Source organism: Enterococcus nangangensis (assembly GCF_005405245.1).
Taxonomy (GTDB): domain Bacteria; phylum Bacillota; class Bacilli; order Lactobacillales; family Enterococcaceae; genus Enterococcus_J; species Enterococcus_J nangangensis.
Genome location: NZ_BJDR01000005.1, coordinates 1 through 96,442, shown reverse-complemented (window position 1 = coordinate 96,442; position 96,442 = coordinate 1). Strand labels below are relative to the sequence as shown.

General features: G+C 41.6%; 102 protein-coding genes, 1 pseudogene and 2 other annotated features. Of the genes and pseudogenes, 82 read left to right on the top strand and 21 right to left on the bottom strand.

What is annotated here, in order from left to right:
* The 6 genes from FFM57_RS09955 to FFM57_RS03275 form a co-directional block, all read left to right on the top strand.
* Positions 1-536: transposase (locus tag FFM57_RS09955; protein WP_246023373.1), on the top strand; the 536-nt coding region annotated here is incomplete at its 5' end.
* A 147-nt stretch (positions 537-683) separates the two neighbouring features.
* Entirely contained in the window at positions 684-1,991 is a 1,308-nt protein-coding gene (gene der, locus FFM57_RS03295) for a ribosome biogenesis GTPase Der (protein ID WP_137599089.1), read from the top strand.
* Between the two features lie 230 nt (positions 1,992-2,221).
* Positions 2,222-2,497 (top strand): non-specific DNA-binding protein Hbs, encoded by a 276-nt coding sequence (hbs, locus tag FFM57_RS03290; RefSeq protein WP_137599088.1) that lies wholly within the window; start codon positions 2,222-2,224, stop codon positions 2,495-2,497.
* A 185-nt stretch (positions 2,498-2,682) separates the two neighbouring features.
* Positions 2,683-3,696: a hypothetical protein gene (locus FFM57_RS03285; RefSeq protein WP_137599087.1), complete on the top strand. Its 1,014-nt coding sequence runs from the start codon at positions 2,683-2,685 to the stop codon at positions 3,694-3,696.
* Positions 3,686-4,936 carry a tetratricopeptide repeat protein gene (locus tag FFM57_RS03280; RefSeq protein ID WP_137599086.1) on the top strand — a complete coding sequence of 417 codons (1,251 nt, stop codon included), beginning with the start codon at positions 3,686-3,688 and terminating at the stop codon, positions 4,934-4,936. The genes FFM57_RS03285 and FFM57_RS03280 overlap by 11 nt, the downstream gene beginning before the upstream one ends.
* Positions 4,937-4,947: 11 nt before the next feature.
* Positions 4,948-5,493, top strand: coding sequence for a YpiB family protein (locus FFM57_RS03275; protein WP_137599085.1), 546 nt, complete (start codon positions 4,948-4,950; stop codon positions 5,491-5,493).
* A 22-nt stretch (positions 5,494-5,515) separates the two neighbouring features.
* On the opposite strand, the gene FFM57_RS03270 is transcribed toward FFM57_RS03275, so the two are convergent.
* The gene (locus FFM57_RS03270) at positions 5,516-6,406 is read right to left on the bottom strand and encodes a YitT family protein (protein WP_137599084.1); all 891 of its coding nucleotides are present in this window, start codon (positions 6,404-6,406) and stop codon (positions 5,516-5,518) included.
* Positions 6,407-6,521: 115 nt separating this feature from the next.
* Here FFM57_RS03270 and FFM57_RS03265 point away from each other — a divergent pair, with 115 nt between their 5' ends.
* The 7 genes from FFM57_RS03265 (at position 6,522) to FFM57_RS03235 (ending at position 12,388) form a co-directional block, all read left to right on the top strand.
* A complete protein-coding gene (locus FFM57_RS03265; protein ID WP_137599083.1) occupies positions 6,522-6,875 on the top strand; it encodes a nucleotide pyrophosphohydrolase in 354 nt (117 codons plus the stop codon).
* Positions 6,865-8,082, top strand: coding sequence for a CCA tRNA nucleotidyltransferase (locus FFM57_RS03260; RefSeq protein WP_137599082.1), 1,218 nt, complete (start codon positions 6,865-6,867; stop codon positions 8,080-8,082). Before FFM57_RS03265 ends, FFM57_RS03260 begins: the two co-directional genes overlap by 11 nt.
* Entirely contained in the window at positions 8,061-8,423 is a 363-nt protein-coding gene (locus FFM57_RS03255) for a thioesterase family protein (RefSeq protein WP_246023371.1), read from the top strand. The genes FFM57_RS03260 and FFM57_RS03255 overlap by 22 nt, the downstream gene beginning before the upstream one ends.
* A 64-nt stretch (positions 8,424-8,487) precedes the next feature.
* Positions 8,488-8,949, top strand: a complete 462-nt coding sequence (locus FFM57_RS03250; protein WP_137599081.1) for a hypothetical protein — start codon at positions 8,488-8,490, stop codon at positions 8,947-8,949.
* A gap of 98 nt (positions 8,950-9,047) precedes the next feature.
* Entirely contained in the window at positions 9,048-10,937 is a 1,890-nt protein-coding gene (locus FFM57_RS03245) for an ABC-F family ATP-binding cassette domain-containing protein (RefSeq protein ID WP_137599080.1), read from the top strand.
* Positions 10,938-10,948: 11 nt separating this feature from the next.
* On the top strand, positions 10,949-11,896 hold the full coding sequence (locus FFM57_RS03240) for a thymidylate synthase (RefSeq protein ID WP_137599079.1): 948 nt from the start codon (positions 10,949-10,951) through the stop codon (positions 11,894-11,896).
* 12 nt (positions 11,897-11,908) lie between these two features.
* On the top strand, positions 11,909-12,388 hold the full coding sequence (locus FFM57_RS03235; protein WP_137599078.1) for a dihydrofolate reductase: 480 nt from the start codon (positions 11,909-11,911) through the stop codon (positions 12,386-12,388).
* A gap of 40 nt (positions 12,389-12,428) precedes the next feature.
* On the opposite strand, the gene FFM57_RS03230 is transcribed toward FFM57_RS03235, so the two are convergent.
* Positions 12,429-13,016: a hypothetical protein gene (locus FFM57_RS03230; protein WP_137599077.1), complete on the bottom strand. Its 588-nt coding sequence runs from the start codon at positions 13,014-13,016 to the stop codon at positions 12,429-12,431.
* Between the two features lie 118 nt (positions 13,017-13,134).
* Between FFM57_RS03230 and FFM57_RS03225 the strand changes: the two genes are divergently transcribed.
* From FFM57_RS03225 to FFM57_RS03095, 26 genes and pseudogenes are all read left to right on the top strand, one after another.
* A complete protein-coding gene (locus FFM57_RS03225; RefSeq protein WP_137599076.1) occupies positions 13,135-13,974 on the top strand; it encodes a DegV family protein in 840 nt (279 codons plus the stop codon).
* Between the two features lie 85 nt (positions 13,975-14,059).
* Positions 14,060-15,118 carry a GDSL-type esterase/lipase family protein gene (locus tag FFM57_RS03220; protein WP_137599075.1) on the top strand — a complete coding sequence of 353 codons (1,059 nt, stop codon included), beginning with the start codon at positions 14,060-14,062 and terminating at the stop codon, positions 15,116-15,118.
* 181 nt (positions 15,119-15,299) lie between these two features.
* Positions 15,300-15,944, top strand: coding sequence for a YpmS family protein (locus tag FFM57_RS03215; RefSeq protein ID WP_137599092.1), 645 nt, complete (start codon positions 15,300-15,302; stop codon positions 15,942-15,944).
* Positions 15,886-16,455: a peptide-methionine (S)-S-oxide reductase MsrA gene (gene msrA / locus FFM57_RS03210; RefSeq protein WP_137599074.1), complete on the top strand. Its 570-nt coding sequence runs from the start codon at positions 15,886-15,888 to the stop codon at positions 16,453-16,455. The genes FFM57_RS03215 and msrA overlap by 59 nt, the downstream gene beginning before the upstream one ends.
* 1 nt (position 16,456) lies before the next feature.
* On the top strand, positions 16,457-16,675 hold the full coding sequence (locus FFM57_RS03205) for a YozE family protein (RefSeq protein ID WP_137599073.1): 219 nt from the start codon (positions 16,457-16,459) through the stop codon (positions 16,673-16,675).
* Between the two features lie 12 nt (positions 16,676-16,687).
* Positions 16,688-18,103, top strand: a complete 1,416-nt coding sequence (locus tag FFM57_RS03200) for a S41 family peptidase (protein WP_137599072.1) — start codon at positions 16,688-16,690, stop codon at positions 18,101-18,103.
* 2 nt (positions 18,104-18,105) lie between these two features.
* Entirely contained in the window at positions 18,106-18,642 is a 537-nt protein-coding gene (gene lepB, locus FFM57_RS03195; protein ID WP_137599071.1) for a signal peptidase I, read from the top strand.
* A gap of 387 nt (positions 18,643-19,029) precedes the next feature.
* Complete coding sequence (aroE, locus tag FFM57_RS03190) at positions 19,030-19,893, top strand: shikimate dehydrogenase (protein WP_137599070.1); 864 nt, start codon at positions 19,030-19,032, stop codon at positions 19,891-19,893.
* A 30-nt stretch (positions 19,894-19,923) separates the two neighbouring features.
* Positions 19,924-20,949, top strand: a complete 1,026-nt coding sequence (gene aroF / locus FFM57_RS03185) for a 3-deoxy-7-phosphoheptulonate synthase (protein WP_137599069.1) — start codon at positions 19,924-19,926, stop codon at positions 20,947-20,949.
* 21 nt (positions 20,950-20,970) lie between these two features.
* A complete protein-coding gene (gene aroB, locus FFM57_RS03180; RefSeq protein ID WP_137599091.1) occupies positions 20,971-22,035 on the top strand; it encodes a 3-dehydroquinate synthase in 1,065 nt (354 codons plus the stop codon).
* Between the two features lies 1 nt (position 22,036).
* Positions 22,037-23,203 (top strand): chorismate synthase, encoded by a 1,167-nt coding sequence (gene aroC, locus FFM57_RS03175; protein WP_137599068.1) that lies wholly within the window; start codon positions 22,037-22,039, stop codon positions 23,201-23,203.
* Positions 23,204-23,211: 8 nt separating this feature from the next.
* The gene (locus FFM57_RS03170; RefSeq protein ID WP_137599067.1) at positions 23,212-24,297 is read left to right on the top strand and encodes a prephenate dehydrogenase; all 1,086 of its coding nucleotides are present in this window, start codon (positions 23,212-23,214) and stop codon (positions 24,295-24,297) included.
* Positions 24,298-24,306: 9 nt separating this feature from the next.
* Positions 24,307-25,590, top strand: coding sequence for a 3-phosphoshikimate 1-carboxyvinyltransferase (aroA, locus tag FFM57_RS03165; RefSeq protein ID WP_137599066.1), 1,284 nt, complete (start codon positions 24,307-24,309; stop codon positions 25,588-25,590).
* A complete protein-coding gene (locus FFM57_RS03160; protein ID WP_137599065.1) occupies positions 25,591-26,097 on the top strand; it encodes a shikimate kinase in 507 nt (168 codons plus the stop codon). It abuts the gene before it with no gap.
* Positions 26,094-26,924 carry a prephenate dehydratase gene (gene pheA / locus FFM57_RS03155; RefSeq protein ID WP_137599064.1) on the top strand — a complete coding sequence of 277 codons (831 nt, stop codon included), beginning with the start codon at positions 26,094-26,096 and terminating at the stop codon, positions 26,922-26,924. The genes FFM57_RS03160 and pheA overlap by 4 nt, the downstream gene beginning before the upstream one ends.
* Before the next feature lie 13 nt (positions 26,925-26,937).
* Positions 26,938-27,702, top strand: coding sequence for an aminoglycoside adenylyltransferase domain-containing protein (locus FFM57_RS03150; RefSeq protein WP_137599063.1), 765 nt, complete (start codon positions 26,938-26,940; stop codon positions 27,700-27,702).
* A gap of 67 nt (positions 27,703-27,769) precedes the next feature.
* Positions 27,770-28,002 (top strand) — a binding site (T-box leader).
* A 47-nt stretch (positions 28,003-28,049) separates the two neighbouring features.
* Positions 28,050-28,279 (top strand) — a binding site (T-box leader).
* 59 nt (positions 28,280-28,338) lie between these two features.
* Positions 28,339-29,703, top strand: coding sequence for an anthranilate synthase component I (gene trpE, locus FFM57_RS03145; RefSeq protein ID WP_137599062.1), 1,365 nt, complete (start codon positions 28,339-28,341; stop codon positions 29,701-29,703).
* On the top strand, positions 29,700-30,263 hold the full coding sequence (locus tag FFM57_RS03140) for an anthranilate synthase component II (RefSeq protein ID WP_137599061.1): 564 nt from the start codon (positions 29,700-29,702) through the stop codon (positions 30,261-30,263). Before trpE ends, FFM57_RS03140 begins: the two co-directional genes overlap by 4 nt.
* Positions 30,260-31,279, top strand: a complete 1,020-nt coding sequence (trpD, locus tag FFM57_RS03135; RefSeq protein WP_137599060.1) for an anthranilate phosphoribosyltransferase — start codon at positions 30,260-30,262, stop codon at positions 31,277-31,279. Before FFM57_RS03140 ends, trpD begins: the two co-directional genes overlap by 4 nt.
* Positions 31,279-32,043: an indole-3-glycerol phosphate synthase TrpC gene (gene trpC / locus FFM57_RS03130; protein ID WP_137599059.1), complete on the top strand. Its 765-nt coding sequence runs from the start codon at positions 31,279-31,281 to the stop codon at positions 32,041-32,043. The genes trpD and trpC overlap by 1 nt, the downstream gene beginning before the upstream one ends.
* Positions 32,040-32,636, top strand: coding sequence for a phosphoribosylanthranilate isomerase (locus FFM57_RS03125; RefSeq protein WP_137599058.1), 597 nt, complete (start codon positions 32,040-32,042; stop codon positions 32,634-32,636). Before trpC ends, FFM57_RS03125 begins: the two co-directional genes overlap by 4 nt.
* A complete protein-coding gene (gene trpB / locus FFM57_RS03120; protein WP_137599057.1) occupies positions 32,637-33,830 on the top strand; it encodes a tryptophan synthase subunit beta in 1,194 nt (397 codons plus the stop codon).
* On the top strand, positions 33,827-34,609 hold the full coding sequence (gene trpA, locus FFM57_RS03115; RefSeq protein ID WP_137599056.1) for a tryptophan synthase subunit alpha: 783 nt from the start codon (positions 33,827-33,829) through the stop codon (positions 34,607-34,609). The genes trpB and trpA overlap by 4 nt, the downstream gene beginning before the upstream one ends.
* 299 nt (positions 34,610-34,908) lie before the next feature.
* Positions 34,909-35,552: pseudogene (locus tag FFM57_RS03105) on the top strand (ABC transporter ATP-binding protein).
* Positions 35,536-36,672 carry a hypothetical protein gene (locus FFM57_RS03100; protein ID WP_137599054.1) on the top strand — a complete coding sequence of 379 codons (1,137 nt, stop codon included), beginning with the start codon at positions 35,536-35,538 and terminating at the stop codon, positions 36,670-36,672. The pseudogene FFM57_RS03105 and the gene FFM57_RS03100 overlap by 17 nt, the downstream one beginning before the upstream one ends.
* Before the next feature lie 74 nt (positions 36,673-36,746).
* Positions 36,747-38,354 (top strand): hypothetical protein, encoded by a 1,608-nt coding sequence (locus FFM57_RS03095; RefSeq protein ID WP_137599053.1) that lies wholly within the window; start codon positions 36,747-36,749, stop codon positions 38,352-38,354.
* Here the strand turns inward: FFM57_RS03095 and FFM57_RS03090 are convergent.
* Positions 38,351-38,848 carry an AAA family ATPase gene (locus FFM57_RS03090; RefSeq protein ID WP_137599052.1) on the bottom strand — a complete coding sequence of 166 codons (498 nt, stop codon included), beginning with the start codon at positions 38,846-38,848 and terminating at the stop codon, positions 38,351-38,353. The genes FFM57_RS03095 and FFM57_RS03090 overlap by 4 nt on opposite strands.
* A 365-nt stretch (positions 38,849-39,213) precedes the next feature.
* Here FFM57_RS03090 and FFM57_RS03085 point away from each other — a divergent pair, with 365 nt between their 5' ends.
* From FFM57_RS03085 to FFM57_RS03030, 12 genes are all read left to right on the top strand, one after another.
* Positions 39,214-40,428, top strand: coding sequence for an LCP family glycopolymer transferase (locus FFM57_RS03085; protein WP_137599051.1), 1,215 nt, complete (start codon positions 39,214-39,216; stop codon positions 40,426-40,428).
* Between the two features lie 118 nt (positions 40,429-40,546).
* Positions 40,547-41,389 (top strand): ribosome biogenesis GTPase YlqF, encoded by an 843-nt coding sequence (ylqF, locus tag FFM57_RS03080; RefSeq protein ID WP_281275722.1) that lies wholly within the window; start codon positions 40,547-40,549, stop codon positions 41,387-41,389.
* Positions 41,386-42,147 (top strand): ribonuclease HII, encoded by a 762-nt coding sequence (gene rnhB / locus FFM57_RS03075; RefSeq protein WP_137599049.1) that lies wholly within the window; start codon positions 41,386-41,388, stop codon positions 42,145-42,147. Before ylqF ends, rnhB begins: the two co-directional genes overlap by 4 nt.
* A 47-nt stretch (positions 42,148-42,194) precedes the next feature.
* Positions 42,195-43,052, top strand: coding sequence for a DNA-processing protein DprA (dprA, locus tag FFM57_RS03070; RefSeq protein ID WP_137599048.1), 858 nt, complete (start codon positions 42,195-42,197; stop codon positions 43,050-43,052).
* A 90-nt stretch (positions 43,053-43,142) separates the two neighbouring features.
* Positions 43,143-45,209 (top strand): type I DNA topoisomerase, encoded by a 2,067-nt coding sequence (topA, locus tag FFM57_RS03065; protein ID WP_137599047.1) that lies wholly within the window; start codon positions 43,143-43,145, stop codon positions 45,207-45,209.
* A gap of 13 nt (positions 45,210-45,222) precedes the next feature.
* A complete protein-coding gene (gene trmFO, locus FFM57_RS03060; RefSeq protein WP_137599046.1) occupies positions 45,223-46,524 on the top strand; it encodes a methylenetetrahydrofolate--tRNA-(uracil(54)-C(5))-methyltransferase (FADH(2)-oxidizing) TrmFO in 1,302 nt (433 codons plus the stop codon).
* Between the two features lie 202 nt (positions 46,525-46,726).
* Positions 46,727-47,617: a tyrosine recombinase XerC gene (xerC, locus tag FFM57_RS03055; RefSeq protein ID WP_137599045.1), complete on the top strand. Its 891-nt coding sequence runs from the start codon at positions 46,727-46,729 to the stop codon at positions 47,615-47,617.
* Positions 47,618-47,637: 20 nt separating this feature from the next.
* A complete protein-coding gene (hslV, locus tag FFM57_RS03050) occupies positions 47,638-48,186 on the top strand; it encodes an ATP-dependent protease subunit HslV (RefSeq protein ID WP_137599044.1) in 549 nt (182 codons plus the stop codon).
* Positions 48,187-48,200: 14 nt separating this feature from the next.
* Positions 48,201-49,601: an ATP-dependent protease ATPase subunit HslU gene (gene hslU / locus FFM57_RS03045; RefSeq protein WP_137599043.1), complete on the top strand. Its 1,401-nt coding sequence runs from the start codon at positions 48,201-48,203 to the stop codon at positions 49,599-49,601.
* Positions 49,602-49,623: 22 nt separating this feature from the next.
* Positions 49,624-50,415 (top strand): GTP-sensing pleiotropic transcriptional regulator CodY, encoded by a 792-nt coding sequence (codY, locus tag FFM57_RS03040; RefSeq protein WP_137599042.1) that lies wholly within the window; start codon positions 49,624-49,626, stop codon positions 50,413-50,415.
* Between the two features lie 13 nt (positions 50,416-50,428).
* Positions 50,429-51,304 (top strand): aldose 1-epimerase family protein, encoded by an 876-nt coding sequence (locus FFM57_RS03035; RefSeq protein ID WP_137599041.1) that lies wholly within the window; start codon positions 50,429-50,431, stop codon positions 51,302-51,304.
* A gap of 71 nt (positions 51,305-51,375) precedes the next feature.
* Positions 51,376-51,618, top strand: coding sequence for a hypothetical protein (locus tag FFM57_RS03030; RefSeq protein ID WP_212741484.1), 243 nt, complete (start codon positions 51,376-51,378; stop codon positions 51,616-51,618).
* Between the two features lie 213 nt (positions 51,619-51,831).
* Here FFM57_RS03030 and plsY read toward each other — a convergent pair whose 3' ends face one another.
* Entirely contained in the window at positions 51,832-52,467 is a 636-nt protein-coding gene (gene plsY / locus FFM57_RS03025) for a glycerol-3-phosphate 1-O-acyltransferase PlsY (protein WP_137599040.1), read from the bottom strand.
* Positions 52,468-52,618: 151 nt separating this feature from the next.
* Here plsY and parE point away from each other — a divergent pair, with 151 nt between their 5' ends.
* The 10 genes from parE (at position 52,619) to FFM57_RS02975 (ending at position 66,347) form a co-directional block, all read left to right on the top strand.
* The gene (parE, locus tag FFM57_RS03020; protein ID WP_246023367.1) at positions 52,619-54,748 is read left to right on the top strand and encodes a DNA topoisomerase IV subunit B; all 2,130 of its coding nucleotides are present in this window, start codon (positions 52,619-52,621) and stop codon (positions 54,746-54,748) included.
* A gap of 3 nt (positions 54,749-54,751) precedes the next feature.
* Positions 54,752-57,223 (top strand): DNA topoisomerase IV subunit A, encoded by a 2,472-nt coding sequence (parC, locus tag FFM57_RS03015; protein WP_137599038.1) that lies wholly within the window; start codon positions 54,752-54,754, stop codon positions 57,221-57,223.
* 397 nt (positions 57,224-57,620) lie between these two features.
* A complete protein-coding gene (pflB, locus tag FFM57_RS03010; protein ID WP_137599037.1) occupies positions 57,621-59,906 on the top strand; it encodes a formate C-acetyltransferase in 2,286 nt (761 codons plus the stop codon).
* Between the two features lie 130 nt (positions 59,907-60,036).
* Positions 60,037-60,843, top strand: a complete 807-nt coding sequence (gene pflA / locus FFM57_RS03005; RefSeq protein ID WP_137599036.1) for a pyruvate formate-lyase-activating protein — start codon at positions 60,037-60,039, stop codon at positions 60,841-60,843.
* 119 nt (positions 60,844-60,962) lie between these two features.
* Complete coding sequence (locus tag FFM57_RS03000) at positions 60,963-61,889, top strand: manganese-dependent inorganic pyrophosphatase (RefSeq protein WP_137599035.1); 927 nt, start codon at positions 60,963-60,965, stop codon at positions 61,887-61,889.
* Between the two features lie 70 nt (positions 61,890-61,959).
* Positions 61,960-62,577 carry an HD domain-containing protein gene (locus FFM57_RS02995; protein ID WP_137599034.1) on the top strand — a complete coding sequence of 206 codons (618 nt, stop codon included), beginning with the start codon at positions 61,960-61,962 and terminating at the stop codon, positions 62,575-62,577.
* Positions 62,562-63,473 (top strand): DUF1803 domain-containing protein, encoded by a 912-nt coding sequence (locus FFM57_RS02990; RefSeq protein ID WP_137599033.1) that lies wholly within the window; start codon positions 62,562-62,564, stop codon positions 63,471-63,473. Before FFM57_RS02995 ends, FFM57_RS02990 begins: the two co-directional genes overlap by 16 nt.
* 22 nt (positions 63,474-63,495) lie before the next feature.
* The gene (locus tag FFM57_RS02985) at positions 63,496-63,699 is read left to right on the top strand and encodes a DUF4649 family protein (RefSeq protein WP_137599032.1); all 204 of its coding nucleotides are present in this window, start codon (positions 63,496-63,498) and stop codon (positions 63,697-63,699) included.
* 169 nt (positions 63,700-63,868) lie between these two features.
* On the top strand, positions 63,869-65,764 hold the full coding sequence (locus FFM57_RS02980; protein ID WP_137599031.1) for an acyltransferase family protein: 1,896 nt from the start codon (positions 63,869-63,871) through the stop codon (positions 65,762-65,764).
* 73 nt (positions 65,765-65,837) lie between these two features.
* Entirely contained in the window at positions 65,838-66,347 is a 510-nt protein-coding gene (locus tag FFM57_RS02975; protein ID WP_137599030.1) for a flavodoxin, read from the top strand.
* A gap of 44 nt (positions 66,348-66,391) precedes the next feature.
* On the opposite strand, the gene FFM57_RS02970 is transcribed toward FFM57_RS02975, so the two are convergent.
* The gene (locus FFM57_RS02970; protein WP_137599029.1) at positions 66,392-66,652 is read right to left on the bottom strand and encodes a hypothetical protein; all 261 of its coding nucleotides are present in this window, start codon (positions 66,650-66,652) and stop codon (positions 66,392-66,394) included.
* A 125-nt stretch (positions 66,653-66,777) separates the two neighbouring features.
* Between FFM57_RS02970 and FFM57_RS02965 the strand changes: the two genes are divergently transcribed.
* The 8 genes from FFM57_RS02965 (at position 66,778) to FFM57_RS02930 (ending at position 70,755) form a co-directional block, all read left to right on the top strand.
* On the top strand, positions 66,778-67,263 hold the full coding sequence (locus FFM57_RS02965) for an NUDIX hydrolase (RefSeq protein WP_137599028.1): 486 nt from the start codon (positions 66,778-66,780) through the stop codon (positions 67,261-67,263).
* Complete coding sequence (locus tag FFM57_RS02960; protein ID WP_137599027.1) at positions 67,256-67,540, top strand: DUF3977 family protein; 285 nt, start codon at positions 67,256-67,258, stop codon at positions 67,538-67,540. Before FFM57_RS02965 ends, FFM57_RS02960 begins: the two co-directional genes overlap by 8 nt.
* Before the next feature lie 50 nt (positions 67,541-67,590).
* Complete coding sequence (locus tag FFM57_RS02955) at positions 67,591-67,779, top strand: hypothetical protein (protein ID WP_137599026.1); 189 nt, start codon at positions 67,591-67,593, stop codon at positions 67,777-67,779.
* Between the two features lie 106 nt (positions 67,780-67,885).
* Positions 67,886-68,335, top strand: coding sequence for a GNAT family N-acetyltransferase (locus FFM57_RS02950; protein ID WP_137599025.1), 450 nt, complete (start codon positions 67,886-67,888; stop codon positions 68,333-68,335).
* Between the two features lie 7 nt (positions 68,336-68,342).
* On the top strand, positions 68,343-69,068 hold the full coding sequence (locus FFM57_RS02945) for a carbon-nitrogen hydrolase family protein (RefSeq protein ID WP_137599024.1): 726 nt from the start codon (positions 68,343-68,345) through the stop codon (positions 69,066-69,068).
* A gap of 6 nt (positions 69,069-69,074) precedes the next feature.
* On the top strand, positions 69,075-69,542 hold the full coding sequence (locus FFM57_RS02940) for an NUDIX hydrolase (RefSeq protein WP_137599023.1): 468 nt from the start codon (positions 69,075-69,077) through the stop codon (positions 69,540-69,542).
* Positions 69,543-69,565: 23 nt separating this feature from the next.
* Positions 69,566-70,171, top strand: coding sequence for an HAD-IA family hydrolase (locus tag FFM57_RS02935; protein ID WP_137599022.1), 606 nt, complete (start codon positions 69,566-69,568; stop codon positions 70,169-70,171).
* 20 nt (positions 70,172-70,191) lie between these two features.
* Complete coding sequence (locus tag FFM57_RS02930) at positions 70,192-70,755, top strand: histidine phosphatase family protein (RefSeq protein ID WP_137599021.1); 564 nt, start codon at positions 70,192-70,194, stop codon at positions 70,753-70,755.
* Positions 70,756-70,799: 44 nt separating this feature from the next.
* Here FFM57_RS02930 and FFM57_RS10010 read toward each other — a convergent pair whose 3' ends face one another.
* From FFM57_RS10010 to FFM57_RS02920, 3 genes are read right to left on the bottom strand one after another with little or no spacing between them, the layout of a single operon-like run.
* On the bottom strand, positions 70,800-71,255 hold the full coding sequence (locus FFM57_RS10010; RefSeq protein ID WP_212741483.1) for a Rossmann-fold NAD(P)-binding domain-containing protein: 456 nt from the start codon (positions 71,253-71,255) through the stop codon (positions 70,800-70,802).
* Positions 71,242-71,667, bottom strand: coding sequence for an NAD(P)H-binding protein (locus FFM57_RS10005; RefSeq protein ID WP_212741482.1), 426 nt, complete (start codon positions 71,665-71,667; stop codon positions 71,242-71,244). The genes FFM57_RS10010 and FFM57_RS10005 overlap by 14 nt, the downstream gene beginning before the upstream one ends.
* A gap of 33 nt (positions 71,668-71,700) precedes the next feature.
* Entirely contained in the window at positions 71,701-72,123 is a 423-nt protein-coding gene (locus FFM57_RS02920) for a MarR family winged helix-turn-helix transcriptional regulator (protein WP_137599020.1), read from the bottom strand.
* Positions 72,124-72,293: 170 nt separating this feature from the next.
* Here FFM57_RS02920 and FFM57_RS02915 point away from each other — a divergent pair, with 170 nt between their 5' ends.
* From FFM57_RS02915 to FFM57_RS02895, 5 genes are all read left to right on the top strand, one after another.
* Positions 72,294-73,091 carry a DUF2785 domain-containing protein gene (locus tag FFM57_RS02915; RefSeq protein WP_137599019.1) on the top strand — a complete coding sequence of 266 codons (798 nt, stop codon included), beginning with the start codon at positions 72,294-72,296 and terminating at the stop codon, positions 73,089-73,091.
* 170 nt (positions 73,092-73,261) lie between these two features.
* Positions 73,262-73,897 (top strand): TetR/AcrR family transcriptional regulator, encoded by a 636-nt coding sequence (locus FFM57_RS02910; RefSeq protein ID WP_137599018.1) that lies wholly within the window; start codon positions 73,262-73,264, stop codon positions 73,895-73,897.
* A gap of 103 nt (positions 73,898-74,000) precedes the next feature.
* Positions 74,001-74,753 (top strand): ABC transporter ATP-binding protein, encoded by a 753-nt coding sequence (locus FFM57_RS02905; RefSeq protein WP_137599017.1) that lies wholly within the window; start codon positions 74,001-74,003, stop codon positions 74,751-74,753.
* On the top strand, positions 74,750-75,457 hold the full coding sequence (locus tag FFM57_RS02900) for an ABC transporter permease (RefSeq protein WP_137599016.1): 708 nt from the start codon (positions 74,750-74,752) through the stop codon (positions 75,455-75,457). The genes FFM57_RS02905 and FFM57_RS02900 overlap by 4 nt, the downstream gene beginning before the upstream one ends.
* Before the next feature lie 20 nt (positions 75,458-75,477).
* Positions 75,478-76,128, top strand: coding sequence for an alpha/beta fold hydrolase (locus FFM57_RS02895; protein ID WP_137599015.1), 651 nt, complete (start codon positions 75,478-75,480; stop codon positions 76,126-76,128).
* Positions 76,129-76,375: 247 nt separating this feature from the next.
* Here the strand turns inward: FFM57_RS02895 and FFM57_RS02890 are convergent, their stop codons facing one another.
* From FFM57_RS02890 to relB, 3 genes are read right to left on the bottom strand one after another with little or no spacing between them, the layout of a single operon-like run.
* Positions 76,376-77,044, bottom strand: coding sequence for a Type 1 glutamine amidotransferase-like domain-containing protein (locus tag FFM57_RS02890; RefSeq protein WP_137599014.1), 669 nt, complete (start codon positions 77,042-77,044; stop codon positions 76,376-76,378).
* A gap of 39 nt (positions 77,045-77,083) precedes the next feature.
* Positions 77,084-77,353 carry a type II toxin-antitoxin system RelE family toxin gene (locus FFM57_RS02885; protein ID WP_137599013.1) on the bottom strand — a complete coding sequence of 90 codons (270 nt, stop codon included), beginning with the start codon at positions 77,351-77,353 and terminating at the stop codon, positions 77,084-77,086.
* Complete coding sequence (relB, locus tag FFM57_RS02880; RefSeq protein ID WP_137599012.1) at positions 77,353-77,577, bottom strand: type II toxin-antitoxin system RelB family antitoxin; 225 nt, start codon at positions 77,575-77,577, stop codon at positions 77,353-77,355. Before relB ends, FFM57_RS02885 begins: the two co-directional genes overlap by 1 nt.
* A gap of 174 nt (positions 77,578-77,751) precedes the next feature.
* Here relB and FFM57_RS02875 point away from each other — a divergent pair, with 174 nt between their 5' ends.
* The 3 genes from FFM57_RS02875 (at position 77,752) to FFM57_RS02865 (ending at position 79,351) form a co-directional block, all read left to right on the top strand.
* Complete coding sequence (locus tag FFM57_RS02875) at positions 77,752-78,102, top strand: hypothetical protein (RefSeq protein ID WP_137599011.1); 351 nt, start codon at positions 77,752-77,754, stop codon at positions 78,100-78,102.
* An 84-nt stretch (positions 78,103-78,186) separates the two neighbouring features.
* Complete coding sequence (locus FFM57_RS02870; RefSeq protein ID WP_137599010.1) at positions 78,187-78,519, top strand: PadR family transcriptional regulator; 333 nt, start codon at positions 78,187-78,189, stop codon at positions 78,517-78,519.
* Positions 78,512-79,351: a DUF1129 family protein gene (locus FFM57_RS02865; RefSeq protein WP_137599009.1), complete on the top strand. Its 840-nt coding sequence runs from the start codon at positions 78,512-78,514 to the stop codon at positions 79,349-79,351. The genes FFM57_RS02870 and FFM57_RS02865 overlap by 8 nt, the downstream gene beginning before the upstream one ends.
* Positions 79,352-79,401: 50 nt before the next feature.
* On the opposite strand, the gene gshAB is transcribed toward FFM57_RS02865, so the two are convergent.
* The 7 genes from gshAB to FFM57_RS02830 all read right to left on the bottom strand — a co-directional run bounded on the left by gshAB (position 79,402) and on the right by FFM57_RS02830 (position 88,649).
* Entirely contained in the window at positions 79,402-81,636 is a 2,235-nt protein-coding gene (gshAB, locus tag FFM57_RS02860; RefSeq protein WP_137599008.1) for a bifunctional glutamate--cysteine ligase GshA/glutathione synthetase GshB, read from the bottom strand.
* Between the two features lie 160 nt (positions 81,637-81,796).
* Positions 81,797-82,768, bottom strand: coding sequence for an alcohol dehydrogenase catalytic domain-containing protein (locus FFM57_RS02855; RefSeq protein ID WP_137599007.1), 972 nt, complete (start codon positions 82,766-82,768; stop codon positions 81,797-81,799).
* Between the two features lie 108 nt (positions 82,769-82,876).
* A complete protein-coding gene (locus FFM57_RS02850) occupies positions 82,877-83,608 on the bottom strand; it encodes a LytR/AlgR family response regulator transcription factor (RefSeq protein WP_137599006.1) in 732 nt (243 codons plus the stop codon).
* Complete coding sequence (locus FFM57_RS02845) at positions 83,608-84,594, bottom strand: GHKL domain-containing protein (protein ID WP_170999867.1); 987 nt, start codon at positions 84,592-84,594, stop codon at positions 83,608-83,610. The genes FFM57_RS02850 and FFM57_RS02845 overlap by 1 nt, the downstream gene beginning before the upstream one ends.
* Position 84,595: 1 nt before the next feature.
* Positions 84,596-85,069 carry a hypothetical protein gene (locus FFM57_RS02840; protein WP_137599004.1) on the bottom strand — a complete coding sequence of 158 codons (474 nt, stop codon included), beginning with the start codon at positions 85,067-85,069 and terminating at the stop codon, positions 84,596-84,598.
* A gap of 157 nt (positions 85,070-85,226) precedes the next feature.
* Positions 85,227-86,114 (bottom strand): transglutaminase-like domain-containing protein, encoded by an 888-nt coding sequence (locus tag FFM57_RS02835; protein ID WP_137599003.1) that lies wholly within the window; start codon positions 86,112-86,114, stop codon positions 85,227-85,229.
* Positions 86,115-86,309: 195 nt separating this feature from the next.
* The gene (locus FFM57_RS02830; RefSeq protein WP_137599002.1) at positions 86,310-88,649 is read right to left on the bottom strand and encodes an ABC transporter ATP-binding protein/permease; all 2,340 of its coding nucleotides are present in this window, start codon (positions 88,647-88,649) and stop codon (positions 86,310-86,312) included.
* A 176-nt stretch (positions 88,650-88,825) separates the two neighbouring features.
* Here FFM57_RS02830 and FFM57_RS02825 point away from each other — a divergent pair, with 176 nt between their 5' ends.
* The 4 genes from FFM57_RS02825 (at position 88,826) to FFM57_RS02810 (ending at position 92,401) form a co-directional block, all read left to right on the top strand.
* A complete protein-coding gene (locus FFM57_RS02825) occupies positions 88,826-89,500 on the top strand; it encodes a response regulator transcription factor (protein ID WP_137599001.1) in 675 nt (224 codons plus the stop codon).
* Positions 89,497-90,549 carry a HAMP domain-containing sensor histidine kinase gene (locus tag FFM57_RS02820; protein WP_137599000.1) on the top strand — a complete coding sequence of 351 codons (1,053 nt, stop codon included), beginning with the start codon at positions 89,497-89,499 and terminating at the stop codon, positions 90,547-90,549. Before FFM57_RS02825 ends, FFM57_RS02820 begins: the two co-directional genes overlap by 4 nt.
* A gap of 117 nt (positions 90,550-90,666) precedes the next feature.
* On the top strand, positions 90,667-91,683 hold the full coding sequence (add, locus tag FFM57_RS02815) for an adenosine deaminase (protein WP_137598999.1): 1,017 nt from the start codon (positions 90,667-90,669) through the stop codon (positions 91,681-91,683).
* Positions 91,684-91,696: 13 nt separating this feature from the next.
* On the top strand, positions 91,697-92,401 hold the full coding sequence (locus tag FFM57_RS02810; RefSeq protein ID WP_137598998.1) for a class I SAM-dependent DNA methyltransferase: 705 nt from the start codon (positions 91,697-91,699) through the stop codon (positions 92,399-92,401).
* Here the strand turns inward: FFM57_RS02810 and FFM57_RS02805 are convergent.
* On the bottom strand, positions 92,398-92,856 hold the full coding sequence (locus tag FFM57_RS02805) for a GNAT family N-acetyltransferase (protein ID WP_137598997.1): 459 nt from the start codon (positions 92,854-92,856) through the stop codon (positions 92,398-92,400). The genes FFM57_RS02810 and FFM57_RS02805 overlap by 4 nt on opposite strands.
* A 339-nt stretch (positions 92,857-93,195) precedes the next feature.
* Here FFM57_RS02805 and abc-f point away from each other — a divergent pair, with 339 nt between their 5' ends.
* Positions 93,196-94,692, top strand: a complete 1,497-nt coding sequence (abc-f, locus tag FFM57_RS02800; protein ID WP_137598996.1) for a ribosomal protection-like ABC-F family protein — start codon at positions 93,196-93,198, stop codon at positions 94,690-94,692.
* Between the two features lie 75 nt (positions 94,693-94,767).
* Here the strand turns inward: abc-f and FFM57_RS02795 are convergent, their stop codons facing one another.
* Both FFM57_RS02795 and FFM57_RS02790 read right to left on the bottom strand, forming a co-directional pair.
* Complete coding sequence (locus FFM57_RS02795) at positions 94,768-95,790, bottom strand: sugar kinase (protein WP_137598995.1); 1,023 nt, start codon at positions 95,788-95,790, stop codon at positions 94,768-94,770.
* Positions 95,791-95,904: 114 nt separating this feature from the next.
* Positions 95,905-96,225, bottom strand: coding sequence for an AbrB/MazE/SpoVT family DNA-binding domain-containing protein (locus FFM57_RS02790; protein WP_137598994.1), 321 nt, complete (start codon positions 96,223-96,225; stop codon positions 95,905-95,907).
* Positions 96,226-96,442 lie beyond the last annotated feature (217 nt).

The following is a 96,442-nucleotide window of genomic DNA, read 5'->3' as shown; positions in this document are numbered from 1 at the left end:
AATATATTAGTCGCTATATGAAGCGAGGACCCATTGCTTTGAATCGTATCATCATGTACGATGGAGACCAAGTCATGTTTCACTATAAGGATAAAAGAACGAATAGAACTGAAACAAAAACGATGACAGCTGAAGAATTTATCGGCGCCATGACGCGTCAAATTCAAAATCATCATTTTCGGACAATTCGTCGTTATGGTATTTATAGTCGAAGACTAAAAAATTTAATGAAAACTATTCTTCAAGCGTATCAAAGCCAAGTGAAAAAGATGATTATCGCTGTGAAGAATGCTTTAAAGCCTAAAAAATGGGCTGAAAGATTAACCGAAGAATTTGGAGAAAATCCGCTGGAATGTTCCAAATGTGGCGAAAAGGAGGATATTCCAAAATCAGTGGTGGATTTGCTTGATGGCACAGACTTGGAATATGAACCAAACCAACCACCGCAATTTAGCTGTGAAAAATGTGGTGGCGAAATGTATCCGGAATATTACCGGAATGGTTTGGGAAAAGAATTCCGATTCAGCGAGCAATAAAACAGCATGCGCAAATATCAAAGAAGCCCTCGGATAATTATCCGAGGGTTTTCTTATTTTGCATAATTCAAAGGTAGTGGCTATTGCTTTTTTCAAGAAAAGTCGCTAAACTTAACAAGATGTAAAATAATCTTAAGGAGGAAGCCCATGGCAAATCCAACTATCGCGATTGTGGGCCGGCCTAACGTCGGGAAATCTACAATCTTTAATCGTATTGCTGGGGAACGTATTTCTATTGTGGAAGATACTCCTGGCGTTACTCGTGACCGTATTTATGCAACCGGTGAATGGTTAGGCAAAGAGTTTAGCTTAATTGACACTGGCGGAATTGAAATGTCTGATGAACCTTTTATGGACCAAATTAAACACCAAGCTGAAATCGCCATTGAAGAAGCTGACGTGATTATTATGATTGTTAGTGTGAAAGAAGGAATTACTGATGCCGATGAAATGGTAGCGAAAATGCTCTACCGTTCCCATAAGCCTGTAATTCTGGCCGTTAACAAGGTAGATAATCCTGAAACCCGTAATGACATTTATGAATTTTACGCCTTAGGTTTAGGTGATCCTTATCCAATTTCTGGGAGTCACGGTATCGGGATTGGCGACTTACTAGATGCTTGTGTGAGTCATTTTAAGGAAGAAGACTTTGTAGAAGAAGAAGGCTTGATTAAATTTAGTTTTATCGGTCGTCCTAATGTGGGGAAATCTTCTTTAACTAATGCATTATTGGGAGAAAATCGCGTTATTGTTTCTGATATTGCCGGCACAACCCGCGATGCCATTGATACGCGTTTTGAAGCAGAAGGTCAGAAATTTTTAATGATTGACACCGCCGGGATTCGCAAGCGGGGAAAAGTCTACGAAAACACGGAAAAATATTCTGTGATGCGAGCTTTGCGGGCGATCGAACGCTCCGATGTGGTCTTAATGGTGATTAACGCTGAAGAAGGCATTATCGAGCAAGATAAAAAAGTCGCCGGTTACGCCCATGAAGCCGGTAAAGGGGTCATCATCGTGGTGAACAAGTGGGACACTTTGGAAAAAGATAACCACACCATGAAAGAATTTGAAGAAAAAATTCGCAATGAATTTTTATATCTAAGTTATGCCCCAATTATTTTTGTTTCAGCTAAAACCAAACAACGTTTGCACTTATTGCCAGCTTTAATTGAACAAGTTTCCATGAATCAAAATTTGCGTATTTCTTCTAGCGTCTTAAATGAAATCATTATGGATGCTGTCGCTATTAACCCGACTCCAACGGATAAAGGAAAACGCTTGAAAATTTTTTACGCGACGCAAGTTGCCGTCAAGCCACCAACTTTTGTGGTGTTTGTTAACGAAGAAGAGTTGATGCATTTCTCTTACGAACGTTTCTTGGAAAATCAAATTCGGAAAACTTTTGATTTTGAAGGCACACCGATTCGTATGATTACGCGGCGCCGTAAATAAAGCTAGGTATTTTAGCAAAAACAAAGCGAGTTGACAACTGAAAACCACTTTTAAGCTTCTTTTGGTTAAATTTGCTACAAAATACACCAAAAACTAGTAAAACCCTTGCCATTAAAGCTTTCCTATGCTATCGTGATAACAGAATATTGGTAACAATATTTGAGATTGGCTGGACCACTCAGACAATCTGTACCACTCAATCCACAACTCTAACGGAGGTGAAACATTTCATGGCAAACAAAGCTGAATTAATCGAAAACGTTGCTTCTGCTGCAAACTTAACTAAAAAAGATGCAACTGCTGCTGTTGACGCTGTTTTCTCTAGCATCCAAAAAGCTTTAGCTGATGGAGAAAAAGTTCAATTAATCGGATTCGGGAACTTCGAAGTTCGTGAACGTGCTGCTCGTAAAGGTCGCAACCCACAAACTGGTGAAGAAATCGAAATCCCAGCAAGCAAAGTACCTGCATTTAAACCAGGGAAAGCGCTCAAAGACGCTGTTAAATAATTTTGACGGTAAACCCCTTGTGGCTCTATGGCTACGAGGGGCTCTTTTTGTCTTAATGAAAGAGTAGCGTCAATGTGTAACCATGAATTGTTTTTCTTACAAGTTGTTTTTATTTTTCTGGGTAGTTTTTCAACAGATAAATCCCACCTTTCATGCTAGAATATAAGAGACTAGGAGGTGGATAGATGCGTTTAACTTGGCAAAAAGAGACGACTATTTATTACGGCGAACCTTACTTTCAGGTGATGGCTCAGCAAGAATTTTCAGCACCAGTCATAATTATTACTACCAATACTCTTTACGAGCTTTACTTAAATGTGATGCCAGCACGCATCTTACAAGAGGTCTCTTGGTATGTCCTGCCAGCGACAAGCTCCCATGCTACTTTTCAGCAGTTAGAGGAGCTTTTAGGATTTGTGACGGAAAAGGAATATCCAGAAGTTATTCTTTTAGGATTTGGCCCCAACAGTATTTTACAATTAACAATGAGTCTAGCTAAAATGCTGGCTAGCTGTCAGGAACTGTGGTTGTTTCCTCAAGACCAAGAGGGGTTCTTACAAAGTTGCATTGGGGAGAGTCGTTTAACTTATGGGACTCACTTTCAAGTTACACGGCTAATGAAAAAACCGCAGCTAATTTACTTTGAAGAGGGAATTGCTACGACAAAAGAGCTACACCTAAGGCAACGCCAAAAAGATTTACTAACACTAGTAAGCTTAGGCTTTTTATCAGATAATACTCTGCTTAAAGATTTATTCCAAAACTATCCTACGCAACAACGCTTAAGCCAAATTGCCCCCTTGTCTTTTGTCAGTGAAGAGTTGGCTATTTTAAAAACACAGCCTAATTCTGTGAAACAATTGCGAGAAACGTTGGCCCAAATTCGCTATGCTTTTTTCTTACAAAAGAATTTGAGCGCTAATGAGGAAGGCACAGTCTTATTGTTTTATCTTTATTTAGCGCAACAGTTTGCTGGATATCAAATTAAATTAGTACATTTACAAAAATGGTGGCAACAACTGGGCATTTTTCCTGTATCTTTTGCCAAAGAAGAATGGTGGGAGCTTGTCTCACGGTTGCCCCAAAGTTATTACTTATTGAATCAAGAAAGTAGCTTAGTAACGGTCGCACTTACACCTTCGACCTTATTGACTGCTGGTGAAAAATTTTTAAAAGGGAGTCCTGACCATGAGTTATAGTGAAGAAATGTTAGATGCGTTAGATAATCAAGATTTAGAAGCAGCAGGAAGTGCTTTAAAGCAGGCGTTGGCCCATGATCCAGTAGCCGTTTTGGAAGAATTGGGAGAAAATTTATATCATCTGGGCTTTACCCCTGAGGCGTTAGAAGTTTTTCAACATTTATTGCAACGAGATTCCGAAAATACTGATTACTTATTATTTCTAGGTGAACTGATGGCTGAAGAAAGTGAGTTTGATGCGGCCTTTAGTTACTTAGATCAAATTCCCCAAGATTCACCAGCCTACCCAGAAGCACTATTGGACATGGCGGATATTTATCAATTATTGGAATTACCTGAAGTAGCCGAGCAAAAACTTTTACAAGCGCGTACTTTATTACCCAACGAAGAAATAATTGACTTTGCTTTAGCCGAACTTTATTTTAGCTTAAACCGTTTCCAAGAAGCAGCGGCGCTTTACGGTGGTTTAGTGGAGGCGGGGAAAACAGAATTAGCCAGTGTTTCTTTATTAGAACGTCTAGGAATTAGTTTAGCGATGGCTGGAGAATTTGAAACAGCTGTGGCGCCTTTAACACAAGCTTTAGATCATGAAGAAACAGAGGACCGCCTATTTTATTTAGGATATACTTACCAACAACTCCATGAAGATGAGCGGGCGATTGCTTTATACCAACGCTTATTGGAATATAATCCTGAATACGCAACGGTTTACGTTCACTTAGGTCGCTTATTACAAGGACAAGAGCGTTTAGAAGAAGCCCGTAGTGTCTTAGAGCAAGGTTTACGTTACGCACCATTTCAAAGCGATTTGTTCTTAATGGCGGCAGAAAATGCTTATCGTTTACACGCAGAAGCCCGAGCTGAAGAAATTTTAAACCAAGCTTTGACGATTGGTGAGCAACAAGAAGAAGTTGTTTTAGCCTTAAGTAATCTTTACAGTCATCAAGAACGTTTCAGTGAGGTACAAAAATTGTATCAAGATTATCCAAGTGATTTGCCAGAAGCTTTATGGGATCAAGCGCGGGCGGCTAATGCTTTAGAAGACTACGATGAAGCTTTTAAACTTTACGCCTTAGCCTACGCTGGCTTAAAAGAAGAGCCTAGCTTCATGAAAGAATATGGTTTATTCTTACGGGAAGAAGGACGCATTAAAGAAGCGCGCCAATTACTAACCCATTACTTAGCTCATGAACCAGAGGATTTAGAGGTGCAATCAATTTTGGAGAGTCTCCAAGAGTAGGAGGTTGACTGATGGAGCCACGGATTCAAGAAAAGCAAGCTGCTTTACGCTGGTGTTTAGAACACTTACATTTTCAGCGACGGGAAATTTATTGGATTTTAAATTACTTGTTAACTCATCCTGCGATTTTAAAAAATGTCCACTTTGTTGAGCAGGCAGGAATCACCCAGCGCGGTTTGGTCATTCATGCAGAAACCACCACCGCACCCATGTACCTGACGGTGACTGGTCAAGAGTTTACCGATGCCGAGCAAATTTTTCACGAGATTCGTTTTCACTGGAATACGCCGCTTTATTTGGAAATTATTTTCGCTAAAACTTGGCAGACAGCTCCTTACGTTGGGGTATTGGAAGACAACCCGGAACATTCTTGGAATGGAACAGTGGATGAAAATTTAAAAAGTTTAGTAGATGATCGTTTAACAGCGTTGGAAGCAGCGTACACGAAAGAACAACTATGGGAAGAAATCGATGAAGCCTTGGAAAACGGAGATCAAGAAAAGTTTCAACAACTCTCTACCCAATTAAAAAGTTTAACAAAAAAATCTCTTGACTAAGGTCAGGAGATTTTTTTACGTATTAATGACTTTTTACTTTAGGTTTACGCAATAAGAAGCGCTGTGGTCTTTGGTAGGTAAACCCTTCGCCGATTGCTTCGTGTACGTTAATGATGGAAATAAAAGCTTTAGGGTCGATACTTTCAATGATACTTTTTACTTCAAAGAGTTCTGCCGGGGAAACGACGACGTATAAAATTTCTTTATCAGAGCGAGAATAGCCTCCTTGGCCGGCGAGAAAACTGACGCCGCGTTCTAGTTCTTTCATAATGACGGCGCCAATTTCTGAGTTGTGATCAGAAATCACCAAAATCCCCCGCGCCTTGTAAGCTCCATCTTGAACAAAATCCACAACGCTAGCAAAAACATAAGAAGCAATTAGGGTATACATCATGTGCTTTAAATCAATGTAGGTTAAAGATAAAATTAAAACTAAAACGTCAAAAGATAAAAGCGTGCGGCCCATACTCACGCCAAATTTTTGCTCTACAATCCGGGCGACAATATCCGCGCCCCCAGTAGTCCCCCCAACACGGTAAACAAAGCCAGAGCCCAGCCCGCCCATTAAACCGGCGAGTAGGGAAGCGATAAGTAAATCGTGATCGACATTTAAAACAAAATGAACTCGTTGCCAGACAAATAAGAAAAAAGAAAGGGCTAATGTTCCTAAAATAGTGTACCAGAAGCTACGTTTTCCTAAAATTTTTCCCCCGATTAAAATTAAGGGAATATTAATCACCACCGTGGAGATCGCTGGATCAATCTGAAAGAGACTCCGGAAAATTAAAGTAATCCCCGTCACGCCACCTTCAGCCAAGTCATTAGCCATATTAAAATACACCAAACCAAAGGCGTACATACACGTCCCTAGAAAAATAAAAAAAATATCTCGAAGCAAAACCTTTTGTCGCAAATCGCTGACCCCCTTTTGCTCAATCTTATCATCTGAAATAACAAACAACAAGGGCACGCCTTGAAGTTTACCTGTCTTTTTTGATAAGATAGGAAAAGAGAAGGAGGCGTTTTACATGACGGACTCGCTAAAAGAAATGCAACAAGTCGTTGACGACTATATTCAACAATTTAAAGTAGGCTATTTTTCCCCGCTGGCGCAAATGGCTCGTTTAACAGAAGAGGTTGGGGAACTGGCTCGAGAAATTAATCATTATTACGGTGAAAAGCCTAAAAAAACGAGTGAAAAACCTAAAACGGTAGCTGAAGAATTAGGTGATGTTTTGTTTGTGACGTTAATCATGGCTAATTCACTAGACATTGACCTAACGACGGCTTTCCAGCAAAATATGGAAAAATTTTATCAGCGAGATAGCACGCGCTTTGAACGAAAGCTTCCTTTAGCAAAGGAGCAACCAGATGAAACTTGAGCCTTTGTCGCCAGAATTTATTAAAGCATTACCGGTTTTACAGACGATTCAAGAAGCTGGTTTTGAGGCTTACTTTGTGGGAGGATGCGTGCGAGATTTTTTGTTAAAGCAACCGATTCACGATGTAGACATCGCCACTAGCGCCACGCCTTATGAAATTGCTACGTTGTTTCCGAAGACATTTGATTTAGGCATTCAACACGGCACCATTGCCGTCTTATTGAATCACGAGACGTATGAGATTACCACTTTTCGTACGGAAAGTGGCTATCAAGATTTTCGCCGTCCGGATAAAGTAGAATTTGTACGCTCTTTAAAAGAAGATTTAAAACGACGAGACTTTACCATGAATGCTTTAGCAGTAAGTTATGATGGCACCTTGGTAGATTTATTTTCTGGTCTGGCTGATTTAAAGCAAGGATTGATTCGTGCAGTTGGCAATCCTCACGAGCGTTTCTTTGAAGACGCCTTACGTATGATGCGGGGGGTACGTTTTGCTAGCCAATTAGGTTTTGAGATTGAAGGAGAGACCTTTGCCGCCATTAAAGAGCATCATCAACTCTTAGAAAATATCGCAGTCGAGCGGATTCGCGTTGAGTTTGAAAAATTATTGTTAGGACAACACGCCGCTTTTGGTTTATCGGCCTTTATCGCTAGTGAGTTATATCGTTACACGCCAGGGCTCACCACGGCTGCACAACCTTTAGAGGAATTGTTACGGCACTTGCAACCGACCATCACGGATGAAACGGTAGCTTGGAGTTTGTTGTTAGCTTTTGTCGCTCCGCAAGAGCCGCGAAAATTTTTACAAAGTTGGAAACTTTCCAACCAACGGATTAAAGAAGTGCAACTTTTACTACACTATTTACCGCAACGACAACAAGGATTACTACCACCTTTAGCACTTTATCACCTAGGCTTACCCTTAGCCGTCAAATTAGAAGAGCTCATCAGCCACTGGGGACTGACGCCAGAAATTTTTAAGCTGACGCAAGACTATCAAGGTTTACCCATTAAAAATCGTCAGAGTCTAGCAATTAACGGCGGCGACTTACTGGCCGCTTTTCCTTTAGGAGCTGGCCCTTGGATTGCCGAAAGTTTGCAATTAGCGGAAGAAAAAGTAGTGACGGCTCTTTGGCTAAACGAAAAAGATTATTTATTACAACATTTGGAGGAAGAATTAAGATGGAAAAAGATTTTGTCGTAAGTTCTGCAGATACAGCCGCGGTCTTGGGCTCAGGTTTGCTGCCGGTGTTGGCTACTCCTAAAGTAGTGGCCCTTGTGGAAAACACTTGCTTTGAAAGTATCGCCGAAAAATTAGTCACTGGTGAAAGCACGGTAGGGGTTAAAATGAGCATTGAACACTTAAAAGCAAGTGCTGTAGGAGACACTGTGACAGTGAGCACCACGTTAGTCAAGGAAGGAAAGAAAAGTTTTACTTTTACCTTTGAAGTACGGGACCAAAAAACAAAGGCCATTTTGGCGCAAGGGGAACATGTCCGCGTACGGGTTATTTCTGAAAAATTTTTGGCAGACTTAAATCGCTAATCATTTTTTAAAATTTGTGTTAAAATCGAATTGTATTAGAAATCGATTCAAAGGAGAATGCACTATGGCAAAAGCAATGACGGGTTTAAAATTTTACTTCCGTAATGGCGAAACTTGGACAGTTAACCGCCGTTTTATCGGAGATTTGTGGATTAAGCAAGTTAGCACGAGTTTTGGACGAATTGGCGATAGCGAATTTGTAGAAATTCACCCTGCCCAAGGTTTCAAAATCGAAATCTTCCAAGAAGCTGACCATGTTACCACTGAAGATATTAACTTGGGTGGGTTGGAGTTAGGGATGTTTTCCCGCGCTTTAAAATACCAAGATATCGAAAAAATGGAAATTTTATATCATCATGCCAGTCCAGACCTGATTTATTTCCCTTATAAAGATAAAGCTACACCGTTCCAAGAAGGTTTGGATAATGAATATCAATCTACGCAAATTTCTGATAAGAACAATGCTTTGTACATTGTCATTGATTCAGAAAAAACCGTGAAGGATGTTTATCCTGACAAATTTTAATTTCATTTTGGACCTGCGCTTTGGCGTGGGTCTTTTTTTCTTTCCATAGCAACACCTTCTTAGATGTGATAAAATGACAAAGAATTAGGAGGGATGAGATGCGGGAATTAAAAGCGATTGATTTAAGAAGAACTTACGGTGAAAAAACCTTGTTAGCAGGCGTCAACTTTATCCTGCACGAAAAAGATCGCATCGGACTGATTGGGACGAATGGAACCGGAAAGAGTACTTTGTTGCGCATTTTGGCAGGGGTCGATACGGCTGAAAATCAAGGAACATTGGAATATCCTAGCGATTACCGGATTGCCTATTTGTCACAAGAAATTCATTTACCTTTAGAAAAAAGTGTGGTAGCGGCAGTCCTTAGCGGGGAGACACCAGAATTTGTCACTTTGCGGCGCTATGAAGAGGTCTTGTTAGCTTTAGGAGAACAGCCCGCTGATGAAAATTTACAAAAAGAATTGCTCCGTTTACAAGAAGAGATGAACGCCAAAGACTTGTGGCAGTTAGAAGCGCAAGTCAAAAGTATTTTAAATCAATTAGGCGTGCCCTTAACGAATCAACCTATCAAAACTTTATCTGGAGGCCAACAAAAGCGCGCGGCTTTAGGACAAGTCTTGTTAGCCGATGCTGATTTATTGTTGTTAGACGAGCCCACCAACCATTTAGATATTGAGGCTATTACGTGGCTAGAAAAATATTTAGCCCAGTACCAAGGCACACTTTTAATGGTGACCCACGATCGTTACTTCTTAGATCGGGTAGCCAATCGAATTTTTGAGCTAGATCAAGGTCAGCTCTTAGAAATCAAAGGAAACTACGCTACCTATTTAGCGGAAAAAGAAAATTTACAAAGTGAAAATGCCTTAAAACTAACCAAAGCTCAACAGCTTTATAAAAAAGAATTAGCTTGGATTCGCGCGGGGGTCCAAGCCCGGGGGACTAAACAACAAGCGCGGATTAATCGTTTTGCTGAGTTGAAAGAAAATCTACAAGAACAAAGTACTAGCAAAGACCATTTGACGATGGATGTCGCCACAACCCGTTTAGGAAAAAAAGTGTTGCGGATTGCAGAAGGCAACTACCAGATTGACGGCAAGATTTTACTGCAAGCCTTTGACTTGTTACTACAAGCTGGCGACCGTTTAGGAATTGTCGGCAATAACGGCGTGGGGAAAACGACGCTGTTAAATATTTTAGCGGGGCAAAAACAATTAGACACAGGGCTTTATGAAATCGGTGAAACGGTAAAATTGGCTTATTACACGCAACAAATGGAAGTTATGGATCCAGAAAAGCGCATGATTCAATATTTGCAAGAAGTCGCCGAAGAGGTCACGAATCGCGCCGGTGAAAAAATTTCGGTGCCGGAGATGTTGGAACGGTTTTTATTCCCCCGCTTTATGCATGGCACGCTAGTTAAAAAATTATCGGGTGGGGAAAAGCGCCGGCTATACTTATTGAAATTATTAATGAGTCAACCCAATGTTTTATTACTGGATGAACCAACCAATGATTTAGACATTGCGACGTTAACGGTTCTAGAAGACTACTTGGAAGAATTTCCCGGTAGTGTCGTTACGGTTTCTCATGACCGCTATTTCTTGGATAAAACGGTGGACAAACTGTTAATTTTGGCCGGCCAGGGTGCGTATCAGTATTTTTATGGCGACATGAGTAGCTATTTGGCCCAGCAGGAACAGCAAGAAGTGGCTCCTGCGCCAAAAAAAGTGACGCCGCCTAAAGACCATGAACCCACCACTGAAAAAACTAAAGTGAAATTAACCTACATGGAACAAAAAGAATGGGACACTATTGAAGAAGAGATTGCCGCCTTAGAAGAAAAAAGTGCCCAGCTAAAAGAAGAAATGAATCACTTAGGAGCGAACTTTGCCCGCTTACAAGCCTTACAAGAGGAACTAGAGGCCAATGAAGCGGCGTTAGAAAATAAGATGGAACGTTGGGAATATTTATCAGAATTCGCGTAAAGGAGAGCATGATGGAAGAAGCATACTTAGACTTAGGAAGAAAAATTTTAGCTGAGGGTCACGTAAAAAGTGATCGCACCGGGACGGGAACCAAATCTCTTTTCGGTTACCAAATGCGCTTTGATTTAGCGGCAGGCTTTCCTTTACTAACTACCAAACGGGTTCCTTTTGGCCTGATTAAATCAGAACTGCTTTGGTTTTTAAAAGGAGATACCAATATTCGTTACTTACTGCAACATAAAAATCATATTTGGGATGAATGGGCTTTTGAACGCTATGTGCAAAGTCCAGCTTATCTGGGGCCGGATATGACGGATTTTGGGCGACGCTCCTTAGTCGATGAAGCCTTTAACGAAGTTTATCAACAAGAGCTGCACACCTTCACTGAACGAATTATCGCCGATGAAAAATTTGCTGCTGAATTTGGCGAGCTGGGGAATATTTACGGTGCCCAATGGCGGCATTGGGCAACGAAAAATGGCGGCTTCATTGATCAACTGCAAAACGTCATTGAAATGATTAAAAAAACACCCGATTCAAGACGCCTAATTGTTTCTGCTTGGAATCCTGAAGATGTTCCCAGTATGGCGTTACCGCCTTGTCATACGCTTTTCCAATTTTATGTAGCTGATGGCAAGCTTTCTTGTCAGTTGTACCAACGAAGTGGCGATGTCTTTTTAGGTGTGCCCTTTAACATTGCCTCTTATGCATTATTGACGCATTTAATTGCTCATGAGACGGGGCTTGCGGTGGGAGAATTTATTCATACGTTAGGGGATGCTCATTTATATTTAAATCATCAAGAACAAATGGAACTGCAGTTGACGCGTCCCCTTAGCATCCCGCCGACTTTGGTTTTAAATCCGGCGAAAAAATCGATTTTTGATTTTGAGGTAGCAGATATTCAATTGGAAAATTATCACCCGCAACCGGCGATTAAAGCGCCGATTGCCGTCTAGGAGGAATCAGCTGTGCTTACTTTAATCTGGGCCCAAGACGAAGCGGGATTAATTGGCGCTAAGGGCACTTTGCCTTGGCACGTTAGCGCCGATTTGAAGTTTTTCAAAGAACAAACCATGGGCCAAACTATCTTAATGGGGCGCACCACCTTTATTGGCATGGGGGAGCGTTTATTACCGAAACGCACCACTTGGTTATTGACTAAAGACACGCACTATCAAGTGGCTGGCGCTAAAGTTTTTCACAGTGTTGAAGAAGTGCTGCAGGCCAGTTTAGGCCAAGACTTAATCGTTACTGGGGGAGCAAAAGTTTATGAAAACTTTTTGCCTTATGCCGACTGTTTGGTACAAACGGTGCTAGCTAAAAAATTTAGTGGTGACACCTATTTTCCCAAAGTCAATTGGGACGATTTTCAGTTAGTGACTCAAGTTCCTTTTACCGATGCAAAGAGCGGGATTAGTGGTTACTTTAATACTTATCACCGAAAATAAAATAAAGGACCTCTCAACTTCAGAAGTTGGGAAGTCCTTTTTAACTAGGCCACGTGCCCCATAAAAGCAAAAGATAAGTGCTAATTAATAAAAGTAGACGCCAGTTGCGCCCTTCGTCTTTTAAAAAGATCAGTAAACCGCCGCAAAGATTAGCGACAACCAAAAGAGGAGCGCTAAAATAAATTCCCAAAAAGAAATTGATAATAAGGATAGGTAACCATAACCAGTTGCTTAAAGGACGGCGTTTTTGCCGAAAGACCGTTGGATACAGACTAGCAAACAGCACGCTCCAACCTAATTGCAGACCAAAAAAAATCCAAAAGAGTACACTGTCGTTTTTTAAGACAGTCGGCAAGAGACTAAACGCCAAAAGGAGGTAGTTGGCAAGCATACTAAACGTCGCAAACAATGGTCGAGCGCGGGTCTGTCGTAAGCTGTAAGCTAAACAAGTGAGTAAGGTGGCCAGAATGAAGAAACTACTCCACAAAATAGCCAGCACCTTGACTAAAGGCCAAGTAGGCTGGACACTAGCTGCCACCAGTTGCCAACTAGCCAGTAGGGTAAAGACACCACAGGCAATAGCGCCGGTAATTTGTGAAGTTAAAGGAGAGTTTAAAATTCGTTGCAAATCCAGTCCTCTTTTCCAAATTTGTGTGAAACTGCTGTCAAATTCTGGTATACTAAATTTATCTATCGAATATTTTAACACTCTTTAAAGTGTTTTCAAAGAAATGGTGGGCTTGTGAATGACGAAAGTAAAAATTGTAACGGATTCTGCTTGCACGATGGATCCAGAACTCATCAAAAAATTAAATTTAACGGTGGTCCCTCTTTCTGTCATGGTGGAAGGAGTCATCTATACCGCTGATGAAAGTTTTGATAATGCCGGTTTCATGGATTTAATGAGCGCGTCTAAAAGTTTACCCAAGACGAGCCAACCGCCCATTGGTCTTTTTGCAGAAACATATGATGAATTAACAAAAGATGGCAGTGAAGTGTTGTCTATCCACATGACGGAGCGCTTGTCTGGCACCGTGGAAGCGGCCCGTCAAGCCAGTCACTTAGCGAAAGGAAAAGTAACGGTGGTGGATAGTCAATTTATCGATCAATCCCTAGCCCATCAAGTAATTCGCGCTGCTGAAATGGCCCAAGCTGGTGCTGGCTTAACCGAAATTTTGGCCGAAATTAAAAACATTCAGGAACACTCTAAATTATTTATCGGGATTTCCACCTTGGAAAACTTAGTAAAAGGTGGTCGCATCTCCCGAGCAACAGGAATCGTTACTAGTTTGCTCAACGTCAAAGTCGTCATGGAATTAAAAAATGGCAACTTGTTACCAGAAACTAAAGGACGTGGCAAAAAAACTTTCTTTAAATGGCTAGACGGTTTGAAGAAAGAATTAGCGCAAGAAAAAGTCGTGCGCTTAGGAATTTCTTATGCAGGTAATCCAAGCATTGCGGAAGAATTGGCTAGTTCTATTAAAGAAGTGTTGCCTGATTTGCCGATTCCGATTTTGCACACGAATCCAGTAGTGGCAACGCATGCTGGCAACGAAGCTTTTGCGATTATGTATTATACAGCGTAATAGTTTAGCAAAAGTTGGAACCTTAGTGTTTCAACTTTTCTTGCATTTATTGTAGAATCAATGGGGACTTTGCGAATAGAATGGGATGAAGAGCGTGAAAAGTAAACATATTCTCCGCATTATTTGCTACTTGGGCGTAATTTTGGTCGCTTTTGGCGTAGCATATTTTGGAATTGGTCTTTTTGTGCATCCGCAAAAAGGTATTTTAGTCAACGCCCAACCAGTGGCGAAGGATGAATCGAAAGAGGCTATTAGTTTAGTAGCTTTAGGGGATAGTTTAACAGAAGGTGTTGGGGACACTACTGAACGAGGTGGCTTTGTGCCTTTAGTGGCGACAGAAGTCAAAGATTATTTCAAGCTCAACGCTATCGACACGGAAAATTTTGGTAAAAGTGGCGATCGTTCTGATCAGATTTTAAAACGACTGAAAAAAAGCGAAGAGCAACAAACGGCCTTAACAACGGCTGATATTGTAACGATTACGGTGGGTGGCAATGACTTGATGAAGACGGTCTCTGCCAATCTCTTTGGAAAGCTCTCTTTAAATACTTTTATGACACCGGCAAGCAAATATCAGCGACAGCTAACGGATTTGATTGCCGAGATTCGGCAATACGCGCCTAGCGCCCCGATTTATATTTTCGGGATTTACAATCCTTTTTATTTGTACTTCTCAGAAATCACGGAGCTACAAGAAATTGTCAACTACTGGAACGGGAAGACAGAAGAAGTTGTTGATAGTGCAACGGATTGTTTCTTTTTACCGATTAACGATTTATTGTATAAAGGGAGCCAAGGGGATCAAGCCGTTGAAGATGAAAATAGCGAAGACGAGGGGCTGACGATGGACAGTTCTGCCGCCACAGCTAGTACTGAGACAACAAGTACTACTTCAGGTACAACAGAGACGACAGAATCCACTACGGAAAGTCAGGTAAAAGGTACTTTAGCCAGTAGTGATGCTGCGGCTTTAGAAGCGGCCTTAGGTGGTTTGGTGAGCACTAGCGGCTCGGCTAATGATTTAATATTTGATGAAGATCATTTTCATCCTAATAATCTCGGCTATCAAAAAATGGCGGGGGTTTTGCGGGATGAATTAATACAAACACAAGGACTGTGGTTAAAAGATGACGGAGCAAAATAAAAACCCGCAAAAAAAATGGAAAACCAGTGCACCTGTTGATGCAACAACGAAATCTGCTGCCAAAAAAGCGACGGCTTCCACGTCAACAGCTAAAGAGACAAGTCTAAAGGCGACCACCCGCTCCGGGCGAGCTAGTCGTCCAACTAAAAGTACTGGGGGAAACACTACAAAAAAATTTAAAATGCCTTTAAAAATTAACGGCTGGAAAATAGCAACTTTAGTTTTATTGGGGCTCATTTTAGGAGGAGCTTTTTATTTAAAAAGTTTAATTAGTGCCGATCGTGAGGCCCAGTACCAAGAACCTAAATACGAAACGGTGGACCAAGAAGGCGTCCAAGTGATTGCCATGGAAACCAATAAAGCGAAAGTGAATCAACTGATTGACCATTACTTGCAAGAGTATTTAACTAACGACCAAATTCAGTATCAGTTTTACTTGGAAAACCAAGCGCTGTTAAAAGGGACCTTTGAACTTTTAGGTTACCCCATGAACTTTTATCTTTACTTTGAACCTTATGTGATGGATGATGGCAATGTTCAGCTAAAAGCTAAGTCAGTTTCCATTGGGACATTAGGAATTCCTGTGAAGGAAGTCTTGCGTTATATTCGCAACAGTTTTGATTTCCCTGAATGGATTGAAATTAATTTAGACGAACAAACAATGGTGATTCATTTAGACCAATTTAGTTTAGCTGCCGGGTTGCGCATTAAAGCAGATAAAATTAACCTGGTAGATGACGATATTCGGTTTAACTTGTATTTAACCGATGGTACACAACAGGCAAAGGAGCAAACTAATGACACAACCACAAGTTCCAACAAATAAAGAAACGGCAATTTTTGCCGGTGGCTGTTTTTGGTGCATGGTAGAACCGTTTGAAACGCAACCGGGAATTTTAAAAGTAACTTCCGGCTATACTGGCGGCTTTAAAGAAAACCCGACTTATGAAGAGGTCTGTGGGCATCAAACTGGCCACACCGAAGCAGTGGAAATTATTTTTGACCCGACGCTTTTTTCTTATGAAAAGCTCTTAGAAATTTATTGGCAAGTGACGGATCCCACCGATGCTTTTGGTCAATTCCAAGATCGTGGTGATAACTATCGGCCCGTAATTTTTTACACGACACCACAACAAAAAATATTGGCAAAAAAAAGTAAAGCAGCCCTAGCTGACAGTGGCCGCTTTACAGCAGAAATTGTCACACAAATTCAAGCGGCTAGTGTTTTTTATCCAGCAGAAGAGTATCACCAAGATTTTTATAAAAAAGACCCAATGCGTTATCAAGCTGAGCACCAATTGCGGTCAGCTTTTACGCAGCAACACTGGGAGGAATAGTATGCGTCGTTCTTTTTATCACTACCTGATGACCCAGCGCTCGCCGCAGCGTGATGCTTTAAGTAACTTTGCCAACGATGTTTTTACGGATAGCTCTTTTCCCAAACACACTAGCGACTACGAAACTTTAAGTCACTATTTGGAGTTTAGTGTGGATTATCTTTCCAGTATGGATATTTTTGACCAAGCCTATCAACAATATTTGGATAATAATCAGTAAAGGAGCTTTTCCATGCATAAAAAAATTTCCTACTCCCGTCATCTCTTAACCCTTTTAGGAGTAGCGGTGGTTACCACTAGTGGCAGTTATTTTTATTTCAATCATCAATACCAAATAAATAAAACAGAAAACATTAGTAGCTCAGAGCTGACGAAAGTCGATGACCTTTATCAAAATATTTTACAAAATTACGTGGGAGAAGTAGATAAAGATACGCTAGTGGACGGTGCTTTAAAAGGCATGACGGAAGCCATTGGCGATCCTTACTCCACCTACTTACCAGAAAATGAAGCTCAAGATTTAACGGATTCCTTGTCTTCAAGTATTGAAGGCATTGGGGCGACCTTAACAATTATTGACAATCAACCGCAAATCGCTGAAGCACCTGTCAAAGGAACGCCAGCACAAAAAGCGGGCTTACAGGCGGGGGATTTGATTTTAAAAGTGGATGGAGAAGATGTCACGCAACAAACCCTCAGTGAGATTGTTGCAAAAGTCCGCGGCAAAAAAGGCACAGATGTGAAACTAAGCTTGTCACGAGCTGGTGAAGTCTTTGACGTCACCATTACACGTGATACCGTTGCTTTAAACAGCGTTACGGGTAACATGGCTACCGATAAAATTGGTTTAATTACCATCAGTAGTTTTTCGGAAAATACAGCGGCTGAATTTGCACAACAGATTACTGATTTACGGAAAACGGGTGCTCAAAGTTTTATTTTAGATGTGCGGCAAAATCCTGGCGGTCTCTTAACACAAGTAGAAATTATGGGCAGTATGTTATTAGACGATGGGAAAACCATTGTTTCCTTTGAAGATAAAGCCGGCAATCAAACTCACGATGTCGCCTCAAAAGATATCGATCAAGGTTTCAAAGTAACTGAACCAGTAACGATTTTAGTGGATGGCAACTCTGCTTCTGCTTCAGAAATTTTAGCTGGCGCGATTAAAGATAATCAACGGGGCAAAGTGATTGGTGTCACGACTTTTGGCAAAGGAACGGTGCAAAACGTCAACGACCTGGGAGACAAGAGTGAATTAAAATTAACGATTGGTAAATGGTTAACCCCTAATGGTACTTGGGTCAATGAAAAAGGACTAGCCCCCGATATCGAAGTGACTTATCCCGACTTCGCTTACTTGACTCCAATTAGTGAAAACGTTACCTTACAATTGGGAGCAGCCGATAGCAACGTACTGACCTTAAAGACAATGCTTAATGGGATCGGTTATGAATTAACTGTTGATACGAATTACGATGAAGCAACGGAAAAAGCCGTCGCTGATTTCCAAAGCAAAAATGATTTGGCAGCTACTGGTGTTTTTGCTAGTGATACCAATACAAAATTACAACAAGCTTTAATTAGCCAATTACAAAATAACGACGCTTTTGTCGCTAAAGCCATTAGCGTGTTACAAGGAGAATAGGCATGAAGCGAGAAAAATTTTGGTTTCTCGTCAAACAACTATTTGTGGTGGCTGTTCTAGTCATCCTCTTACGGGGCTTTATTTTAATTCCGATTCCCGTTGCCGGCAATTCCATGAATCCTGTTTTACAAGCAGGAGATACTTTAATCATGGAAAAAATTTCTAAAATTAGACGTTTTGATTTAATTGTTTTTACCCGACCAGATGGGACGACGCTAGTCAAAAGAGTCATTGGCTTGCCGGGGGAAAAAGTCGCCGTCAAAGACGATCAGCTTTATATTAACGATGAAGTGGTGGCAGAAAACTTTTTGGCCGATACGAAAGAGACTGATGATAGTCACATTCCTTTGACCTCTAGCTTTACTTTAGCCGACTTAACCGGCAGTGAGACTTTAGGCGCCACCAATTATTTTGTAATGGGGGATAATCGCCGTTTATCAAAAGATTCCCGGGCTTTTGGTCCCATTGACGCTAGTGAAATTTTAGGAAAAGCGCGGATGGTATATGCCCCAATCACGCATCTTAAATGGTTACAATAAACAAACAGGAAGCGCAGCGCGCTTCCTGTTTTGTCTTTTCGCGACTGAAAATAAAAAAATTAGCAATTTACAATTGACAGCAGCCAGAGACAAGCATATACTTAAGCCATTCTTAAGTGAGTTTGGAGTGTCTTAAATGATTAATATACGGCCCAAACAACTGAATAATTATTACTTTAGCTATTGGAGATAGTTTGTATTCATGATTTCATGGGTACAGACGCGCAGACCTTTCGTTTGTATCTATGATGGCTAGAGCTTTTCGACACGACTACAAGCCACGTAGATGATTTTCTACAGTGGCTTTTTCATTTGGCTTTTTAGGGTGTTCACTGTAGAGTTTCAGCTATGGTGGGCACCTTTTCGTGTATCTAAGGAGGAATTTGAATGGAAGTATCGGGTTATACACGCTTAGCAGGTTTTTTGGCCAATCCCGCTAAACACAGTATTTCGCCCAAAATGCACAACGCTGCGTTTCAAGCACTAGGCATTGATGCTTGCTACTTGGCTTTTGAAGTGGAAACAGATGAACTAGCGGCCGCAATTCAAAGTTTCCGCACCTTCAATCTGTTAGGCGCTAATGTCTCCATGCCTTTTAAAAAAGAAGCGTGTCAGTATATGGACGAATTAACGCCAGCTGCGCGGTTGATTGGCGCTATGAACACGATTATTCCCCGTGAAAATCGTTTAATAGGCGATAACACCGACGGCAAAGGTTTTATGGCGAGTTTAAAAGAATTAAGCGTCGACGTCCTCGGTAAAACCATTACCATTTTGGGCAATGGTGGTGCAGCTTTAGCGATCTTATGCCAAGCCGCCTTAGATGGTGTTAAAAAAATTAATTTAGCCGTGCGCCATCCCCAAGAAAAAAAAGCTTTACAAGAAAAAATTGTCGAAGTAAAAGCTCAGACAGCCGTCGTGATTGAACTTTTGGATATTCATGATGTTGTCGCCATGAACAGTGCTTTAGCTGAGAGTACTTTACTCGTTAATGGGACGAGTGTTGGCATGGCAGGTGGCCCTAGCGGTAGTCCTTTAGCCAGTGCTGTTGTCATTCCTAACCATGTTTTTGTTTACGATATTATTTATCATCCCCGCAAAACCGCTTTAATGTTGGCTGCCGAAAAAAATGGCTGCTCCACGAGTAATGGCTTACCCATGCTTTTGTATCAGGGAGCTGTGGCCTTTGAAGCTTGGACGGGTCAGAAGATGCCAGTCGCTGAAATTCGTGCGATTGTTGAAAACAGTTAAAAAAATAAATTTAAAAAAGAGGAATATACGATGATTATTATTATGAAAAACAACGCTACCAAAGAACAAGTTGCCCATGTGGTGAAAAAAATTAAAGAAGCTGGTTTAGATGTCAACGTGGATCAAGGGAGTGAACACGTAGTCATTGGCGTGAAAGGCGATACGCGAAAAATTGCTACGGATGGCTTTAATGCTTACGAAGGCGTAGAACGTTCCGTTAAAATTTCAAAAAGCTACAAGTTAACTTCTCGTGAATTTCATCCGCAAGATACGGTCGTGGATGTGGATGGCGTAAAAATTGGTGACGGTTCTTTTGTCACCATGGCCGGCCCTTGTTCCATTGAAGGCTTAGCACAAATTAGAGAAACTGCGCGGATGGCTAAAGTTGGTGGCGCTCAAATTTTACGTGGCGGTGCTTTCAAACCTCGGACTTCGCCATACGCTTTCCAAGGCTTAGAAGAAGAAGGTTTAAAATACATTCGCCAAGCTGCTGATGAGCTAGACATGAAGGTGATTACCGAAGTGATGGATGAAAGTCACATTGAGATGGTGGCCGCTTACAGCGATATTTTACAAATTGGCGCTCGCAATATGCAAAACTACAAGTTATTGCAAGCAGTAGGCAAAACCGGAAAACCAATCGGGCTAAAACGCGGAATCTCTGGTACAATAGACGAATGGTTGAACGCTGCTGAATACATCGCGGTTCAAGATAAAAGTCCAGTGATTTTCATTGAACGGGGAATTCGGACCTACGAACCTATGACTCGCAACACCTTTGATTTAAGCGCCGTGCCTTTAATTAAAAAGTTAAGTCACTTTCCAATTATCGTCGATCCAAGTCACGGGACTGGAGTCTGGGACTTAGTTGCTCCCATGGCGCGGGCCGGAGTAGCAGCAGGCGCGGATGGGATGATTGTGGAGATTCATCCAGATCCAGCTAATGCTTGGTCTGATGGTCAACAATCCTTAAACGAAAAGACGTACTTAAAGATGATGCAAGAAGTCGATATTTTAGTTGACGCCATGAAAAAAATTAAACAAATTGAAGCATAAAAAAGGATGGCAAGTAAAAAAATGTTAACTGTTCATATTCCAGAACATGAATACCAAATTATTATTCAACGAGGAGCCTTAAAAAAAGTTGGCGCTTGGGTAAAAAGTCTTTGGTCGCAAGAAAAAATTGCGCTGATTACCGATACCAATGTCGCACCGCTTTATGCTAACGAAGTAGTGGCAAATTTAAAAGCAGCTGGCTTTGATGTGTGTTTAAAAGTCGTGCCGGCCGGTGAAGAGAGTAAATCTTTAAGGCAAGCTAGTGAACTCTACGATTTTTTAGCCGATGAAGGCTTTACCCGTAGTGACGGTGTCATTGCTTTAGGCGGTGGCGTGATGGGGGACCTCGCTGCGTATGTCGCTTCAACTTATATGCGAGGCATTCATTTTTTACAAATCCCTACCACCTTGTTAGCTCAAGTGGACTCCAGTATCGGCGGAAAAACCGCCGTCAATACGCAAAAGGCCAAAAATTTAGTAGGGACTTTTACCCAACCAGAAGGCGTCTTGATTGATCCAGAGGTGTTAAAAACCTTAGAGCTGCGCCGGGTGCGAGAAGGGATTGCCGAAATTTTAAAATGTGGCGCCATTGCCGATGCCCATTTATGGCAACGCTTGTTAGAGCTGCAAGATGAAGAAGATTTATTGACTCATGCCGAAGAGATTATCACCTTAGCCCTAGAAGTAAAACGTCACGTGGTAGAAGAAGATGTCTTAGATCAAGGGAGCCGGTTGACGTTAAACTTTGGTCATACCATCGGCCACGCAATTGAAAATACCGCTGGCTACGGGGTAGTGAGTCACGGTGAAGGGGTCGCCATCGGGATGATTGCCATTTCCCGCCACGCTGAAAAGATTGGCTTAACTCCTGCTGGTACTACGGCAGAGTTGACGGCAATGATTGAGAAGTTTCATTTGCCTACCCGCTATGAAAACTGGGACAAAGAGCGACTCTTTACCGCCATTACCCACGACAAAAAAACACGGGGCCAACAAATTAAAATTATTTTATTAACAAAAATTGGCGAAGCCAAAATTGTCAGTGTACCCATAACGACACTATTAGACTTTTTAGAGGAGGAATAAGATGCGCTACTTAACAGCAGGAGAATCCCACGGACCAAAACTCACCGCCATGATTGAAGGCTTACCGGCGGGGGTGCCCATCGATTTAGCGGCGATTAACCAAGAATTAGCCTTGCGTCAAGGAGGCTATGGCCGGGGCGGCCGGATGAAAATTGAAAAAGATCAAGTGGAAATTACTTCTGGTTTGCGCCATGGAGCTACTTTAGGTTCGCCTTTAACCATGACGGTAGAAAACCGCGACTGGAAAAACTGGACCGAAATTATGGCCATTGAAGATGTCGAAGATAAAATTAAAAACCGCCGCCGTGTTGCCCGTCCTCGTCCTGGTCACGCGGATTTAGTTGGCGGCCAAAAATATCAACACCGGGATTTGCGTAACGTCTTAGAACGCTCTTCGGCACGGGAGACGACGATGCGGGTGGCGATTGGCGCATTAGCCCAAGAGCTATTAAAACTTTTAGATATTGAAGTGGCCGCCCACGTCACCATGATTGGAGGTATTGCGGCTGCCGTACCAGATAATTTAACGGTGGGTGAAATGAAAACTCGAGCGGAAGCCTCACCTCTTTACTGCTTGGATCCTAACGTAGAAGAAGAGATGAAGGCCTTAATTGATGAGACGAAAAAAAAGGGTGATACGATTGGCGGTATTGTAGAAGTTGTAGTCGGCGGCGTGCCTGCCGGTATCGGCAGTTATGTCCAATGGGATCGCAAGTTAGATGCCCGTTTAGCCCAAGCGATGGTGAGCATTAATGCCTTTAAAGGGGTCGAGTTTGGGGTGGGCTTTAAAGCCGCTGAAGTCCCTGGTTCCCAAGTGATGGACGAAATTTTATGGAATGAAAAAGATGGCTATACCCGTAAGTCCAATAACTTAGGGGGCTTTGAAGGGGGCATGACTAACGGTGAAGTCTTAGTAATTCGCGGCGTCATGAAACCTATTCCGACTTTATATAAACCTCTGCAAAGTGTCGATATTGATACGAAAGAGCCTTACTTAGCTTCTGTGGAGCGTTCTGATAGTACGGCGGTTCCAGCAGCCAGTGTTGTGGCCAAGAATGTTGTCGCCACAGTTATTGCTGAAGCGATGCTAGAAGAATTCCCTTGTGCTTCCTTGGCCCAACTCAAAACCAGTGTAGCAGAATATCGCCAAGCATTACGGGAATTTTAGGAGATACTATGCAAGAAAATATTTTTATTGCCGGTATAGGTTTAATCGGAGCCTCCCTTGCTTTAGCTATTAAACAGGAGCAGCCACAAGCGACAATTTGCGGCTGGGATCAAAATCTAGCAAGTTTAGCTACCGCCAAAGAGGCCGGCGTGGTGGATTTAGCTAGCGCCAATTTTGCTGACGGGGCAATGCAAGCTGATGTAATTATTTTAGCCGTGCCGGTAGCAGCAGCCCTGACGTATTTAGATGAGCTGGGGCAACTTTCTTTAAAAGCTAACGTCATCGTGACGGATGTCTGTAGTACGAAACAAGCGGTGATGGCCCGCGCTGAAAGATACAATTTCACTTTTGTGGGGGGACACCCCATGGCGGGTTCCCATAAGTCAGGCGTCTTAGCACGAGATGTGAACTTATTTGAAAATGCTTATTTTATTTTTTGTGGCAAGAATGCGCCGTCAATTGCCCACTTGCAGGAACTGTTTAAAGGGACACGGGCTAAATATGTGGAGCTTTCTAGCCAAGAACACGACGAGATTACCGGCATGCTTTCGCATTTGCCCCATATTATTGCCGCCGGTTTAGTCAACCAAGCGGACGAATTTAGTCAAGAACATCCCCGGGCGATGCAACTTGCCGCCGGTGGTTTTCGGGATATTACGCGGATTGCTTCTTCAGATCCCACCATGTGGCGGGATGTTTTACTAAGTAATCGCGAAATTTTATTGGCCCAATTAGCTACTTGGACCAAAAAAATGAACACCATGCGCCAGCTCCTCTTGACAGAAGATGCTGCAGCGATTTATGCTTTTTTTGAAAACGCCAAAGATACGCGGGAAAGTTTACCAGTCCATCAAAAAGGGGCCATTCCGGCTTTTTACGATTTATTTGTCGATGTGCCTGATCAACCAGGGGTCATTGCTGAAGTGACAGGGATTCTCGCCAAAGCTAGCGTTTCTTTAGTCAACATTAAAATTCACGAGACGCGGGAAGAAATTATCGGGGTGTTACAGTTGTCCTTTAAAAATCTTGAGGACGTCAAACGCGCACAACAAACAATTTTAGCCCATAGTTCTTATCATTGTCGGGTGAAGTAAGGAGTTTACATGGAATTAGTAAAACAAATCCACGGCTTAAAGGGAAAACTAGCCGTGCCAGCAGACAAATCCATTTCCCACCGTAGTATTATGTTTGGCGCACTAGCGCAAGGCACCACGACGATTCATAATTTTTTAAGAGCTGAGGACTGTCTTTCTACCTTGAGTGCATTTAAAGAGCTGGGGGTAGAAATTCACGATGACGGCACCACGATTACCGTAGAAGGCGTGGGTTTTCACGGTTTGCAACAAGCAGATAAGCCGCTTTTTATCGGTAATTCCGGGACGACGATTCGTTTGATGATGGGAATTTTAGCCGGCCAACGCTTGTCAGCTACCCTGTACGGGGATGATTCGTTAAATCGACGCCCCATGGAACGCGTGATGGCTCCATTGCGACAAATGGGAGCTTATATTACCGGCGCTTATGGTAAAGAATTTCCGCCCATTACGATTGACGGCAATCCGCAACTGCGACCGCTTCATTATGAAATGCCTATCGCTTCAGCACAGGTGAAATCCGCGATTATTTTTGCGGCTTTACAAGCAACCGGGACATCCACCATTATTGAAAAAGAAAATTCCCGCAACCACACGGAAGAAATGATTAAACAATTTGGCGGTTCTATTGAAGTAGATGGGAAAACTATTACCGTTACTGGACCGCAAACTTTTACCGGTCAAACCGTGACCGTCCCTGGGGATATTTCTTCAGCGTCCTTCTTTTTAGTAGCGGCAGCCATCACCCCTAATAGTGAAATTACTTTACAAAACGTGGGAATCAACGCGACCCGCACTGGTATTTTAGATGTCTTAAAACAAATGGGAGCGGACTTCACCTTAGAAAATGTTGACGAAAAAAATCAAGCTGCAGATATTACGATTCGCACTAGTTCTTTAAAAGGGACGACAATTGGCGGCGAGATTATTCCTCGCTTGATCGATGAGTTACCAGTAATTGCCTTATTAGCCACCCAAGCGACAGGCCAAACGGTGATTTTTGACGCTGAAGAATTGAAAGTAAAAGAAACGAACCGGATTGATGCCACCGCTGATGAACTGAAAAAAATGGGTGCGGATATTACCGCCACACCAGATGGTTTAATTATTAATGGTCCAACACCGCTTCATGGGGCTGCTGTTTCCAGTCATCAAGACCACCGCATCGGCATGATGTTGCAAGTGGCAGCATTAATTGCCCAAGGCACCAGCGAGTTAGAAAATCCGGAAGCCGTGGCGATTTCATACCCGCACTTTTTTGCTGATGTCACAGCCCTGACTGAGGAAAAATAAGTGAAAACAATCGTCTTAGTAGGGTTTATGGGGGCCGGAAAATCCGCCGTGGGCCAAGCTCTAGCCCAAACCTTAGGGCAAACTTTTTACGACTTGGATGAACTGGTGGAAGCAGAATTAGGCATGCCCATCGCTGCTTATTTTGCTGACTTTGGCGAGGCCGCTTTTCGTCAACGGGAACACGCTGTTTTGCAAAAGGCCTTGAGTTTACCGGGGGTGATTGCCACGGGTGGCGGGATTATTACCCAAAAAGCGAACCGTGACTTGTTACAACAACAGCAAGGTGTTGTCTATTTAAAAGGACAAGTGGACTTGTTAATTCAACGAATTCGCCAAGATCGGCAAAATGTTCGGCCACTGGCTGTGGAACGCAACGATGAGGAGCTCGCTGCTTTATTTTTCAGTCGTGAAAGTTTTTATTTAACTAGTAGTCAAATCGTTGTTGCCACCGATCATCAAAGTGTCGATGCGATTGTCAAAAAAATCTTACAGGAGGTGGCGCAATGACCGCTAGCCAAGTTGGTTTTTTAGGACCCGCCAGTTCTTTTACCCATCAAGCTGCCCGCAAGTTTTCTGCCGGCGAGTTAATCGCTTATCCTTCGATTCCCGCGACTTTAAAAGCGGTGGCCGAAGGAGTGCTCCAGGCGGCCATCGTCCCAGTGGAAAATTCTTTAGAAGGTTCCGTTCACGCCACTATTGATTTTTTATGGCAATCCCAAAAGCTCACGGTGAAAAAAGAAATTGTTTTACCGATTCGTCAACAGCTTTTAGGCTATTCCAAAGTCATTAAAGGAATTTATTCTCATCCCCAAGCTTTGGCTCAATCGCAAAACTATTTGCAAGAACACTATCCTAATGTGCCCCAGTTTGCCACTTCTTCCACGACGGCGGCTTGTAAATATGTGGCGGCACACCCCGAAGAACAACTAGCGGCAATTGCCGGTAAAGAAGCCGGGGAGCGCTACGACTTAACCCTTTTAGGCGCCGACATTCAAGATAACGATTTGAATCAAACTCGTTTTTGGGTGGTAGAACAGACACCCAGCCAGCAAGTAGCGATTTTGCCCCAACAAAAGATGTCCCTTTTGGTTACCATGCCGAATAATTTACCCGGAGCCCTCCACAAAATGTTGGCGCCTTTTGGGTGGCGAGAAATTGATTTAGTAAAAATTGAATCTCGTCCTTTAAAAACTAGCTTAGGAGAATATTTTTTTGTGTTGGACTTATTAGTCAACCAAGATCCCCGCTTAATTGAAAACGCCTTGACGGAGCTGCGGTTATTAGGCGGCACCGCCAAAGTATTAGGCTGTTATCCAGTGGAAGTTTGTTCGTAAGAAGGAGAAATTTTTGATAAAAAAAACGGAAGCGTTACTTGAGCTTTTAAGAAGTGATTATCAGGAAATTTTAAGAGAAAATTTGGTGGGAATTTATCTCCACGGTTCATATGTCTTAGGGAGCTATCAAGAAAAGGTTAGCGATCTTGATTACTTAGTAGTTGTCTATAAAAAACTCAGTATCGCTGTAAAGAAAGACTTAATGAACTACACCTTAGCAACCTTATGGCCACTTGCTCCTAAAAAAGGATTGGAGTTTCACGTATTATGTTTAGTTGATACCCTGGCAGGAAATTATCCTTTACCTTTTGATTTTCATTTTTCGCCACAACATCTTCGCGCCTACGCAGACGAACCTGAACTTTATCTTAAAAATATGCAGGGATTGGATCCTGATTTGGCTGCTCATGTGCAAGTTACTTATCTTTTAGGGAAAGTGTTAGTTGGTGCAGAAATCCCTAAAGTTTTTGCCCCCGTGCCAAAAAAAGATTATTGGCAAAGTGTGTTAGGGGACGTTCAAGATGCTGAAAAAGAAATTGTTCAAAAGCCGACTTATTTTGTATTAAATTTGTGTCGCGCTTTAGCTTATCGTCAAGAGCATCAAATTTTGTCCAAAAATGCTGGAGGTAATTGGGGGTTGAGCCATTTGTCTACAGCGTACAGGCCCACCATTTTGTTAGCGTTGGCAGCTTATGACGGGTTAACTGTCAAAAATGAGCAGTACACAACAGCGACGTTGATTAATTTTGCTCAAGAAGTTATCTATCTTCTACAATAACTATGTCAATTTTTTTCAAAAAATAATTGACAGCTCTTGAATTAAGGAGTATATTCAGTTCAATCAAGTAAAGGTAACGCAAAAGAGAAGTAGCAAAGATGAACTTTTTCAGGGAGCTGGTGGTGACTGCGAACCAGTAAAGTTTTTTTGTGAATGGACTTTTGGACTAGCTTCTGAAATTTTAGTAGGAAAGCTCGGGGACTCCCGTTAACGAGTGACGCTGTTGTTAGACGGCGGATTAAGTGCTTTTTTTTTTGCAAGCAACCATTGAGGTGGCACCGTGAAATTTTCGCCCTCAAACCTAGTTTGTTTAGGTTTGGGGGCTTTTTGTTTACCTAAAAAAATAATTTAAATCAGGCCTAAGAGGAGTAGCTGTTGGTCATGACTTACAGAAAGTCGCTAAAAGATGAGAAGGCGGCAGTCGGAAAACAGTGAATGGACTAAGGCGAGTATCTTTGAAGCTAGTAGGAGATAACGGGTCCTCCCGTTAACGAGGAGATTGTTGTTAGACAATTGTTAGAGTTTTTTGCGTTAGCAAAAAAATAAGGTGGTACCGTGCAAAATTTGCGCCCTTAGCAGAAGAAGAGTTTATTTCTTTTGCTGAGGGCTTTTTTTATTTTAAAAGGGGGAAAAGAAATGCGCATCGTACGTGAATTAAATGGAGATTGCTTAACGCCGGTGGTGGCGTACTTACGTTTAAAAGGAGGACAAAAAAGTTTACTGGAAAGTATCCCTCGAGAACAAGAAGAAGGGCGGTACTCCATCATTGCTTTTGATGCTGTCCACTATCTCAGCTTCAAAGATGGTTATTTTATCATGGATGAGAGACGTTATGCCGTAGCTGACCCTTTGAAAGAGCTAGAGAAATATGTATTGACGACGGAAAACTTATTGACGGATTTGCCGTTTCAAGGAGGCGCTATTGGGTATGCCAGTTATGATCTTGCTAGCGTCTATGAAAATTTAGGGACATTACCGGTCGATGAGTTAGATATTCCCGAGATGGCTTTTTATTTGTACGAGAGCTTTGTGGTCTACGATCATCAAAAAGAAAAATTATTATTAGTGGCAGATAATTGTTACAGTCACGTCGCCACCGCAGTTTTAAAAGAACGCATTGCCAAAATGACGCGGGAGTTACAGACGCCCAGTCCTTTAGAAAGTAAACCAGTGGCCAACATTCAATTGACGTTTAGTAGCAATACGCAACAGCACGAGTTTGAAACGTTGGTGGAAAAAGCCAAAGAAAAAATTATCGCCGGCGATTTATTTCAAGTTGTCCCTAGTCAACGCTTAAAGGCCGCTTTTCCTTATGATCCTTTTGATTATTATCGTAAGTTGCGCCTCAGCAATCCTTCGCCGTACTTGTATTACTTAGATTTACCGGCTGTTAAAATTATCGGTAGCTCACCAGAAAGTCTCGTCCGCGTAAAAGGGAAGCGCGTCACTACTAATCCCATTGCTGGCACAAAAAAACGTGGCGCCACCAAAGAAGAAGACGAAGCTTTGGCCAAATCCTTATTAGCTGATGAAAAAGAGCGGGCCGAGCATCAAATGTTAATTGATTTAGGACGTAATGATTTAGGCAAAGTTTCAGCCGTTGGCAGCGTGGAAGTGCCCCTTTACATGACTATTGAGCGCTTCCGTTATGTGATGCATATCGTCTCTTTAGTCACGGGGACTTTGAAAAAAGAAGCTAGTGCCATGGATGCTTTAAAAGCAACGCTACCCGCCGGCACCGTCAGTGGTGCCCCAAAGATCCGTGCCATGCAACGCATTTATCAATGGGAAAAAGTACGACGCAATGTCTATGCAGGTGCGGTGGGCTACTTATCACAAAATGGCAACGCCGATTTTGCCATTGCCATTCGTACGATGATGTTAAAAGATGCCACCGCATACGTTCAAGCTGGTGCCGGGATTGTTTACGATTCTGATCCTACTAGTGAATATTTTGAAACGTTGCAAAAAGCTAAAGCACTTTTGGAGGTGGAAGGATGATTTTACTGATTGATAATTACGATTCATTTACGTATAACTTAGTCCAACAATTTAAAGATGTTCCGTTGAAAGTTTTACGCAATGATGACCCACAGCTTTTAAACGTGGCCCAAGAAGCTGCGGCGATTGTGCTTTCGCCAGGGCCTGGAAAACCGCAAGATGCCGGCCAACTGGAAGAAGTTATTGCTAAATTTTATCAAACGAAACCTATTTTAGGGATTTGTTTAGGCCATCAAGCGATTGCGGAAGTTTTTGGTGGCACGGTTACTGGCGCCAGCGAAATCATGCACGGCAAACAATCTAGCATTACCTTTGAGGAAAAAGATTTATTTGCCAAAGTCAAAAGCCCCATGACCGTGATGCGTTATCACTCTTTAAAAGTTTTAGATTTGCCGCCGGTCTTAGAAGTCACAGCGCAAACCGCTGACGGGACCGTGATGGCTTTAAAGCACCGCGATTATCCCCTTTATGGTTTACAGTTTCACCCAGAATCCATTGGCACACCCCAAGGACAATTATTAATTGATGCATTTATGGCAAAGGTAGGAGAAAAAAGATGACAGCACAAACAGCACTAGAAAAAATTTATCAAAATGAAAACTTGAATACCCAAGAGATGACGGCTTTAGCTACGGCTTTATTTTCCGGTGAGTTAACGGATGCGCAAATCGCTGCTTTAATGATTGGCTTAAAAATTAAAGGAGCTAGCGTGGATGAGCTCACTGCTTTAGCTTCCGTGATGCAACAAAAGGCGATTCCTATGTTTAAGGCCCCAGCTGGGGTGATGGATAATTGTGGTACAGGCGGTGATCACTCCAATAGTTTTAATATTTCTACCACTAGCGCTTTTGTTTTAGCCGGTGCGGGGATTCCCATGGCCAAACACGGTAATCGTAGCATCTCATCAAAAGCAGGAAGTGCGGATGTTTTGGAAGCTTTAGGCGTGACGTTAAACGTGAGTCCAGCGGGGATTGATTATTTATTGGCGCAAGCACACATTGCCTTTTTATTTGCGCCAGCATTACATCCGGCCATGAAATACGTTATGAAAATTCGCCGCGAATTAGCGACACCGACAATTTTTAATTTGATTGGGCCCTTAATTAATCCTTACCCTTTAGATAATCAATTGTTGGGAACTAGTGCGGGAGCTTCTTTGAAAGAGACGGCAGCGGCTTTGGGCCAATTAGGTCGGAAGCGGGCCATAGTCATTCACGGGGCTTACGGCATGGATGAAGCCAATTTAAGTGGGGCTACCCATTGTGCTTTATACGAAAATCAACAGGTGCAAACGTTTGATTTGGATCCGCAAGAGTATGGATTTACCCCTTGTAACTTAAAGGAAATTCAAGGGGGGGACGCTGAAAGGAATAAAGAAATTTTATTATCCGTCTTAAACAATGAACCGTCTCCTTATTTAGAAACCGTTGTTTTAAACGCCGGACTGGGCCTTTATGCCGGGGGTGTTGTTCCTGATTTTGCGGCAGGTTTTACAAAAGCGCGGGAAATTATCGCCAACGGTTTAGCACAAGAGGCTTTAACGAAGCTCTTACGTTATCAAAAGGAGGTGGCGTGATGGATTTTTTAACTAAAATTTTAGCCGCTAAAGAAAAAGAAATAGCGGCGCTACCCTTAGAGCAAGTTGTGCCTCGGCCTAAACGCCCAAGTTTCTATCAACTGGTGAAAGAAAATCCGCAGCACATGCACGTCATTGGCGAATTAAAGCGCGCTTCACCTTCTAAAGGGGATATCAATGTTACGGTGGATTTTTTGCAACAGGCTCGTGCTTATCAGCAAGCCGGGGTGAGCGCCATTTCGGTTTTAACCGATAGCGTCTTTTTTAAAGGTAGTATTGCAGACTTACAGGCTGTCGCCCAAGCAGTGAACGTTCCTATCTTATGTAAAGATTTTATTTTAGATCAAAAACAATTAGTACGGGCGAAAAATGCCGGAGCTTCCATCGTTTTATTGATTGTGGCAGCTTTAACGGATGAACAACTAGCCGAACTTTACACTAGCGCTACCGACCTTGGCTTAGAAGTCTTAGTAGAGACTCATAATGCTGAAGAACTAGTGCGGGCTCAAAAAATTCAGCCGCAAATTATTGGCGTGAATAATCGCAATTTAAAAACTTTTGTCGTTTCAAGAGCAACGAGTCGCGCTTTAGCTCAAACAGATAGCAAGGTGCTTTATGTTAGCGAGTCAGGCTTCCAGACGCCCCAAGATGTGGCAGAAGTCAGTCAAAGTTATCAAGCCGTCTTAGTGGGGGAAGCCTTAATGCGCGCGCCAGAAAAAGACGTACCTGCTTTAGTAAAGAGTTTACAGGTAGGACGACCATGACCAAAGTAAAAATTTGCGGGCTCACCACACTGGCGGCAGTCAATACCGCCGTTAGAAGTGGCGCGGACTTCTTAGGCTTTGTCTTTGCACCTTCTAAAAGGCAAATCACTCCCGAAAAAGTTGTTGCTATCACCCAAGATGTGCCACCACGGGTAAAAAAAGTAGGGGTCTTCGTTAGTCCGACGTTGTGCCAACTCCAAAAGACAGTGACCGCTGCCCAATTAGATCTTATCCAAATTCATGGGGAGATTCCCCCAGGTGTTTTACCTTGTCCTTTGATTTATGCTAGTCCTGCGCCAATTATAGAAGCAGCACGGGGGACCTATATTTTAGTGGACGCACCTAGTGAACAACAAAAATATGCTGGGGGCAATGGCATAACTTTTGATTGGCAAAAGACCTTTCCGCAGCCTACCGCTTTACCGCAAGAAAAATTATTTGTTGCCGGTGGCTTAACGCCAGCCAATGTGCGCCAAGCAATCGCTTATTTCCAGCCCTTTGCCGTCGATGTTTCCAGTGGCGTGGAGACAGACGGAGTGAAAGACTTACAAAAAATTCGCGCCTTTTTAAAAGCGTGCCAGGAGGAAAACTAAATGTATCAACAACCTAATCAAGCCGGCTTTTACGGCGATTTTGGCGGACAATTCGTACCAGAAACCTTAATGTATGCCGTCAAAGAATTAAATGAAACATATGAAGCTTCTAAAACAGATGCCGCTTTTCAAAAAGAATTGCGCTACTATCTTCAACAATATGTCGGCCGCGAAAATCCCTTATACTTTGCCCAACGTTTAACGGAAAAACTAGGGGGCGCCAAAATTTATTTGAAACGGGAAGACTTGAATCATACCGGCGCTCACAAAATCAATAATTCCATTGGTCAAGTTTTACTGGCCCGCAAGATGGGGAAAAATAAAGTAGTCGCAGAAACCGGTGCCGGTCAGCACGGGGTAGCTACCGCCACTGCCGCCGCACTTTTTGGCATGGAATGTACTATCTTTATGGGGGAAGTAGATGTCAAACGACAAGCTCTAAATGTTTTTCGGATGGAACTATTAGGGGCTAAAGTAGAAAGTGTGACTACCGGTTCTAAAACTTTGAAAGACGCCGTCAATGAAGCGTTGCGTTACTGGGTGGCCAACGTGGAAGATACCCATTACGTGATGGGCTCTGTCTTAGGACCACATCCTTTCCCAGAAATTGTTCGCGATTATCAAAGTGTGATTGGTATGGAAGCGCGGCAACAAATTTTAGACCAAGAAGGACGCTTACCTGATTTATGTGTAGCCTGTGTCGGAGGCGGTAGTAATTCCATGGGTTTATTTTATCCTTTTATTAACGATGAAAGCGTACAACTGCTAGGGGTGGAAGCTGCTGGCCACGGTTTAGACACACCAGAACACGCCGCCACCATCACCAAAGGTAGCGTTGGCATCTTACACGGTTCTAAAATGCACTTGTTACAAGATGACGACGGCCAAGTATTGGAAGCTTTCTCTATTTCTGCGGGTCTTGATTATCCTGGTGTTGGTCCCGAGCATTCCTATTTGTACACCACGGGTCGAGCTAGCTATGGGGCCGTGACGGATGAAGAAGCAGTAGCGGCTTTTCATTTTCTTTCCCGCACCGAAGGAATTATTCCTGCTTTGGAAAGTTCCCACGCCATTGCCCAAGTAATGAAAATTGCCCCCACCATGAAGCAAGACGAAATTATTATTGTTTGTCTTTCGGGCCGCGGTGACAAAGATGTACAACAAATCAAAGAACGGATGGAGGCCCACCAATGAAAACTTTAACGCACATTTTACAAACTAAAAAAGCACAAGGAGAAAAACTTTTTGTCCCCTACATGATGGCTGGGGCCAATGGTTTAGAAAATTTAGGGGCCGAGATTACCGCCTTAGCGGCTGCTGGGGCGAGTGCTATTGAAATTGGCGTACCTTTTTCTGATCCGGTAGCAGATGGTCCGGTAATTCAATTGGCAGGTCTTGCCGCCCTTGCCAACGGGGTAAGTTTAAAAAAAATTGTTGCCGCCTTACAAACGATTGACGCTTCTGTGCCGCTAATTTTAATGGGTTATGCTAATTCCTTTTTCCATTATGGCTTAGAACAGCTGGCTGAAGACTTAAAGGACACTAGTGTAAAAGGTGCAATTATTCCAGATTTACCTTACGAGCACCGGAACTTTGTTTTGCCTACCTTTGAGCAGTACGATTTAGCCTTGATTCAATTAGTCTCTTTGACCAGTCCGCATGCGCGGATTGCGACGTTGGTGCAAGAGGCAGAAGGATTCGTCTATGCAGTCACCATTAATGGCACCACGGGCACTGGCAAAACATATCAAAATAATTTAGATGACCACTTGAAAGAAATTATCGCCTTAGCGCCGGTTCCTGTTCTCGCGGGTTTTGGTGTCTCGACTCCCCAACACGTGGCGCGCTTTAATCAATGTTGTGACGGTGTCGTGGTGGGCTCTAAAATTGTCGCCACCTTACAAAAAGAGGGACTAGCAGCCACCGCCAATTTAGTGCGCCAGTTAACTGGCCGGCTAGAGTCAAAAGATTAGCGTCCATAATAATATTATGGTAACTAGTTTTAAATAATTTTCCGAAATATTTAGCAACTTAACCCTGCCGATTGCTGCGGATTAAGTTGCTTTTTTGGTACATCTCTTCACATTTTTTCATTTTCGCAAGGGGTCGCCATAAAATTAAAAGATTATTCAGTAAATTAGCTGACGAAACCTATGATTATCAGCAAAATTAGTTTATACTATGAGAAAAAAATTAGAGGAGTGGCGGGAATGTTAACAGTTGAAAACTTATCTTTTAACTATCATAAGAAACAAATTTTAGACGATGTCTCATTACGATTGAGAAAGGAGAAATTGTCGGGTTAGTAGCACCTAATGGCACGGGGAAAAGTACGTTATTGCGCAACATCACCGGACTTTTACCCCTAAGAAGGGAAGCGTGACTCTTTTAGGCGCAGACGCTTACAAGAACCGCAAAAAATTTCTCGAAAATTTATTTTTCTTGGAAGATTCCCAACGGCTCTATGAAAATTTAAGTGCCAAAGAACACTTTCAATACGTGAAGGACATGTGGCACTCTCCTATGGCAGTGGACAAAGTCATTAAGCTATTAAAAATGGAAAACTATGAAAAGAAAAAAGTCGGCAAAATGTCTTTAGGAATGAAGCAACACGTTTTACTTGGGATGTACTTGATTTCCGAAGCAAAGCTCTTACTCTTTGATGAACCTTTGAACGGCTTGGATCCCACGAGTATCAAGCTTTTCACGAAAATTTTTTCTAAATTGCGGGAACAAGGGCGCAGTATCATTATGTCTTCCCACCAACTGGGGAATGTTACGGAAATGTCGGATCGGGTCATGTTTTTAAAAGACGGTAAAATTGTCATTTACTCCACCGCAGAGATTGACTTGAATGAAAAATATCGGGCTCTCTTTACCGCCGGAGAGGATGATTTTTTTGAAACAGAACTTTAAATTTGAAGTGCGCACTTTTCTAAAATCAAAGACCTATCTTTTATTCTTCAGTATTTTTTTATTAATGTTTATCTGGCCCAGTATTCAAACAAGCTTGCGCAAGCCAGAAAAGGATAAAGCAGGAGCGGCGCAGGTTTATTTAGATTTGAATGGCATCGCCGGTAAACAACTCCAGAGTTGGGAATTGGCAAAGCCGGCAACGTCACCGGTTAATCCCAGTGTTGAAGATCTAAAGCATGAACAAGAGCTTGTGCAACCCATCAGTTCGATTTACTATTTTCATCCCGAAGAAAAAGTAGCCTTTACCAAAGCTACTTTAGCTTTTGATCAATTCTTTTTACAAGAATTAGTCAACGGGCGCCGCGTGGTGGGCTACGAACAACTACAATTTAAAAAAGCGATTGCTGAAAAGGAATATCTTTTAGCGGAAAATATTGAGTCGGTTTACGAAAAAAATAGCACCATCCCGGCCTTTAACCAAGCGGTCATTACCTTAGAAGATTACACGCCAGTGCTGTGGGTCCTGATGGTCTTAGGGTTAAATGTGGGCTACTACTTGATTGATGACAAGCGCAAAGGGGCCATAGACATGGTGAACCTTTTTCCCACCAGTAAAGGTCTGGTGATGTTCAATAAGCAAATTGTCTTTTTACTCGTGACGGTCGTGAGTCTGGCGCTAAGTTTCGGCTTAAGTTTTTTATTTTCTACGGTGACTTCTGGTGTTGGTTCTAGCCAATATCCTTTGACTTATACGCTAGACGGACAGAGTGCCGCAGTGATGACGATTGGGAGCTTTCTTTTAAAATACGGACTACTTATTTTAGGAATTTTGATTTTTTTAATTGGTGTCAGCTGTGTCGTCCAATTGTTTACCACAAATATTTTGGTGAGTTTAATCATTTTAGTTTGTATGGTGATGCTAGGGGCTACTAGTAACGCTAGCACGACGGTCATGACGTTTATCCCCACCAGTTATTTCAATTTTTTAGATATTATTTTACCGCAAACCGGTCGCGTGGTGGATATTTCCGTGACACGCGGTATCTATGTCTTAGGACTTTGGGGCGTCCTATTGTGTGCAGCTAGCATCTTCATTGCTCACAAACGACAACGCATTTAAATTTCATTCAATACTTCTTAGGAAAAATTTTGGCTAAGAAGTGTGCCACAAATTTTTACGAGGGAGGAGCACGAATGAAGAGTTTCCAGTTTGAGTTGAAACAAGTTTTTAAATCCAAAATTCTCTGGTTGATGGTCGTGCTTTTGACCGGGATACTATTGAAACTATCATGGACAGGTATTGCACCAAATCGACCGATTAACGCAACTGGCACGACGGAATACCAATATACCTCTATTCCGGCGTTTATGTATCACATGTATATAGAAGCTCAAAACTGTTTCTCAAGTTTAAAATCCACACCAGCTAATATCGCTAAAACTGAAGAAGAAATCACCCAATTAAATCCAAAAATCGAAGTAGAAAATAAATTACTAGTATCTAATCAAAAATTTCTTTTAAATTTGCAAGATAGTTATGCTTATCTTCTAAAAAAGAAGCCAATCATCCAACAATTGCAAACAGCTTATACAAATAATGATTCAGTGGCGATTAGTAAGGCGTATGCTGATGTTCTTCAATTACAGTTAGCCAGTGGAACAGGAACAGAAAGGCCAATCGGCAACAGCTTAGATCAGAAAAAAAATATTGGCAGCTACTACCGATATTTGGCAGAGAATAAAATTCCTGAAATTTTTATTAACAATTTGTATCCGCCAGCGGTGAATCAACTATTACGCATGATTGACAATCAATTGACTTTATTGTTGTTGTTACCATTCGCCGGATTATTTATCAGTTACCAACTCATTCTTGGCAAAAAGAAAAAAACAGATGATTTACAAAATTTGCTTCCAACCAATAAGCCAGTTTTGGTTTTACAAAAATATACAGGCTTATTCTCAGGGAGTTTAACAATCTGTATACTTCCTATGCTTATCATTTTTCTAGCCTATTGGTGGCGCAATGGACTGGGACGATGGGATTATCCTTTAAAATCTTTTCCTTTGCATACGCTTGGCCTTTATCATGCACAAGGTTTAGTTCTAAATTATGTTTTATGGCTGTGCTTGTTTTTAATTTTGTTTATCAGTTTAGGGGAAATTGTTGTACGGTTAACTAAAAGTCTATTGTTTTCTTTATTTTTTACGCTCTTCGTTTTATTTTTTAGTCAATCTCAGCTAATTTTTGAGCATCCTAGTATCGCCAAATTTCTGCCTAGCACCTATCTTTTTGTGGAAAACTTCTACACCAATCAGTCCAACGTTCCCCTGTTAGGGGAAAAGGTGGAAACATTTACTAAACTCCACGGTACAGCTGATTTTAAACTTGATCTTTTTGGCACGTTAACTAATCATGAGCTATCTTTTTTTAGTAGCGTGGGCGGGTTAGCGTTGATCTTAAGTTACTGTGTTGGACTCTTTCTGATAAAGTTATGTTCTGATATGGAAAAAAAGACGAATCTAACTTTTTATAGGTTAGATTCGTCTATCATACTATCCTTTAGGCCCATCAATAGAGTAAATAACTTTATAAATTTTTGTAATAGTTCCATCTTCATTATTTATCGCATCTATAAGTCGATCCTTGACTATCTCAAGAGTGGAAACATACTCTATCGTTCTCATGGCTATACCATAGGGTTTACTACAAATTTGATTAACTGTGCAATCCACATAAAAACAAACCAGCTACAACTTTTCGTGTGTTCCACGACAAAATTGGAGCTGGATTATTTTTAATTTAAGTCCGCTAGAATCTGCGCCACAATAGCTTGTGGTGTTTGTTGGGGTAGAAGGAGGGTTTCGGCTAAAAAATCTAAGGTATCTTCAGCTTGATACCAACGGGTTAACTCTTCAAGGCCAAATTCTGATTTTTGACTGCGCGTTTGGTGGCGTTGAAAGGTTTCAGCTAAAGTCAATTGAAAGTAATAGGCGTGATAACGCCCGGCAAAGTGTTGGGCAATTTGTGCTAGAATTTTTTCGTAAACTTCTTTTTTAAAGATCCCTTCCACAATAATGGTGGAAAAGCGGCCATCGCCAAAGCATAATAAATCCCACAGCAACGCACTGGTGGGATTGTCTACGTAATCTTTAACTTCCAACATTTCGCGACGTAACGTGTCTTGCGACAAAAGTAGCGTGCTTTCAGCCGGAAGCTTAGCTCGTAACAATTGGGCAATCGTCGTTTTCCCACTACCGGAGTTGCCACGTAAAAGTATTAGTTGTGTTTCCATCTTTATCGACTCCAATCTGTCAACCTCACGCTACACGGGGAAACGCCAATTGTCAATCAAGGAAAAGGACCTTTTATGAAAAAAATATTTTCAACAGTAAAAAAAGTTTCAAAAGAAATTCTAAAGTTTTTTCACAATTCTGTTACAAACGTGTAAAAAATACGCTCTCTTCCTTAAATTTGTTGCTTTTTCCAGTGAACTAGAGTAAAAATAATTGAAGACTGTCGCCATGTGACTATGAAAAAGACGGATAATCTTTTTAAAAAAGTTTTAAGGTAGGCGCCAGTGATTGCTTATTTATAAAAGTCCGCTAAACTTTTCAATAAGTTAACTGACAAATATTTTGACAATTAGGTGGGAAATGCATGAAAACATTCCAAAAATTTATTATCGGTATTTTAGCCGTGATTGCTATTGCCGTGGGAGTAGTGTGTGTCTACGCATTAAAAGTTGCTGATGACGCCAAAGACACTGTCGATAACATCTCCACAAATCTCAATCGCGAGACACGTAAGGTGAGTACTGCCGCTAGCGATCCTATTTCTTTTGTTCTTTTAGGAATTGATGAAGGAACGATGGTGGGGCAAGGACGGGAAGATGATCCTGAAGAAAATCGAATGTCCTCTAGCTATCAAGGGCGTAGTGATTCCATGATGTATGTCACTATTAACCCCCAGAAGAAACAAACGACAATGGTTAGTCTGGACCGCGACTTAGATATTAAAATTGTTGGTAAAACCCATGATGATGGCTCTGCGTATTACTCGAAATTGAATGCAGCTTATGCTTTTGGCGCCGCTGCTGGAGGTAAAGATGCCGGGGCTACCATGGCGATTGAAACGATTGAAGAATTGCTAGACGTTCCCGCAGATCATTATATTTCCATTAATATGCAAGGCTTAGAGGATTTAATTGATGCGGTTGGTGGTATTGACGTAGATAATAAGTATCATTTTGAACTAGATGGGGTAGAACTTTATCCTGGGAAGCAACATCTTGATGGCAAACAGGGACTAGCATATGCTCGTTACCGTGATTACGACTCCGAAACTGGGATGGGTGATCCTGAGGGGGATGTAGGCCGGCAAAGACGTCAACGTGAAGTTATTCAATTAATTGTTAATAAAGTTTTAAGCTTAGGCACGATTAGTAATTACGAAAAGATTTTTAAAGCGATTGAAAAAAATGTTACAACAGATTTGACTTGGGATGATATGCTGAATATTGCTGAAGGATATTCTTCTGTAATGGATAATTACAAAACGTATCAATTACAAGGTCAATATTACTGGCGTAACGAAACCTATTATCAAATTCCAGGGATTAATGCGTTGTTAGATATTCAAAACGCATTGAAAGAGCAACTGGAGTTGCCCACCACTACTACTTTGCCTAACTTAAGCCGCTTGGATGATGGCTCCATGTTTTTTGATGATATGCACATTATTATGGATGCAGGCCAAAGAGAGGACATTGATCCTTATCTTTACTGGGATGGTCCAATCCTTAAACCACAAAAGAGAATTTGGACAGAGAAGCTTGAAGCAAATACTTCCTATCCTGACGACTTTGCTTACTAATACGAATTAAGACAAACGCGACTCTTCTCAATATTTTGGGGAGAGTTTTTTAGTTCTCCAACGTCTTTAACGAAAATGTGCTACAATACTAAGGAAATCTGAAAAGGAAGTGATTTTTTTGATCCAATGGTTCCCAGGCCACATGAATAAGGCCAAACGCGAAGTCAGCGAAAAATTGAAATTTATTGATATTGTTTTTGAACTAGTCGATGCGCGGTTACCCTTTTCTTCCCGCAATCCTTTACTTAAACAAATTATTCAAAATAAACCCCAAGTGATGATTTTAAATAAGGCGGATTTAGCCGATAGCAAAGAGACGCAAAAGTGGTTGAATTATTATCAAGCTCAAGGCATTACGGCTGTAGCTCTAAACGCCAAAACCGATAGCGCTAAGAAAAAAATCTTAGCCGCTGCCGAAGACGCCTTAAAGGCTAAGCGTGAACGTGACGCCAAACGCGGGATTAAACCACGGGCCATTCGTGCCATGGTGATTGGTATTCCTAATGTCGGGAAATCCACTTTATTAAATCGTTTAGTGGGAAAAAAAATTGCCCAAACTGGCAATAAACCAGGAGTCACGAAAGGCCAACAATGGTTAAAAGTTGGCAATCAACTAGAACTTCTGGACACTCCAGGAATTTTGTGGCCGAAATTTGAAGATGCGGAAGTCGCAAAAAAATTAGCAGTCACCGGGGCGATTAAAGATCAATTGCTACACTTAGATGACTTAGCGCTTTATACTTTAGAATTTTTGACGGCTTTTTACCCGCAAGCGCTAGTGGAACGTTACGGTTTTACGGCAACAGAGTTACAGTTACCTAGCGTAGAACAATTACTATTCATTACCGCTAAAAGAGGTTTTAAAGACGATTATTTACGAGGCGCTGAGCTATTGTTAAATGAATTGCGTAACGGAAAATTAGGTGCCTTGACTTTTGATCACGTGGAGGATCTAGTATGAGTTTAACGATTACCCAGGTCAAACAACTTTTACAAGCGCCTACTGTCTCGCCAGAAACCTTAGCACAACTAGCACAAGACGAACGCAAAGGTGTGCAACAAGCCCTGAAAAGTTTTACGAAGCAACAAGAAAAATTGGCGGCAAAAAAAGCAGCTTTTCTTGCTCGGCTTTCCTTTGAGCGGGATTTACGGCAACATGGGTATCAAGCTATCGCCGGTATTGATGAAGTGGGGCGTGGCCCTTTAGCGGGTCCCGTGGTGGCAGCGGCGGTGATTTTACCAGTGGATTGTGACTTGTTAGAAGTCAACGACTCTAAACAGCTTTCCTTAAAGAAAAGAGAAGAGCTCTTTACCAAAATTCAAGCAGAAGCCCTGGCGATTGGCATCGGCATTCAAGATCAAGACGTTATTGATCGCGTTAATATTTACCAAGCTACGAAACTGGCCATGATGGAAGCGGTGGAAAAATTAGCAATTCCGGCTGATTATTTATTGTTAGATGCCATGAAGTTAGATTTACCCCTGCCGCAAACGAGTTTGATTAAAGGGGACGCGCGCTCGGTTTCCATTGCCGCTGCCTCGATTATCGCTAAAGTTACCCGGGATCATTTAATGGCCGACTACGACAAGCTTTATCCCGGCTATGGTTTTGCCCACAACGCTGGTTACGGGACGGCTGAACATTTAGCCGGACTCGCTGCTGAAGGAATTACCCCGATTCACCGGAAAACTTTTGCGCCAGTGAAAGAATATTTATAAAAAATTTTGTCCTCCTTTGCGTACTTTTTGCTAAAGGAGGTTTTTTTATGAGTCGTAAAACATTACTTTATCAATTGTATCTCACACCAGGTGTCGGCAACATCACTATGGCCGCTTTGTTACAGCAACTCACTGACGCCGAAGCCGCAGATATTACGCCTTATGAGTTAGCACAACTCTTACCAGTTAAGCGCCAGGAAAAATTTATCACCGCCTATAGCGCACTTTTGCAGACGCCAGAAAAAATTAAATATTTGCAAGAATTACCCCATGTGACGTTTCTTGATGAAGCGTACTCGCCCTATTTAATAGAAAGTTATCGTTTTCCTTGCCTATTGTTTTACCAAGGGAACTTGTCTTTGTTGCAAGAAAAAGCGTTGAGTGTGGTGGGTACGCGTAGTCCTGTTGCCAACAGTCGTGCCATTTTGCGACGTTTAATTGGCCCTTTAGTTAAAGAGTGGGTGATTGTCTCGGGTCTAGCTCGCGGTATTGATGCTTTGGCGCACGAAACAGCCTTAACTGGCGGTGGAGCCACTATCGCTTGTTTAGGAACCGGCTTAGATATTTTTTATCCGGCTGAAAACGCGCAGCTGCAAAAACAAATTGGTGAGAAAGGTTTACTTTTAAGTGAGTATTTACCCCAACTGGGTCCTAAGCGCCATCATTTTCCGTTGCGCAATCGGATTATCGCCGGTCTTAGCTGTGGGACTTTGGTGGTGGCGGCTAAAGAACGAAGCGGTTCGTTAATTACGGCGCAATTAGCGTTGGAAAATAATCGCGAAGTTTTTGCTTTACCAGGAAATATTATGGAAGGAAATTTTGCTGGTTGCCACTGGTTAATTCAACAAGGCGCCAAATGTGTTCAAAATAGCCAAGATATTGAAGGAGAACTCAAGTTTTTTTAAGAAAAAGCCATCCTTTCTTGACAAAACAATTCTATCTAGCATATGATTATACCCGATTTGTTAGTTAGTCAACGGGAAAGGAGAATCGCCGTGGCATTTAAATATTTAGTAATTGTAGAATCCCCTGCCAAAGCAAAAACCATTGAAAAATATCTCGGCAGAAATTATAAAGTGGTGGCCTCAGTCGGACACGTCCGGGACTTACCAAAAAGCAAGATGGGGGTGGATTTTGACAATAACTTTGAACCCCATTACATTTCCATTCGCGGCAAAGGCGATGTCATTAAAAATTTAAAAGCACAGGCTAAAAAGGCCGAAAAAGTTTATCTAGCAAGTGACCCGGATAGAGAAGGGGAAGCCATTGCTTGGCATTTAGCTTACTTACTAGGTTTAGATTTACAAGATAAAAATCGGGTGGTTTTTAACGAAATCACTAAAGATGCGGTAAAAGCCGCCTTTAAAAATCCCCGCTCTATTAATTTAGATCTAGTGGATGCGCAACAGGCACGCCGGGTCTTAGACCGCATTGTGGGCTATTCCATTAGTCCGATTCTGTGGAAGAAAGTAAAAAAAGGCTTGAGCGCTGGTCGCGTCCAATCGATTGCTTTAAAATTGATTATTGATCGGGAACAAGAAATTCGCGATTTTATTCCTGAAGAGTATTGGTCGATTGATGGGAATTTCAAAAAAGGAACGAAGAAATTTAAAGCCGCTTTTTATGGCATTAATGGCAAAAAAGAAAAGCTGAATAACGCTGAAGACGTGAAAAAAGTTATGAGCTTATTAAAGAGTGCGGATTACGATGTGACAAAAGTCGAGAAAAAAGAGCGGAAAAAAAATGCGCCACTCCCTTTTACCACTTCCTCCTTGCAACAAGAAGCAGCGAACCGCATTAACTTTAGAACACGGAAAACCATGATGGTAGCCCAACAACTTTATGAAGGAATTCATATTGGGAAAGAGGGCACGGTAGGGTTAATTACTTATATGCGGACCGATTCCACGCGGATTGCCGATACGGCTAAAGCCGAAGCGGGCAATTTCATTCACGATACTTACGGCGAAGAATTTTCTTCTCATCGCCGGCAAGCTGTGAAAAATCAAAAAGGCGCCCAAGACGCCCACGAAGCGATTCGTCCTTCTAGTGTCTTCCACACGCCAGAAAAACTCAGTAAAGTTTTAGATAAAGATCAGTTAAAACTTTACACTTTAATTTGGAATCGTTTTGTTGCTAGCCAAATGACGCCAGCGGTGATGGATACGGTGAAAGCAACGTTAGCTCAAAACACCGTAACTTTTATCGCTAACGGTTCCGTCATTAAATTCCCTGGTTACTTAAAAGTTTATCCCGAAACTACCAAAGACCAAGATAAAAATTTACCAGAATTAGTAGTCGGTGAAGTGGTGAAAGCCGTTGACGTGGAACAAAACCAACACTTCACCCAACCACCCGCGCGTTTTTCTGAAGCGACGTTAATTAAAACCTTAGAAGAAAACGGGGTGGGCCGACCTTCTACCTATGCGCCAACTTTAGATACCATTCAACGGCGCTATTACGTGAAACTCGCCAATAAACGTTTTGAACCTAGTGAACTAGGGGAAATCGTCAATAAACTCATTGTGGAGTTCTTCCCACAAATCATTGACATTAAGTTTACCGCGGATATGGAAAATGACTTGGACCGGGTGGAGGAAGGATTAGAGGAATGGAAGAAAGTTATCGACCGCTTCTATCAACCTTTTGAAAAAGAATTAACCGATGCCGAAGAAAAAATTGAAAAAATTCAAATTAAAGATGAGCCCGCGGGCTTTGACTGTGAGCTATGTGGCTCGCCAATGGTCATTAAACTGGGACGCTTCGGGAAATTTTACGCTTGTTCGAATTTTCCTGACTGTCGCAACACGAAAGCCATCGTCAAAGAAATCGGCGTCACTTGTCCCCATTGTCACGAAGGGCAAGTGATTGAACGGAAATCCAAGAAAAATCGGATTTTCTACGGTTGCTCCCGCTATCCCGACTGTGATTATACCTCTTGGGATAAACCAACCGGCCGCAATTGTCCCGTTTGCCAAGGCGAACTGGTGGAGAAAAAAGTTAAAGGCGGCAAACAAGTGGTCTGTGTCAATGGCGACTACGAAGAAAAAGTGCAAAAATAAACGAGGTAAATAAATGACTAAAGTTAATGTAATTGGCGCAGGGCTTGCCGGTAGCGAAGCCGCTTGGCAAATTGTGCGCCAAGGAATTCCCGTAGATTTATATGAAATGCGCAGCGTGCAAATGACACCAGCTCACAGCACGACGAATTTTGCCGAGTTGGTCTGTTCCAACTCTTTACGTGCCAATGGCTTAGCCAACGCAGTAGGGGTTTTAAAAGAAGAAATGCGCCAATTAGATTCTTTAATAATTGCGTCAGCCGATGCCACGGCCGTTCCTGCCGGGGGCGCTTTAGCGGTGGACCGGGATACTTTTTCAGCAACCATCACGGAAAAATTACGCAATCATCCCCTAGTAACCGTCCACGAAGAAGAAGTGACGTCTTTACCGGAAGGTATCACCGTTATCGCCAGTGGTCCGTTAACTTCTGAAAAATTAGCGGCAGAGATTCAAGCTTTTAACGATTCTAAAGGTTTTTATTTTTACGATGCGGCCGCACCGATTATCGAAAAAAGTTCTATTGATATGGATAAAGTGTATTTAAAGTCCCGCTATGATAAAGGCGAAGCCGCTTATCTGAACTGTCCCATGACGAAAGAGGAGTTTGAAGTTTTCTATGAAGCTTTAATTCAGGCGGAAACAGCACCATTAAACTCCTTTGAAAAAGAAAAATATTTTGAAGGCTGTATGCCCATTGAAGTTATGGCTAAACGCGGCATTAAAACCATGCTGTTTGGTCCTTTAAAACCAGTGGGCTTAGAAGATCCTAAGACGGACAAACGTCCTTATGCAGTCTTGCAGTTACGTCAAGATAACGCGGCTGCCAGTCTTTACAACATGGTGGGCTTTCAAACGCATTTAAAATGGGGGGAACAAAAACGGGTTTTCCGTTTAATTCCCGGTCTAGAAAACGCGGAGTTCGTGCGTTTCGGCGTAATGCACCGCAACTCCTTTATGGATGCCCCTAATTTATTAACGCCAACCTACCAAACAAAAAAACGGCCAGATTTATTTTTTGCCGGCCAAATGACTGGGGTGGAAGGTTACGTGGAAAGTGCCGCTTCTGGTTTAGTGGCCGGCTTAAACGCAGCACGCTTAGCCCAAGGAACAGAGCCCGTTGTCTTTCCGGCAACCACCGTCATTGGTTCCATGGCATATTACATTACCCACGCCGATAGCAAACACTTCCAACCCATGAATGCCAACTTTGGTATTTTAACGGAATTACCAGAGCGGATTCGCGATAAAAAAATCCGTTATCAAACTTTAGCTGAGCGCGCCTTAAATGATTTAGCGGCGATAAAAGCAACCTTTTAAGCACGACAAATAGTAAAGTTATGAAGAAATTGTTTGATTACCAAACGAGTCTTCATAGCTTTTTTTCTGGGCTAATTTTGGTGATTTCGTGAAGATTTTAAAAGAATCCCTAAAAAATGAGAATTGTTAACTAAATTCTGACAATTCCATTGTCACGTCAGGCTATAATGTGCTAAAGTTATCTTGTTGAGGAGGTGGCTAGATGGATTGGCCGGTACTTTTTAAAGAGTATTTGTTGACGCAACGAGGTTATTCCTTGCGCACCGTCACAGCATATCAAGAGGATTTAAAAGACTATTTAAACTTTTTAGCGGCAAATGGTGGAGGGAGCTACTTAAACGTAGAACCCATTGATGTTAGAAGCTATCTCGGAGCGCTTTATGATCACCACTACGCCCGCAATACGGTTAGCCGTAAAATTTCTTCGCTACGTTCTTTCTACCAATTTTTATTAAAAAATGAAGTCTTGACGGAAAATCCTTTTTCCTATATTCATTTGCGCAAAGGATCCAAGCGTTTGCCGCAATTTTTTTATGAAGAAGAGCTGCAAATTTTGTTCGATTCCTTAACAGGTACCCAGCCGTTAGATTATCGCAATCAAGCTTTACTGGAAGTTTTTTATGCCACTGGCTTACGGGTCAGTGAAGCATGCCAGATGCAACTGCTGGATATCGATTTACAAATGGGCGTCGTCTTATTACACGGAAAGGGCAATAAGGAGCGCTACGTGCCTTTAGGAAGTTTTGCTCAAGATGCCTTACAAGTCTATTTTCAAAAAGCCCGCACCCCATTAATGGAAAAATATCACCAAGAACACGCCTTTGTTTTTGTGAATCGGCTAGGAGAACCCATTACCCCGCGGGGCATTCGTTATGTTTTTACGCAAATGGTAAAAAAAAGTTCATTAACCAGTTCTATTCACCCCCATATGTTGCGTCATACTTTTGCGACGCATTTACTGAATAACGGGGCGGATATGCGGACGGTTCAAGAACTTTTAGGCCACGTAAATTTATCTTCTACGCAAATTTATACCCACGTAACTACGGATCGCTTGCAACAAAATTATGATCAATTTTTTCCTCGTTCTTAACATTTAAGGAGGTTTAACAGATGTCAAAAAGTTTATTTCACTCCACCACGATTTGTGGCGTAAAAAAAGATGGCAAACTAGCCATGGCTGGTGACGGCCAAGTGACGATGGGGGAACAAGTCGTCATGAAAGGAACGGCCCGCAAAGTACGGCGGATTTACAATGATGAAGTCATTGTGGGTTTTGCCGGCGGTGTTGCCGATGCCTTTACTTTAGAAGAAAAATTTGAAGCCAAGCTCAATGAATATAATGGCAACTTAACGCGGGCCGCAGTGGAATTAGCCAAAGAATGGCGCACTCAACAAGCAATGCAGAAACTAGAAGCCATGCTGATTGTCATGAATAAAGAAGAAATGCTCTTAGTTTCCGGGACGGGTGAAGTAATCACCCCAGACGATGGCGTCTTAGCCATTGGCTCTGGTGGTAACTATGCTTTAGCGGCTGCGCGGGGCATGATGAAATACGGCAGTCCTGACTTAACGGCTAAAGAAATTGCCGAAGGGGCGTTAAACATCGCCGCAGATATTTGTATTTTTACTAACCACAACATTATCGTTGAAGAATTTTAGAAGAGGGAGTTACTATGTCTGAAATAAACAAAACACCACGGGAAATCGTTGCGGATTTAGATCACTACATCGTCGGGCAGGGGGCTGCCAAACGGGCAGTAGCCATCGCTCTTAGAAATCGCTATCGTCGTTTGCAATTAGACGAAGAAATGCAAAAAGAAGTGACGCCGAAAAATATTTTAATGATTGGACCTACTGGGGTAGGGAAAACAGAAATTGCTCGCCGTTTAGCCACCATTGTGAAAGCACCTTTTGTTAAGGTGGAAGCGACGAAATTTACAGAAGTAGGCTATGTAGGGCGTGATGTAGAATCCATGGTGCGGGATCTGGTGGAAAATGCCATTCAAATCGTCAAAGAACAAAAATACTCTGAGGTCTACGCTAAAGCTTACCGCAATGCCAACGACCGCCTAGTAAAAGTGTTGGTGCCCGGAATTAAAAAAGAAAAACGGCAAGGCAGCAATCCCTACGAAAACATGATGAACATGTTTAATCAAATGCAAGCCCCCCAAGAAGAAAAAGAAGAAGTCAACGACACAATTAAAACCAATCGTCAAACCGTTGCGGACCAACTAGCTAAAGGTTTGTTGGAAAATCGTGAAGTTACCGTGGAAGTCCAAGAAGTTAAACCCAAGATGCCCATGATGAATAACGGTTTAGAACAAATGGGGATTGATTTAGGCGATACTTTATCGGCTTTAAATCCGCCAAAAAAAATCAAACGCACCGTCAGCGTTAAAGAAGCACGGGAAGTTTTAATTCAAGAAGAACAAGAAAAATTAGTAAACCTCGGGGACATTCACTCGCAAGCCATTAAGTTAGCTGCCAATAACGGCATCATCTTTATTGATGAAATTGATAAAATTACCTCTAAGTCCCAGCAACAATCCGCCGGCGTCTCGCGGGAAGGAGTACAACGGGATATTTTACCAATTGTTGAAGGTTCCACCGTGCAAACGAAATATGGATCCATCGATACTGATCACGTCTTGTTTATTGCTTCTGGTGCTTTCCACGTTTCAAAACCTGCGGACTTGATTCCTGAATTACAAGGACGTTTTCCGATTCGTGTTGAGCTTAACGATTTAACCAAAGAAGATTTCGTTCGGATCTTAACGGAACCAAAAAATTCTTTGATTCGCCAATATACAGCCTTACTGGCCACGGAAAATGTCAAAGTGAAATTCACGCAAGAAGCCATCGCTAAAATGGCTGAGATTGCTTTTGCCGTCAATACCGAAACTGATAACATCGGGGCGCGGCGTCTCCATACAATTTTAGAAAAATTGTTGGAAGAGTTACTGTTTGAAGCTTCTGGGTTGGATATGGGAGAGATTTTAATTACCGAAGCTTATGTAGTAGAAAAAATTGGCTCAATTGCGGAAGATCGCGATTTAAGCCGTTATATTTTATAAAAAAGAATTGGAGGAGAAGTCAGTGACTTTATTAGAGAAAATGCGTCAAATGAATAACTTGTTACAAAAAAACAACGCTTTTGATGTAGAACAAAATGGGGCTTTACCTTATGACCGAATGGCGATGGTCTCGGGGGATTTACTAGATTCCAATTGCTACATCATTGATGAACAAGGAATCCTCATTGGTTTAAACGAAAAGCACGATGTCAACAATCAACGTATCAAAAATATGTTTGAGGAAAAACAATTTCCTAAAGAATACACCGCAGCCATGGACCGTTTAACCGAAACGAGTGAAAATGTGCCCATCACTAGCGATTTGACTGCTTTTCCCGTTGAAGCACGGGCTAATTATCCATTTGGGGTCACGACGATTGTCCCGATTTATGGGGCGGGCAAACGGTTGGGAACGGTAATTTTTTCTCGGATGCAAGAACGGTTCCAAGATGAAGATTTAGTCTTAGCAGAATATACGGCTTCCGTAATTGGGATGCAAGTTTTGTATCAACAATCGCGTACAATGGAAGCTGAAATTCGTTCCACGACGCAAGTCCAAATGGCACTTTCCACCCTTTCTTACAGCGAAATGAAAGCTGTTAAAGCGATTTTTGCCGCGTTAGGGGATAAAGAAGGACGCTTGACGGCTTCTTCCATTGCCGATGAAATCGGGATTACCCGTTCGGTTATTGTCAATGCGTTGCGGAAATTAGAATCAGCTGGCGTCATTGAATCTCGTTCTTTAGGGATGAAGGGCACCTACTTAAAAGTTTTAAATGAACGTTTCTTTAACGAGTTAGCCCAACAATCTTAAGGAGTGTGCCCTAATGATAACTTTAGAGAATGCGTTTATTAAAGCGCAGTTCCAAGAAAAAGGCGCGGAACTGATTAGTCTTTATAGCTTGAGCCATCAATTGGAATATCTCTGGTCAGGGGATTCCCAATACTGGGGGCGCCACGCACCAGTGTTATTCCCTGTGGTGGGTCGTTTAAAAGACGATACCTACACCTATCAAGGAAAAGAATACTCTTTGGGACAGCATGGCTTTGCCCGCGACAAAGAATTTACTGTCGTGGAAAAAAGTGCCCACCATGTTGTGTTCCAGTTAACTAGTTCACCGGAAACTTTGGCTGTTTATCCTTTTGCGTTTGTTTTGCGGATTCGTTATCAATTGTTGGCAGCCCAATTAACCGTTACTTATGAGGTCGTAAATCCCAGCAAAAAACAAGCGTTAGTCTTTGGTTTAGGCGCACATCCAGCGTTTCGGGTACCTTTAAAAGCTGGGGAAACCTTTCGGGACTATCAACTGACGGCCAAACCGCAAGAAACGTACCAACAATTAGCTTTAGTTGCTCCTTATCTGGACTTAGAGCAAGCAAGAACTTTTGACTTTACACAACCTGTTTCCTTAGCTAGCGAACTTTTTGCCGAAGACACGCTGATTTTGGCTACACCAGAAAAAACAGCATTTACTTTAGTGAATCCAAAGACCCATTTAGGGGTGGAGGTCGCCTTTGAAGGTTTTCCTTTCACTGGCTTTTGGACCGCCAATCCAGAAAAAATGCCTTTTGTCTGCATCGAACCATGGTGTGGTATCGCCGACACCTTAGATGCCAGTGGCGATTTTTCCGAAAAATTTGGCAATAATATTTTGGAGCCGGAAAAAGATTTTCAGCGCTCCTTTACTATTGGCATCTTGTAAGAAGACAACACTTAAGGGAGCTTGGCTTCCCTTAAGTTATTTCTAACGTTTAGAAGTAAAGGAGCCTGACTATGAAACAAGATGAAGCCAAGCCCCACTATTACCTAGGTCGTACTCCTTGCTGCGGTATTTTTTGTGGTAATTGTCCTATCTATACGCGAACTAACAATAAATGCCTAGGCGCAGCAGGGCACTGTGAAATAAGAAGATGTGGCATCTATCAATGTTGTATCGAGAAAAAAGGTATCACTTTTGCTATGAATGTCCGACTTTTCCCTGTAGCAAATTTAAAAGATTCGCAGCAGGTTGGTTAAAACTAGGACAAAATTTATATGAAAATCAAGAATTATTAAAAGCCTTAGGGGAAAAGCGTTTCGCGGATAAGTTCAATTCGTCTACGAAAAAATGAACTTCCTTTTATTAAAAAAAAGAACGTCCACGAAAAAACGGCTAAGTTTTCCATGGAGGTTCCATATATTTAGACTTGTGATTTCTCTTTTGGCGAGAAATCACTTTTTACTTTGTGTTTATTTATCTTTTTTCTGCGGATGTAAACCAAAGGAGACGCGGCTTTCGGTGCCCTTTTTTATCCGTTGAATATTTTCACGATGTCGGAAAATAATAAAAACACTGACGGCAAAAGCAATCGCCGTTAACAGCCAATCTTGCTGTGGTAAAATCGCAGGTAAAACTAAAGGTAAAATGATGGTGGAGATAGTAATTAAAATTGCCCCCACCATGGAAGCGACGCTCACCATTGAACTTAGATACAAAATGATTAAAAAGATGGCGGCTGAATACAAGAAGAAGAGCGGATGATACCCTAAGAGCATGCCCGCTGAAGTAGCCACAGCTTTGCCCCCTTTAAAGTTAGCAAAAATGGGGAAAGTATGTCCTAAAATTGCGGCAATCCCAAACCACAAAGGATTGATGTCTACCCCAAAGATTAACGGTAAGACCGTGGCACATGTCCCTTTTAAAACGTCCATCACAAACACTGTAAAGCCTGCTTTTTTACCTAAAACCCGGAACGTATTGGTGGTTCCCGTGTTCCCAGAGCCGTAGTCGCGAATGTCCTTTTGGAAAAAGACTTTGCCAATCCAAACGCCGGAAGGAATGGAGCCTAGTAAATAGGCCACCACAAACAATAAAATAATTTTCATAAATACCTCAACCTCGATTTTTAACGATGAAATGAATCCGAATTTAAGTGTACCATATGGGGAAATTTTAACAAGTTTTTTTAGGGGACGTTTGACAGATGGGCGTAAAATCGGTATTGTACATAAGGAAATGTAAAAAGGAGAAATGACTGTGGTAGCTAAAAAACAAGAATATAATGACGACAGCATTCAAGTCCTTGAAGGGCTGGAAGCTGTCCGTAAGCGTCCCGGAATGTATATCGGTTCCACCGACCATCGGGGCTTACACCATTTAGTATATGAAATCGTGGATAATGCTGTCGATGAAGCTTTATCCGGTTACGGCAATGAAATAGATGTTGTCCTTTATTCTGATGGTTCCTTAGGGGTGAAAGACTACGGGCGCGGAATGCCAGTAGGGATGCACGCTTCAGGTATTCCCACCGTAGAAGTTATTTTTACGGTCTTACACGCCGGCGGGAAATTTGGTCAAGGCGGCTATAAGACTTCTGGTGGCTTACACGGTGTAGGGGCTAGTGTCGTGAACGCTCTTTCTACTTGGTTAACCGTGCGAATCGTCCGTGAGGGCGTCTTATACGAAGAAAAATTTGTCGATGGTGGCAAACCCCACGGCACGTTGAAAAAAATAGGTAAGACCAAAGAGCGCAACGGTACGGAAGTACGTTTCATGCCGGATAAAACTATTTTTTCCACGATTCGTTTTTCTTATGAAACCTTAGAAGAACGCTTGCGAGAATCCGCCTTCTTATTAAAAGGCGTCAAAATTACTCTTAAAGATTTACGTGGCGAAGAACCTAAAGAAGATATCTTCCAATACGAAGAAGGCATCAAAGAGTTCGTGAGCTACTTGAACGAAGAAAAAGACGCCTTAACGCCGGTGATTTATTTTGACGGGGAAAAAGAAGGTATGGAAGTCGAGTGTGCGTTAGAGTATAACGATGGCTATTCGGAAACGGTCTTGAGTTTCGTCAATAACGTTCGTACTAAAGATGGGGGAACCCATGAAGTCGGCATGAAAACGTCTTTAACTAAAGCGTTTAATGAGTACGCCAGAAAAGCAGGACTCTTAAAGGAAAAAGATAAAAACTTAGAAGGTTCCGATTTTAGGGAAGGTTTAACCGCTGTCTTATCCGTGCGTGTGCCGGAGCATCTTTTACAATTTGAAGGTCAAACAAAAGAAAAATTAGGAACGCCCATTGCCCGAAGCATCGTGGATGGCGTCGTGGGGGAACAACTTTCTTTTTACCTGCAAGAAAATGGCGATGTGGCTCAACTTTTAGTGAAGAAAGCTTTAAAAGCGCGGGAAGCAAGAGAAGCTGCCCGCAAAGCACGGGAAGAAAGCCGGACGGGGAAAAAGAAAAAGAAAGGGGAATCCCTCCTTTCAGGTAAGCTCACACCGGCGCAGTCTAAAAACCCTAAGCGCAATGAACTTTTCTTAGTGGAAGGGGATTCCGCTGGCGGCTCAGCAAAGCAAGGACGTGATCGCAAGTTCCAAGCGATTTTGCCTTTGCGGGGGAAAGTCATTAACACGGAAAAGGCCAAACTCCAAGATATTTTAAAAAATGAAGAAATCAATACGATGATTTATACGATTGGCGCAGGCGTTGGTCCAGAGTTCACCGTTGACGATGCCAATTACGACAAAGTCATTATCATGACGGATGCCGATACCGATGGCGCCCACATTCAAGTCTTATTGTTAACCTTCTTTTATCGGTATATGAAACCGTTAATTGAAGCGGGGAAAGTCTATATCGCCTTAGCACCCCTTTACAAAGTGCAAAAAGGGGTCGGCGCCAAAGCCCAAATCGAATACGCCTGGACAGAAGACGAATTAGGTGACATTACTCAACGTTTTGGTAAAGGATACCAATTGCAACGATACAAAGGGCTAGGAGAAATGAACGCTGAACAACTTTGGGAAACTACCATGAATCCTGAAAGTCGGACTTTAATCCGCGTACGGATTGATGATGCTGCCAAAGCAGAACGACGGGTAGCGACATTAATGGGGGACAAAGTAGAACCTCGGCGGAAATGGATTGAAAGTCACGTGGCTTTCACCTTGGAAGAAGAAGGTTCGATTTTAGAAAATCAAGAAGAATTAGCTTATCAAGATGATCCTGAAGTACCCGTTGAAACGGCGACATCATCTGAAGAAGTCACTTCAGCAATAACGGAGACACCAACAACAAAAGCACCAGCCGCCACGCCAACTTTCAGCGAAGAAGACGTGGATAATTTTGAAACATTTTCATTATTTGATTTAGAGGAGGAGTAGCCGATGAAACGTGCCAACGACATTAAAGATTTAAACTTAGAAGATGTCATGGGAGATCGCTTTGGCCGCTACTCCAAGTACATCATTCAAGAGCGCGCCTTACCTGACATTCGTGACGGTTTAAAACCAGTGCAACGGCGCATTTTATTTGCCATGCACCAAGATGGCAATACTTTTGACAAACCTTTTAGAAAATCAGCGAAATCAGTGGGGAATATCATGGGGAATTACCATCCCCATGGGGACTCCAGTATTTATGAAGCCATGGTGCGCATGAGCCAAAATTGGAAGTTGCGGGAAGTTTTGATTGAAATGCACGGTAATAACGGTTCCATGGATGGGGATCCTCCTGCAGCGATGCGTTACACGGAAGCGCGCCTTTCCAAACTTTCGACAGAATTATTAGCCGATATCGATAAAGAAACCGTCGATTTAGTCTGGAACTTTGACGATTCAGAAAAAGAACCTACAGTTTTACCGGCGGCATTTCCTAACTTGTTAGTCAACGGTTCTACTGGAATTTCTGCCGGTTACGCTACGGAAATTCCCACCCATAACTTAGGCGAAGTGATTGACGGGGCGATTTATTTAGTAGATCATCCTACAGCGAGCCTAGAAAAATTGATGGAATTTATTCCGGGACCTGATTTTCCTACCGGCGGCATTTTACAAGGTAAAAATGAATTACGTCACGCCTATGAAACGGGCCGCGGTAAAGCAATTTTGCGCTCGCAAACAGCCATTGAGTCCATTAAAGGGGCCAAACAGCAAATCGTCATTACTGAAATTCCTTATGAAGTCAATAAAGCAGTGCTAGTGAAACGAATGGATGAAATTCGTTTGAATAAAAAAATTGACGGGATTGCTGAAGTGCGGGACGAATCCGACCGGACAGGGTTGCGCATCGTGGTAGAACTGAAAAAAGAAGCTAATAGTGAGGGTATTTTAAATTACCTCTTGAAAAATACCGACTTACAAATTAATTACAACTTCAATATGGTGGCTATTGACGAAAAAGCACCCCGGCAAGTAGGCTTGAAAAAAATTCTACAAAGCTATTTGACCCACCGTCGCGACGTCATTAAACGGCGGAGTATCTTTGAGTTGTCTAAAGCGCAAAAACGGCAACATATCGTGGCAGGTTTAATGAAGGCTCTTTCGATTCTCGATGAAGTCATCCAAATTATTCGCGGCAGTAAAGATAAAAAAGATGCTAAATTAAATTTAATTCAAGAATTTCAATTTAGTGAAGAGCAAGCCGAAGCCATCGTCACCATGATGCTTTATCGTTTGACCAACACCGACATTACGCTTTTACAAAAAGAAGATCACGAGCTGCAAGAAGAGATTAGTAAGCTACAATTAATTATTGAAAATCCTAGCGAGTTGGATCACTTACTGAAAAAAGAATTGCGGCAAATTCGGAAAACATACGCTACGCCACGCTTAACCGTGATTCAAAACGAAATTGAAGAAATCAAAATTGAAACAGAAATTTTAGTGGCCTCAGAAGATGTGATGGTGACCGTCTCCCATGAAGGTTATCTCAAACGAACTTCCCTACGCTCGGTGGCAGCGTCTAACTTCAATGAAGTAGGATTAAAGGAAGGGGATCGCTTGCTCTTTGCCCAAGAGTTAAACACCCTCGATCATCTGTTACTCTTTACGACCCATGGTAATGTCATCTACCGACCAGTTTATGATTTGCCTGATTTAAAATGGAAAGACCTAGGAGAACATATTTCGCAAACCATTAACGGCTTAAGTCTGGATGAAGAAATCTTGCAAGTGGTGGGCTATCATCAGTTGGCCCAACAGCGTCTGGTCTTCATTACTAAAAATGGTCTCATTAAGCAAACGGAATTAAAAGAGTTTGCACCATGGCGGACTTATAAGACAAAAAGCACCCAAGGAATCAAGCTAAAAGACAATGACATTTTGCAAAATATTATTTTTCTCACTACAGAGGAAGAATTGGATGTTTTACTGGTTACTTATCGCGGTTTTGCACTGCGTTATCCATTGGCCGAAGTCCCCGTAGTCGGGGCGAAAGCTAGTGGTGTGAAATCCATCAACTTGAAACCTGAAGATTATGTCGTCAATGGCATCTTGTTGGAAGCGCAAGGGGATACACCAGTAGTCATGGTGACACAACGAGGCGCTACCAAAAAATTCTTAGGGCAGATTATTGATCCCTTGAGTCGCGCCAAACGAGGCTTAATGGTCTTAAAAGAATTAAAGAAAAATCCGCATCGTGTTGTGTTCTTTGATTCGGTACAAAATAATGATCAAGTTTTCACAATCATTAGTGGTAAAGGGCAAGAAGTTACCTTTACACCAGAGGACCTAACCTTCAGCGAACGCACTAGTAACGGGAGTTTCTTACTGGATGAGAAACAAGTTGGCCCGGTGATGAGTGTTTTAACGCCAGCCATCCTCAAAGAAAACACAAAAGATTCGGATTCTCAGTTATAAATTCTAATTGAGAATGAGCTAGTTTCTCGTCATATTTTGGTGAGAAACTAGCTCTTCTTTTATGGAAAAGGGCGGTTTAATGCATTTTAGGACCATAGAGTGGAAACGGTTTCCACTGTTGTATATCTTTGACAGTTTTCACTAGCTGTTTTAATACAGGGAGGTGGAAAAATAACACAGATTTCCTTAATTTTTTCATAAAAACACTTGGTATAAAATTAACTTCACAAGAGACAATCCTTTATATACCAAGGGATTTAACGATTCTCAAGGAAATATTTGAAAAAAAGTCAACAAACTTGAGGAATTGCACTTGCAATCCATTACCTTTGTGTTATACTTTACTCGTAAACCTGTTACATATGAGTGATCATATACTTTTAAGGAGGTCTCATTAATGGGAATTGCAAAAGAATTAGAAAAAATGTCAAATGTTGACAAACCCGCTTGGGCTGGTTTCAAAGGTCATCTTTGGAAAACAGAAATCAACACGCGTGATTTTATCCAAGCTAACTACACTCCATATGAAGGCGATGCTAGCTTCTTAGCTGAACCAACTGCAGCAACAAGCAAATTATGGAAAACGCTCCAAGGATTACAAAAACAAGAACGCGCTAATGGCGGTGTCTTGGACATGGAAGCTGACGTCGTATCTGCTGCTGACGCATATGGTGCTGGTTACATTGCTGAAGACTTAAAAGACGAAGAAAAGATTGTTGGTATCCAAACTGACAAACCTTTAAAACGTGCTTTCATGCCTTATGGTGGTATCCGGATGGCTGAAGAAGCTTTAGAAAACTACGGCTACAAACCAAATCCAGAATTACACAAAGTCTTTACTAAATATCATAAAACGCATAACCAAGGTGTTTTTGATGTTTACACTCCAGAAATTCGCGCTGCTCGTCGTAACAAAATCATCACAGGTCTTCCTGATACTTACGGCCGCGGACGTATCGTAGGGGATTACCGTCGTGTTGCTTTATACGGTATCGACTACTTAATGGAACAAAAATTCAACGACCATGAAAACTGTGGTCACGGTCAATTCACTGACGAAGATATTCGTTTACGTGAAGAAATCACTGACCAATACAATGCTTTAAAACGCATGAAAACAATGGCTGCAGCTTACGGCTTTGATATTTCTCGCCCAGCTGAAAACGCTCAAGAAGCAGTTCAATGGACTTACTTCGGTTACTTGGCTGCCATTAAAGAACAAAACGGTGCTGCAATGTCTATCGGCCGTATTTCCGCATTCTTAGATTGCTATATCCAACGCGATATCGAAAACGGAACATTGACTGAAGAAGGCGCTCAAGAATTAATCGACCACTTAGTAATGAAATTACGGATGGTTAAATTTGCGCGGATTACTTCTTACAACGAATTATTCTCAGGTGACCCTGTTTGGGCTACTTTATCTATCGCTGGTATGGGGATTGACGGACGTACTTTAACAACTAAAAATGACTTCCGTTTCTTACGTACTTTACAAAACATGGGACCATCTCCAGAACCAAACTTGACTGTTCTTTATTCTTCTCGTTTACCAGAAGGCTTCAAAGAATATGCTGCTAAAATCTCTGTAGAAACTTCTTCTATCCAATACGAAAACGACGATGCAATGCGTCCATTCTGGTTAGATGACTACGCAATTTGTTGCTGTGTATCTGCTACGCAAACTGGTAAAGAAATGCAATTCTTCGGTGCTCGTGCTAACTTAGCTAAAGCTTTGTTATATGCGATCAACGGTGGGGTTGATGAAAAATCTAAAGTTCAAGTTGGACCTTCTTACCGTCCAATCACTTCTGAAGTCCTAGACTTTGAAGAAGTTATGGCCCGTTATGATGACATGATGGAATGGTTAGCTGGGATGTACGTTAACGTATTGAACGCTATTCACTTCATGCATGATAAATACTTCTACGAAGCAGCTGAACTTGCTTTGATGGATACTAACTTGAAACGTACTTTTGCAACTGGTATCGCTGGTTTCTCTCACGTAGTTGACTCTTTATCCGCTATTAAATACGCTAAAGTTTCTACTGTCCGTGACGAAAATGGTATCGTTGTAGATTACAAGATTGATGGGGACTTCCCTAAATATGGTAACGATGACGAACGTGCCGATGAAATCGCTGTTTGGTTGTTGAAGACCTTCTTAGAAAAATTGGAACACTACCATACTTACCGTGATTCCGAACCTACAACTTCTATTCTGACCATTACTTCTAACGTTGTTTATGGTAAAGCTACTGGTGCTCTTCCTGATGGACGTGCCGCTGGCGAACCTTTAGCTCCAGGGGCTAACCCATCTTACGGTGCTGAACAATCTGGTTTACTTGCTTCCTTGAACTCCTTGACTAAATTGCCTTACGAATATGCTTTGGATGGTATTTCTAATACCCAAAGTATTAATCCTGATGCTTTAGGTCATGACGAAGATGAACAAGTAGAAAACTTAGTAAACGTCTTGAACGGTTACTTTGACAAAGGCGCTCACCATTTGAACGTGAACGTATTTGGTAAAGAAAAACTTGTTGACGCTATGGAACATCCAGAAAAAGAAGAGTACGCTAACTTCACAATTCGGGTTTCCGGTTATGCCGTTAAATTTATCGACTTAACTCGTGAACAACAATTGGATGTTATCTCCCGTACTTTCCACGATCATATGTAATAAGTTCTAACTAGAGGCGGATGGGGGCGTAACAGTTCCCACCGCTTCTTCTTTTTTAAATGTATGTAGTTGCTGTTAAGCGCAGCTTTAAAAAGTTGACGCTACACTGTACAGAAAGGGGAAAGATGTCATGTCTGCCCAAGTTAAATCTGTTCCTGTCAATGAAAATAATGAAGTTTTAGGGAATGTCCATTCCATTGAAAGCTTCGGTTCTGTTGATGGTCCTGGCGTACGTTTTATCGTCTTTATGCAAGGCTGTCAAATGCGTTGTCAATTCTGTCACAATCCCGACACTTGGCGTTTAAAAAATCCTAAAGCAAAACTGCGGACTGCAGATGATGTTTTAGACGAAGCCCTAAAGTATAAAAGCTATTGGGGTAAAAAAGGTGGCTTAACTGTTTCTGGTGGCGAGCCTTTATTACAAATTGACTTTCTGATTGACCTGTTTAAAAAAGCAAAAGCACGGGGCGTCAATACAACAATTGATACGTGTGGTCAACCGTTTACTTACGAAGAACCCTTCTTTTCTAAATTTAAAGAGTTAATGGAATATACCGACCTCTTGTTGTTTGATATTAAACATATCGATGCAGAAGGTCACAAACGTTTAACCGGTCATACCAACGAAAATATCTTAGCAATGGCTAAATATTTATCCGATACCGGTAAACCAGTTTGGATTCGTCACGTTTTGGTGCCTGAACGGAGCGACTATGATGAATTTCTAGTGCGCTTAGATGCTTTCATTAAGACCTTGCATAACGTGGATAAAGTAGAAATTTTGCCTTACCACACGATGGGTAAATACAAATGGGAACAACTAGGGATTGACTATCCACTGGAAGGAATTGATCCACCAACTAAAGAACGCGTGTTAAATGCTCAAAAAATCTTACACACCACTGATTACCAAGGCTATAAGACACGTGTCTTCTAATAGGCAACAATATTGAAGAAGGGAAGCTAGCTGATAGCTTCCTCTCTTTTTTTAGAGAAATTCTTTTAAAGCGCGCTAAAATTTGCTATGATAGATTAGGAAAATAAAGGAGTGAAATCATGTCAAAATCATTAATTTTTGGTCACCAAAATCCCGATACTGACGCGATTGGCGCAGCGATTGCGTACAGCTATTTACAAAACGAATTAGGCCACGACACCGAGGCTGTTGCTTTAGGCGCACCTAGTGAAGAAACCCAGTTTGCTTTAGATTACTTTGGCGTTGCCGCACCACGCGTGATTGAAAAAGCCAGCACAGAAGTAGAAACCGTCATGTTAGTGGATCACAATGAATTTCAACAATCGGTAGCCGACATTGAAGATGTTGTGGTAACTCATGTTGTCGATCACCACCGGATTGCTAACTTTCAAACCGCTAATCCGCTATATTATCGCGCTGAACCAGTGGGTTGTACGTCGACTATTTTATTTAAAATGTTCAAAGAAGGCGGCGTAACGATTCCTAAAGAAATCGCCGGCATGTTAGTGTCCGCCATTATTTCCGATACCCTCTTGTTTAAATCTCCAACCTGCACCCCAGAAGACAAAAGTGCAGCTACCGGTCTAGCAGTTTATGCCGACATCGACTTAGAAGAGTACGGCTTAGACATGTTAAAAGCTGGGACAAACTTAAGTGCTAAATCAGAAGCAGACTTGTTAGACCTTGATGCGAAAAGTTTCCCAATGGGGGGCAAAAATATCCGCATTGCTCAAGTCAATACGGTAGACTTAGACGAAGTCAAAGCACGGAAAGAGGCATTACTTGCTGCCATGAAGGACAGCAACGCTACTAATGGCTATGACTTGTTTATCTTAGTCGTAACTAATATTTTAACCAGCAATTCTTTATTAATCGTTGAAGGTAGTGACTTAGACAAAGTAGAAGCTGCTTTTGGCGTGACGTTAGTGGAACAAGAAGCAGACCTTGCTGGGGTTGTTTCTCGGAAAAAACAAGTTGTACCACCACTAACCAATGCTTTTGCCTAAAAAATAAATTAAAAAAGTACCTGTGGCGTGAGCTACAGGTCTTTTTTAAACAAATAAAAGAGGTGTCTATTTGACCATTGATTTTAAAGAAGTAGAAGCTTGGGTGGCCAGTTTTTTTGCAAGCGACAACTCCGGCCACGATCTCGCCCATATCTTGCGGGTTGTCAGCAATAGTCAAAAAATTGGTAAATTGGAAGGCTTAACACCAGCAGAATTACACGATGCACGTTTACTAGCTTATTTACATGAGATGTTAGATAAAAAGTTTTTTCCAGATGCCGATTTAGCCCACCAGCAACTGGTTACGCAATTAACAAAGTGGAATATTGTCGGTGAAGAACAAGAAAAATTAATAACTAGTATCGGGCAAATTTCTTTTAGTAAACGGCTTCCTGATAATCCAGTCTCTCTAATCGTCAAAGTTGTCCAAGATGCCGATTTACTAGAAGCCATTGGGGCCATTGGTATCGCCCGTACCTTTATGTACGGCGCTACCCGCAATACACCAATCTATGACGAAAAAAAAGTTGGCGTACCTAATAGCTCCATCATTCAACACTTTTACGACAAGCTATTGAAAATTAGCGGACTTATGAGTACCGCTGGTGGTCAAAAGTTAGCCGAAAAACCCCAAGCCTTTATGGAGAGTTTCCTAGAGGAGTTTTACCGGGAATGGGAGGGCCGCTAATGCTTTATTTGCCGCAAGGGACCTCGAAAAATATTCGCAACTTTTTTCCGGAACTACACGCCTACTTGTTACAACATCCAGCAGTCATTTTACGGGAATTAAAACAACAGTTTCCTCATGTCCCGAAGTTTGATCAAACGTTAGATGAATTAGTAGCTCGTAACTGGGTAAAGCGGCAAGACCGCCGCTACACGAGTCAAATAGCGAGTTGGCCGCAAGATTTGGTGGCTCACACTTATCTGGAACCAATCGTTGCAGAAATTATTGCTGAAATCCCTCCTAAGACCACGTTAGAGGCTTTATGGGCTAGTCTACCGGTAATTGAACCTACCGAACCGCTAGCCGCACCAGCGGACGTTATTGCCAGTTGGCGGCAAGACCAAGTAAGTCAAACCGTGTTGGAAAGTCGCTACGGCGTACTGACTTATCAAAATGCTTTACCGCAAACCACCATCGTCAATTTTTTTAGCAACCCACAAGCCACCGCTACCTTACAAGAAATTTATCAGTTAATTGGAGACGTCACTGTCGATTATTATCTAGATCAAGCGCTCCCTAAAATTTTTCGAGCGCAAGGGAAAAACTTAAAGGAAGGCCGCCGCGATATTTTCACGGAATCCCTAGTCCTTTTTGGTCTTTTAACGCCGGAATTAACAGCAACGGTTGTCCCCAGCATCCAACCTACCACAACAACAAGTTTAACGAATGTGCAGGCGAGATTTAATCAAGCAGCGCAAAAAATCGCGGCCACCTTTCCTCAAGCTGTCAGTCAACAATTAATGGTCCTTTTACGAGGGCAAATAGTTGCCGCAGCTTTAAAAATGGGGTATTTTAATCAAGAAGTTAGCGGTGATTTAGCCGGTAGCTGGCACATTACTAAAATTTTTAAAATCTAGTTTGAGGAAAGGAACACCAATCATGTTAAAATTCGCGTATAGTCAAGATGGCCAAAATTTTCAATGGGCTGAGTATGCTAAAGCCAGTGATTTTGTTGCCGCGCAATTTAAAGAGGTGCCTGATTTACAAGATTATTTGAAAGTAAAAGAAATCACTGTGGATGGCGTCGCTGTAGACTTACCCGACGCAACAGTGGGGGGATTATTTAATTACCTTAACGCTTAAGAGTAAAGAGCTAAACAAAAGGTGTCTTCCTCGGAAGAGGAGATGCCTTTTTGTTACTGAAAGTCGCACTTAAGCAAACTTATAAAAACCTTAGATAATTCCAACTTTCTTCTTGTTTGCCAATCCTTTATACTGGGAACAAATAATAGAGAAAGAGTGACGCCTAGCTATGAAAAAGATTCCAACACCATCATCGCCGCCAAGACATCTCACTAGTTTGGATGCTTTTCGCGGCATCGCCGTTATGGGCGTTTTAGGCTATCATTTACTACCTAATGCTCTGCCGGGTGGCTTTCTTGGGGTAGTCCTCTTTTTAGTCTTAAGTGGCTATCTTTTAACTAGTCACTTTTTAAAAGAAATCAAAGACACCCAAACTTTTCAATTTCGCCGCTACTTCTGGAAGCGAGTCAAAGGGATTTACCCTGCATTACTGATGGTTTTAGCTTTTAGCATTTTATATCTTACTTTTTTTGCACCGCAACTTTATACTTCAGCTAAGGTTTCCGGCAGCGTATTTAGTACCCTCTTACTAGGGAATAACTGGTGGCAAATCGCTACTGGTAGTTCTTATTTTGCCGGACTAACGCCATTTACCCATTTATGGTACATTGGGGTCATCGGCCAATTATATCTTCTTTTGCCTTTGCTCTTATTTATTTTACACAAATATTTTCCTAAAAAAGGGCAGCACGTTGCTATTTTATTAGGTCTAACGGGAATCTCCGCCTTATTGATGGGGCTCCTTTACAATCCGCAAGATATTACGCGTGTTTATTACGGAACCGACACCCGCGCTTTTGGTTTGCTTTTAGGGATGGTCTTGGCTTATCTTTGGCCACAGCACCGTTTGAAAGAACAATTAAAGCCTGTTGCGCGCCAATTAATTGACATCCTTGGTCTCGTTAGCTTACTAGCAATAATCGCCAGCTTCTGGTGGTTCCACGATCACGACAGCTCTTTATATCACGGAGGCTTTCTGTTTTTCAGCCTACTAGCTTGTCTGAACATCGCGATGTTGGTGCATCCAGGCAGTGATTTTAATCGCTGGGGCAATACGCGTTATTGGCGTTTTCTTGGTAAGCACAGCTACACGCTGTACTTGGTTCAATATCCGGTAATGATTTTTTACGAGAGCAGCGTAAAAAATTTAGCCAATCATTTGTATCTTCATGCCCTGATTGAAGTGTTGTTGATTCTGATAGTTACCGTCTTCATTGATGGCTTATTAGCGCGTAAAAAGACGCGGCAACAACGTAAAATACAATTAATCGTAAATACTCTTTTAGTCTTGGGAGCGACAATCGTTTTAGCTATGCCACCAAAAGTCGCTGCTGATACGCAAAAAGAAGAATTGGAACAAATTTTAAAAGAAAACGCGAGTCTCAATGCGCAAGAAGTAAGTAGTGATACCAGTAGTTCCACTACAGCAAACAGTACAACAGCGACAACTTCCTCATCAGTAGAAGGGACTAGTGATTCCACCGTAGCCACAACCACCACGACCTCATCTACGACAAATCCGGTTGATAGCCCACTAGCTACCTTAGCGCAAACCTACAGCATCACAGTGGAACAGGCGGAAAAAGCGCAAAGCTTACCTGTGACGGCAGTAGGGGATTCGGTAATTCTCGCGGCAGCGAAACCCCTAAAGGAAGTCTTTCCTAATTTGCTTTTAGATGGGGAAGTGGGACGCCAACTTTATAATAGTGCCGAAGTATTGCAAGCCTTAGCTAACAGTGGTCAGTTGAAGGAGACCGTCATTTTGTCTCTAGGAACCAACGGACTTTTTCGGCAAGATCACTTTGATGAATTAATGGCGGTCATTGGTTCAACGCGGCAAGTCTATGTCATTACAGTGCGCGCGCCATCAGTGAAAGCACAAAATCAAATTAACGACTTACTAAAGGCGCAACCAAGTAAATACAGTAACGTTCATGTCATTGACTGGTATAGTGCCAGTAATGCCCATGACGATTGGTTTTATGATGATGGTATTCACGCTAATAAAGAAGGAGCTATTTACTATACAAAACTAGTAGTGGATAGTATTTTGCCACCAAATTAAAAAATTGTAGCGTAAAGATTGGTTGCGAGTTCTTTACTAATCTTTGCGCTTTTTAGTTAGAAAGGATCTGAAGATGGAAGTAATTCTTTATTTTTCCAACGCTGGTGAAGCTTTTGCCGGCGGAAAACAAGTCCAACTTACGGTGGGAAACACCGCTAAAATTGCCCAACAAATTCATCAAAAGACGCAAGCACTACTCTTGGAGATTCAAACAGTAGTGCCTTATCCTCAAGCTTATCAAGCGACTTTACAACGAGCACGGCAAGAAAAAGAGGACCAAACTTGCCCAGCAATTTTGCCCCTTACACTACCACAAGATGTAACGCGTCTTTATTTAGGTTTTCCCAATTGGTATCGCAGTTTACCCCTCGCGGTAGTAGGCTGCTTAAAAGCGTTATCTTTAGCCGAGGTTGAAATTGTTCCTTTTTGCACCCATGAAGGAAGTGGCTTTGGGACTGCCCTAACTGAATTAGCCAGTTTGCTCCCTGATAACCCCATCTTAAAGGAATTTAGTTGCTACGGTTCTAAAGTTGATGACGCTACAACCCAAGCTGAACTTCTAACCTGGTTGAAAACATTATAAAAAACAAAAAAACGCGCTGAATTATTTTTTTCAGAGCATTTTTTTTAATGGAGAGCTGTTTTGTTTTTCAGATGATATTGATAGACTTGACTATCTAAGACGCAAAAACGTTTGACAATAAACTGATGCCGTTTGTTCCAATCACCCCCAAGAATCACCGTGCTGCCAGGGGTAACTTCAGCTAAAAAGTTAAGGGCATCGCGGGCTACGAGACAATTAACACTGTCAATTTGACAGTATAACAACGGGTGCGGGTTTAATTTTAACATTTTCACTTTAGCGGCCGTTCCACGAATGGTTTCCATAGCACGCCCTCCTTTCTTTATTTTTATTATACGAACAAACGTTCCTGTTGTAAAGCGAAAACAGATTAGTCAAAATTATGCTACAATACATTTAAATTTAGCAGCTGAAAAGGGGAGTCTTAGGAATGGGGAGAGAAGATTACGTTAGCGGTTTGCGCAAGTTAGTCGGTTCACGACCGCTAATTTTAAATGGTTCGATTGTCATTATTAAAGATGCTGTCGGGCGCATTTTATTACAACAACGGCAAAGTCCGAGAGGGTGGTGGGGTTTACCTGGCGGCTTGATGGAACTAGGGGAGAGTACCGAAGAAACTGTGCGTCGGGAAGTTTTTGAAGAGACAGGGTTAACCTTAGGAGTGGTAAAACTAGTCAATGTTTATTCCGGCAAAGATTATTTTGTGCGGGTTGTGGAAAATGGCGATGAATTTTACGTTGTGACAACGCTTTATGAGACACAAGAGTTCAGTGGTGAACTTTCGGTGCACGATGAAGAATCCCTGGGGTTTCGTTGGTTAACGCCGGCAGAAATTGCCCCGTTAACGATTGTCCATTCCCAAAGAAAATTATTAGAAGAATACTTGGATAAGTTGGAGAAAAAGGCTGATGCCTAAACAATTTGTCGAATACGGCTTTGACTTAGATCAGCATCCTTTAGGTTTTGGTGTTAGTACCGAAATCGAATATCCCGATGGTCATGAGACACGGCAAAAAGGACGCCAGCCTTTTAAAAAGATTGACGAACTATACTTGCGTTTTTGGTTGGGTTATCACGTTTTTGTGGTTAGTACCAAAGGATGCCGTCATACTAAGAAAAAGCGGCGCAATTTTAAAATTCTTTTCGGTCTAAGTGGTGAGAAAGATTTCAGACCAAAGTCTGATTTTTTTTAGGTGCAGATTGGGTATGATTAAAGCAAGTTAAGGAAAAGGAGGTACAGCCGATGCTTGCCAAAAATATTCACCGTCTTATGCTATTATTGACCTTTATTGTATTAGGAATTACTTATTATTTGGACTTTTCAGGTTTTGTCATGGTGCTACTCATTAGCTTGCCCGCTTCACTTACGGGTTATCTCTTTGCTAAACACGACGCCCATCTCTCGGTAGAATCCTTTAAAAAACAGTATTAACGATTCCTCTTTAAAATCATCAGCCGCAGCTGGTGATTTTTTATTTTGAAAAAATTTTTTCATGCGTCTTGTGCTATACTGGGAGCAATAAGTTAGGAGGTCCACAATGATGGAAATTAAGCAATACGAAATTGACAATCAGCAAGAAGTCATCCAGCTTATCCAACAAGCGATTCGTCAAGTGAGTGCAGCCGATTACACTGCCGCACAAATTAAGGCGTGGGCGAGCTTTGATCCGCAAAAATGGCAGACGTCAGTAGCACAGCACCAGGCTCTCGTGATGTGGGAGCAGCAAAAGATTGTCGGCTTTGCCGACATGGCTTTTGATGGCTATCTGGATCATCTTTTCGTACACCCGGCCTACTTGCGGCAGGGAATTGCGCAACGACTGGTTGAAGCTTTAGAAAATGACGTTAAAGCTCAACAATATACTACCTACGCCTCCATTACAGCACGACCATTTTTTAGCGCCCAAGGCTATCATGTCTTACGAGAAAATATTGCCGAAAGTCGGGGCGAAAAATTTTTGAATTATTATATGATAAAAAGGGGGTAAGGAAACAATGCGTTTAATCCTAACAGCAGCACCAATGTTGAATAATCAAATGGCAACGAATCTTACTACCGTGACGACCTTAGCCTATAAATACCAACACCAAGGAATTGATTTTCTTTGCTTTGGTGAAGCGTATCTCCAAGGATTTGATGGTCTAACTTGGACGGCGGCAACTGACTACGAGCGGGCGATAACACTTACCAGTCAAGAGTTGCAAGCCTTGCAACAACTGGCCAGAACCTGCGAGCTTGGTCTAGCATTAGGGTATTACGAAAAAGAAAACACCAAAATTTATAGCGCTTATGTCGTGATAGATGCTACCGGAAATATTTTAGGCAACTATCGGCGCATTTCTCGCGGTTGGAAGATCGCCACTGCTGACAACCAAATTTATCGCCACCATGACAGCCAAGTAGTAAGCTTTGATTATCGTGGTAAAAAGGTAGGCCTCGGACTATGCGGTGACTTTTGGGTCAATCCTCAGCTTTTTGCCGCCGAAAAGGCTGACATGTATTTGTGGCCCGTTTATACGGATTATAGTGTAGCCACTTGGCAAGAAAGTGCCCGAGGAGAATACGCTGCGCAAGCACAACTAGTCGGCGAGAATGTTTGCCTAATTAATTCCTTCTGCCTTGAAAAAGGAGCCCTTGGTGGCAGTACCTATTTTAAAGCTGGTAAAATCTTTCAGGAGCTACCTTTAGGTGAAGTCGGCGAACTTTTGGTGGAGGTATAGTAGGAAATGGCAGATTATATTCGAGAGATTCGCAGCTTAGTTGGTAAGCGCAAAATAATTTTAAATTTTGTAGGTGCCTGTGTCTTCAATGATTGCGGAGAAGTTTTACTTCAACGTCGTAGCGATAAAAATAAATGGGGATTTCCTGGTGGAGCCGTGGAACTTGGGGAATCCTTAGAGGAAACTTTGTTACGGGAGCTAGCGGAAGAAACTGGTTTATATGGACAATGTCAACAATTGGTCGGTATCTACTCAAAATATACGGATACGTATCCAAACGGTGACAGCTGTCAGCCTATCACGCATTTATTTCAAGTTAAAATTATTAGTGGTACCTTAATTTTAAAGAATGAAGAATCCTTAGAATTGAAATTTTTCCCCTTAAATGCTTTTCCTTCGTTAGTTAATCAGCAACACCAAGACATGTATCAAGACGTATTACGGGGACTAGACCACGCACCATTTTTTCATTAATAAACTAACGAGGAGGGAAAAAGATGATTAGTTTTATTTGGGATTTGGATGGCACTTTAGTTGATTCTTATGAAGTTATTTTGCAATCTTTAGCAGAAGCGTTTGATTTTTTTCACTTGGACTTTGACTATACTTCAGTAAAACAAATTATTTTAGAACAGTCTGTGGTGTACTTTTTGACCGAGACTGCGCTAAAAAACAATTTATCTTACGATTTGCTAAAGAATTATTTTTCTAAGCTAAATAAAGCAAAGGTTGACGAGCTCACCCTGATGGTTGGTGCAGAAGAAGTTTTAACTTGGACTAAGGAAAAGGGTATTCAAAATTTCATTTATACGCATAAAAGTGCTACTGCTTTAACGCTGTTAAAAAAATTAAATATTGATCATTATTTCGCGGAAGTTATTACTAGCGCTGCTGGCTTTCAACGGAAACCGCACCCGGAAGCTATTGATTATCTGATAACTAAATATCGATTGAAAAGAGAAGAAACTTACTATATTGGCGACCGACCACTAGATCATCAAGTGGCTCTAAATAGCAAGATACAAAGCGTTAATTTAGCTGTAAAAAATTCCGAAAATAACAGTGCGATTGATAAGTTAGCTGACATAATGGATCTTTTTTAAGAAAATATGAGGTACAAAACATGCGAAAAATCTACTTCGTGCGCCACGCGGAAAGAGACACTAGCGTCCAAGATGATACACTAGCACCTTTAACGACAGCCGGCCAAATCGCCGCTGACCAACTAGCCATTTACTTTCAAAATAAAAAAATTACTGCCATTTACACTTCACCATTAACCCGAGGGAAAGAGACGATTTTACCCACCGCTAAGGCGCTGCATTTACCCTTGCAAGAAGTTGCTGCTCTCAAAGAACGTAAAGTAGGGGCATGGGTAGCCGACTTCAAAGCTTTTACCCAACAACAATGGCGTGACTTTACGTATCACTTGTCAGAGGGGGAGTCTCTCCATGCCGTTTTGCAACGTATTCTACCGCAGTATCAACAAATTTTGCTTAACTCGAAAGGAAATATCATCATCGTTGGCCACGGTACCGCCTTGTCCGTACTTTTTCATGCATTAACTGGCGGGAAATTTTCCTACGAAGATTTTTGCCAGCTCCAACAACCTGATGTGTTAGTAGCGTGTTATGATGAAAAACAGCAATTTATCCGCCTTACTCATGAAAATAGCCTGACAAAGTAGTTTTAGTCACCGCAAGTGGTGGACTACCTTTGTCAGGCTATTTTTTAATTTTTTTGCCAAGCACCTAAATTTTTCTGTACAAATTGCCGGAAGGTTTGGGGCTTTTTCCCCATGACTTTTTCGAAATTTGTCGTAACTTTTTTAGCAGTGCCCATTCTCGTCATGAAATAAAGCATGCTCATGACGGTGGTATATTCTTTTTCCAAGCCGCGAATCTCTAACCAATATTTTTTCGCCAACGCTGGCCGAGGATTAGCATACGTGATTTTTCTACCTAACTCTGCGCTTAAAATATCTGCTGCGGCATAGTAATCTAGCGCTTCAGGTCCCGTAATCGCATAAGCTTGATTTTGATGTTTTTCTGGTTCGCTTAAAACTTTGGCGGTTAATTCGCCGATATCTTCCGCATCAATAAAGCTGGTGAGCGCCTTTTTCACCGGCACAACAATTCGATCAAATTCCTTAATTTCAAAAGCGTGAACGCCGCTAATATTTTGCATAAAAAAAACTAGGACGAATGTGACAGTAGGGTAGTCCAGCTTCTTCGATATACTTTTCAATTTTGTGATGCGGCGGCACCGGATTTTTTTCGACACCAATTAAGGATAAAAAACTAACGAGTTGGATATTGCCTTGGGCCTTCAGTGTTTCAACGAAAGGTTTCAAGTCTTCTGGCTTTCCTAAGTGTGGCGGTCGCATAATAAAAACACGATCAACATCTTTTAAGACTGCAGCAAAACTTTGTACTTTAGCAAAATCAAAATAAACCGTACTTACTTCGGCACCAAATTTTTCTGCCAGTGCATTGGGATTAATATCGGCAGCGACTACATCTACACCGCGTTGCAAAAGGTATTTCACCACGTAACCCCCAACATTACCTAAAGCGCCTGTCACCATTACTTTTCCCATTCTTTTAGCTTCCCTTCATTAATTCCATTTATCTTAATCTTTTTCTGTCAGTAAAATTTGATTTGCTTGATCCAAAAGTGCGAGGAATGGCTGAAAATTTGTTCCCAGTTCTTGTTGGAGTAACGACATTGTTTTTAAATACTCTACATACGTTTCATCCACTAAAGTAACGGCCTTAGCGGTAGCCTTTAACGTGAAACTCCGCTTATCGGTTACAGAAGGAACTTTCTCCAAGTAGCCTCGCTTCACCAGGGCGTTCACCATCGTAGTAATCATCGGCTTTTTCACCTTGAAAAAATCCGCCGCACTCACTGGCGTAATGGGGGTGGGGGTTTTAACAACTAAAATCAAGAGCCCCATCTCACTAGAACGGATAGGTAAAGCAATTTTGCGATTCACATTCAAACGACAAAATAGAGCAACTATTTCGGCGCCTTCAATTAATTCTTGTTCCATACGTTCCTCCTTAAAATAGTTAAGTAAGTTAACTTGATTATAGTTAATCTGTTTAACTTTTTCAAGAGAAATCTTTTGGGTGTTTGACAACCTCATGGATAAAGCATATAGTCAAAAGAAAATTAGCCATAATTAATTTACCAAAGAGTTTTCATTAAAGGAGGTACTCCATGAATCCCAAAGACCAAATCACCCAAGCGCTAGCACAACCCGGCCCGGTCAATGACGAATTAATTCAGTTGATGTTCCAACATATTGGCGACCTTGATCCTGATTTACGAGATGAAACCATCTATCTCGGTTGGCTGAAACTTTTGATGGAAAAGCGCTGGACGACAGCACAAAAGCAGTGGCTATTGACCGAAATTAGCCACCAAGATCTTTTATTTAAGGACATTGAAGAAGTGGGAGATAGCGTCTTTACTCGTAGCTTCACTTCGCTTTTATTAGTACTGTTAATTGGAGATAATGCGGAGGAGCAGTGGCTAACACCTATCCAGGAGCAAACAATTATTCAAACGAGCTTAGCTTATATGCGTCAAGAAAAGGATAATCGCGGCTTAGTCGCCGAAAAAGGTTGGGCTCATGCTTTTGCCCACGGTGCTGACTTGTTAGGCGCATTGGCTCAACTAAACAGTTTAACCGCAGCAAACGTGTCCGACATTTTAAACTGTTTATCCCGCGCTTTGTTAGACATCGATGATTTTTTATATGGCGAAGAAAGTCGCATGGCCATTGCCGTCATGGAATTAATCAAAGGAAATAAATTAACCGAAGATGTACTGCAGTCTTGGATTCATAAGGAAAATCAGCGCTTAATGCGTGGGAATAGTTTTAACCTTTGTTGGAGCAAATTCTTATTAGCTTTACCGAAAATTTTGCAGTTAGAAAATATTCCCATGCCTACAATTGGTGCAACAGCTGACGAATTTTTCAAATGGAATTACCAAACATTTCAAGTGATTTGATTTTTATAGTAGTAGCCTGCTTTCAGCTGAAAGTGGGCTTTTTCGTTAGAAATGTAGTAAGACTTGCGATGTTTTTATTCGCTACTACAATTAAAACCTAGTTGACAGCTGGCAGAATTAGTGGCAAGATAGATACATACTTTAGGTATGTATCGGAAAGCGAGGCTAGCATGAGTCGTAATAAGTATCCAGAGGTTACTGTTGAAAAAATTTTAGCTGCTGCTGAACGCTTATTTTTGCAAAGAGGTTATGATCAAACTACTATCCAAGATATTGCTAAAGAACTAAGCATGACCAAAGGTGCAGTTTATCATCATTTTGCTTCTAAGGAAGAAATATTAGAAGCCGTTAATCAAAAAATGGCCAACGAGAATAATCCTTTCAACTTAGTTAAAGAGCGGACCGATTTAAACGGTCTTGAAAAGCTGCAATTAGCTATTGTCCTCAACCAAAGTAGTCAGGAAAAAAATACCTTAGCTCAAGAAGAAATTCCTCTTTTGAAAAATCCGCAAATTTTAGCGGCATCCATCGATGCTAATCGTCGCTATTTATCTCCCCAGTGGCTAAAATTAATGGAGGAGGGGATTGCTGACGGCTCAATTAAGACGGCATATGCCAGAGAACTGGCCGAAGTTTTGCCGTTGTTAGAGTTATGGCTGATGCCTTCAGTCTTTCCTGCTACGGATGTTGAGCTAAAACGACGAGTTGCTTTTATTGGTGAGTTATTCGCTAAAATGGGCGTTCCCTTATTTAACGAGAGCATTACTCAGTTGTTAAAGAACACTTTAGAAGATATCAACAGTTAAAACGCCTTGAAGATTTAATAAGAATTGTCTATGAAGGTAGGCAATTTTCTTTTTACAACTATACATACCCAGAGAATGTAAAATGAAATAAAGGAGTAAAGTAATGGAAAATCAAAGAAACATTATCGTTGCCACCCAAAAGCTCACCAAAATTTTTCACGGTGTAGAAGTGCTGAAAGATTTGAATCTCTCTTTAAACGCCGGCAGTATTTATGGGCTATTAGGTCGTAATGGCGCTGGAAAAACAACGCTGTTCAAACTACTATTAGGCTTAACTAAGCCAACCCAGGGAGAGATTATTCTTTTTAGCAAAAGTATTCGTCAGGAAACGCCCGAATACTTAAAAAAAATTGGCTGTCTCATTGAAACACCCGTTTTTTATGAAGAACTATCTGCTCCAGCTAACTTGCGGCTTCATCTTCAATACATGGATTTTTCCCATACGGAAGATAATTATATTGAGAGCTTGTTGCAAAGAGTCGGATTAGCCGGAACCGCAAATTTACCCGTCAAGGATTTTTCTTTAGGTATGCGCCAACGTTTAGCGATCGCCCGTGCAATTGCCCATCAGCCGCAACTTCTTGTTTTAGATGAACCGATTAACGGTTTAGATCCAGAAGGGATTCGGCTGATGCGTGAACTTTTTTTAAAGTTAGTCCACGAAGAGGGTATGACGATTTTAATTTCTAGTCATATTTTAAGTGAAATTAACCAGCTAGCCGACTATATCGGTATCTTGGTGGAGGGAAGATTAGTAGAAGAGTTAACAACTGAAGAACTAATAAAAAATCATCCCGAAGGACTCGAAGAATATTTTATCCATTCAGTAAACGAAGACGGAGGTAATGTCAAATGATTAAATACTTAAAACTAGAGTTAATTCGAACGAAGTTGACGAGCTATAACAAGGCAGTAGCAGTAATTGGCATCATTTTATTTTTATTTCTCTACCTGTTAGCTGCTATCCCTACCTTTGATCCAGAAGAAACTGATTTAACAATCTTAAATTCTTATCATTCACTGCTTAACGTTGAAAATATTGTAACAATGGCAATCTTTTCCGTGCTAGCCAGTGTATTGGGTTCCAAATTAATTATCAACGAATACACGAAAGAAAAAGTTATTCTTTTATTCATCTATCCAGTAGGTCGCACTAAAATTTTTTATCTCAAAATAAGTATTATTTTCTTTTATACGGTCTTGGCAATGCTGATTAGCAACGGCGTGTTGCAACTCATATTTTTTGCAGGGGAAAGTATTCACCCCTTTGTTCAGCAAACACTTACTCTAACCGTGGTTATGAATAGTCTTGTATCCTTATTTCTTTTTTCTTTACTAGCCGGACTTTTAGGAATACTAGCTATTTTTATTGGCTTTCGAAAAAAGTCCATTGCTGGCAGGATTGTAGCTGGTTGTATTATCGCCTGTATTTTTGCCCAAGTGATGGCTGCTGCGCTTAACTCTAATCTTATCGCCTTAGCTATTTTTATTTTGCTTACCCTCATTACTAGTTTTTGTTTAAAAAATCTTAGTCAGCAAGTAGAACAACTAGAAGTGTAACAAAAAGAGGAGGGGAGACGATGAAAATTATTTTTTTGCATGGCTTAGGTCAAGTGCCTAACAGTTGGCAAAAGATCCAACAGCAACTAAAAACCCACACCTCAAACATCTCTATGGAAGCTTGGAATTTATTTCAGGATTTAGACAGAAAAAAAGAAATTACTATCCAGACTCTCCACGAAACGTTGACTGAAAAATTAGCATTAGAGGATGAGCCCTATCTTCTTTGTGGTTTATCGTTGGGGGGACTGTTATCCTTATTATCCGCAGCAACACGGCCTAGGCAACTTCAAGGTGTGATTCTAGCCAGCGTAAGTTACCAAGCACCAAACAAGCTAAATATGTTCCTAATCAGGCAACTGATGCGCTGTTTACCAAAAAAGCAATTTAAAGAGCTAAATATTACCAAAAAGGAATTGATTACCATTCAAAGTTCTTTAGCGACGATACAACTTACCGAACAACAGCTAACTGAGATTCAAACTCCCAGCTTAATTATTTGCGGAACACGCGACAAAATGAATTTAGCGTCTGCTAAAAGATTAGCACAACAGTTACCAAACAGTCGTTTAGAATTGATTGAAGATGGCAACCATGAATTAAATATTGAAAAACCAGAGATTTTTGGATCGTTAATTCAAAGTTTTCTAAAAGAAATTTACTTTATCTAAGGATATAATCAGCTCGAACATTAAACTTGCAGCAAGAGAGGTAAACCGAAAAGGAAGAATGAAAGCTTCCTTTTCTTGCTATATAACTTCCGCAAATATATATTATGTTAACTAGAATAGAAAAATTTTAAATCTATTCATCTTCAGCAACGTCATCAACACTTTTAACGCCATACTTAGCCATAAATAGCCAGCTCTTAACAATGCGTTACATTGTCAGGATTCTGGCTATCATTTTAGTACTTTCTTATGGTTTAAATAGTGTAACGTCGCCTAAAACTTGCAAAGTATCAGCTGTTCTAATAAGGCCACCAGTATTACCGATAGCATAAACGGGTTTTTGTGTATCTGCGATACAACGTTTAATCGCTGCGTTCATCACAGCATCCTGAGCTTCATAATGGACTTCAATATCAAACTCCGACACCAATTTTAAGCCTTGATGGTACGTATATGTCAGATAATGATCATCTGGCGTAATATGAAAATTAGCAATTTGAATCATCGCACCAGCGCTAAAACCGATAATCTTTCCTGTAAAGTTTTCAACTGTTGCTACTAGTTCTTTAGACAAAAGGCGCTCGTAAAACTCATCCGGCGCGCCTCCTGGCAAAAATAAAACCTCAGCAGCGTTAATTGCTGCTGAAAGTTGTCCTTTTGAATCTAAAAAGTAATTTCCCCAGTGGATATCAGCTTCTTGGACACCAAAACTTGTGAGAGATTGAACAATCTCGTTATAGTATTTTCCGGTTTGTGGCGCGTACAAACCTTGCCAATCTTCAGCGCTTTGAACAAATTCTTGCGGAAAAGAAAATGCTAGGATAAAGACTTTTTTATTTTTCAAATAAAACTCTAGCTCCTCGTTCCAATCTTCTTTAGCCGGAAACATGCTTAGTAAAATATTCGTTGCTGTCATTTTGCATCTTCTTCCTTAATAAAATATGGTGTTTTAGTTTTATTTTTTATAGACATTTTTGCGATGAGCAACCTCTAAAGCTAAGACTAACAGTTGGTGATCATCAGTCAAACAAATCACACGATAAATCCCGACACGATAACGCCATTTACCAGCATAATTTCCAACTAGAGCCTTCCCTTTTACTCGCGGATTTTCTACATCATCTACATTTTTCATTAGCCACGAAATAATTTGTTTACCTTCAAAACTGTTTAACTTTTTAAACTGCTTGATAAAATTGGGTGTCAAGTTAACGTGATAGGCCATTAGCTTAAGCCTAATTCTTTAGCAAATTCTTTTAAGGAGATACTCTGAGGGTTTTCTAAATATTTTTCATACGCTAAGTCCCCCACTCGTGCATCATAAGCATCTTCTAGCGATTCGAGAGTTGCTGTCTTCATGAGTTCGGAAAGACTCTTACCCTCAAACTTGGCCATGCTATCTAAAAATTCTTTTTCTTCATCAGAAACCCGCACTGTAATAATTGCCATCGTAATCCCTCCATTCCACTAAATTATATGCGAATACATTTGTATGCGCAAACTATTTTACCTACCTTCAAGGTTAGTAGGAGCTAAATTTATATTTTTAGCATAGAACAAAATTAAAAAAATTTTCGTATATCTTAGTAAAGAAAACTATTCACGGAAAGTATGGTCGGCCTAGTGAAAACAATTACCACAATTCCCGTTAAAAAATTTTTTACTTTGACTTTACGGACGTTAGAACGGCGATTACAAGATGAGTTTAGCGACAATCCTGATGGTAATCGTCTTATTCGGCAAATCGCATTGCTACAGATTCGCCAAGATCTACTGACAGATAATCAGCTAAGACAAACGCCATTAAAAAATCTCGTACGCCAACTTTATTTTACGCAGCAGGAATGCTTCTTTTTTCAAAAAATAATTGAGCTACGTTTACTCCAAGTCATGTTAGTGAACAAAAAACCTGTGCCGGTCCTAACGTCTCGTAGTTGGATGAAAAGTCGTCCCGCTGTCATTTTATTAGTATAAATTTAACTAGTTGGGTTTACATACTAGTCAGGCTGTGCTACACTCGTCTCAAGTAGTTGGTATTACATACTAGGAGGCTAGAGCATGAAAGAAACTCAGCTGTTAAAAGGTGTTTTAGAAGGCTGCGTCTTGAGTATTATCAGTCAAAAAGAGATTTACGGCTACGAGCTAGTGCAAGCCTTACGCCAAGCAGGCTTTGAAAATATTATCGGAGGCACCGTCTATCCACTGCTCCAAAAACTGGAAAAACAAGGGTATCTTATCGGCACTATTAAGCCCTCCCCTGACGGACCGGACCGCAAATATTTTCGTTTAAGCGCTGCTGGTGAGGAGTATTTAGCGCGTTTTGAAGCGCAATGGGCACAACTCGTCGTGAAAGTAACGGCAATTTTGCAAGGAGGGCAACAAGATGCATAAAGAACAGACACCAGGGGAAAAATTTCAAACAGCTACAAGTAAGGTTTATCAGGAGTTGACGCCGGCGAATCAAAAATATTTTGGGAAATTGCAATTATATTTAAAGACAGCTGGTTTATTTTACGATGACGATGAAGTACAGGAGCAAATTTTTCAAATCGCTGCTGATTTACTAACCGCGCAACGGGATGGCCTAACCGCTGAGGAATTTCTAGGAACGAAACCGCGGGAAATGGCCAATCAATTGGTGCGGAATTTTAAAAAGGAAAAGCCTAATAATTTGTTTTGGTGGAGTTTAATGACGGTGGGCTTAATGTGGTTCCTCCTCTTAATGGATGGTGCTGAAAGTTTAAATGTTTTGACATATCTCTTATCAGCAGTCGTCGTGGTACTAGTAACCTTCACGGCGCTAAAGATTTTCCATTTTGCCGTTTATGAAGGAAAAAACGCTTTATTAAATTGGGGGCGCAAACGGCCTGGACTTTTCACAGGTTTACTCTTTATTTTGGTAGTCAGTTTACTTGTCGTCATTCAATTGTTTACCCCAGCTATTTGGGTTTGGCAACTAGCTTTTCCAGCAAATATTTTATTTTTAGCTATTTTTGGTCTTGGGTTAACCGGTGTGCTGTACAAAGTTCTTGGGAAAGCCGGTATCCCTTTTTTAATTATTGTGATGGGCTATCTCATAATGAATATCATTGCTAATCTACCTAGCACTAGGGAATTTTTTCAACAAACCATTCCTGGCATTCTCCTAAAAAGTTACGGTCCCCTCTTCTTCTATTTGCTTTACTTGTTCCGCGTAACTCGGTCCATAAAGAAACAAAAATGAAAAGTAGTCTAGTTCAGCCGGCAATTTGGCTAAGCTAGACTACTTTTGTTTTAACGAGAATCAGGAAAAAGTAAATCTAAAATATTTTCGGTTACCCGACGACCCGTGCCACTTTCTGGAAAGACGTGCATAAACATCGCCGGATTAAAATTAGCTTCCAAGATTCCATAATCAAGCGAATCAGCAGCAAGATCTGGAATAATCAGATCAATGCCACACACTTTAGCCCCCAGAGCTGTCACAGCCGCAATGGCGATTTTTTTGTAGCTTACAGGCATCTCATCAGTGACATCAAGGGAATCGCCACCGGTACTAATATTGGAATTTTCCCGTAGCCAAACTTTTGCGCCTTTTTGTGGTACTGTTTCTAACGTCATACCGGCTTCAGCTAAAACCAGCCGTTCGATTTTTCCCAGCTTGATTTTTTCTAAAGGGGCGCGGTGATGTGTCCCACGTAAAACATTGCTATTTTTTTGCGCTACTAATTGTGCGATCGTGTCTATCCCGTTACCAGTCACATGAGCGGGAATCCGGAGTAGCACGGCGGCCACTTGATTATTGATAACCAAAAAGCGATATTCCGTACCAGGTAAATACTCCTCCACTAAGACGTGGCTATCTTCTTTAAAAGCTAAAGTGAGGGCCTGTTGGAAAGATTCGTAGCTAGAACTCTCGGGAAAAATGGTAATACCTAGGCCGTAATTAGTGGATTTAGGTTTAATGACAAAGGGGCGTTGCGCAAAAAATTCGTAATCAGCTAAAGCGTGAGCCAGTTGCCGATATTCACGACTTTTAGGCACTAGAAAACCGTGTTCAGCTAAAATATTTTTCGTCACGACTTTATTAACCATTAAAAGAGGCACAATATAGCTATCTTTACTGGTCATATTGGCGTTTTTTACATACTCTACTTGTCCTTGCCAGGTGAGTTTCACCAGCTGGTCGCTTTCGTCTACCACTTCAACGGTAATCCCCCGTTTGATGGCATCCGCTAGCAAGATTTGTGTCGAGAGCTCTAAGTGTTCAAAGCCTGCTAAATTATAAAAAGTTTTATCAAAATGCGCTTGTTGTTCGTGGGCTAACTGTAGGCCGGCTCCTTGGTACCCGTGCTTTTCAATAAGACGTAACAGTTTAGCGGCGGGTGTCTTTTGTGGTTTTAACAAACGTTGGTAAAATTTATCCACCAGGGGAGCAAATGCTGCCAAATTCAACACCGTAAGCATCGCCTGTAGACTTTGAAAGAGTTCTTCTCCGGCTGCCATTAGCGCGGTCCTAGTCGCGGGGTGTTCCAAAGCGACTGTTTCATTTTGACTATCCCCCAGGGCCAAAGCTTCTTGTGACGTACAGTCTGGTAAGTACAACATCAATAAGTAAAAAAGATGCATAAACTGTAAGGTTGCTAAGGACACACCAGCTGGAGCAAAAGGATCTAAATCGAGATTGCGAAATTCTAAATAACTAATGGCGTCTGGTTGCTTATGCCGCGTTCTAAGACGGACAGCGCCATAATATTCCTTAGCTTCTGCTAAATGTCCGGCTGTAACCAGTTGTTTGAGACTCTTTTGATAACTAGCAAAGTCCGTGTAAGAGACGTTTACTTCTGCAAAATTACGATAGCCTAAGCTACTGCCGCGGATGGTCCGCACCGGTAACGAAGATGTCTCTGTCGTAAAGAAATTGTTTGGTGCGACGGGGCTTGCCCCAAAGAGATAACTAATCAGCCAGCGGTGCCGCAAATAATTGCGGGCTAACTTACAGTACACGGCATTGTTAAAATCCGTAACGTCTTGATATTCTTTTTGCTGTTGGAACAAAGCACTGAGTAAAGATTCATCTAAGCCAAAGTTAAAATGAATTCCTGACATCATTTGTTTGCGGCGACCGTATTTTTTAGCTAATTGTTGCCGATAATCCACATCCGCTGCTGTCGCCAGTTGCGCAATTTGAATGTCTGCTTCCGTATCCGGCAAATGCGGCGGCATCGAACAAGGCCACAATAGTTCGCTTGTCGCTAAATTTTGGCGCGTAACACTATGAATAGCCGTTAAATAGCGCAAGGCCTCAGCTAAAGACTCTTGCACCGGCGTAATCAATTCTAATTGCGTTTCGCTAAAATCGGTCTGAATATACGGATGAAAGGTGCGGCTACCAAAACTTTTAGGATGCAGCGTCGCAGCTAACGCACCTTGATTGGTAATGCGTTGACTTTCTCCTTCTAAGCCAAAATGACCGAGAGATAACAATTTAGGATTTTCAATTTGGATAAGGATTGTTTTTAAATCCATGGTTACTTCCTCCAACTAAACAAGTTAAATAACTTTCTTACGTTTAAGTATAGCAATCTTTTTTATGGGAACCTAGCCTTTTAAAAATAATTTCGTTGAATTTTAATGTAAAAATAAGCAACCTGTTAGCTCCATCCGCAGAACTGACAAGTTGCTGATATTAGGGGATTAAGACGAGGCGTTCCTTCGTAATGAAGTGCTGCTCTAACCGCTGATGCGCGGTGCTAGCCTCTGCAAAATTTTTGATGAACAATTTTTCGGTTAAAAGCTCGCCCCGCCTAAAAAATGAATTTAATAGCTCAGCGGCTTCAGCTAATTCGGCCGCGGTAGCATGACTAATCACAAAACCTAAAAGCTGACGGTCCGCCATATAAAATTGCGCAAAATCAGGTAACTCTGCGGCAGGTGGCGGTGTGGTAATCATCCCGATTGTGCCTTTAAATGCCAATAGTTCCATACTAACAGCTAAGGGCACCCCACCAGACGTATCCACCAAATAATCAAACCCTTCAGGATAATCTTTTTTCATTTTTGCCTTAAAGTCGTGGTAGTCGTAACAATTTTTAGCTCCTAGACTTTGCAGCAAAGAAAAATCAGCCGGCGCAGCAGTTGTTACGACTCGCAATCCTAAAATCGCCGCTAACCTAACTAATTTGGTTCCCACGTGTCCAGCCGCGCCAGTAACCAGTAACGTTTTTCCTGGTACCACGTGTAAAACATTTTGCAATAAAATCGCCGCTGTCGCGCCAGGGTGAACGCTGGCTACTAGTTTTAACGGATCAACACCAACAGGTACGGGATAAAGGCGTTCTTTTGGCACTGCCACCAGCTCCGCCGTCGCCCCTGTTCGTCCGTCATAACCCATGGAGTTACTCCAAACCCAGTCGCCAAGCTGAAAAGTTGTCACAGCTGAACCTTTGGCGACGACTTCTCCGACTAAATCGCGACCAATCACTTGGGGTGCAGCTAGTTTAGTAGAAAAACGTCCGCTACGGATAAAGGTATCAACATGATTAACTGCCACGCCAACAACCCGCACTAAGACCTCATTTTCTTGTGGTATAGGTTGTGGCAACTCCTTTAAGGTAAGCACTTCGGGTCCGCCAAATTTTTCGAAAACCATTCCTCGCATAGTATCAACTCTTCTCTTTATTTCTTTATCGCTTTATTGCTTCATCGCCTTTAGTCTAGCACGTGCCTAGCTAACTAGGGCCAATAATGCTTACAAAAAAATTGCCGACTATTCTTGTAAATAGCGCAGCAATTCTTTGCGATAACGAACGGAAACAGCACATTCTTCTTGATTTTTCATCACTAAGACGTGGCGTTTCTGTTCATAGTAATCGATATTTTGGCGATTCACCACGTAGGACTGATGAACTCTTAAAAATTGTGGATTGAGCTGCGGTAAATCTTTAATTTTGCCATAAAAGTCAACTTGGCGTTGATATAAGTGCACCGTTACGCGATGCGCTTTGACGGAGGACTCGAAAAATAAAATCTCTTTTAACGGTAAGTTCAGTTGTTTCCCCTGACTTTGCAAAACCAGATGCTCCACGGCATCGCTTTTAGCAAAACGTTGAAACGCGACGTCTAAACATTGACTAATTTTTGCCGGCAAGTGTTCAGCGCCTTTTTCTAAATAGTCCAGCGCTTCAATTTGGTATTTAAACACCAGACTCATGAGCTCGTTGTGGGTAGTAATAAAGACGATTTTCCCATTAGCATATTGTGCTTTCAATTTTTGGGCTAACTGTAAGCCGTCTAACGTCGCTTTTAAATCAATATCTAAAAAGAAAAGTAAGTCTTGTTCTTGCAGGTCCCGCTGCTGTAAAAAATTTAAAAGTGCTTGGGGGTCAGGAGTGCCTAACACAAAGGTTGCTTGATAGTCCTTAAATAATAATTGATTAGTAATCAGGGTTTGTAACTGTTGCAGTTGTTGCGGATCGTCTTCACATAGATAAATCTCCATTAGTGTTGTTCCTCAATGCTTAAAATTTGGGTGAAAGTCCCTTCCGTAATGACTGTGTCTAGCAAAAATTCCGGGCGCTTCGCCAATAATTGCTGCAAATTACTTAAGCCTAAACCGGCGTGTCCTTCCTTACTAGAAAAATTTTGCTGCTGCAACACGTGCAGTGGGGGTAACTTTTCAGCAAAAGGATTTTCAATAATAAATTTTAAACTGTTCCCCGTGGTAAAACAAGCGATTTTTAACCATTTATTTTCCGTTTGGCGACTGGCCTCCAAGGCATTATCCAAAAGAATCCCTAACGCCCGCACCGTAGTGACTAAATCGCCGGGACAGCGGGTAATGGTGTCCGGGATTTCTAAGCTGACTTTTAAGTGTAAAGCTTCTGCCACCATCACTTTATTGACTAAGAGACTTTTCAAAGGCGGAACGGCTAACTTCGCTAGTTTCGCCGCTTCATGACTGCCACTATCCAGTTCACTTAAAGTCGGCCAAATATTTTTCAAATAGTACTGCTTGAGTCCAGCTAAGTCTTCGGATTTTAAATAGCCTTCCATAGAAAGCAAAATATTCTCATAGTCGTGCTTAAATTGTCGCAGCTGTTGGCCACTTTGCTCTAACTGCTGTAAATATTCTTTTAAGTAGATATCGTTAATTTCTTGTTGTCTTTTTTGTTGCTGTTGGTGGTAAAAGTAAGTCAACAACGCTAACAGTGGTAACAAGACTAGACTGCGATAATCTACCCAAACTAGCCAGCTAAAAGCTACCATAAAAAGAATGAAAGAAGTTACGACTAAAAGTAAATTCTGGCTAACCGGCCGACGCACCGGTTCCAAGAGAAACAACAAACAAAAAGCGACAAAATTACTGGCTTGTGGCCAAATAATAGTTTGTGGCAAGAGCATCCACCAAAAACCCGTGAATAAAAAAATAACCGTTCCTAAATAGCGTAAAAGTTCCCAAGGCAATTTACTTTTCAGCTGCGCCATTTTATTTGCCCTCCAAACCATACCAATGCTGGGCGACTAAATGCCGATAATTTTCACCAGAAAAAGCCATTGGACCCGTTTTACTATCGTTCAGCCAAAAGCGATAAATCTTTTCCCCGACATTAAAGGTCAGATTAGTATCCAGGGCCTGTTCTTCCACCGTGAAGTGACTAATTTTTTCATAGGGTAGAATCACGAGTCCGTGATTTAAAGCTCGCTGCTTTTTCGTCACCTTAAGCCACGGCCGCCACTCCTTACCATATTGAATCATTAACTTGTTTTTGGTAAAAATCAGCACCACATCCCGCGTCAAATAAAAATCAAAGAGCGCGATATTGGAACTAATGAAAAAAAGTAGTTTTGCGCTACCGGAATGGGTCGTGCGCCCAGGGATAAAATTATTTTCATCCGCCACCCCTAGTGCCGCCAACTGTGAAGCAAACTCGCCCCGTTTTGATTGTAATAGTTTCACCATGTTTCTCTCCCTTCTTAATAAGTTGAGTATACGGGTAAAACTTAATTTTGACTGGTAAATGTCCTATTTGATTACTTTTCCTTCAAAAGTGACTTAAAATTGACAGTGTCCCCAAAAATTAAAAGGACTCTCGGTTGTGAGTTCATTCTAGTCGTTCTTACTTCTTGATAAAACCAAAAGAAAAATTTTCTGGACTTGTATAGCGAAAACTTTTTTTGGCGGTTTGATCTTTTTGTTCTTGAAAATAAGGAAGAAAAGAATGATATTCAGGATGCTTTTGAGCATACTGAATACGATGGACATAAGTTTTTTCGTAGAATAGATGCAAGTCCATTCCTACTGGTACCAGATAATACTGAGCAACTGCATCTTGAAAAGTACCATAACCTATTTGCGGGTAGCAACATAAATAGAAAAGGTTTTTGGCATAATAAGTTAAAATTTCTTGGAGCCCCTCCTTTGAATCACAGGAATTCCCATTATAGTGCGCACTAGTATTTAAAAAGAGCATCTCTTGGTTGGCTAAAGCTTTGCGTATTTGAAAAACATCCAAATATTCATCCTGTTGATTTTTTAGGTAGAGATTGTAGGTGGGATCTACCATGATCCATTTTTTTAAAAAGTCAGAGTAAACTTGAACTACTACATGATTATCCATATCATAAGGACTGCAAGGAAATTCCCAAATTGGATAAGCCGAAATACCTAAAGCTAGAAAACACTCGGTTAGAGTAATAGATTGCTCTTTGCAATTTAAGACGTGGGCCGAAGTATCAAAAGCGTGAGCTAAAAAGCCCAGTGCGTTGCGAGGAACTCCTTCATTGGCATCATTACCATGAGTGATATGTTGGCTGATGAATGCTAACACATTTTGAATAGTTTGAAAGTCATTTTCAGCATCAACGAATTTTTCTAAAGCGTATTTTTCTTTTAAAAGCATTAGCTCAGGAGCTGAGAAATCGAAAGTAAAAGTTATTTTTTCCCCAGTAGTTATGGAATCATTGATTGCTAACAAACCCGTTAAAATATCATATTCTCTAGACATAAAATGGCCTCTTTCCCTTAACTTATAAAAAATCTACCACTCCTCTCCCTCACTGTCAACGTACCTTATGGGAGAATCTTGATAAACGGAAAAATAAAAATATATACTGAAATATCACTATTCTATTAAGAATTGAAATAAAGTACATAAAAAATCCCCGCTAGCGAAAAGCTAACGGGAATCTTTGACGAGCGATTATTCAGCGCGTAACGCTTCAGCAGCATCTTTTTTAGCGGCCATGCGCGCCGGTACGTGCCCACCTAAAATGGTTAAAATTGTGGAGACGATGACTAAAACGACGGCATGAACAGGATTTAATTGGGCAACATTTTTCAAATCCGTTAAGTTTTCTAGTAAAGCGTTAATGGGGAAAGTCGCCAGATAGGCAATTAAAATCCCCAACAGGCCAGAACCTACACCTAACAGACAAGTTTCCGCATCAAAAACGCGAGTAATATCTTTTTTCCGCGCCCCTAAAGCTTTTAAGACGCCGATTTCTTTGGTCCGCTCAATGACGGATGTGTAGGTGATAATCGCAATCATAATCATGCTAGTCACCAGGGAAATTCCGGCAAAGGCTACTAAAACGTATGTCACCGCGTCCATCAAGCCCCCAGTCAGTTGGGTCATGGTGCCGGCTAAGTCCGTATAAATGATTTTATCCGCATCTTTTTTATCTTTATTGTAGGCATCTAAATACGTTAAAATTTCGTCTTTATCGGAAAAATTGTTAGGATAAATCATAATACTGGCTGGAACGCTACTGCCACCAAAGTAAGCTAACAAGTTTTCTTTGCTACTGTCATCCACCGCTTCATTGGTCATCACGTTGACGTTAGCCTCTTTTTGGGCGGTGACAATTTGTGAATTTTCATTGGCTTTTAAAAGTTCAGTCACTAAGCTTTCTTGATAGGCGATACCCTTAGCTAGAACAGCCATTTTGGCATCTGCTTGAGGTTGAATAATCCCGGCGACCTTTAACGTCAGATTACCACTTTTAGCCACACTACCAGCTAAATCACTCGTCGGCACAAAATTTCCAGTCGGGAGTTCTGTATAGTAATTGTCGTTGGTTAACGCCGTCACTTCCGTCCCTAATAAATCGTCGTAGGCAAATTTTTCGTTGTCGGTAACATTGAAGCCGAGATTGGCTAAAGCGTGATAGTTGGTCTCATGGTTTTCATCCAGCACTAAAACGACGTCGGTGGTTGCTGTTGGCCAGGAACCGGCTACCAACTGATAGTTGTTACTTAAAAAGTTATTATCGCCTTTTAACGCCGTTGGAATTACCGAGACACCAGTTTCCATCATGGAAGACATCATGGCTGTTTGACTGTTGCTGTTTTCATCCACGTTGGAAAATTTCACTTGGGTCATGGTGCCATCAATGTCCCGCGCCAAGTTTAAAGCGGCACTGTAAGTAAAGACCACATCATTGGACAATTCAGGGTCAATACCCTTGATATAATCCACATAGTCACTAGTCATCACATTCAAGTGCGTATTTTCTTCCAAGATACTCTTTTTGGCAAAAACGGCATCTGCTTTACGTTGTTCCTCTTGTTCTTTCGTTGCTTTACCGTTGGGGTTGCTGTTAGCATCTAAGGAAGTGGCACTAGGAGAAATCGTCACGGGATAATTGGCCAGTGTTTCTTGCTGGGTGGAGTCAATTTGTTTTTGGAAACCGTTAGACAAGCTTAAGACAATCCCGATACTGATAATGCCGATACTAGAAGCAAACGCCGTCAGGAAAGTCCGTCCTTTTTTGGTACGAATGTTGTTGAAAGACAGCTTCAAGGCCGTAGTAAATTTCATTTTCGTATGTTTTAAGCTAAAAGGTTCTTTCTTTTGCCCTTCAATGTGGGGATGAGAATCATGGCGAATCTTGCCATCAGAAAACTCAATAATTCGATCTGCGTATTCAGTAGCTAACTTGGGATTATGGGTGACCATAATCACCAGTTTTTCTTTTGACAGCTCTTGAATCAGTTGCATAATTTGCACGGAGGTTTCGGTATCTAACGCCCCCGTTGGTTCATCACACAACAAAATATCTGGATCATTGGCTAAAGCGCGGGCGATGGCCACCCGCTGCATTTGACCCCCAGAAAGTTGGTTAGGCTTTTTATGCATATGTTCAGCTAAACCAACTCGCCGTAGTGCTTCTTCCGCACGTTTAGTCTTTTCAGCCTTATCGACACCACTTAAGGTCATCCCCAGTTCGACGTTATCAATAATCCCTAAATGGTGAATCAAGTTATAACTTTGGAAAATAAAGCCGATGGAATTGTTACGATAAGCATCCCAGTCGCTGTCTTTGAAATCTTTAGTGGATTTGCCGTTAATCACCATGTCGCCGGAATCATAATTATCCAGCCCACCAATGACGTTTAACATCGTCGTTTTTCCCGAGCCGGAAGGTCCGAGAATAGCCACAAATTCTTTTTTCCGGAAAGCCACCGACACACCGTCTAAAGCTTTGGTGGTGGTCTCTCCTACTTGGTAATATTTTTTAATGTCTTTTAATTCTAACAAAATGCCACATCCTTTACGTTTTTCGCCACTTCCCAGTCATTTTACGGGAACAGTGTGAACTGAATATTAATTTTTCTCAGAAAAGAACAGTTTTCTGATTTTTTCAAGAAATAGTTCACCTTGAGTTCATTTTGCCAGTTATAATGAAGTTACGCAAAGAAAAAGGACGTGAAGAGATGGCGAAAATTATCGTTGCTGAAGATGATGTGAATTTAAATACTTTATATAGCAAAACCTTAAGCTTAAATGGTTATGAGGTGACCTCTTGTTTTAACGGGCGCGAAGTTTTAGATGCTTTGGCGCAGCAGACTTTTGATTTAGTGATTACCGATGTCATGATGCCGGTGATGGACGGGTTTACTTTGGCTAAAGAATTGCGGCGTGCGGGTTGGCAATTGCCGATTTTAATGATTACTGTGCGGGAAGCTTTTGAAGACAAGCGCCAAGGGTTTAAAAATGGCGTGGACGATTACATGGTCAAACCGGTGGATGTGGACGAGATGCTCTTACGGGTGGAAGCTTTACTGCGGCGGGCACAAATTGTGGCTGATAATTTATTAACGGTGGGCAACACTACTTTAGATTCCCAGAAGCTTTCTTTAACCGTTGAAGGGACTACCCGCTACTTACGACAAAAAGAATTTCAACTTTTATTTAAACTTATGAGCTATCCGGGCAAAATTTTTACCCGTGCCCAACTAATGGATGATATTTGGGGCTACGACAGCGAATCAGACGATCGCACGGTAGATGTTCATATTAAGCGCCTGCGGGACCTCTTAGGGGAAGATGCGGCCATCACCATTCAAACAGTGCGGGGCCTCGGCTATAAAGGAGTGAAAAAAGCGTGAAGAAAAAAATCTACGCCAATCTTTGGCTGTATTTGTCCTGCATCATCTTTTTCGTGATGTTGGGAACAACCTTTATCATCGCCATAATTTTAGCTGCGTTGGCTAATAATTCCCTCTTTAATTTGCCTTCTAGCATCCAATTTCGCCCGCTACTGATTTTATTATGGTTTAGTATTTTAGTCGGCACCATTGTGAGTTTCTTAATCGGTAAAAAAGTATTGGCCCCCATTACGCAATTGCGCCACGCCATGCGCCAAGTCTCCAAAGGCGATTTAGGCGTCCAACTCCAACTAGCGAAGCCTTCGAAAATTGAAGAAATCGACGACCTCGTTTCCGATTTTAATTTAATGGTGCGGGAACTTGGCAGTATGGAAACTTTACGGAATAGTTTTATCGTGGACGTGTCCCACGAATTTAAAACCCCGATTGCTTCTATTATGGGCTACACCCAACTTTTAAAACGACCAGAAATTAGCGAAAGTGATGCCCGTGACTATCTACAGCGGATTGAAGAAGGCGCTCAACAACTCAGCAAACTTTCCGGCAATATCTTAAAGCTCTCCAAGTTAGAAAATCAAGAAATCGTCTTAAACCCCGCCACTTTTTCCTTAGATGAACAGCTGCGGCAAGTCATTTTATTTTTACAACCCACTTGGGAAAAGATAGACGTCGACTGGGACTTACAATTACCCGCTGTGCCTTTTTTTGGTAACGAGGAATTATTGTACCAAGTGTGGCTAAACATCTTGGATAACGCCATTAAATACAGCCCCACCGGTGGACAAGTGCAAGTACTCCTTACAGAAAATACCCGTGAAGTGGTCTTGACGGTGAAAGATCAAGGACTGGGTATGGACTCCCATACGCAAGAACATCTTTTTGATAAATTTTTCCAAGGAGACACTAGCCGTAAAGCCCAAGGAAACGGCCTAGGGATGACTCTCGTTCAGCGCATTGTCCAACTAGCTGGCGGCACCATCACCGTCAGTTCCATCGTTGGTCAAGGCACCAGTATTCAAGTGACACTACCTAAAAATAAAAATATCTAAGTTAAAAACGAGGCGTTAGCGCAAACAGCTACTGCCTCGTTTTTTAGTGAGAATTTTTTAACGTGCAAATTATGCTAAAACCAGTTAGAATAACACAAACTAAAGGAGGGACAATTTATGTTAACACTAGCCAAAATTCAGCAATTTCCAAAAGCGGAGCTGCACTGCCACTTAGATGGTTCTATTCGGCCACAAACCTTGCAAAAAATTGCGCGCTTGGACCATTTACCCATTGATGAAGATCAACAAGTAGTCGCACAAAAAATGACAGCCTCCAGCAACTGTCATAACTTAATGGATTATTTAACTTGTTTTGACTATGTCCTGCCTTACTTGCAAACAGCGCAAGCTTTAAAAATCGCGGCTTTTGACGTTCTTGAACAAGCAGCTGCTGATGGCATTCAATATTTAGAATTGCGCTTTGCCCCTAGTCTTTCCCAACAACAAGGCTTAAGCGTTACGGAAGTAATTCAAGCAGTAGCTGCCGGCGTGGCGAAAGCTGAAGCCCAGTACCCGATTATCGGCAACCTATTGATTTGCGGCATGCGCCAAGATGAGCTGGCGCATATTCAAGCGGTCTTTCAAGAAACTTTAGACCAAGGCCATCAAAAAATTGTCGGTCTTGATTTAGCCGGTCCAGAACGGCCTGACTTCCCCCTAACCTTAAAAGAAAGCGTCACGCCTTTTTTAGGCCACCAAGGAGTCCAACTGACCTTACACGCCGGTGAATGTGGCTGCGTACGGAATATCCTGCAGGCAATTCAACTGGGAGCGACCCGCATTGGGCATGGCATCGCCTTAAAAGACGACCCCGCCGCCCAACAAGAAATTGGCCAGCTTCCCGTGTGTTTAGAGTGCTGTCCTACAAGTAATTTGCAAACCAAAGCCATCGCTAGTTACGAAGAGTTTCCTTACCGCGCCTATTTAACTCATGGCGTAAAGTTTTGTCTGAATACGGATAATCGCACCGTTTCAAACACCACCTTAACCAAAGAATATGCGCATCTTTTAGAACATCATGCCATGACCACCGCTGAATTTCGCCAATTGAATCAAAACGCCATCGACTTTGCTTTTACCACACCAGAAGTTAAAGCCCAGCTTAGCCAAAAGATGGCTCAATTTTCTTTATGAATTGGAGGGTATCATGACGACAGAAAAAGAAATCGCCGCTTTTTGGGATGACTTTGCCGCCGAATACGAAGCGATTCAACAAGAAGCGTGTGCTGATATTCCCCAGGCTTTAACAGCTTACTTATTGCAAGAAAAAATTTTACCGGCTCCTTCTTTTTTAGACTTAGCTGGGGGCAGTGGTAAATACTTACCCGCCCTTGAACCTTATGTCACCCACTATACTTTAGTCGATATTTCCGAAAAAATGCTAGCCATCGCTCGTGCTAAAGGACAAAAGTCCACTACCCACTTTTACCAAATGAGTCAGGCTAACTTTTTTAAAACTCCTTTAGTGGAAACTTATGACGTCGTTTTTAGCGCCATGAATCCCGCTTTAACAACCGTGAGGGATGTAGAAAATTTCATGGCGTTAGGCCAACACCGCCTAATTTTACGTTTTGTAGCCAGTTACGACACCGTCTTTTCTCCTTATGAAAAGACGACGCCAGATACTTTGCTTTCGGACTACCAACATTTCTTACAACAAAAAAAGCTTCCGTATCAAACGAAAACTTTTTCTTTTACTAACACCGAAAAAATCAGCCGCGACTTTTTTCTGGCTTATTTTGCTGAGGATTACGCCCCAGAACAACTACAAAAGATGGTTGAAAAATGCTTCGGCAAAGAACAGGAAGTGACTAATACCACGACGGCGAGTTTTAGGTTACTAATATTTTAAGAGAAATCCCTGACTAAATTAATAAAAGGATACTGGCCGCCGTTGTTTTCCATCATGAAGTGAGTCACTTCTACAAAGCCCAGCTTGCGATATAAGTGATACGCTCGTTGATTAAACTCTGCCACATCTAAAGTGATCTTTTGAAAAGTAAAATGCGCCGTTAAATAGTCGATAATGGTCTTCATAAAAGCTGCACCTTGACCTCGTCCTGTGAGATCAGGACGCATGCCTAGTCCTAGATCTAAAACATTTTCGTCTAGTTCACAGGCAAAAAAGCCAATTAATTCGCCAGCAGCCTCAACTTGATAGTAATGGTCTTGACGCAGGATCGGATCTAGCAGTTCCTCATAGTCTTCCAAATCGGCAGTAGCGTCATAAAAATCATAAGGCGCTGGATAATGCCAATCATTGGCGATGATTGTGGCATTTTCTTGGGTTAATAAACTAATTTCCATCCAAATTCACTTCTTTCTACAAGCATCCGCAGTATTTCTCTAATTTTAAACTTAATTTTTTGAAAAAGCTAGCTGAAAAAAAATTGAGCAGTTGCTGCAATTTGAACTTTTAACCATAATATGCTACACTCACTTCATAATAATTTTAAATGTAAAGGGGAATCTGCCATTGATTAAGTAAGCTATCTAGTAAAAAGTTGCACAGGATTAGACTGCACTTTTTTACAGGGCTTACTTATTCATGACCGAGGACTCTTTTTTTGTTACTCTCATTTTTTGTCGTGGATCAGTTGCCCTAGGTAGCTGGTCCTTTTTTACCGAAAGAAACGAGGAATTTCCATGTCGAAAATTGAAATTAAACATTTGAACTTTAGCTATGACGGACAAATTGACCCCCTTTTTACCGATGCAAACTTAAACATTGATATCAGTTGGAAGTTGGGTTTAGTCGGCCGCAACGGGCGGGGGAAAACAACTTTATTAAAACTTTTGCAAAACCAACTTCCCTTTACCGGCACCATCACCCATCAGCTGACCCTGACTTACTTCCCCCAAACTGTCAGCAATCCTCAACAGCTTACCTATTATGCTCTAAATGAATTAGCCGACTTTCAGCAATGGGAGTTGGAGCGGGAATTAAATCTTTTAGGAGTAGATTTGGATTGTCTCTGGCGGGAATTTGCGACTTTATCTGGGGGTGAGCAAACCAAAGTGTTACTGGCCCTTCTCTTTTTAGATCCCGCTTCCTTCCCCTTAATTGATGAACCCACCAATCATCTAGATTATGCAGCCCGTAAGCAAGTAGCCCAGTACTTGCAAAAGAAAAAGCAAGGTTTTATCGTCATTAGTCACGATCGCCGCTTTATCGATGAAGTTTGTGATCATCTGATTGCCATTGAAAAAAATCAGCTTGCTTTGTACCAAGGGAATTACACCACTTACCTGACGGAAAAAGAACAGCAAGACCAATTCGAGCTGGCGGAAAATCAAAAGTTACAAAAGGAAATTGGTCGCTTGAAAAAGACCGCCAAAGATAAGTCTGATTGGTCCATGAGTCGGGAAAGTGATATTCACGGTAATCCTTTAATTAAAGGGAGTGGCGGTACTGGGCATGCTGGTGCTGTAACCGCTCGCGCTGCCCGCGTCATGAAACGTTCCAAAGCGATTGAAGGACGGATGGAACGGCAAATTACGGAGAAAGAAAAATTATTAAAAAATCTCGAGTTTATCGATCCTTTAAAAATGCTTTTTGCCCCTACTCATCACGAAATTCTTTTCCAAGTTGAAAATTTACAATTGTTTTACGAGGATAAACCTTTATTTGAACCCTTGAACTTTACTTTAAAAAAAGGCGAACGCCTCGCACTAGTCGCCCCCAATGGTTATGGGAAATCTAGTCTTTTACAAGCGCTCCTCGGAACTTTTCCCGGTAAAATTACGGGCACTATCTTGCGCCCACAAAACATCAACAGTTCTTATGTTCGGCAAATTTACACGGATAATCGTGGTCTTTTACCAGCCTTCGCCACCGCTAACGGTCTAGACTATGAGACTTTTTTGAGCAACTTAAAGAAATTAGGCATGGAGCGAGCAGTTTTTACTAATGTAATCGAAAAAATGAGCTTGGGCCAGCAAAAAAAAGTGGAACTAGCCAAGAGTCTCTCGGTACCCAGTGAACTTTACGTCTGGGATGAAGCGCTAAACTATCTAGATCTTTACAATCATCAACAATTAGAAGCAGTGATTCAGGCAACGCAACCGACGATGCTTTTAGTGGATCACGATGCCGATTTTATTGAAAAAATCGGTGCCAAAGAAGTTCATTTAATCCGCTAGCAAAATGAAAAATACACAAAAACACCTCAAGGAAACAGTCAGCAAGACCATTTCTTGAGGTGTTTATTTGTGTAATTAACGGCTTAAACGAGCACCGCCGCCTGCAGCCATAACATTTTTGATGTCGGCTTCAGAGACGAAGTTTAAATCACCAGTAATTGTCAGTTTCAAGACAGAGGCAGCCAAACCAAAGGCCACTGCATCTGCTGGTGTGTAGTCATGTAAAATGGCATGCATTAAACCAGCACCGTAAGCATCACCAGCGGCTACACCTTCCATGACGTGCATTTTATATGTGCCCGTCTCGTAAAATTCGCCATCTTGTAACAAGAGAGCTTTCCATTCACTTTCTTCTACTGAATGGATATTCCGTAAAATACTGGTGACTGTTTTACAATTTGGATATTGTTTTTGTACTTCTAACATCGCTTTTTTAAAATCTTCTTCTTGTTCAATGCCGCGACTAGAATCACCATCAAAAGCTTTAATGCCAAGTGTTGCTTCAAAGTCTTCATCGTGGGCGATACAAATCGTCACATATTCCATCACTTTAGACATTACAGTGCGCGCTTTTTCAGGGGACCACATTTTACCCCGATAGTTCATATCACAAACCACCGGAATATTATTGGCTTGACAATACTCACAAGCGGCTAAAACGGCCTTTTCTAACTCAGCAGAGATTGCTGGAGTAATACCAGAAAAGTAGAAGTAATCCACATCGGCAAAAATTTCCGCCCAGTTGAATTCAGTAGCTGCAACTTGTGAAAAAGTGCTATAAGCGCGGTCATATACAACGTTTGTAGAACGAACGCTAGCCCCTTTTTCAAAGAAGTAAATTCCAAGACGACCTTCGCCACGGAATGTTTTGCTAGTATCTACGCCATATTTCCGTAAGGTCCCCACTGCGCTATCACCTAAAAGATTAGCGGGGAACTTGGATAAATATTGCACATCGTTGCCTAAAAGCGCTAAAGAAACCGCGACGTTGGCTTCTGCCCCTCCGTATGTGCCTTCAAATAAATTTGTTTGTAGGATGCGTTCATTAGCAGGCGGCTTTAAACGCAACATCATTTCACCAAAAGATAAGACTTTCATGCTTTCCCTTCCTTTCACAAAATACTCATTCATTGTAGCACGCTCTTTTAAAAAAGGCTCTGGCAAATTAGGAATTTTTCTACTTTTCACCAAAATTTTGCCCTCTTTATTTGTCTAACGCCCCTTTTTCTTTTTAACGCCGTCTTCAGCTTCTTGTAAGACTAAGAGTTTTTCTTCTTCTAGGTAAACAAACTCCAAATAATCCCCGATTCGTACTTCGAGTAGTGCTAAAACTTCATCTGGCACCGTGATAATGGTGGAATTACCCGACTTACGTAAGCGAAAAGTATTGATTGCTTGACGACTTTTCGCTTGCGAAGCTAAGCGTCGCCCCTCTTTTTTTGGCGACTCCTCTTTTTCGTCTTGATTAAGTTGCTTTTGCTGTTTTTTGCGGAGAAACGCGGGCACATCATAACCATGAAGCTCTTCTTGCATGATATTCCATCCTTTTATATCAGTATATACTGTTTATTTATTACTATCTTAACAGTGTATACTGTTAAGAACAAGCTGATTCCATATAAATAGCTCATTCTAGTTGTCATAACCTTATTATGGTAACTAGAATGAGCTAAAATCGAGTAGGAGGTAGACGATTATTTCGCCTACCGACCTCTCACACCACCGTACGTACGGTTCCGTATACGGCGGT

Coding starts and splice junctions, on each gene's coding strand:
- FFM57_RS03225 (WP_137599076.1), top strand. CDS start 13,135: ATGACGAAAGTAAAAATTGTAACGGATTCTGCTTGCACGATGGATCCA.
- FFM57_RS02885 (WP_137599013.1), bottom strand. CDS start 77,353: ATGGCCTATCACGTTAACTTGACACCCAATTTTATCAAGCAGTTTAAA.
- rnhB (WP_137599049.1), top strand. CDS start 41,386: ATGAGTTTAACGATTACCCAGGTCAAACAACTTTTACAAGCGCCTACT.
- hbs (WP_137599088.1), top strand. CDS start 2,222: ATGGCAAACAAAGCTGAATTAATCGAAAACGTTGCTTCTGCTGCAAAC.
- hslU (WP_137599043.1), top strand. CDS start 48,201: ATGTCTGAAATAAACAAAACACCACGGGAAATCGTTGCGGATTTAGAT.
- FFM57_RS03215 (WP_137599092.1), top strand. CDS start 15,300: ATGCCTTTAAAAATTAACGGCTGGAAAATAGCAACTTTAGTTTTATTG.
- FFM57_RS02950 (WP_137599025.1), top strand. CDS start 67,886: ATGATGGAAATTAAGCAATACGAAATTGACAATCAGCAAGAAGTCATC.
- msrA (WP_137599074.1), top strand. CDS start 15,886: ATGGTACACAACAGGCAAAGGAGCAAACTAATGACACAACCACAAGTT.
- relB (WP_137599012.1), bottom strand. CDS start 77,577: ATGGCAATTATTACAGTGCGGGTTTCTGATGAAGAAAAAGAATTTTTA.
- FFM57_RS02980 (WP_137599031.1), top strand. CDS start 63,869: ATGAAAAAGATTCCAACACCATCATCGCCGCCAAGACATCTCACTAGT.
- FFM57_RS10010 (WP_212741483.1), bottom strand. CDS start 71,255: ATGCAAAATATTAGCGGCGTTCACGCTTTTGAAATTAAGGAATTTGAT.
- FFM57_RS02810 (WP_137598998.1), top strand. CDS start 91,697: ATGACGACAGAAAAAGAAATCGCCGCTTTTTGGGATGACTTTGCCGCC.
- FFM57_RS03000 (WP_137599035.1), top strand. CDS start 60,963: ATGTCAAAATCATTAATTTTTGGTCACCAAAATCCCGATACTGACGCG.
- FFM57_RS02850 (WP_137599006.1), bottom strand. CDS start 83,608: ATGGAGATTTATCTATGTGAAGACGATCCGCAACAACTGCAACAGTTA.
- FFM57_RS02805 (WP_137598997.1), bottom strand. CDS start 92,856: ATGGAAATTAGTTTATTAACCCAAGAAAATGCCACAATCATCGCCAAT.
- hslV (WP_137599044.1), top strand. CDS start 47,638: ATGTCAAAAAGTTTATTTCACTCCACCACGATTTGTGGCGTAAAAAAA.
- pflA (WP_137599036.1), top strand. CDS start 60,037: ATGTCTGCCCAAGTTAAATCTGTTCCTGTCAATGAAAATAATGAAGTT.
- FFM57_RS02915 (WP_137599019.1), top strand. CDS start 72,294: ATGAATCCCAAAGACCAAATCACCCAAGCGCTAGCACAACCCGGCCCG.
- FFM57_RS03125 (WP_137599058.1), top strand. CDS start 32,040: ATGACCAAAGTAAAAATTTGCGGGCTCACCACACTGGCGGCAGTCAAT.
- abc-f (WP_137598996.1), top strand. CDS start 93,196: ATGTCGAAAATTGAAATTAAACATTTGAACTTTAGCTATGACGGACAA.
- FFM57_RS10005 (WP_212741482.1), bottom strand. CDS start 71,667: ATGGGAAAAGTAATGGTGACAGGCGCTTTAGGTAATGTTGGGGGTTAC.
- pflB (WP_137599037.1), top strand. CDS start 57,621: ATGGGAATTGCAAAAGAATTAGAAAAAATGTCAAATGTTGACAAACCC.
- xerC (WP_137599045.1), top strand. CDS start 46,727: ATGGATTGGCCGGTACTTTTTAAAGAGTATTTGTTGACGCAACGAGGT.
- FFM57_RS02920 (WP_137599020.1), bottom strand. CDS start 72,123: ATGGAACAAGAATTAATTGAAGGCGCCGAAATAGTTGCTCTATTTTGT.
- FFM57_RS02930 (WP_137599021.1), top strand. CDS start 70,192: ATGCGAAAAATCTACTTCGTGCGCCACGCGGAAAGAGACACTAGCGTC.
- FFM57_RS03275 (WP_137599085.1), top strand. CDS start 4,948: ATGGAGCCACGGATTCAAGAAAAGCAAGCTGCTTTACGCTGGTGTTTA.
- FFM57_RS03030 (WP_212741484.1), top strand. CDS start 51,376: ATGAAACAAGATGAAGCCAAGCCCCACTATTACCTAGGTCGTACTCCT.
- aroA (WP_137599066.1), top strand. CDS start 24,307: ATGGAATTAGTAAAACAAATCCACGGCTTAAAGGGAAAACTAGCCGTG.
- FFM57_RS02960 (WP_137599027.1), top strand. CDS start 67,256: ATGCCTAAACAATTTGTCGAATACGGCTTTGACTTAGATCAGCATCCT.
- trpE (WP_137599062.1), top strand. CDS start 28,339: ATGCGCATCGTACGTGAATTAAATGGAGATTGCTTAACGCCGGTGGTG.
- lepB (WP_137599071.1), top strand. CDS start 18,106: ATGAAGCGAGAAAAATTTTGGTTTCTCGTCAAACAACTATTTGTGGTG.
- FFM57_RS03240 (WP_137599079.1), top strand. CDS start 10,949: ATGGAAGAAGCATACTTAGACTTAGGAAGAAAAATTTTAGCTGAGGGT.
- FFM57_RS03285 (WP_137599087.1), top strand. CDS start 2,683: ATGCGTTTAACTTGGCAAAAAGAGACGACTATTTATTACGGCGAACCT.
- FFM57_RS02940 (WP_137599023.1), top strand. CDS start 69,075: ATGGCAGATTATATTCGAGAGATTCGCAGCTTAGTTGGTAAGCGCAAA.
- FFM57_RS03255 (WP_246023371.1), top strand. CDS start 8,061: ATGGAAAAAGATTTTGTCGTAAGTTCTGCAGATACAGCCGCGGTCTTG.
- FFM57_RS02900 (WP_137599016.1), top strand. CDS start 74,750: ATGATTAAATACTTAAAACTAGAGTTAATTCGAACGAAGTTGACGAGC.
- FFM57_RS02840 (WP_137599004.1), bottom strand. CDS start 85,069: ATGGTGAAACTATTACAATCAAAACGGGGCGAGTTTGCTTCACAGTTG.
- FFM57_RS02910 (WP_137599018.1), top strand. CDS start 73,262: ATGAGTCGTAATAAGTATCCAGAGGTTACTGTTGAAAAAATTTTAGCT.
- FFM57_RS02845 (WP_170999867.1), bottom strand. CDS start 84,594: ATGGCGCAGCTGAAAAGTAAATTGCCTTGGGAACTTTTACGCTATTTA.
- FFM57_RS02835 (WP_137599003.1), bottom strand. CDS start 86,114: ATGTCTAGAGAATATGATATTTTAACGGGTTTGTTAGCAATCAATGAT.
- FFM57_RS03265 (WP_137599083.1), top strand. CDS start 6,522: ATGACGGACTCGCTAAAAGAAATGCAACAAGTCGTTGACGACTATATT.
- FFM57_RS02855 (WP_137599007.1), bottom strand. CDS start 82,768: ATGCGAGGAATGGTTTTCGAAAAATTTGGCGGACCCGAAGTGCTTACC.
- FFM57_RS03260 (WP_137599082.1), top strand. CDS start 6,865: ATGAAACTTGAGCCTTTGTCGCCAGAATTTATTAAAGCATTACCGGTT.
- trpC (WP_137599059.1), top strand. CDS start 31,279: ATGGATTTTTTAACTAAAATTTTAGCCGCTAAAGAAAAAGAAATAGCG.
- aroF (WP_137599069.1), top strand. CDS start 19,924: ATGATTATTATTATGAAAAACAACGCTACCAAAGAACAAGTTGCCCAT.
- FFM57_RS02865 (WP_137599009.1), top strand. CDS start 78,512: ATGCATAAAGAACAGACACCAGGGGAAAAATTTCAAACAGCTACAAGT.
- add (WP_137598999.1), top strand. CDS start 90,667: ATGTTAACACTAGCCAAAATTCAGCAATTTCCAAAAGCGGAGCTGCAC.
- aroB (WP_137599091.1), top strand. CDS start 20,971: ATGTTAACTGTTCATATTCCAGAACATGAATACCAAATTATTATTCAA.
- FFM57_RS02905 (WP_137599017.1), top strand. CDS start 74,001: ATGGAAAATCAAAGAAACATTATCGTTGCCACCCAAAAGCTCACCAAA.
- FFM57_RS03280 (WP_137599086.1), top strand. CDS start 3,686: ATGAGTTATAGTGAAGAAATGTTAGATGCGTTAGATAATCAAGATTTA.
- FFM57_RS02990 (WP_137599033.1), top strand. CDS start 62,562: ATGGGAGGGCCGCTAATGCTTTATTTGCCGCAAGGGACCTCGAAAAAT.
- trpB (WP_137599057.1), top strand. CDS start 32,637: ATGTATCAACAACCTAATCAAGCCGGCTTTTACGGCGATTTTGGCGGA.
- FFM57_RS02935 (WP_137599022.1), top strand. CDS start 69,566: ATGATTAGTTTTATTTGGGATTTGGATGGCACTTTAGTTGATTCTTAT.
- FFM57_RS02985 (WP_137599032.1), top strand. CDS start 63,496: ATGTTAAAATTCGCGTATAGTCAAGATGGCCAAAATTTTCAATGGGCT.
- FFM57_RS03090 (WP_137599052.1), bottom strand. CDS start 38,848: ATGGAAACACAACTAATACTTTTACGTGGCAACTCCGGTAGTGGGAAA.
- aroE (WP_137599070.1), top strand. CDS start 19,030: ATGGAAGTATCGGGTTATACACGCTTAGCAGGTTTTTTGGCCAATCCC.
- FFM57_RS02955 (WP_137599026.1), top strand. CDS start 67,591: ATGCTTGCCAAAAATATTCACCGTCTTATGCTATTATTGACCTTTATT.
- FFM57_RS02890 (WP_137599014.1), bottom strand. CDS start 77,044: ATGACAGCAACGAATATTTTACTAAGCATGTTTCCGGCTAAAGAAGAT.
- plsY (WP_137599040.1), bottom strand. CDS start 52,467: ATGAAAATTATTTTATTGTTTGTGGTGGCCTATTTACTAGGCTCCATT.
- parC (WP_137599038.1), top strand. CDS start 54,752: ATGAAACGTGCCAACGACATTAAAGATTTAAACTTAGAAGATGTCATG.
- aroC (WP_137599068.1), top strand. CDS start 22,037: ATGCGCTACTTAACAGCAGGAGAATCCCACGGACCAAAACTCACCGCC.
- FFM57_RS03140 (WP_137599061.1), top strand. CDS start 29,700: ATGATTTTACTGATTGATAATTACGATTCATTTACGTATAACTTAGTC.
- FFM57_RS03205 (WP_137599073.1), top strand. CDS start 16,457: ATGCGTCGTTCTTTTTATCACTACCTGATGACCCAGCGCTCGCCGCAG.
- FFM57_RS03095 (WP_137599053.1), top strand. CDS start 36,747: ATGAAGAGTTTCCAGTTTGAGTTGAAACAAGTTTTTAAATCCAAAATT.
- FFM57_RS03220 (WP_137599075.1), top strand. CDS start 14,060: ATGAAGAGCGTGAAAAGTAAACATATTCTCCGCATTATTTGCTACTTG.
- FFM57_RS03035 (WP_137599041.1), top strand. CDS start 50,429: ATGATAACTTTAGAGAATGCGTTTATTAAAGCGCAGTTCCAAGAAAAA.
- FFM57_RS02870 (WP_137599010.1), top strand. CDS start 78,187: ATGAAAGAAACTCAGCTGTTAAAAGGTGTTTTAGAAGGCTGCGTCTTG.
- trmFO (WP_137599046.1), top strand. CDS start 45,223: ATGACTAAAGTTAATGTAATTGGCGCAGGGCTTGCCGGTAGCGAAGCC.
- FFM57_RS02795 (WP_137598995.1), bottom strand. CDS start 95,790: ATGAAAGTCTTATCTTTTGGTGAAATGATGTTGCGTTTAAAGCCGCCT.
- FFM57_RS02975 (WP_137599030.1), top strand. CDS start 65,838: ATGGAAGTAATTCTTTATTTTTCCAACGCTGGTGAAGCTTTTGCCGGC.
- FFM57_RS02790 (WP_137598994.1), bottom strand. CDS start 96,225: ATGCAAGAAGAGCTTCATGGTTATGATGTGCCCGCGTTTCTCCGCAAA.
- trpA (WP_137599056.1), top strand. CDS start 33,827: ATGAAAACTTTAACGCACATTTTACAAACTAAAAAAGCACAAGGAGAA.
- FFM57_RS02945 (WP_137599024.1), top strand. CDS start 68,343: ATGCGTTTAATCCTAACAGCAGCACCAATGTTGAATAATCAAATGGCA.
- FFM57_RS03200 (WP_137599072.1), top strand. CDS start 16,688: ATGCATAAAAAAATTTCCTACTCCCGTCATCTCTTAACCCTTTTAGGA.
- FFM57_RS02970 (WP_137599029.1), bottom strand. CDS start 66,652: ATGGAAACCATTCGTGGAACGGCCGCTAAAGTGAAAATGTTAAAATTA.
- FFM57_RS03250 (WP_137599081.1), top strand. CDS start 8,488: ATGGCAAAAGCAATGACGGGTTTAAAATTTTACTTCCGTAATGGCGAA.
- FFM57_RS03170 (WP_137599067.1), top strand. CDS start 23,212: ATGCAAGAAAATATTTTTATTGCCGGTATAGGTTTAATCGGAGCCTCC.
- gshAB (WP_137599008.1), bottom strand. CDS start 81,636: ATGGATTTAAAAACAATCCTTATCCAAATTGAAAATCCTAAATTGTTA.
- FFM57_RS02965 (WP_137599028.1), top strand. CDS start 66,778: ATGGGGAGAGAAGATTACGTTAGCGGTTTGCGCAAGTTAGTCGGTTCA.
- trpD (WP_137599060.1), top strand. CDS start 30,260: ATGACAGCACAAACAGCACTAGAAAAAATTTATCAAAATGAAAACTTG.
- FFM57_RS02825 (WP_137599001.1), top strand. CDS start 88,826: ATGGCGAAAATTATCGTTGCTGAAGATGATGTGAATTTAAATACTTTA.
- dprA (WP_137599048.1), top strand. CDS start 42,195: ATGAGTCGTAAAACATTACTTTATCAATTGTATCTCACACCAGGTGTC.
- pheA (WP_137599064.1), top strand. CDS start 26,094: ATGACCGCTAGCCAAGTTGGTTTTTTAGGACCCGCCAGTTCTTTTACC.
- der (WP_137599089.1), top strand. CDS start 684: ATGGCAAATCCAACTATCGCGATTGTGGGCCGGCCTAACGTCGGGAAA.
- FFM57_RS02895 (WP_137599015.1), top strand. CDS start 75,478: ATGAAAATTATTTTTTTGCATGGCTTAGGTCAAGTGCCTAACAGTTGG.
- FFM57_RS03245 (WP_137599080.1), top strand. CDS start 9,048: ATGCGGGAATTAAAAGCGATTGATTTAAGAAGAACTTACGGTGAAAAA.
- FFM57_RS03085 (WP_137599051.1), top strand. CDS start 39,214: ATGAAAACATTCCAAAAATTTATTATCGGTATTTTAGCCGTGATTGCT.